Origin of the sequence: Microbacterium sp. NPDC090281, from assembly GCF_044769635.1 — a bacterium.
Lineage (GTDB): Bacteria > Actinomycetota > Actinomycetes > Actinomycetales > Microbacteriaceae > Microbacterium.
Map to the genome: position 1 here is coordinate 673640 of NZ_JBIVYH010000002.1, position 88291 is coordinate 761930.

Below are 88291 nucleotides of genomic sequence, written 5' to 3' on the forward strand. Positions count from 1 at the left end.
TCATCGATAGAGGTTGGAGTCGGAATCTCGACCCTAGTCGGATCCGCGAGGAGGCGTGTGACCGGGGACAGGGTAAGGGTTGGCATTGGTCGTACTACTCGGACCGTGCTGAACTCCGCCAGGCGTTCGACTGCCTTCTTCTCTCCGGTCACGGGAAGGAACCAGAGCCCTCGCACCTCAACACCCAAGTCCTGACCGACATCAACTCCCAAGGAGTCTGCCAGGTCAATAAATGACTGACGATTGTGAGGAGCTAGCCGCTCAGAGGGAAGGTGAACGACGACCTCGAAGGCTGCGGAATCCGCAACACCGGCTTTGAGCTTCTCACCCGAAGAAAACACGTCGATGCTCTCGATCTCACGGATCTCTTCCAGAGCGCCACCGATCGAGCTGTCTGAACTCAGCCATCGGCCAAAGTCACGGAAGCTCTTCTCCGTGCCCGCGACGAAGATCTCGGAGGTGGAGAACTCGCGTTCCCTCCAGTCTTTGACTACGTGGGCTTCGGGATAGACCTTGCGCTCTCTGCTACCGACAGGTTCCAGGCCTGCAAGACGAAATAGGCCGTCCGGGTAATACGACTTCGCGATGTATGCCGGGTGCAGCGTGAATCGCATGACGTGCACTCCGTCTGGGGCGAACTCTGCTTCCTCCACAAGCCCGGCAAGAGCTGCATCCATCTGTGGCGAGAGACGCTGGCGCGCTTCCTGCGGGTCATAAGGGTGCGTCTTGGTCGGCTTGATGGCCGGTGGCCGTACCGGCTCGGCCAGCAACTCACCGCGGCCAATCAAGTAATTCTTCGGCATGCTCATGCCCCTTCGCTAGAACGTGCGTGCTTACGGATAGTGTCGCGGCTGACCGCAGTCAACCTCGCGATCTGATGCTGAGACATCTCAGTGTTGACGCGCAGCTCATCGGCCAGCGCGATGCGCTCCGCCCTCGGGAGCGGCGAGACAGTGCCTTGGAGTAGCCCGCTTACGGCATCCGGGACGTTCCCCCCAACTACAAGCGCCTTCCGAAGGCTCTTGACTCTTCGCTCGACCTCGCTTATCGACGAGTCGCCAAGTACACGTTCGAGCACTGGTATGAACGGAGTAACTCGCTCCAGATCACGGTCGAGGAACCTCCGAATCGCGGAGCCGATCTCCTCGCGACCGGGATTTGGGAAGTCCACACGGACCTCGAAACGTCGCCAGAGAGCCCGATCGACGAGTTCGGGATGGTTTGTTGCTGCGATGAGCAGACTGGTCGAAGGCCAGTCATCTAGCTCTTGAAGCATGATGGTCACGAGACGCTTGAGCTCGCCAACATCGGAGTCATCGGATCGACGCTTGGCGATCGAATCAACCTCGTCTAGGAACAAGACAGCTGGTTCCCGGCGCGCGAAATCTAGAACAGAACGAAGGTTGGCTCCCGACTGACCGAGCCGACTGCTCATCACGGCAGTCAGATCGAGCGAGTACATCGGCATCTCCAGTTGGTTAGCCAACCATCTCGCCGAGTACGTCTTGCCCACTCCTGGAGGTCCCGTCATGATGATGGAAGAAGCAGGGGACAGCCCTTGCGCTCGCAACACATCTCCTGCGGACCACTCAGCAATTAGCGTTTCGAACTGCGTGCGAGTCGCAGGGGACAGCACAGGTGGGTCGAACCCCTGGTCGCGTTGGCTCGGTCGAAGTAGCGCGACACCCTGCGGATCCGCCTCCCCAGCGTCGAATCGGTGCTCGACGCGCCCGCGTGCCGGACGAGCGCCCAGTCCCGCAAGCACCCCTTCTAGTTGCTTAGAGATAGCCGGAGACTGACGACGGTATCGGCGAATCAGTCGCGCCAGATAGAGCCGAAGATCTTCTTCCTTCCCCTCGCCAGCGAGGCGCGCCACCTGGACGAGATCGTCACCCAGCTGCTCGTTGTAGTCCATCCGGCTCCCTTGATTTGTAGACCCATAGTACCCCATTTGGACGACTTTGCGTCCGGATGCTAGATACTCTTCCAGTGGCCGCCGACATTGTTGGCTGCACGCAACGCCTACGTGGGAGCAGCGCAGAGAATCGCAGGTGACGAGCGAGAAGACACCTATTCGCACCACGGCTCGCGTATGCACAGAACCGTGTGCCGATTCTGCGCCGGTAGCTCCACTGAAACTATCCTCAACCAGCCGGGACCAACCATGACAACTTCCGCGGAATCACGCGGCAAACGGCGAGCAACGAGCAACGAGCAACGAGCACCCACCACCCCGCCACATCCAACTGAAAATCAAGAGGTCACCGGATCGACGCCCGCCGCAGCCACAAGGGTGATCGTTACAATCACCCCAGAAACCCTCGCCTAGCTTCTACATGGCGGGGGTCCTGCTTTTCTCATCGTCCACGGACGACGGAGCCGGGTTCACATCGGGCCGTTAGGCTTCGGTCATCATGGACCACGAGCATCAGTCGACCCCCGGCCCTGCCGTCTGGATTGGCGCAGGAGCACTGGTCGCCGTCGGCGGCATCTCTTTGCTCTGGGCCTCGGATGGCGTCTGGATGACCGCTATCGGCGGAGCACTCGTCGCCGCGGGCATCGGGAGCGCCGCGATCGGAACCCGATTGGCCCGACGGCGTCGCTCGTCCGGCGACCGTGCTGACGAGGTCCAGGAATGACCACCCGCCGGATCGAGCTCACGATGCACCGGCCGCGATTCGCGCTCTATGCCGGGATCAGGCCGACGCTCGTCATCGGCGGGCGCGGTCAGCCGACGCAGTGGGGCCTGGGCACCTGGCAGGTTCCCGCCGATGAGTCAGTGGTCATCGGCGTGTACCTGTTCAACCGACTGTGGCGCTTCGGTCAGACCGAGTTCACGCTCGAGCCCGAGGATCACTCGGCTCTGGAGTACCGAGCACCGGTGCTGCCCTTGCTTCCTGGACGCCTCGGCCACCGTTCCCGCTGACCTTCGACGACTCAGCTCTCGGCGTCCACATCCACGGTGTTCAGCGCGGCGTAGCGTTCCGGTCGCCGTGCGCGGAAGACGAGTGCGACGACGATTCCCGCGAGGATCGCGAGGGGGATCGGGATCAGCAGGAGCGCATTGACGAAGGGCTCGGCTGCGGTGAGCAGCTCGAGCTGGGACACGCTGAGTGCGACGAAGACGAACAGCCCGATCGCCGCGAGGACAGGGGCGACGATCACCCGCCAGACGCTGTGCCCGTGCCGGTCACGGAGGAAGAAGGCCACGACCGCGATCGCGGCGATGCCCTCGAGCAGCAGGATGCCGAGTACGCCGGGAGCTGCCGACCAGAGGAAGACCACGAGGTACGGATCCGCGCCGGCGAGGGCGGCGAAGCCCAGCACCACCACGCAGATCACGATCTGCAGAGCGACACCGCCGACGGGCGAGCCGTGGGCGCGGCTGATCTTCGCGATGCTACGAGGCAGGATTCCCTCGCGGGCGAGCGTGAAGTGATACCGGGACGCGGCGTTGTGGAAGGCGAGCGCTGCAGCGAACGCACTCGTGCACAGAAGAAGCTGCGAGAGATCGGACAACCACGGGCCGACGAACTGCTCCATCGAGGCGAACGTCAGGAGGGCCACGTCGTCGCTCGCCGCCGCGTCGAGTGCGCCCTGAGTGCCGTACGCGGCGAAGATGCACCACACCGAGAAGGTGTAGAAGACGCCGAGGAACGCGATCGCGATGTAGGTGGCACGCGGCACCGTCCGCTTCGGGTCCTTGACTTCCTCCGCATAGATCGCCGTGGCCTCGAACCCGATGAATCCGCCGGCGGTGAGCACGAGCATCGCACCGAAACCGGGGTCGGCCATCACCGCGGGGTTGAAGATCGTGACGGTCTCGGCGATGTCGCCACCGCCGCCCTGACCGAGCATGAAGACCTCGTAGACCACGAGCACGGCGACCTCGAGACCGAGCGCGATGCCCAGAACCTTGGCACCGAGCGTGACCTTGAAGTAGCCGAGCAGCGCTATCCCGATCACCGCGAGCGCGGCGAGGATCACCCAGTTCACACTCAACCCGAACAGCGAGGCGAGCATGTTCTGGGCGTACACGGCGAATCCGGCGACCAGGCAGATCGTCATGGCGTTGTACGACACGACGGCGAGGAGCGCGGAGCCGACCCCGAACGGCTTCCCGATGCCGTGGGTGATGTACGAGTAGAAGGCTCCGGCATTCTTGATCCGCGGGCTCATCGCCGTGAAGCCGACGGCGAAGAGGATCAGGACGATCGCTGGAACCAGATACCCGTAGGCCGCCGATTCTCCACCGGTGCGGATCGCGAGCGGTACGACTCCCGCAACCACCGTGAGGGGAGCGGCGGCCGCGACGACGAAGAACACGAGGTCGGCGGTGCCGAGGCCCGCGCGACGGAGCGTGCGCGGTTCGGACGCATCAGTGGGGGCGTGCGGTGCTGAGGGGGCAGTCGGGGTCATCATCGTCCTCGGATTCGGCGTTTCAGCGGGCGGGTGAGCGGTGCGCGGTGGGAGTGAGCTCGTCCAGCCACAGTTGTTCGCCGCGGCGAACATATCGCAGACGGTCCTGGGCGAGGGAGTGGATGTCGTCCAACGGGTCGCCGTCGACGATGAGGAAGTCGGCGGCCTTGCCCACTTCGAGCGAACCGGTCAGGTGGTCCACGCGGAGCGCCTTCGCGCCGTTGAGCGTGGCGGCGACGATCGCGTCACTCTCCGGCATCCCGGTCTCGACCATGGTGTGGATCTCGGACAGGGTCGATGCGCCGTAGGGGACATCGACGCTCGAGAAGCTGTCGCTGCCGACGGCGATCGTGACGCCGGCGAGACGGGAGGCGGTGAAGTTGTCGGCGACGCGGTTCTTCTCCTTCTCGACCATGGTTTCGCCGCGGTAGTTCTCGAGACCCTCACGAGGGGGCGGCGGGTACTCGTCGAACCAGGGCCCCAGGAACAACTGCAGCGTCGGCACGTGGATGACGCCGTTGTCGACCATCATCTGTCGGCACTCGTCGTCGAGCTCTTCGCCGTGCTCCAGCGTGGCGACGCCGGCGCGGAGACAGTCGTTGGCAGCGGCGAGCGACTCGGCATGCGCAAGCACGGGGATCTTCACCATCGCCGCTTCGCGGACGACCATGCAGAGCTCCTCGAAGTCGTAGTGCTGGTCGGTCTCGAGCTCCTTGTCCCACATGCCGCCGCCGGTCGCCCAGATCTTGACCGCGTCGGCGCCCATGCGGTTGAGCAGACGGACGGACTTGCGCAGCTCCTCCGGCCCGTCGGCGAGCATCGCCCACGGGTGACTGCGCTGGATCATGTCGCACGGCAGGTTGTGCGCATCACCGTGCCCACCCGTACGAGAAAGCCCCGGCCCGCAGGCGACGATTCGCGGTCCCTCCATGTGACCGTTGTTGACCGCCCACTTGAGCCGGAGCCCGTTGCGGGAGATGTCGCGGATGGTGGTGACCCCATGCTCCATGAGCGCGCGCATCTGCTGCCCTGAGAGGATCGCCTGGCGAAGATCGTCTTCCACGACCCAGGTCGTGTAGTTCGGCGAAGACGCCCCACCGAGGTGCGTATGACAGTCGATGAGGCCGGGCATGACGGTCATATCTCCGGCGTCCACCTGCTCGGCGTCTGCCGGGACCGCGACGCTGCCGCGGGGCCCGACCGCCACGATCGTGCCGTCGCGCACGACCATCGTCGCGTCGTCGATGACCTGCCCCGTGCCGTCGAGCAGGCGTCCGGCCTGAACAACCGTGATTTTGCTCATCACGAACTCCTTGAACCGCTGATTTCATCGTTGAACATCTGTTTGAAAATGAATATAGCGGTTAGGCTCCTTCTCGGCAACGAAAATTACAGAATCCCGTGGCGTGCACCGTCAAAATGATCGTCGGCGAGATGCTGTGCGACGAGAATGACGGTTCGAGTACGCTGTCAGCGTGCCGAAAGGCCGCACGAGAGGAGCACGCACCGATGCGATCCGGAGAATTCCACGGACTGGTCCCGGCACAGCTGGACGAGCTCGACCGCAAACTCGTCCGCCTTCTCCAGGAAGACGGACGCCGGTCCGTGACCGAGATGGCCGGAGCCGTCGGCCTCTCGCACGCCGCCGTCCGACAGCGCATCCAGCGCCTGTTGAACGAGCGTGTCGTGACGATCGGCGCGATGACGCATCCGCAGACTCACGGCTATGCACAGTCGGCGCTCGTCGGTGTCCGCGTGGACCACCGCGTGCACGAGGTGAGCGACGCGATCTCGGCGATCGACGAGGTGTACTACCTGGTCACGACCACCGGACACTACGACCTCATGGCCGAGCTGATGGCCGCGGACAATGAGCACCTGCTCGACCTCGTGATGTCGATCCGCGCGATCCCCGGGGTGACCGAGACCGAGACGATCAGCTTCGTCGACACGGTCAAGTGGATCTACCGGCCCGACTTCGCGACGCGCGGCAAGAACTGACCCCACTGACGCGCGGTTACAGTCTCTCCAGCGCCTTCCGTGCCAGATCCACGGCACTCGCAGCAGCATCCGCCCGGGCAGCCGCATCCGCCCGCCCCTCCTCGGCACCCGGGAGGTCGTGCTCGACGCGGACCGCGTCTGCACGGGACTGAGCGAGCTGATCTTCGAGCTCCGACAACCGCTCGGACAGCTCCTTCCGTCGGGCGCGCAGCGCCTGCAACGCCGAATCCTGAGCTGTGAGCTCCCGTTCCGCTGATGCCTGTTCCTTCTCAGCGGCCGCGACTGCGCGCTCAGCATCGCGGCGAGCCCTGCGCGCCTGCAACTCATCGGGGCGACGCAGAGCCTCCGGGGCCGGCGCCGGGCTCTCTCCGGCCACCGCATCACGGACGTCGTCCGCCGTGGACGAGGGCGCAAGAGCCCGCAACAGCCGCCCCGAGGCGACGGCCGCCGCCGCGGCAGGATCGAAGAATGCCGCGGAGATGCTCTGCTCGACGGCCTCGAGCGTGGCGGGCGTGATGCGTTCACCGCGTGCCGCAGCCAACTCCCCCGCGCTCTCAGCGAGCCTTCGCGTCAGTGCCCGACGCTCTCGACCGAGTTTCGCCAAGGACGGCGCATCCAGATCATCCTGCGCCTCGCGAAGCTCTCGCGCGAGTTGGAGAGCCTCCCCCAGTTGCTCCGCCCGCTCCTGAGCGAAGACGTTGACCACCCAGGCCGCGACGGAAGGTTTGCGCAGGGCGAGGATTCGCGAGGACACTCCCCCGTCTCCGGCCTCGTCGGCCAGGGCTTTGCGAGACGACACGAAGTTCTCCGGGGGCCCGGCATACAGTCCGCTCACGATCTCGTCGAAGGTCGGAGCGGCCATGGCCCAACGATACGCCGAGCGCCGGGCTGACCGACAGCGATGGCGGTTCCCTGTCAGAGCAGGTCGAACTCCCCGCCGTACGGCAGAGCATCGTCACCGAGGTCACGGGTGTCGAAGTCGACGCTCTCGACCGAGATCACGACCTTGCTCGCTGAGGAGATGAGCACGCTCATCGAGCGATCACCGGCCGCGACGAACTCGACGAAAGCTCCGCCGGAGTGCACCGCGTCTTCGATGCGCCGTCTCAGATCGGCGACATCCTGGTCTTGAGCCAGGAAAAACCCGGCATCATCGAGCGCAACCCGCGTGCGGGACATGGTCTGCATCTCGCCCTCCACTTCTCCGTCTGGTGCCACCGGCGACGCTATCGACCGAGCTGCCGACGCAGAAGGGGATTGCGCGAGAGCCCGAGAAGAGGCAGACGGCGTGACGGACGGGACTAACCAGATCAGCCCGGTCGGGCTCCGGACCTCCGCACGGGAAGCCGACGAGGAGCCGGATACGCTGTGCCCGTGGATGCTGTCCCCTACCTCCTTCTCGGCCTGCCGATCCTCGCCTTGATCATCGGCGGCCCTCTGCTGAAGTCTCGGCTGCGTCGCAGTGCGTCCGAGGCCGGTGACGAGACCGGGCGGAAGTTCGCCGCCGCCAAGCTCGCCGAGACGCTCGATGAGTTCGGCACGACCCTGGTGATCCACGCACCGGAGCCCATCGCGCGTGAGATCGTGGCATCGGCGATGGCGAAGAAGCAGCGTGAGTACGTCGTCCGCAGCGACGGCGACTACGGCATCCGGTTCATCGAGCCCGACGACACCATCGTCCATCTCACCGCCGACCCCGAGGGCACCCGGCTGCAGGTCGAGACGTTCCGGGAGTACCTCGGTTCTCCGCAGACGGGTCCACTGTGGACCGAGCTGCGCTCGCGGGTCGCTACTGCTGCCGGAGCCCGCGAGATCCCGGTCGCAGCGGGCGAGCCCATCGGGTTCCTCCGCGGAGCGCTCATCGACGACCGCAACGCCCGCTGGGTTCGAAACTCGTGATCCGATTCCGGGCCCCGGGGCGCGGAGCGACCCCAGCCTGACGAAACCGAGCGCGCAACATCCCGCAGACGCAACTAGGCTGGAAGGCGCGCCCTGCCCGCCGGGCCTCCGCCGGGTCACGGTGGTGGCGTGCGCCCTGACGACCTCCTCCACCGGTCCACACGGTCCCGCTTGTCGGGATGGAGCCGCAGCTCCGGTGTGGCCACGCCAGAAAGGCAAGAACCCATGAGCGAATCCCCTGGAACCGCCGACCGCGAAGGCGAGCGCTCGCCGGACTTCTTCGACCAGCTGATCGAGACGCCACAGCGCGACCAGCAGGGTGCGTTCACCATCGGCTTCCGCGGCTACGACAAGGGCGAGGTCGACTCGGCGCTTTCGACCCTCCGCAACCAGCTCAAGCAGGCAGCCGCCGACGTCGCCGAGGCACAGGCCCGCGAAGAAGAGGCGGTCGAAGCGGTACGGGAAGAGGAGCGCAAGGCCCGCGAAGCCCTCGAGAGCGAGCTGACGGCCGCGAACGCCAAGGCCTCCGACGCCGAGCAGCAGGTCGCGACCCTCACCTCTGAACTCGTCGACGCTCCCCAGCCCGACGGCGAAGAGGCTCCTTCACGTCAGCAGTTCGAGGCGATCCTGCGCGTCGCCGAGGAACAGGCGAACGTGCTCATCCAGAACGCGGCCGTGCAGGCCGACCGGCTGATGACCTCAGCTCGGGAGGAAGTGACCGCGCAGCGCGCCGAGGCCGACGCCGACGCCGAGCGGATCACGGCCCAGGCGCAGCGCGACGCCGACCAGGTGCGTCTGAAGATGGACACCGAGTACACGGCGCACGAGGCCCGCATCGAGCGCGAAGCCGCACATGCCGCCGAGAAGGTGAACCAGGCCGCACAGGAGGCCACCGCGATCCGTACCGAGGCCGAGAAGGGCGCGGCCGCGCTGCGCTCCCTCGTCACCCGTGAGACGACCCAGCTGCGCGCCGACGCCGAGCGCGATGTCCGCGACATGAACGCCCGCGTGCTGGAGTTCGAGGAGACGCTCACCCGCCGGCAGGACGATGCGCAGCAGGAGTTCCTCGTGCTGCACAACCAGGCCGTGGCGCACGCCGAACGGATCACCAACGACGCGAACGAGCAGGTCTCGGCATCACTGGAGCATGCCCAGCGCATCTCCGCGCGGGCAGAGGACTACGAGCGTCTGACGCGTTCGCAGGGACAGGCCATCGAGGCAGACGCCCAGGTCCGTGCGCGCGAGACCCTCGAGCGTGCGCGTGCGAAGGCGCAGAAGATCGTCGACTCGGTCACCGGCCACACCACCTCGGTGCTGCACGACGCAGAAGACCGCACGCGTCAGCTGCGCTGGCAGCAGCAGCAGCTGACGAGCTTCATGGCGGAGGTCAAGGAGCTCATCCGTCCCGACGGAATCTTCTCCGACGACTCCCTGCCCGCCGGCATCGTCGCAGCGGACGAGACGACCGTCGAGGCGCCTGCCGAGGCGAACGTCGCGACGCCGGAGGAGATCTTCCTCGGCGATGAGGTACTCGAGGACGAACTCGACGACGACCGCCCGCTCGAGAAGATCACGATCGATGTGGTGGAGACGAAGAAGAAGTCTTCCAAGTAGTCACGGAACGACAGAGGCGCGAGCAGGAATTCCTGCTCGCGCCTCTGTCGTTCCCGGGCTGATCATGCCCGGTGAGACTGCTTCAGCTTCGGCTATGCCCGCCCGAACTGGGCGGATGCCGGGCAGTCGAACGGGTCTGCACCGGCGGCGAGACCGACACGGTTCAGGTACTCGATCACGATCATGTACGAGCGGCCGAGGCTGGTCTCCGTGTACGGCACGCCGTTCGCCGCGCAGTAGTCACGCACGATCTCGCGTGCCTGGGACAGATGCGGGCGCGCCATGCTCGGGAAGAGGTGGTGCTCCACCTGGTAGTTGAGGCCACCCATGAGCCAGGTCGTCCACCATCCACCGCTGATGTTGCGGGAGGTGCGGACCTGCTTGGTGAAGAAGTCGAGACGGGCGCCGGGCTCGATGATCGGCATGCCCTTGTGGTTCGGCGCGAAGGCGGCCCCCATGTAGACGCCGAAGACCGCGAACTGCACACCCATGAAGGCGAAGGCCATTCCGAGCGGGAGCATCATGAACACGGGCACGAGGATGAGCGCGAACCGCAGCGCGATGATGCTCAGCTCGGTCCAGCGTCCCTTGACGTTCTTGGTCGTCATGAGGTACTTCAGGCCGAGGTAGTGGAGGTTCAGCCCCTCGAGGGTGAGCAGCGGGAAGAAGAGCCAGCCCTGCTTGCGGGTGATCAGCTTGATCAGGCCCTTCGCCTTGGCGGCATCCTCTTCGAGGAACGAGACGGTGTCGACCTCGATGTCGGGGTCCTTGCCGACCTGGTTCGGGTTTCCGTGGTGCTTGGTGTGCTTCGAGTCCCACCACGAGTAGCTCATGCCGATGCTGGCGATCACGATGCGGGCGAGCTTGAAGTTCGCCGGCCCCGTCGTCAGGATCTGACGGTGCGCTGCCTCATGTCCCAGAAAAGCGATCTGGGTCAGGACGATGCCGAGGCCCGCGGCGATGAGCAGCTGGAACCAGCTGTCGCCGAGCAGGATGAAGCCGGTGATGAGACCACCGAGGGCGACGGCGATACCCGAGGCCACGAAGACGTAGAACCACTGGGTGCGTCCGAGCAGGCCGGTCTCCTTGACCACCTGCGACACCTGCTTGTAGGCCTTGGCCATCGGAGGGAAATCCGCATTGCCGGAATAGGTCTGGCGAACCGGACCGAGCGTTGCCGCGGTCGTTTCGATCTGTGTGCTGGAGATGATCTTCTCCTGACGATCGGAGCCCTTGAGCTGTGAAAGCCCAAGGCAGGTGCCGAACGCTTACCTCACGATAGCCCTAGCTCCATGCGCGTCAGGGAATACTTCGACAACCCCTGGCCACCTCTCAGCATGCGCGCCGAATGGTGGTCGGGGTGGCCGTCGAGAACGCGGAGTCCCGGTCGGCGTCAGGAACGGGCGCGGCGGGTCCTCCGGCGCCAGGCGCGCGGCAGGATCGGCGCGAACGCCGGTCCACGAGTGACAGACTCGTGCGCTTCCTCGAGCGCGCTGAACGCGTCATCGAGCGAAGCGAACGCGCCGAGCTCGGTGCCGCGGTTGTCGCGCACGAGGTGGGTGGTGCCGTCGAACTCGACGAAGCCGGCGAACTCGCCGGCACGGGTAGCGACGTGCACATCGGCGTCGGCCTGTTTCCAGGTCAACGGATCGGACGGGGGAAAGGTGGTGGTGCTCATGGTGATGCTCATTGCTGTGTGGCGGACACGCGTAGGCGCTCCGCAAGATTTGAGACCGAGGGCGGATTCCGCACGCATCGATGTGCGCGGTCCGTAATGGCCCTGATCAGTGGCGACGTGGCGGCCGAGAGGGGCGATGCACACACGCTGCACCATAAGCATAGCAGACCGCCCCCGCGGCATCGAATCCTCGTCTCTTCACCTCAGCTGGCCGGCGGCTGCCCGCCGCCGCCAGGCCCGCCCTGACCTCCCGCCGGCGCCGATCCGGCGGTGGGGCTCGTCGCTGTGTCGACGGCGACGACCAGCGTGGCCGCATATCCCGCCGAGACCCCTCCGGAGACCGTGGCCACCTGCAGAGCGCCGGAGTCGTCACCGAAGACGTTGTCACTTGCGAGCGTGATCTGGGAGAGGTTGCGCGCGGACCCGTCGTAGGCGGTTTCCGCATACACCGCAGCGCAGGCCGCCTCGGGAAGGGCCAGCTGAGAGGTCGCGATCGCAGTGGTCGAATCGGTGATCGAGCCGACATCCGGATAGACCTCGAAATGGATGTGCGGCCAGCGCCCCGAATAGCACCCGGGGAAGATCGACGTGAACGACACCTTGCCCTCATCATCCGCCACCTGCACACCCCGCAGGTAGGTGACATCTTCCAACCCGGAGGAGTACATCGAGTACTCCCCCTGTGCCGTGCAATGCCATGCGTAGACCGCGACACCGGCGAACGGCACGCCCCCGTTCGCGAGGTCGACGATCTGCAGCTCGAACGTCAACGGCACTCCCTCGGCCGTCGCACCTCCGTCGATCGACGAGCGGATGTCCTGACGGACGATTCCCGAGTCTTCGAGGACATCGGGTCCGTTCGAACCGTCGCCCGGATACGGTCCTGCGGTCTCGTCGGGGATCTCAGTTACGCCCGACGTACCGTCGCCTGAGCTTCCCGACGTCGCCGCCGGCGTCGGAGTGTTCGACGATCCGCCGGAGGCGGCAGGCGAGCATGCCGCGAGCACGACGGCACCGAGACCGAGGCCTGCGAGCCCGAGCACGCCGCGCCGGCTCATCAGCGTGCGGATGTCGAAGGCCGCCCCCTGATCGACGACCTCTTCATCGACGCGATCGAGCAGCCGGCCTTCGAACGCGGGGCCGTCGGGGGTCTGCGTGGGTTCCGGAATGCTCATGGTCTGACTCCTTATCGGCGAGGGGACCACCAGACTCGCGGAGCATCCGATCAGAAGACTTTGCTCGGCCTATGCCTTCTCTATGGTGGAAGCCGCCACCGGCGGGCGGAGCACCAGCACGACGACGATGCCCACGAGGATCAGGGCGGTGAGTGTGACGGGGATCGGAAGGATCGGATCGAGCAGCACCAGAACCGCGCCGAGCGGAACAACGGTGTTCACCACGCGGTCGGCGTTCTCGCGGATCGCGATCCACCAGATGCCGATGAGGAAGATGGCGATCGGGATCGTCACCGTGAACGACGCCGCGATGCTCGAGAGATGGCTCTTCCCCGTCAGGACGTCGAGCTCCACCTCGATGCCCGCCGAGAACGCCGCGGCGGCCGCGAACACGAAGTAGTGCGCGTAGCCGTAACGCAGTGAACGACCGAAGGTCGTGATCGCACGGTGGTGCGGCGGCCAGAAGTAGATCCACCACAGGGATGCCGTGACCAGGAGTGTGAGCACGGAGATCGCGATCAGTGGTCCGAGCGTCTCCACCTTGTCGAGGGCGTCGATGATGGCGTTCGCCGACGCGAGAAGGCTCTCGCCGAGCACGATGAGCGTGAACAGTCCGTAGCGCTCCGTGATGTGGTGCGGGTGCCACGGAGTCTGTCTGCGGTACTCGGCGAACACCGGGACGCTGATCTCGATCAGAGCGAAGAGCGCGAAGGCGATGAACTGCAGCGGTCCCGACGGGATCAGCAGGAAGAGGATCCAGAGCACCTGGACCGCCGCGATGCCGAAGGCGTACCGGCGCGTCGCGGATCGCAGGGCGCCGGCCGAACGTGACGCCCTCAGCCACTGTGCGACCATCGCGACGCGCATGACGACGTAGCCGAGGACGGGGATCGTGAAGTTCCCCTCGTTGAACGCCTGCGGGATACCGGCGGCGAAGACGAGGACGCCGCCCATCTGCACGAACGTCGTGACGCGGTATAGCCAATCATCGGTATCGAATGATGTCGCGAACCAGGTGAAGTTCATCCAAGCCCACCAGATCGCGAAGAAGAGCATCGCGTAGGAGGTGATGCCGTGGAGGAACTCACCTTCACTGAGGGCATGGTGCAGTTGGGCCGAGGCGATGCTCACGGCGACGACGAAGACGAGATCGAAGAAGAGCTCGAGCGGACTCGCGGTTCGATGCGGCTGAGCGGGGTCCCGCGGCAGCATCGTGCGGAGTTGGAAGCGAGGGGAATCTGTGTTCGCGGTCACCGCGACAGGATAGCCCGCGACCGGAGCCTTCTCGCGACACGGATTGTTCCACTCGGCAGAGATACCTTCCGGTGAAGACGATCTTCCGCTACAGTGGTGAAGGTCTGCAGTGCCTGCTGTCAGCGACCGCCGTGTGGGACGGCGAAAACGCACCTCGTGATGTGGGAATCACGGGGAGTTTCAGCAGGACCCGAGGGGTCGGGACGCAGACAAACGCCGTGAACGTGGGGTTCATGGTCTGGGGAATCTGGGGAATCACATGTCGCACTGGGGATATTTGCGTACATTCACGGCTCAAGGAGCCTCGGCATGACTTCCGTCGAGGATGCCCTGAGCATCACTCGTACGGGCTTCGTGCCGGTCGCTGCTCCGCGAGCCTCCAAGTCGGTGACGCGAACGGTGGTCACACCGCGCGCCTCGGCGACCTTGGAGAGACGCCGTCAATGGGAGCGCCGTTATCGGATGCGACTGCGGACAACGGATGCAGCTGTCATCCTGTTCGCCCTCGGTCTGACCGCAGCGATCCAGCTGGCGACCGGCGTCTCCGGGCTCGAGGTCCTGCGCGGCGGCATCCCGCTCGCTGCGCTGTGGTACCTCATGCTCAGCGCGATGCACACGCGGGACGCCGCGTTGTTCCGCGCGAGTGCCACCGAGTACCGCGGCGTGGTCCACGCCAGCGGACTCGCCTTCGGGATCATCGCCATCGTGGCGGTGCTGCTCGCATGGAAGTCGATGCAACTGACGCTGCTGCTGGGGCTGCCTCTCGGTGTGCTGACGCTTCTCGTGACCAGGTGGTTGTGGCGCCACTGGCTGCAGAAGCAGCGTTCCCACGGGAGGTTCGCCTCCCGCACCCTCGTCGTCGGCAATCGAGACGACGTGGAGTATGTGGTCCGGACGCTGCACCCGATCGGTGCATCTGGCTACCAGGTGGTCGGCGCCACGCTGCTCGACGGCAACGCGCGCGACATCGTGATCGACGACACGAGGTTCCCGGTTCTGGGGAACGTGAACTCCGTGTCGTCGGTCGCGGCCGAGGTCGGTGCCGACACGATCATCGTGGCGAGCCGCCCCGAGGGCGAGCCGGAGTTCGTGAAGCAGTTGAGCTGGCAGCTCGAGGGAACCGCCGCTGAGCTCGTGCTCTCCAGCCGGCTCACCGATGTCGCGGGTCCCCGCATCTCCTTCGCCCCCGTCGAAGGACTGCCGCTGATCCAGGTGCAGATCCCGACCTACGAGGGCGGTCAGCACCTGCTCAAGCGCGCACTGGACATCGCGGTCGCCACGCTGGCGCTGATCCCGATCGGGCTGCTGGCCCCCGTGCTCGCGCTGCTCATCAAGCTCGACTCGCGCGGTCCTGTCTTCTTCTTCCAGGAGCGTGTCGGCCGTGACGGTCGTCGCTTCAAGATCGTCAAGTTCCGCTCGATGAAGACCGACGCCGAACAGCAGCTCACTGCTCTGAAGGCGCAGAACGAGGGCGCCGGCCTCCTCTTCAAGATGAAGGACGACCCGCGAGTCACCCGCATCGGAAAGGTGCTGCGCAAGCTCTCCCTCGATGAGCTGCCGCAGTTCTGGAACGTCCTCATCGGCGACATGAGCGTCGTCGGACCGCGTCCGCCGCTGCCCACCGAGGTCACCGCCTACGACGGCACGGTGTTCCGCCGCCTCTACATCAAGCCTGGCATCACCGGCCTGTGGCAGGTCTCCGGACGCAGCGATCTCTCCTGGGATGAGAGCGTGCGCCTCGACCTTCGCTACGTCGAGAACTGGTCAGTGATGAACGATCTGCAGATCATGTGGCGCACCGCCAAGGTCATGGTGCAGCCCAGCGGGGCATACTGATCGCATGAGCAATACGAACCGCCTCACCATCGCGATGGTGGGGACTCGAGGAGTGCCCGCGGCCTATGGCGGCTTCGAGACCGCCATCGAAGAGGTCGGTCGCCGGCTCGCGGACCGCGGACACGATGTCGTCGTGTACACCCGCGGTTCCGAGCGGCGGGAGAAGGAATACCTCGGCATGCGGGTGGTGCACCTCCCTGCGGTACCCGTGAAGCAGATCGAGACGCTCAGCCACACCGGGCTGTCGGCGCTGCATCTCATGTTCCGGCGCCGACCAGACGCGACGTTCGTCTTCAACGCTGCGAACTCTCCGTTCCTGCCTCTGCTCCGGCTACGTCGGGCTCCTGTCGCGTTGCACATGGACGGGCTCGAATGGCGACGCTCGAAGTGGGGCCCGCGAGGCAAGGCCTACTACCGCTGGGCCGAGCAGTTCGGCGTGCGTACGGCCGATGCGCTGATCGCGGATGCGCCTGGAATCGCCGACTACTACCGGCACCAGTTCGATGTTCCGACCGAACTCATCCGCTACGGCGCACCGATCCTCGATGAGCTCCCCGAGCGCGGCGTCGCCGAGATGGGGCTGACCCCTGGCGGGTACCACCTCGTCGTGGCGCGCTTCGAGCCCGAGAACCACGTTCTCGAGATCGTCGAAGGCTACCGCGACAGCGATGCGGCACTACCGCTCGTGGTCGTCGGGTCGGCGCCTTACAGCGCCGGATACACCCAGGAGATCCAGCGAGTGGCCGACGGCGATGACCGGATCCGGCTCGTCGGAGGCGTCTACGACCAGGATCTGCTCGACGCGCTCTACGCGAATGCGCTCACATACCTGCACGGCCACTCCGTGGGCGGAACCAACCCCTCGCTGCTTCGCGCAATGGGGGCCGGAACAGCGGTGATCGGCTTCGATGTGCCTTTCAACCGCGAGGTGCTGGACGGCAACGGATGGTTCTTCGCCGATTCCGCCGACGTCGCCGAGCAGGTCATGGCAGCGGAGAGCGATCCTGAGGCGACCGCGTCCTCGGCGAATGCCGTGCAGGAGATCGCGCGCACCCGGTTCCGTTGGGACGATGTCGCGGACGAGTACGAGGCGCTGGCCCATCGCCTGGCGGAACGCGCGACCATCCACCCGTCGGCTCGCCGTGCGCGACGACGGACGACGGACTGGTCGCCCCTTCCCGCCAGACCGGCCGCCTCATGAGCAGCGACGCGAAGCAGCGCACAGTCCTTCTCGTGCATCCCGGCGCCGAACTGTTCGGTTCCGACCGGATGCTGCTCGAGAGCGCCGCAGGCCTCGTCGAGGCGGGCGCACGTGTCGTCGTCGCCCTCCCGAGTTCCGGACTCCTCGTGGACGAGCTCCGCAGCGCCGGCGCCGAGGTGGTCATCGTCCCGATGCTCGTGCTGCGCAAGGTCCTGCTGACTCCGCGCGGACTCCCCCGACTCTTCCGGGACACGTTCCGCGGCCTCGGCGCCGCATGGCGTCTGATCGGCCGGGTACGCCCCGACGTCGTCTACGTCTCGACGATCATCATCCCCGAGTGGCCGCTGGTAGCGCGGCTGCGTCGCACCCGCTCGGTGAGTCACGTGCACGAAGCCGAAGCCTCGGGCAGCAGACTCGTCAACCGCATCCTCTACTCCCCCCACCTGGCCTCCCAACGCACGCTGGTGAACAGCCGTTTCAGCCTCGACACGATCCATGCCGCGCTCCCCGCGCTCGCCCGGCGTGCGCACGTCGTCTACAACGGGGTTGCATCTCCCCCGCACCCGACCTCGCCCCGACCGCGTACCGAGCGCGCACTCCGCGTGCTCTATGTCGGCCGCCTGTCTCCCCGAAAGGGCCCTGACCTTGTGATCGAGGCCGCCTCACGCCTGCAGTCGGCAGGGCGTGCAGTCGACGTCACGCTTCTCGGCGCGGTCTTCGAGGGCTACGAGTGGTTCGAACGCGACCTGCGCACGCAGGCGGAAGAAACCGGCGTCTCTGTCGACTTCGCCGGGTTCCACACCGACATCTGGCCCTTCCTCGCCGAGGCGGACGTGCTCGTCGTCCCCTCGCGGGTCGACGAGCCTTTCGGCAACACCGCCGTCGAAGGCATCCTCGCCCTCCGTCCTGTGATCGCGAGCGACAGCAGCGGTCTCCGTGAGGCGGCCGGGGGCTACGCCACCGCACAACTCATCACGGCCGGAGACCCCGACTCGATCGCATCCGCGCTCACCGACATCGACACCCGGTGGGACGAGATGGTGTCGACCGTCGCAGACAGTCGAGCCGAGGCACTTCGACGACATGCTCCGGCTGTCTACCGCTCGAGCATCACGTCGCACGTCCTGAACTGACGCTGACGCTGACGCTGACGCTGGCGACGGCGCTGACGCCACCCGATCTCGTTCCCGGCGGCCAGATCTGACGACCGGCTAGATCTGGCCTGTGGCTCCGACCGTCAGCCGCGACTTGTTGCGAACGATGTAGATCGAGAACGGGATCAGCTGGCACACCACCAGCGCGAAGGCGACCCCGACCAGGGGGCCGGCGATTCCCAGCACCGGCGTCAGGACGAAGGAGAGCGTGATTCCCACGGCCGCCATGCTGAGCGTGGGAATGACCTGGAACCGGATACCCGGCTTATCCATGATGAACATGCCCAGTGGGTAGACGGCCGCGGTCATCATGATCATCAGGCCGAACGCGAAGATGGTGCTCGGGTCGACGGTCAACTTTCCGTTCGAGATGAAATCGAACAGCCAAGGGCCGACGAGCCAGACGACGACCGTCGCGATCGCGATCGCGGCGGCGAACAGCACGGAAAGAAGGAACGGCCCCCGTCGAAGGTCACCGTCGTGCCGGCTCTTGGCGAAATGCGGCCAGAGCGCGAGCCCGGCCGCCATCACCAGCCCGTTGAGCGCGAAGAAGACCTGTCCGGCCACGCCGTACTCGGCCACGTCGGTCGGTCCACCGAGTTGGGCGATCACATACCGCTGGGACCCGACCGCGATCGGGTAGGTCACCATCTGCGCGAGCATCGGCCAGCCGACATCCATCACGCGGACTCCCGGAAAGCGCCGGGGGTGCAGAACCATCCGCGCTGCAAAGGGGATCAACGGCGATGTCGTTCGGGCCGTGATGAGGATGCCGAGCACCGCCACCAGGAATGATGCGGTGAACGACGCGACAGCCAGGAACGAGTGCAGGTTGTCTCCGCCGAACGTGAGCATGAGCCAGACACCGGTCAACGTCAGCGGCGAGATCAGCCCCTGCAGAAGGATCACGATATGGTTCCGACGCTGTCCCAGCATGATCCGCGCCCAGACTCCGAGCGGGATTCCGAGACAGAAGATGGTGACGCAGTAGAACGCGGCCAGCGAAGCCCCGGGGCGCCCTCCCGCCTCGCCGAAGACCAGCTCCCACGCGCCCGTGAGCACGAGGACGGTGTTGATCGCCATCGCGGTGGCCGCGAACATGAGCAGCACCCGTCCGACCGACGTGAGCTGGTACCGCAGCTTCTCATCCCTGCGCACGTCGTCGCTCGTCGCCACAGCGTTGACGAGGACAGCGCCGCTGCCGAGGTCGGTGAACGTCAGCAGCGACGGGATGGTGATCAGCAGCGTGTACAGGGCATAGCTGTCGACCCCGGCATCTCCAAGGATCATGCGGGACGTCAGAACGCCACAGACCAGCGCGATGACCATTGTCAGCGCACGCGCGCTGACAGCGAGAAGAGAGCCCATGCTTACATCGTCACCGCGGCAGGGCCCCCAGCGTCGTGCTGCTGCCGGGGAGTCGCGATACTGACGCGATATCCGACGGCACCGGAACCGCCACTGACGCCTGACCCGCCGCATACGCAGGCAGCAGTCTGTACGCGCCATCGACGACGGTCGCACCCTCCACGAACCGCGAGCGGCGGTCTTGCCCTGTGGCAGCCGTGAATGCGGCGAGAGTGTCGGCCACAGCCGGATCCCTCGAAGTCGCGCCCCTCGACCAAGCGGAGAACCACCTCGGAGTGCCGGGCGACGTGCGGTGGTACAGGTTGCCGTTCACGCTGGAGACCATCTGGGAACCGGTGTACTGCAGTGAGAAGTCCTGCACGCAGACCAGGCAGTTGCCGGCGCTCTCCGCCATGACGTTGTTCGACATCACGACGTTGCGCACGATCCAGGAGGCCTGCGGCGCATATCGCGTCCGTGGGTCATGCCCTGGCGTGTTGGGGTCAGAAGCACGGCGGGAGTCCATCCCGATGCTGATGTTCCTGTTCGCGTTCCCGACGAACGTGTTGTTCCAGATCTTCACGCTGCCGGAGTTGAGCACGAAGAGGCCGAAGTCACCGTTGCGAGCGATCACGTTGTCGGCGATCACCGCGCGTTCCGACAGCTCGACCATGACCCCATGACCGGTGTTCCCGATCACGTCGTTGCCCGTGAATGCGATATCGAGCACGGATTCATCGAACCACGGGCCGCGCCCGTAGTTGCCGGTGAATGCGCTGTCGGTCACCGTCACCCCGCGGGTTCTCGTGACTTTGAAGGCCCCGGAGACCGGCGAATGGTTGAACTGCTCCATGTTGTTGCCGACAGAGAGCATCTGGCTCACCTTGAGGCCGTCTGCCTGAGATGCGCCACCGCCGAGCAGCCCGTTGCCGATCAATGACACTCGAGTGAGCGTCGTCGCGGGAGCCCACGAGTAGAAGCCGGTCGTCGAGTTGTCGCGGATCGTGACATCGGTGAGCGAGACATTCGGTGCGGCGGCGATCACCGTTCCCATCTGGGGAACGCTGGTTGCGTACCGACGGACTCCGATGCCGCGAACCTCGGTGCCTGCCGAACGGATCGAGAGGGCCTGGGTGAGCACACTCGCTTCGACGGATTTGCCTGTCGGGTTGGAACCGATCACGAGTCGCTTCGCAGAGTCGTCGACGAAGAACGTGCCGTCAGTGACCTTTGCTGCGGAGGCGACCTCACGCAGTTGGACGCCCCCCACCCAGACCTGGTCCGGATGCGCAGCCATCGGATGGTCAGGGTCGACGAAGCGCCACTCGGCCTGGGTGTTGTCCGGAGCGCCCTTGGTGTAGGTCGGGCTCGCATCGAGAGCGACATTCCATCCGTCGACGGCCCAGGTGTTTCCGGAGGCCTTCCACCCCGTGACGGGTTTCGCTCCGTCGAGCCAGACCGCCTCGTTCGGGGCCGGCTGGATCGTGACCCGCTTCTGCGCCGGGACCACGATCTCCTCATGGTAGGTGCCTCCGCGGAGGACGATCGTCCCACCGTTCGGAACCACGCGCAGTGCGGCCGCGATCGTCTTCACGGGAGAGTTCTTCGTCCCCGCAGCTCCGTCGAAGCCGGCGGGACCGACATAGATCGCGGTCGCCGGAGCGTCGTAGGCGAGCGTTCCCGGTGTTTTCGCGCCGGGTTCGCCGCGCACGCCCTCCGGTGTCACCGGCGGCACGGGCTCGGGATCGGGCGTCGGCGTCGGCGTAGGGGTCGGCTCGGCCGTAGGCGTCGGCGTAGGGGTCGGCTCGGCTGTGGGCGTCGGAGTCGGCGTGGGCTCGGCCGTCGCGGTCGGCTCCGGAGCCGGGGTCGGCTCGGGAGTCGGCGTAGGTTCAGCCGTCGGCGTCGGCTCGGGCGTGGGTACCGGCTCCGGATCCGGCACGGGAGCGGTGACGACGACATCGTCGATACCGACCGGGACAGCCGTTCGAGCGCCCGATGAGGTGTAGAGCGCGAACGCGTAGCCACCGGCGTCCTGGATGCGGGCATCCGAGGCGTCGCTGTACGTCGTCTGCCATTCACTCGGCTCCGCAGCATCCGAGGCCCAGGCCTTCGCGCCGAGGTCGACGGGACTCGTACCCTCGACGCTCAGCGCGACGTTCAGAGTCGTACCGCTCGCCACGTTCACCGGCAGCCTGCGCTCGCTGAGGTTCTGCACGCGCATGAGGTCGGTGAGCCGCACGATCGACACGTAGGCCGAGCCGTCGGGATGCACCCGCACCCGCACGGCATAGGAGTCCTTGCCGGACACCCGGACCGCCTGGGCGAGGTAGAGCGGTCCGCCGACCGGAAGCGTGGGGACCGTGAGAGAGAAGCGGCTGCTCACATCTGATGCCGCGACGCCATCGATACTCGCTCGAGCGGTGATACCGGGCTTGCGGCTGGCGAGCAGAGCCTGATCGCCCGTAACGCTCGCGGTGCCTTCCACGACGCGCCAGGCCCCCGCAGAAGAGGCGCCCCATCCGACCCCGACCGAACGGTCCATGTCGTCATCGACGACCGGAGTCGGCGTCGACGCCGAGACGTTCACGGAGGGGACAGCGTCGGCGGCCAGCGCAGACGCGGGAACAGCCGTCAGCGCGGCCGTGACCGCCAAGACGGCGGTCAGAGTGCCTGCGAGGACTTTGCGTCGGCGTCGAGCCGGAGACGTGGTCTCGCGAGATGCGAGCGCGAGAAACGGAATGGACAAGATGTCACCGTTTTCTGGGGCAGATTCATGATCACCAGCACCTCTGCCGCAGTTTAAACCCCGGCAGCAAAGAGCGAGTCCCCCTCGCAACTCATGAAGACTAACCGGCTCTCGCGGCAAAGACAAACCGACACCGCGACATAAACCGATATACTCCAGCCGCTCGGGCCCACATCACGCCGGGCCCGGCACCACTCAGTCGCTGTAGTACTCGCTGCGGTGCCGATCAGGACGCGCCCGGTTCAGCACGGTACCGAGGATGCGCGCACCACCCGACTCGAGCGACTTGATGCTCTTCGCCAGCGCCGCCCGACGGGTCTTCGTCGCGTCGACGACGAGGATCACGCCGTCGGTCTGGGTGGCGAAGAGGTTCGCATCGGCGACGCTGAGAATGGGCGGTGAGTCGATCACGACATAGTCGTACTCGGCCGCGGCGAAATCGAGCAGCTGCGCCATGCGCGCTGAGGTGAGCAGCTCCGCAGGGTTCGGCGGAATCGTCCCGGCCGGCAGGATGTCGAGCGTGCTGTCTGCGACGCTGTGCTTGGCGACCTCGAACTCGACCTCATCGAGCAGCACGCTCGTCAGACCGATCGATCCGTCGATGCCTGCGTGCTCGTGCGCACGCGGGCGGCGCATGTCGGCGTCGATCAGCAGGACGGAGTTGCGCAGACCTGCCAGAGTCATGGCCAGGTTCACCGAGATCGTGGACTTGCCTTCCGCAGGCATGCCGGACGTGACCAGGAGCACCTTCACCCGCGAGGAGACATTCGCGTAGGCGAGCGCCGAGCGGATGCGGCGGAACTCCTCCGAGGTGTGGCCCAGCGGCTCCTGCGCGACGGCGATGCCCCTCATAGCCAGCAGCGGCGACTGCGAGACGACGCCGAGCACCGGGTCGCCACCAGCCTCGGTCAACGTCTCCTCGTTGCGCATACGCGTGTCGAGCACGCCGATCAGCACTGCGATGGCCAAGCCGAGAACGCCGCCGAGGAAACCCCCGAGAAGGGCGTCCCGCGGCTTGCTGGGTGTGAACTGGAACTCCGGTACGACCGCGTCGTCGATGACCTGAGCCGTGATCGTGGATTCGCCCTGCGGGTCTTTGGGGGCCACGTCTTTGACCACGATGATGAGCTGATCGGCCACTGCATCCGCCAGCTCGGCGGACGCCTTCGCATCGTCTGCAGTCCCCGTCACACGCAGAGTGACGGTGCTCTGCGGGATCGTGACCTCGATGTCACGCGCGAGAGCGCGCGGAGTCGTGTCGAGACCGAGTTCCTCGATGACCGGGTCGAGCACCCGCGAACTGGTCGCGAGCTGCGCGAAGGAGAGCATCTGGCTCTGCGTGTACACCGATCCCTGATTGAGGTCGGAGGCGCTGGTGCCCTGGTTGAGAGCGAAGTAGAGCGAGGTGGTCGCCTGGTAGAGCGGCGTCTGGAGAGAGGCGTTCACGAAGGAGCCTGCAGCGCCGACGACGCCGCAGAGCACGATCACCCACCAGAACTTGCGCAACGAACTGGCGATGGCCCGCAGACTAACCCGGCTTTCGCCCATGACTCCCCATTCCCCCTGAGACTTCGATTCTAGAGGAGTGTCCGATCCGGCACCCTCACGACTGTGCACGTGGCCGTATGCCACCCTCCGGCAGTCGCAGCGCATCAGGCGAGCCGAGCCGTGCCTCCGACGGCACGCCGCGCGATCCGTTGAGCGCGTCGGCATCACGGGCCCACGTGATGGCGAGCCCCACGCAGAACCAGAGGAACATGCTGTACTGCGTGATCAGCGCGACCACCACCAGGCTCGGCAACTGTCCGACGACCGCGAGCGAAGCCGGGCTTCGGGTCGAGCGTCGCACGGCCAGCAGCGCGGCGCACACGAGAGCGGCCATGATGAGCAACGTCGGCACGTAGCCGTACCGGAGCAGTGTGAGAACGAGGGCGTTGTCGACGGACCGGGCGAAGTAGCCGAGGTAGTAATCCCCCGAGACCAGCGAATGCCAGTCGCCCGGGTTGCCGAAGAGCTGCACCTGCTGGAGGAGGACCAGGAGGTCGGTCCGATAATCCGCGCTCCCCCCTGCTTCCTCGCCCGCAGCTCCGAAGACCGTGTCGAGGATCGGGATCGCGATCGCCATGCCGACCACGCCGGCCGCGACGACCGTCACCCGGAACCTGGTGGAGACGCCGACGATCAGGAACGTGGACAGCACGAGGGTGAGCACGAGGGTGAGCTGTCCGGCGCGGCTGAACGTGAGGACCGTCGCCACCGCGATGATCACCACACCCCCGATCTTCGGGAGCAGCCGCCACTTGGTCGCGACGATGAACGCCGAGGACATCGCCAGCGCGGCACCTAGCGCGATCGAGTGCCCGAAGGCCCCCTCCGCTCTCAGCACCCCACCGCGCTCCTGAAGCGGACTCCAGGTGTCGTACACGACCCCTGATCCCGGGATGAGGACGAACGGATTGAACGAGGTGACGAACTCGACGATCGCGAGGGCCGCAGCGACGATGGCGACGACCGCGATCGTGGAGTTCACCCATTCGGGGGCGACTCGTGCGAGCACGACGCGCCCCCAGATGTAGGGGATCACCCACTCGAGAAGCGCGGCCACGAGCGAGGCGAGATCAACCGAGCCGAAGCCGTACAGCCCGACGATGACGATGACGAACGCGACGACCCACGCATCTGCCGCCCGCAACGGGACGACCGACCAGTTGACGAAGATCAGCAACGCCGTGAGCAGAGTGATCGCGGCCCAGTAGAAGCCCACGTTCAGCCCGACCCAGATCGGGACGAAGAAGAGCACACACGCCCACACGACGAATGCCGCACGTGGCATCATCCTGAGCCCGAACACGACGATTGCCGCTGCTGCGATTCCTCCGACGGCGAGGAGCACGATCGGAACAGCAGGGGCCATGCGTCAGGATCTTACTGGGGTGCGGTGACGCGGAACGAATCGAACGACACACCGAGTGCCGCCGTCGCGCTCCCCGACCGGTTGCCGCTCAGACCCACAGAGCCTGTGGCCAACGGCGTCGCATCCGTCGCGTTGATCTGCCAGTTCGCAGGCTCCGTGGTGCCGGTCGCCCAGAGCTTCGCCGAGATCGCGGTCGATGCGGAGCCGGTGACAGACACCTTCAAGCTGTAGGACGTGTTCGCCGCCCACACGAGTCCGGGCACGGCCTGCGTCAGCAGCACCGTTCCCTCACGGTGGACCACGAGCCACACAGTGCCGTCAGGACGCAGCCACGCGCGGACAAGGTACTTCCCCGCGGCCGAGTTGCGAGCGATGACGCCGATGTACGCACCGCCGGCGGCCGGGGCCTGGTCGACCCGGAACTGCGTCTCCAGCACCGCATCGGCGATCGCCGTGGTGTTGAGCGTCGCGTGACGGGTGTCACCGGCGATCAGGTTCATCTTGCCCTGACCGTCTGCGACGGTCGCCGCCGCCTGGGATCCACCGGCGATCGTCCACGCTCCGCCGACGACCGCATTGCCCCAACCGGGACCCGAGGTCCGATCGAACTCGTCGCCCGCCAGTGGGGCGGGGTTGGGCTCAGGCTGCGGGTCGACAGGAGGTGCCGTGACGGTCACCTGCTGGGTGGCGGTGTTGGTCGCACCCTTGTCGTCGGTCACCGTGAGAGTCACCGTGTAGGTGCCCGCAGCGGCATAAGCCCGAGAGGTTGTCGCTCCGGTGCCCGTCGATCCGTCACCGAAGTTCCAGGCGTACGACGCGATGGTGCCGTCCGAATCGGTCGACGCTCCGCCGTTGACGTTGACGGTCAGGCCCGTTGCCGCGGCCGAGAACGCGGCCGTAGGCGCGACGTTCGTGGGCGTGGGCTCCGGCTCCGGCTCCGGTGCAACAGCTCCGAGGTTCTTCAACGTGTAGTCGTCGAAGCTCGCGATGTTGGTGCCGGTCGCGCTGCCCGCGCGGTAGGAGAACACGGTGGGTGCGCCGGCGACCTGGAGGGCCGGAGTCGCATCCGTCGTGGAGAGCTGCCAGTTGGCCGGCTCCGCTGCTCCGGCGGCCCACACCTTGGCGCGGATCGTCGTGGTCGAGGAACCTGTCGTCTCCATGGCGAGGTTGAACGTGCTTCCTGCCGTCCAGGTCAGACCTGCGACAGCAGTGCTGGCGATGGCCGTGCCGTTGCGGTGGATCACGAGCCACGCGGTCCCGTCCGCACGGTGCCACGCGAGTGCGCGGTAGCCGTTCGAACCGGATCGACGTGCGCCGAGACCCTCATAGGCGACGCCTGTGGACGGACCGGAGGAGAGCGTGTAGGTGATCCGCGCAGAGGTGTCGAGAAGCGACGTTCCCTGCAGCAGCATCTCGCGGGTCTCGCCCGGCGTGATGTTCACCTTGCCGACTCCGTCTGCGACGGAGGTGACGGCGGCCGAGCCGCTCATGGGCGCCCAGGTGCCGCCGACATCAGCCGCACCCCAACCGCTCGAGACGACGCGGCCGAACGAGTCGGACGCCGCGAACACCTGTGCCTGAACGGTCACGGACTTCGTGACGCTCGCCGAGCCGCCGAGGCTGTCGGTCACCGTGAGGGTGATGTCATGCGCACCAGGCTGGGTGTAGGTGTGACCAGCGGTCGCCCCGGTACCCGCAGGCGTGCCGTCACCCCAGTTCCAGGAATAGGAGAGTGTCGCACCGTCAGAGGCGCTCGACCCCGCAGCCGAGACGTCGACGTTCATCCCCGACGCCGTCGAGGTGAAGGTCGCGACCGGATTCGCGTGCGTCGTGACTGCCTCTCGCGTGGTCGTCGCCGTACCACCGCGGTTGTCGGTGACGGTCAGAGTCACCGTGCGCGTGCCCGCCGAGGCGTAGACGTGACTGGCGACCTGTCCTGTCGAGGTCGATCCGTCGCCCCAGTTCCAGTCGTACGACGCGATCGTGCCGTCGGAGTCGGTGGAGGCGGAGGCGTCGGCCGAGACCGAGAGTCCTGTGCCGGTCACCTGGAAGGACGCGGTGGGCAGCACGTTCGCCGCCTGGACGACGACCGGGTTCTCGGTCGTGGTGGCCAGCCCGTTGCTGTCGGTGACCGTGAGCTTCGCGGTGTAGGTTCCGGCAGCCGTGTACGTGTGCGAGACGGTCTTGCCAGAGGCGGTCGCCGAGTCGTCACCGAAGTTCCAGCTGTAGCCGGTGATCGTGGCGGAACCTGTCGGCGCAGATGCACTGGCGTCGAAGGCCACAGCGAGATCGGTCGGCGTCGCCGTGAAGGCGGCGGTCGGCGGCTGGAAGCCCTTGCCGATGCCGTAGTGCGTCTGCACCTGAGCAGCGGTCAACGCGTAGGGGTAGACAGCCACCTCGTCGAGAGCTCCCTTGAAGTACTTGGAACTCGGCGCGGAGGGCCAGCTGGTGATGTTGTCGCCACCGATGCGCCAGTACCCGACGTAGTTCTCAGCAGTGGTCGCACCGGCCGCAGAGGAGACGAGCACGCCGTCGACGTACAGCTTCATACCGTCTGCGCTCTGGGTCGCCACCGCGTGGTGCCACGCGTTGTTGTTGAGAGCGGTGGTGTTCTGGATCGTCTGCGTTCCGCCGTTGTAGGTACCGAAGATGAGACGACCGTTGTTCGTCATGTAAAGCTGACGGTCGTAGCTCGTGGAATCCCCGGAGGCCGCGGTTCCGTAGCCCAGGAGCTTGCCCCCACTGGTGGTGTTGGTCTTGAACCAGAGCTCAGTGGAGAACTCTGCAGGTGCGGCGATCTTGTCGGTCGTCGAGACACGTCCTGTGGAGGTTCCGGTGAAGGTCGACGCACCGGTCGAGGTGTTCTCGACACCGGAGGCCGAGGACGTGACTCCGGAACCGAACACCGGCGGGTTCGCCCCGGCCCAGTCCTGAGCAGAGGTACCCAGCGGGTAGTAGAGCTGCGGTGAGTCTGCCGAGACCGCATTCACGTAGCTCGAGACGGCCCCCGCCGTCACGGTCACGGTCATCGCCTGGCTGCTGACGGTGTTCCCGTTGCCGTCCTTCGCGACGACGGTGTACTCCTGTTGCGATCCGGGAGCTGCCGTCTTGTCTTCGAGGATGACGGCGGGCCGGTTCCACCAGGTTCCGTTCGCCGTGGTCGTCGCGACCGGAGCGGTCGTGCCGGTGCGACGCAGCTCATACGTGAGCGTCAGATCGTCGCGGTCCCAGTTGGCCGGGATCGAGACCCGCACGCGGCCCGGAATAAAGGACTGCGCGGTACCGGTCCAGTTGGCCGCGGACAGGCGAGGCCCGTCCTTCGCTCCACCAGGAGGGTTCGTCGAGAAGCGCACGAGTCCCTCGAAGCGTCCGTTGTTCACGGAACGGAACTCTCCGCCGATCGAGATCATGTTTCCGGCGCCGGTGATGGAGAGACCTGCCTGGCCCATGCCCGTCGTCACGCCGACGGCCCAGTCGGGCGTCCAGGCGTAGGGCGACGGCGCGGGTGTTCCGGCCCAGTTCTTGTAGGTGCCACCGGCGGCGGGCTGGTTGCCGAGCGATCCGCGAGCATCGGCCGTGTAGGCCTCGGAGTAGCGGTGCGTGCGCGGGTTCTGCTCCGGGTGCAGGCCCATGGTGCCGCACGCGTGGGTGTGGCTCGTCGTGTAGACGACCTTGCCGGTCGAGTACACGCCGTAGTGGTCACCCAGGCAGTCGGAGATCCACCGCACCTGTCCGCTCCCGGCCTCAGCCGCGAACGTGCCTTCCAGGTTTCCCGTGGCGGCGTCGGCGTAGACCCAGCCGGTGCCGTACACGGCCGTGGCGTCGGCGGCCAGGCCGAAGATACCGGCCTTACCCGAGTTTGCCCCCGTGTTCGAGCCGTTCTTGACCGTCTGCGGCAGCGCCCAGGACGCGTCGACAGCGCCGCTCGTCTTGTCGAGCGCGACGGTGCCTCGCATGGTCAGGTCGCCGTTCACCTGCGAGAAGCGACCGGCGGCGATGACGTTCTGCCCCGCGGGGTCCATGACCATCGCATCGACCTGGAGGTCGGTCTGCGGCGCCCAGCTCAGCAGCGCGCCGTTCGTGGAGCTGAAGCCTGCGAGGTTCTTGCGTGCGGTGCCGTTGCCCTGGGTGAACAGACCACCGACGTACACGCTCGATCCCGAGGTGGCGAGGGCGTAGACGCCGCTGCCGCCGATCGACGGCGAGAATCCAGGGACGAGCTGGCCGGTGACGGCGTCGAGCGCCGCGAAGTTCCAGCGCGACTGCCCGTTGACGGAGTTGAACGATCCGCCGATGTAGATGCGGCTGCCGTCGGGCGAGGCGGCGACGGCCTTGATCACGCCGTTCACCGTCGGTGCGAACGACAGCAGCTGACCGGTGTTGATGTCATATGCGAGAACGTTGGAACGCGCCGTCAGGCTCGTACCGGGCACCGCCAGAGGTGCGCGGGCGTTGTCGAACTTGCCGACGGCGTACACGGTCGAGCCGATGGTCGTCTGTGCCCAGACGTAGCCGTTGTCGATCTGCACGGTCGGGATCGGATCCGACGTGACGACGTTGTCGTCACGCTGCAGCAGAGGTGGGGGTGTCGACGGCACGTCCGCCGACGCCGCCTGCGCGCCCAATGTCGTCATACCTGCGACGAGCAACGCCGCCGTCACGACAGACGCGAGCGCGCTCAGCGCCCGCCTCGTGGTCGATGTTTTCCCCATAGTGACTCCCCAGCCGCCTAATTTCTTCTTTGAAAATATGAAAGTGCGAAAAACGAAACAGAAACAGAACCAGAACGAGATACGAAAAGTGCGTGTGCGTCAGGAAAGCTGGCCGGCGAAGGACGCCACCGGCTCTCCTGCGGCATAGTTGACGCTGATCTTCACCGAGCGTCCCTGTGTCGGATCGAGCATGAAGACGTAGGTCCCCGTCGTCTCGGCACCCGCAGCCAACTCGCCCTGCAGAGGGTTGTTGGGACCAGCAGTGGTGGAGACACCGATATCGCCGTCATCCGTGACGAGGCTGACGACGGCCGAGTCGACACTCTGCGCCCGCTTCGAGTCGTTGGTCACAGACACCGTGACCACGACGGCAGTACCGGCGTACTCGCCAGGCGTCTCGGGCTTGATGGTCGTCGTCGAGATCTTGTCGATCTTGACGACCATGTCGGTGGAGAGCGATATGGGGGCGTCGAGCGCCCCGCTCTCTTCCGGCAGAGCCGGCCCCTCAGTGGGTCCTTCGGCCTCTGCGTCGGCAGGTGGCGTCCAGTCGGTGGTGCTGGTGCCTTCAGGCGCCGGCGTCTCCGATGCGTCGGGGGCTGCGGTGCAGCCGGCCGTCGCGAGTGCGAGCGCCACCAGCGGCGCGATGAACATCGCCCGCCTCGAGCGCGAAGAGCCGTCCCCAGAACGGCATGATGAAACATTGAACACTGTAGCTCCCCAGAACCCAGATCCTCGTTTCCAAGGCCCCCTCGGCCTCAGAATCCCCTCAACCGCGTAGAACGCGGCATCGGCTAACAATAGTGCAGGGGAAGCGAAAGCACAAGCATCCAGTCAGGATGAGTGCCGACGGTGGCCGCCGAGCTGGGCGACGATGGTGGCGACCGACTCCTCCACCTCGTGGATCGTCTCGAGATGACCACGACCGCCGTGCCGATCGGCGATGCTCGACGGATCGACCGTGGCGTGCCCTCCGAAGAGGTGCCGCAGACGGTTGCCCGCCCCTCCCTGTGATGCCAGAGGAACGGCTCGCGAGCGCGCCCGGTCCAGATGCGCGACGTACTCCGCCACACGGTCCGGTGCCGACGACGAGAAGCCCTCTCCGAGGTGGGCGGCCTCTTTGATCGTGAACATCCAGTCACGCGAACGTGGTGCGAGGCGCACCAGCTCGCCGCGGATGTCGCGAGATGCTGTGAGCACGATGCTCGACTGCTCGATCAGATCGACCGTCACCGGTCTCGCCCGGTGCGCCCGAGCCTGAGCCTGCCAATCCTCATCGTCATGGAGCGACGCGACAAGGGTGCAGATCGGGTCATCCTGGTTCGCCCTGACGCCGGCGCTGCTCACGGAGAGCGGGGAGTCAGCGCCCAGCCCCCGTCGCAACGCGAGCTCTGCGAGCGGCGACCTGCAGACGTTGGCGGCGCACACGACCAGGATCTTCTCATCGGTCATGCGGTCGTACCGAGCCTTCCGATCTCGCGGAACCATTTCACCGCGGCGAGCGCGAGGAACAGGACGGCCGCTGCGCACAGCGCGCTGTAGCCGAGGAGGAACGCAGGGGTCCACCCCCAGAGAGCGAAGACCAGGCACACGAGACCGAAATCGGTCGGCAGCAGGATGAGGGATCGCAGCAGTGTTCCGCCGCCGCGCTCATGAGTCGATGCCACCGCGTGCTTGCCCTTGAGCAGGTCGTTGAGGAGCATTCCCGAGAAGGTCGTCGAGGCGACGATGCTGAACACGATGGGGATGAGCAGCAGCGCCGGTGTCTCCGGAAGGACGCGATAGAGACCGATCAGCACCGCCAGGTGCAGCGACGCGATCTTGAGCGTGTCGATGAAGTGGTCGAGCCACTCGCCCTGCGGGCTCCCTCCCCCGCGCAGGCGCGCGACCTGCCCGTCGGCGGAATCCCAGGCGTAGCCGAGGACGAGCAGCAGGGCGATCAGCAGACCCATGGGCACGTTGACCGGCCCGAAGGCGATGAGCCCGATCGCGACGAAGGAGTGCACGGCGCTGATGATCGAGACCTGGTTCGGGGTCAACCCGATCCGATATGCGACGGCCGCCAGAACCCTTCCGATCCGACGGTTCACGTACACCGAATAGGCGGGCGCGCCTCGAGCATGCCCCTTCTGCGCACGCGCGAGACGGTGATAAGCGTCTACGACCATTTCCTGCCCTTCTGGTCGGTCCCCTGAGTCCTGGCGATGCGGCGAGCCTCGCGCACCCCGCGGAGGTAGGCGCGGATCGGGGCTGCCGACTGGATCAGCTGCCGGCGCCCGCCGCGGAGTATCACCTCGCGAGCGGTGCGAGGAATGGAACGGCGCCATCGCTGCACGGCCGCGTCGTCGAGATGACGCACGGCGAAAAGCATCCGGTTGCGGATGTTGTAGTAGTAGTAGCCTTCCGACTTCGCTCGGGACACCTCGGGCTCGGCGCGCTGGGTCCCGCCCTCGTCGTGCACCGCGCTGGCGTCTTCGACGAGAGCCAGGGCACCACCCGCCGAGACGACCCGCCGTGAGAAATCGACGTCTTCCCAATAGAGGAAGTAGTCGTCGTCGAAGCCGCCGGTGAGTTCCCACACCTCGCGCGTGATCCACAGGCATGCGCCGCTGAGCCACGGCTCGAATGGCTGCGTGTCGCCGTCGACGCGCTTTCGTCTCGCGCGCATCGTGCCGTCGTCGAGCAGGAGGTCGATACCCGCGAACCAGGTGCGCCCGTCGGAGTCGGAGATCACGGGCGAGGCGAGCGTCGTGCGCGAAGCCGCCGTGGTCGCTGCCAGTCGGCGCAGCGACTCGCGGTCGATGTGCGCATCCGGGTTGATGACGAGGACGTCGGTCGCCCCCTCGGCGAGCGCGCGGGTCACTCCGATGTTCACGCCGCCGCCGAAGCCCGAGTTCGACTCCGGCTCGATCAGCAGCCAGCCGTGGGCCGTGGCGACCTCCCTGGCGGCGCGGCGCTCGTCTGCACCGGACCAGTTGTCGACAACGATCACCTGCGCGTCCTGGTCGATCGTGCGGGCTTCACGCTCGACCATCACCAGGTTGCGCTGCAGCAGCCCTGCCGACGCGTAGTTCACGACCACCACGGCAAGTTGTCCGTGCTCGTTCGACACGCGATCCTCCCCCCGGATCCGGGAAACGGATCACTTCGGGCGCCGGTCGAATTCCCCAGAGTCGCGACCGGCGTCGACTCCCAGGAGAACGACTATACGCGAGAGCCGCCTCCGCACAGCGGCATCAGGGGATCACGATACGATGAGCCGGCGTCGGAGTCGAGGCGCACGACTGCCATGGGGATGGGGCGGATGACCAGGGGACCGGAATCGAACGACATGATCACTGTGACGATCGGTGTACCCACCTATCGGCGTCCGGAGCTTCTGGGCGCCCTGCTCCGCACGCTGCCCGCACGCATCGCCGAGTGCGCCGAGCTCGGGGTCGACATCGACGTCGTCGTCGTGGACAACGATCCCGAGGGGTCCGCACGCGAGGTCGCCACGAGCGCCGGGCTTCCGGTCCGCTACGTCGTCGAGCCGACGGCGGGCATCGTCGCCGCCCGCAACCGGATCCTCGACGAGTGCGCCGATCGCGACCTCCTCGCCTTCATCGACGACGACGAGATCCCCCGGGAAGCCTGGCTCTCCTCTCTCATCACGGTCTGGCGCGAGCACGGAGCCGATGCGGTGATGGGGCGCGTCATCTCGGTCTTCGACGAGGACGTCGACCCCTGGCTGCTCGCGTCGGGAACGTTCCGCCGACCGCCCAGGAAGACGGGCACCGTCCTGCACGTCGCGGCCGCGGGGAACCTCCTGCTCGATCTGCGCTCCATCCGCCGGCTCGGTCTGCGCTTCGACCCGTCGCTGGGATTGGGCGGCGGGGAGGACACTCTCTTCTCTCGGCAGCTCGCCCAGCGAGGCGGCCTGATCGTGTGGTGCAACGAGTCCGAGACCGAAGACCTCGTCGTCGCCGCGCGACTCAGCAGGGCCTGGGCGGCGCAGCGCGCATTCAGCTCGGCGAACGCCGGCACCCGGATCCAGCTGCAGCTCACCGAGGGCCGGGCCCGAAGAGGGGTTCTGCGCCTTCGCGCCCTGGTCGGCGGCGTCGCCAGGATCATCGTCGGAACCCTGCGGCGCGCCTTCGGCGCCCTGACCTCGAACATCACGCACCACGCCAGAGGGACCCGCCTCGTGCACCGCGGCCGCGGCACGATCGCCGCCTCCCTCGGCCGCCGCTACGACGAGTACCGTCGCCCATCGGAGGATGACACGACCATGACCGATCCCGGATCGACCATCCGCGTGATGCAGTCGCTGGGCGCACCGCGTCCGACGACGAACCCTTACAACAAGATGCTCGATGAGGCGCTGGGCTCCACCGCGGGCCTCACGCGTCTGCGCTTCTCCTGGGGGACAGCACTCTTCGGCCGCTACGACGCCTTCCACTGGCACTGGCCGGAAGCGAAGCTGCACGGCTCCAGCTGGTGGAAGTCCACGGGCAAGTTCCTCCTCACCACTGCGCTCGTGTTCCGGCACCGCCTGTCGCGACGGATCGCCGTCGTACGCACGGTCCACAACATCGAGCTCCCCGACGACAACGCCCCACGGCTGTGGCTGCTGCGCTTCATCGACCGCCACACCGACTACCGGATCGTCATCAACGAGACGACTCCGCTCGCACCAGGCACCCCGCACAGCCTGATCCTGCACGGTGACTACCGCGGCTGGTACGCGAAGTTCCCGTCCGCCGAGCGGGTGAAGGGCCAGCTCGGCTCGTTCGGCGGGATCCGCCGCTACAAGGGGCTGGAGGGATTCATCGACGCCTATGCGGAGGCCGTCAAGGTCGAGCCTGCACTGAGCCTGCGGATCGGCGGCCGCCCGTCCACCCCCGAACTAGGAGACGACCTCCGGGCCCGGACGGCGGACCTCCCCGGAGTGGGACTGCATCTCGACTTCCTCAGCGATGCCGAGCTGGTCCAGCTCGCGACCTCTTCCGACCTCATCGTGCTGGCCTACCGCTTCATGCACAACTCGGGCAGCGTCCTCGCCGCCCTGTCGATGGACACACCGGTGCTCGTCCCCCGCAACGAGGCGAACGAGGCTCTCGGACGCGAGGTCGGCCAGGAGTGGGTGCTCATGTACGACGGCGACCTCGACGCGCCGACGGTCGTGGAGGCGTGGCGTGCTGCGACGACGGTGACGGGCTCGCCCGATCTGTCCCGACGCGACTGGGCCGACGCCGGCAGAGCGCACGCCGACGCATTCCGCGCGGCCGTGCGGGTCAAGCGACGCGGCTCGAAGCACTAGAGCAGCCGGGCCGCCCCAGGCGAGCCATCACGCCGTGGGCAACAGCCCGCGCACCAGCGACGCGACCATGATCTGCGTCGTGAAGTGCCGCTCCACCTCGACCCGACCGTTCTGACCCAGTTCGGCAGCGCGTGCCGGATCATCGAGCAGTCGGAGCAGCGTGAGCGCGAGCTCGGCAGGATCCTCCGGGGGAACGAGGTAACCGGTGCGCCCTTCGCTCACGTACTGGTGCATCCCCGGTGTGTCCGTAGCGACCACCGGACGGGCTGTCGCGAGAGCCTCGAGTGCGACGGTCATCCCGGATGCATGCAGATTCGGCCTGGTCGGCACGACGACCACACTCGCGGTCACGTAGAGATCGCGGAGCTCGGCGTGCGGGATGTGCCGGACGACCTGCACACCCTCCGGCGGGGCGAGTTCCGACCGCGTCTGCACCACCACCTCGGTCTCCGGACTGATGGCGAGCACCCGTGCGAGCGCTGCGAAGAGGGTTGCCGGATCACGATCCCTGTCGTTCCCCACGCTGACGATGCGCGGCCGCGCCGGGTATGGTCTCGGGACGAAGAACGCGCTGTCGATACCGAACGGCACGGCGAACACCCGTGTCGATCCTGTTCCCAGCATCAGTCGCAGCGGCTCTACCTGCGCCTCACTGAGCACCCACGCGGCCTCTGCCCTGCCCAGCATCGTGATCATCCGTGTCGGCGCATCGCCGGTCTCGGCCATGTCCGTGAGCCAGATCACACCGGTGGCGAACCGGCTCCGCGGGTGGGTCGTCTGCATCCGATAGGCCGTGTTCTCATCCCAGGTGAGCGCAAGGCCGTCGACGGGCCGCGGCCCCATGGCGAATCGCGCACGAGCCCGCGCGACGCGACCCGGCGGGGCGAGATCGACCAGATCGACGGCGGCATGCTCGCGCAGCGCATCGAGGCCGTACGGCCAGACGCTGGGCACCTCTCCTCTGGCGTGGCTCTGCTCCCAGGCGCGCGCCGACTGTTCGGCACGATGCGCCCAGGTGAGAGACAGGGAGGGACCGCCCTCGGATTCCACGAGCCAACTATGGACCTCCCCGGCGCATCATGGCAAGAGAGGAGTTGCCGAAGACACCGCCGAGCTGTTCCGTCCGAGCGGTTCCCGACGAGCCCTAGAGCTCGCCCGGCTTCATCACCTCGACATCGATGGCCCGGATCACACGCTGCGCGGCCGTGTCGGTCGGCGGCTCGGCGCCGACGACATCGGCCTTTCGACGCCGCTGTGGGGCGTACACGACGAGCGAGTGGAACAGGAATCGGGCGAAGAACGCCACGATGAGCGAGAGCCCCGTGGCGACCACGCTCGAGATGTGCCAGGACTCGACCATCAGGGCCATCACCGGGATACGCAGCGCCGCCTCGACGTTGTTGAAGGCGAAGGAGCTGGCGAAGCGGATGCCGAGCGCGCGGGCATCCGTGCGCATGTCGGCGAACACGAACCGCTCCTGCAGCACGAAGTTGCCGATGATCGTCACCTCGGCGCCGATGATCGCCGCCCAGATGTAGGGCACCCCTGCCGCGGTCAGCGCCCACATGATTCCGAGGTTCGCGGCCGCGCCGATCACACCGATGAGCGCGAACAGGGACATCTTGCCGAACCGCAGGCGGGCGAGGTGCTCGAGGAACATCGCCCCCTGGCGAAGGCTCGCCTTGGACGTGCCGTGGCGACGCTCGGCGAACTCCATCGGCACCTCGGCGATGCGCAGATCGTTACGCGCGAGGATCTCGAGGAGGATCTTGAAGCCCCGAGGCTGAAGCGTCGAGAGATCGAGCCGACCGCGGTCGACGAGGAAGAAGCCGGTCATCGGGTCGGTGCTGCGAGCGAGCCGGATCGGGAACATCGCCCTGGTCAGCCAGGTCGCCGTGCGCGAGACGCCGAAGCGCACCGCCGTGCCGAGACCACTCGTGTCTCCCCCGCCGATGTAGCGGGATGCTGCGACGACGTCGGCGTCACCCGTCGCGTGCCGGGCGAGCAGCACGGGGAGGAGCTCGGGCGGATGCTGCAGGTCGCCATCCATCACGATGCAGAGGTCGGCGACCGCGGCCTCGAGTCCGACGACGACGGCGCCTCCCAGCCCGCCGGTGTTCTCGGTGCGGTGGATGACGCGCACCGGGATCGGGGCGTCGACAGCCACACGCGCGACTTCGGCAGCGGTGTCGTCGGTGCTGTCGTCGACGAACAGGATCTCGGCATCCCACCCGGCGAGCGCGGCCGATGTCCGTGCGACGAGTTCGGCGACGTTGTCGCGCTCGTTGAACGTCGGCACGATGACCGTGACCGGTGTCCCCACGTCCGCCCCCTGTTCCGCATGCGCATCGCCTGCGGCCTCCATCGTTCCACGGGTTCCTATGGGGAACGAAACTCAAACCTGCTAGACTTTCGAACCGCGGCTGTGGGAGTCGCGAAGCGGATGGGGATCCGCTTACTGGGGAATTACTGATCTGGGGAGATCATGGGGACGCGTATCGGCTACGCCGTTGGTGCTTTCGACCTGTTTCACGTCGGGCATCTGAATCTACTTCGTCACGCCAAGCAGCACTGCGACATTCTGATCGCAGGCGTCGTCAGCGACGAGATGCTGCGTCAGGTGAAGGGCATCGAGCCCGTCATCCCGACGGCAGAGCGTGCGGAGATCGTGAAGCACATTTCGTTCGTCGACGAGGTCTACGTCGAGACGACGCCGTCGAAGATGGACTCGTGGCGCGACGTGCAGTTCACGCACTTCTTCAAGGGCGACGACTGGCGAGGCACCGACAAGGGTCTGCGCCTGGAGCGGGAGTTCGCCGAGGTCGGAGTCGAGGTCGTGTACTTCCCGTACACGGCACACACGTCGAGCTCGTCGCTGCGCCGTGCGCTCGACGCGATCACGGCAGGTGCGAGCGCTCCTGCCGTCGCCGCGGCCCGCTGAGCGTCAGGCCGGTCACTCAGCCGACCGGTCAGTTCGCGACGCCGAGCAGGCTGCGCGCCATCCGCGCCACGTGTGGCGGCGTGTGCGGTCCGAGCCAGACGGTCCATTGCGACGGCGGTTCACTGCACGCCCACTCGACACACCACGCGTGCACGGCATTGGCGAGTCGCTCACCGCGAGTATGCGCCCTGATGCCGTCTCCGCGCACCAGCCAGCGCACAGAGACCCCGTCGGGGACGTCGATGTGACGGAACTGGATGCGCGCCGCAGCCTCGAGGATCACGACGCCCTGCGCGTCCCACGGCAGTCGCGCAGCGATGCTCGCGATGAAGCCCGCATCGGCCGCATCGCCGGCGACGAGCACCGCACCTTCGATGTTGTCCCAATCGGGATCTTCCAGGTGCTCGCATGCGCTGCTCATGGCATTCAGTATAAGTAAGGGTACCCTTACCGACAAGGGCTGATCTCGTCGGTGCCTCTGCACCGAGCCACCCAGTCGACACTCAGCGCCACATCATCAGAGCGGCCGTAGGCTGGATACATGACTTCTCCTGCCACCGACACCATCACGATGTTCGGCGCCGACTGGTGCCGCGACTGCATCCGCACCAAGAAGCAGCTCGACGAGCTCGGTGTCGAGTACACCTACATCGACCTGGTCGCCGAGCCTGCTGCCGCGGACGTCGCGAAGGAGATCTCGGGGCGGATGAACATCCCCGTCGTCGTCTACCCCGACGCCTCGCACCACGTCGAGCCGTCGAACGCCGACGTCGAGTCGAAGCTGCGCGAGCTCTCGCTGATCTGATCCGTCGGCATCGCGCCGCTACACTGGCGCGATGAGCACCGAGGCTCGGCCCGAACGAGCATCCGTCCGCCTTTCTCCGCGCACGATCCTGCTGTATGCGATCGGCTCGCTCGGGACCGGCGGCTATGCCACGCTGCCCGGGCTCGTGCTGACGTACTTCCTCACGGACAACCTCGGGGTTGCCGCGCTCGCAGCTGGACTCATCGTCACGGCAGCGAAGATCTGGGACGTGCTGATCGACCCGCTGATCGGCGCCGCCTCGGATCGTCAGCTCGCACGCACGGGGTCACGCCGCGGGTTCATGGTGACCGGCGCGCTGGCACTGCCGCTGTTCTTCGCCCTCACCTTCGCAGTCCCTCCGTCCTGGGGGCCCGTCGCCGGCGCGATCTGCGTGCTGCTGGCTTTCCTCGCGACCGCGACGGCCTTCAGTCTCTTCCAGGTGCCGTACGTCGCGCTCCCGGCGGAACTGACGAGCAGCTACGACGAACGCACGCGCCTGCTCGGGTGGCGGGTCGTCGTGCTCACCGCGTCGATCCTGCTCTTCGGTGCCGGCGGCCCGGCGTTGCGCAACGCCGGTGACGATCCCGTCATGGGCTACCTCCTGATGGGTGTCGCCTCGGGTCTGGTGATCGGCATCGGGATGCTGATCGCATCGAGAACCGCAGATGTCGCGGCCCGAGACACCACGACAGCCACTGCCGCCGCCTCCTCCACCTGGCGCGATCAGTACATGTCGGGCTTCCGTGCGCTCGGACGCAGCCAACCGTTCCGAGCGCTGCTGGGCACCTTCGTGCTGCAGGCGCTCGCGACGGGAACGATGCTCGCCGGCGCACAGTATGTGGCGACCTGGGTGCTGCGCTCCGAAGACGCCGTGACCTTCGTCTTCGTCGCACTCGTGGGTCCGGCGCTGCTCGCCACTCCGGGGTGGACCGTCATCGCTCGACGGGTCGGCAAGGAGCGGGCGTTCGCGATGGCCAGCATCCTCTTCACGGCGGCTGCGGCATCGCTCATCTTCGCGGTCTGGACGCCCGGTGCCTGGATCTACGCCTCGGTCGCGGTCGCCGGCATCGCCTACGCGGGACTCCAGTCGCTGCCGATGGCCATGCTGCCCGATGTCATCTCCCACGACGAGCGCACCAGCGGGCCCGGCCAGGCCGGTACCTTCACCGGCATCTGGACCGCGGGAGAGACGGTCGGCTTCGCACTCGGCGCGACCGCGGTGTCGCTCACGCTCGCGATGACCGGCTACGTCTCGACCGTCGCCGGCGCCACGGTCGAGCAGCCCGAGGCGGCCGTCACCGGCATCGTGCTCAGCTTCAGCATCCTGCCCGCCGTGCTGATGGCCGCCAGCCTGCTGACCCTTCGCCATTACCGTCTGCGCCGTGACGACATCGACGCCTTCGCAAGCTCCGACGCCTAAGCTGGGATCCCGTCCGAAGGAGACGCCGATGACTTCTGCGAGCACATCCGCCAGCCCCGCCACGACCGCGAAGCCCGCGCCGAAGGCCGAAACCCCGGCGCTGGACGAAGGTGAACGAGAGCGACTCGACACGGCGGTCGATGCCCTGCAGATCGGGGCACGTACCTGGACCGCCCTCACCGTCGCCCAGCGAGTGACCCTGCTGCGGGCAGTGCGCACGAGCGTCGCCGCGACCGCGGAAGACTGGGCGAGCACGGCTGCAGCCTCGAAGGGCCTCGACGCGAAGCACCCGCTGCGCGGCGAGGAATGGCTCAGCGGACCGTACAGCGTGATCGGCGCGCTCGACGCCTACATCGAAACCCTCTCCCGCCTCGCGAGCGGCGCCAACCCACTCGACGGCATCACGGTCGACCGTGCTCCCGGTGGACGCACCAGGGTGCGCGCTTTTCCCCTGACCGGGATCGACAAGTTCCTGCTCTCCGGTTTCACGGGTGAGGTCTGGTTGGAGCCGGGCATCACGCCCAGTGCCGCGCGCGCATCCGCCGGCCTCGCCCAGCGCACGCCCACCGAGTCGGGCGGCGTCGGGCTCGTGCTCGGCGCGGGGAACGTGACCTCCATCCCGGTGCTCGACGTGCTCTACGAGCTGCTGGCCCACAACCGCACCGCGCTGCTCAAGGTGAACCCCACGCAGGACTCCCTGGTGCCGGTGTACAAGCGTGCGCTCGCTCCGCTCATCGAGCCCGGTTTCCTGCGCATCGTCCGCGGCGGACCGGCGGTCGGCGCCTACCTCACCGGTCATCCCGGACTCGTGCACGTGCACATCACCGGCTCTGCGGCGACCTTCGACACCATCGTGTGGGGCCCGTCCAAGGGCGAGGGCGCCGCCGCCACCAAGCGACGCCGGCGCGAGAACCGGCCGCAGTTGAAGAAGCCGATCACGGCCGAACTCGGCGGCGTCTCCCCCATAATCGTCGTGCCCGGAGCGTGGACGGACGCCGACATCACCTACCAGGCCGAGCACGTCGCGACCATGCGGCTGCAGAACGGCGGCCACAACTGCATCGCCGGCCAGGTCGTCATCATGTCGTCCGACTGGGATCAGGCCGATGCCTTCCGCGCCGCGTTGCGCCGCGCCTATGCCAACGCCCCGGAGCGTCCGATCTGGTACCCGGGCTCCCCCTCGCGCATGGAGCTAGCGACCGACGCATACCCGGATGCGCTCGTGCTGGGCGACCGACTGCTCGTCGAGATCAATGCCGACGACGACCCGACAGCACTCGAGACCACCGAGTACTTCTCTCCCGTGCTCGGCGTCGTCACCGTGCCAGGCACGGGTCAGGATTTCCTGGATGCGGCCGTGGCCCACGCGAACGACAAGCTCCAGGGCACCCTCGGCGCGAACCTGCTGATCGACCCCGCGACCGAGAAATCGCTCGGCGCGGGTTTCGAACGGGCGATCGCCGCGCTCCACTACGGTTCCATCGCGATCAACAGCTGGACGGCGTTCGCATTCATCACTCCCACCCTCACGTGGGGCGCTTTCCCCGGCGGAACGATCGACGACGTGGGCAGCGGCATCGGCGTCGTGCACAACGCGCTTCTGCTCGACGGGGTCGAGCGCTCGGTGCTCCACGGCCCGTTCCGTCCGCTCCCGCGGTCGCTGCCGATCGCGAACGGCGGCGGGCGCTTCACGATCCTGCCGAAGCCACCGTGGTTCGTCTCGGCACGCACCGGGGCAGCCGTGAGCGAGGGGCTGACGCGCTACCGGGTGGACGGCAACGTCGTGGGTCTCCTCAAGACGCTGACGAAGGCGCTGCGGGCCTGACGGTCAGCGCGCGGCGCGCGCGAACCTGTCGGTCGCTGCCCGGAGCGCCTTCTGCGTGCCGGGCTCGGTGGCCGCGTGACCGGCGTCGTCGATCACGACGAACTCCGCCTCCGGCCACGCACGATGCAGGTCCCACGCCGTCATCATCGGCGTCGCGACATCGTGCCGCCCCTGCACGATGACCGTCGGGATGTGACGGATGGCGTCGACACCGGCGATCAGTTGCCCCTCTTCCCACCAGCCGCGGTTGACGAAGAAGTGGTTCTCGATGCGCGCGAACGCCGTGGCCTTCTCGGGGTCGGACATCGCCTCGATCTGCGCCTCATTCGGCGTCAGCGTGACGGTCGAGGCCTCCCACGTCGACCAGGCGACCGCTGCCGGCACATGCACAGCGGGGTCGGGGTCGAACAGCCGCCGGTGGTACGCCTCGATCATGTGCGAGCGCTCCAGCACCGGGATCTGCGCGATGAACCCCTCCCAGAGGTCAGGAAACAGCGCCGCGGCACCGCCCTCGTAGAACCACTCGAGCTCGACACGGCGCAGCGTGAAGATCCCCCGCAGCACCAGCTCGGTCACGGCATCCGGATGCGCCTGCGAGTAGGCGAGCGCCAGGGCGCTGCCCCACGATCCACCGAAGACCTGCCACTTCTCGATGCCGAGGTTCTTGCGCAGCAGTTCGATGTCGGCGATCAGATGCGCCGTCGTGATGTGTCGGAAGTCGGCGTCGGGCACGCTCGCGTTCGGTGTGCTGCGCCCGCACCCGCGCTGATCGAACAGCACGATGCGGTAGCGCTTCGGGTCGAAGAACTGCCGCTGCCAGGGCGATGTCCCGCTGCCCGGGCCCCCGTGGAGGAACACCACCGGCTTGCCGTCGGGGTTGCCGCTGACCTCCCAGTAGACGCGGTGGCCGTCGCCGACGAGCAGCTCCCCGGTCTCATACGGTTCGATCGGTGGATACAGTGCATCCGTCTTCTTCATCTTCGGCCCCCCAGCCGTCGTGCTGACTACTTCGTCAACGGTAACGGACGTTCCGCTCCTCCGCCGGGATCACGGATCCAACTGCGCGGCGGGAAGCGTCAGCACCTGCCCGCAGACGCCGAGTCCGTTCTGATAGCCCTCAGCGAACCAGCGCGTGCGCTGTTCGCTGGAGCCGTGGGTCCAGCTCTCCGGATTCGAGAACCCGGACTGCTCCTGGATGTGGTCATCGCCGACCACGAACGCCGCGTTCAGTGCGTCGATACGCTGTGCCTCGGTGGTCGGCTGCAGATAGGGGACACCCTTGCTGTCGGTCTCCTCCGAGATCCGACCGATCCAAGCACCGGCATAGCAGTCTGCCTGCAGCTCGGTGCGCACGCCGTTGCTGCCCGGCCCCGTCCCGTTGTTCGGGTAATCGTCCATGACGCCGGTGATCCATTGGATATGGTGGCCCCACTCGTGACCGACGATGTACAGCTGCGCAAGATCGCCGGCGGACGCGCCGAACTGCTGCTGCATGAGCTGGAAGAACGTGGGGTCGATGTAGACCGTCTCGTCGCCAGGACAGAAAAACGGCCCGACGGCGTTGGAAGCGGTTCCGCAGGCGGTGCTCGTCGACCCGTCGACCACGATGAATCCGGGCTTCCGGTAGCCCTCGACGTTGTCGGCCCAGAACTCGTCGAGCGCGACCTGCGCTCCAGCCATCCGGCAGTCGACGTCGGCGTTCGCCTGAGCGCCGGTGTCGCAGTTCTCGATGGCCGATCCGCCGGCCGGTTCATTGCCCCCGGACGGCGCTCCGCCGCCCAGCAACCCGGTCAGATCGATGCCGAGCAGCGGTCCGGCGATGAGCGCGATGATGCCGAGCACACCCACGCCGGCGCCGCCCGCGATGGCCGCCGTGCGTCCGCGTCGACGCGTGGTGTTGCCCGAGATGTCGGCATCGGGATTGAAGGTCATGCGTCGAGATTACTCCGAGCAGAAGCATGTCGAACGGACGTAGGCTCGGGGCATGACGACCACGATCACCATCACCGGCGCGGGCGGACAGATCGGCTATGCGCTGCTGTTCCGAATCGCGGCCGGCGACCTGCTCGGACCGGACGAGAAGGTGCGGCTGCGACTGCTGGAGATCCCGCAGGGACTCGGCGCCGCTGAGGGTGCGGCGCTCGAACTGCAGGACGGCGCGTTCGGCATGCTGGAGCACGTCGAGGTGACGGATGACGCCGCAGTGGGCTTCGACGGCGCCGACCTCGCGCTCCTCGTCGGCGCGCGGCCGCGCGGGCCCGGTATGGAACGGGCCGACCTGCTCGCGGCCAACGCCGGCATCTTCGGCCCGCAGGGAGCGGCCATCGCGGCGAATGCCGCATCGGGCGTGCGGGTGACGGTGGTCGGCAACCCCGCCAACACGAACGCACTGATCGCCGCGGCCTCGGCCGACGGGGTGCCGGCCGAGCGCTTCACAGCCCTGACGCGGCTCGACGAGAACCGCGCTCGGGCTCAGCTCGCGCAGACGCTGGGCGCCCCTGTGCACACCGTTCGCCGCGTGCCCATCTGGGGCAACCACTCGGCGACGCAGTTCCCTGACATCTCGCACGCGACAGTCGGCGGCAGCCCGGTCGGAGAGGCGCTCGAGCAGATCGTGGGCGACGTGCCCACCTGGCTCGACCAGACGTTCATCCCCCGCGTCGCCAAGCGCGGAGCGGAGATCATCGAGGTGCGCGGATCCTCCTCCGTGGCGTCTGCGGCGAGTGCGACCATCGACCACGTGCGCGACTGGGTGCAGGGCACCGATGACTGGACCTCGGCGGGCGTCGTCTCGCACGGCGAGTACGGAGTTCCGGAAGGACTGATCTCGTCGTTCCCGGTGCGCGCGGTCGATGGTGAGTGGCAGATCGTCGAGGGTCTCGAACTGACCGACTGGGCACGGGCCAGGGTCGACGCCTCGGTGGCGGAGCTGCTGCAGGAACGGGAGACGGTGCAGGGCCTCGGCCTGTTGTGAATCCGGTCACCGCTACGCACGACGACAGGGCAGAATGGATGCCGGAGGTGCGCGATGAGCGAGACGATTGATCCCACGAAGACCACGGCATCGGTCGAAGAGGCTCTGACGAGCCCCCTTCACCTGCCGCACGACGCGGCGACGTGCCCGAAGTGCTTCACCGAACTGCAGCAGAACCGCAACTTCTGGACCGCACGCCCCGACGGCTCACGCCTGGTCGGTCTCGTCGTCGCACGCGAGGGAATGCCGTCGGTCGTCGAGCAGCGCGACGATCTCACCCGTTTCGGAGTGCCGATCGAGGGATTCCGGCACCCGGCGCCCGACATCCTGGAGAGCTGGAACGACCGCCTCGCGCGTCTCATCTCGACCCTCAAGCACGGCGACGTGCTGGTGGTCGTGAACATCAACGCTCTCGGCCGCGACGCCGATGAGGGTGCCCGCACGGTCTCCGAGCTGCGCCGCCACGGCATCATCGTGAAGGTCCTGGGCCACGACGCCCGGCACCTCGCCGACGCCGCCGCGCGCTGACGCCGGCCCGCGCGCAGACGCTACGGCGTCGTGGTGGGCTTCGGCGTCGGACCGAAGGCCGGCTCACCCGGCGTCACACCGAAGAACAGCGGATCGCTCGGCGACTCCTCGCGCGGAAGATATCCTTCCGAGAGGTTGGCATCGCCGAACAGCTGGTCGCCCAGTTCGTAGCGATCTCCCGGCCAGCACTTGGTCGTCGCCGTGACCGACACGGAACCGTTCGCGATGAAAGTCACCATCAGCAACGAGAAGTCACCCTGCTTCCGCACGATCACGTCGGTCGACTTCGACTCGCCCGATCCGAGTTCCTGTCCCTCGACGTCGTAACCCGCGTCGGTGAGGTGTTCCCGCACCGACTCGCTCAGTGCCGAGTGCTCGGCCGGATCCACCCCGGTCGATCGGGCGAGGTCGAACTTGTACGAGCCGTCCGGGCATCCCGCCCCCGACGGCTGCATTCCGAAGGTACCGACCTCCGCCGACCACGGACCGTCGAAGATCAGCGCCTGCACGTCATTCGTCACGCCCCGGTAGTCGAGGTAGTGCTGCTCGGCCTGAGCCACCAGCTCATCGCCTGTGGGCGTCGCCCGCCCGTCTCCACCCGCGCATCCCGGGAGGGCGAGTGCCAACACCGCCGTCGCCGCAAGCATCTGCCAGCGCTTCTTCATCCGTGACCCCTGCCTCCCGCATCCTCGCTCCTGCTCATCTCAACGGTCCGCCATGTCATCGCTGCCCGCTGCGCCTCAGTCGCCGTAAGGCGCCACGGGGAACTTGGTCTGGGTCGGCTGCGGATCGACCGGCGTGCCGTCTTCGTTGTAGTACACCGGGCTCCCCTCCTCGGGGAAGTAGAACCGCGGCTGCCAGTCCGGCCCTTCGAACGCAGGGAAACGCAGCGCCGCGCCCTTGTAGACGAGCTGCCCGCCGAAGACCATGTCGGAGAGGTCGGCCGCATCGCCTGGGATGCACCCCGGCGTCGCCGACGCCGAGATCTGGTTCCGACCGGGCCGGATCGTCACGACACCACGACCGACATCGCCACCGGTGCCGATGACATTCACCTCCTGCCGATCGCCCTCGCCGAACCGGGCTGTGCTCGCTTCTACACCCGCGTCCTCGAAGGCGGCAGTCGCTGCGGCGACCACCGCATCAACATCGATCTCCTCCGTGGGCTCGAGCACCCGCGACCAGGAGAATGTATACCCTGACACCTCGCCGTCGATACGACACGGTATGGGGTCCACTCCGTACGAACCCTGATCCACGGCCCATTCCCCGTCGTGAATCGCCATGATCACGGAGTGCATGATCGTGGAGTAGGCGACGTAGTTCTTCTCACCGTCGCGATACAGCGCATCGCCCTCAGGCGCCGACCCGCAGCTCGTCATCGTCATCACCAATCCGACGGCCGCTGCCGCCATCACTCCGCGCTGCCATCTACCGCGCATTCGCAGTCCTATCCGCTCAGAAGTCGATGAGAGCATACTCATCGCTGATCCACCAGTTGTTCGCATCCCAGAAACCCTGGGTACTGCCCTCGCCCCCGCGCTCGGTGCCGGGCTGTGCTGTCTGAATGATCTCCGACACGTTGTAGAACGATTCAGAACCCGGCTCAAGATATGCACCGGGACCGAGAGCGTCGTGTCCGGCCGCAGCCGGAAGACTCTCCCCGGATGCGCTCACGCCACCATCGCTGTCGAACACGGTAATCCCTGGCAAAGCCTCTGGGCTGACAGGATGCCCGGGAGCTGTGCCACGACCGACCCGCGCGACGGCATCGTCTTCCGATATCGTCGCGTAGACCTGCGGCGGCTTACCGTTAGTCAGGTTCTCGACCACGATCGGATCGTTCGGGAAGCCGGCGGAGCCGACGTACCCCGATCGTGTGCCCGGCCGACGGAGAGAACTCCCCATCGCCCCGGGGACGAGAAAGGGGCCGACGGCGAACCGTCGACCCCTCTCGAGAAACTGTGTGTCAGCTGCCGGCGAGCTGCTGGTCCAGGTCCTGGATCGCACGCATCATGCCGAGCAGCGACTCGGACATGTCGTTGATGCCATCGACCGCGGTCTTCAGACCCGTCGTCAGCTCCGTGTAACCCTCACCGAACTTCCCCGACGCGTGCTGCGTCTTGAAGTCCTCACCCAGAAGAGTGTCGACCTGACCCTTCAACGTGTCCAACTGACCCTGAATGTCATCACGAGCCTGCGACAGCGACGACGCCACCTGCTCCATCTCTGCATAAGACGCACCGAAATCGGCCATCGTCCACACCTCCGCAAATCGAAAGAACCGGACCCCTCCGGCCCGAATACCCCCACACTACGGGCCCCCACCGAAACCCGTCGATGGGGACAACTCCCCATCCCCGCAACACGACACGAGTCAGCGCCGAACGAAGACAGACCGAATTCGCACCCACAGCGGATCAGCCTCGGAGAGTCCGGCGACGAGATGCATGACTCCCCCGAGCACGAAGAGCATGGGCTCAGGTGGTGTCAGATTCTCCACCGGCTGCTCGTCCTCTTCTCGGAGTACTCGACGAACGCCTTGATGCCTTCCGCGTTCGCACGCACGGCGAGCTCCGTGAGCGCCGCCGCCCCTAGACCGCGCTTGTGCACCTTCACGACGGTCGATCGCACGCTCGTCGTGGAGGCGTGCGACAGCGGTTCGATGAAGCTGCTCCACCGACGCAGGTCCGTGTCGTCGAGCTCGGCACGGCACTTCCGCCGCAGCCGGGCGAGACGCCGACCTCCGGCCTTCCGCTTCCCGAAGGCCTCCGAATCGAGGTCGTCACCGCGGGTCTGGAACACCTTCGTCTGCCGCCGCGCGACATCCTCGATCACCTGCTCGACCTCGGCGGCATACGCCGGCATCCCCCGAAGCAGCCGCCGCTCCTCTGCCACCCAGCGCCGCAGCAGCAGCTCCTCGCAGTCGTCGCACAACCGCGCGGGCAGGGTGCCGTCCACCGCGTAGCCGCAGTCGCACACGACGCCTCCACGCCGGGGACCGCGATGCGGGCGCCCTCCGAGCCTCTCGCGAAGGAGGGACCCGCCGATCGCACTGCGCCCCAGCTCGTCGGCGAGGATGCCCTCCCCGCTACGGCACTGCCGATCCGCGACGAGTGCCTCCCACCGCTCCTGTTCGCGGGGTCCGATCAGATCACGGGCCGACACCGCATACTCGTCCAGGACGGCCGTGATCTCCGCCTCCTGCGCGGCGGTCTTCCGCACCGATGCAGACGTGACCCCCGGCCAGGACGGGAACCCGATCCGCGCGGCCAGTTCTCGCATCCGCGCTTCACCCGCGATCACCGATGTCTCGTGCAGAGCCGCCAGCGCGGCATTTCCCTCGAGAATGCCGCGCTCGAACTCATCGACGGCGTCCGGCGCACTACTCATGCTCCCAGCGTAAAGGCCGGTGGACGACGAAGAGGGCCGACCGTCATGGTCGACCCTCTCCTTCGAACTGTGTCGGCTCAGCTGCCGGCGAGCTGCTGGTCCAGGTCCTGGATCGCACGCATCATGCCGAGCAGCGACTCGGACATGTCGTTGATGCCATCGACCGCGGTCTTCAGACCCGTCGTCAGCTCCGTGTAACCCTCACCGAACTTCCCCGACGCGTGCTGCGTCTTGAAGTCCTCACCCAGAAGAGTGTCGACCTGACCCTTCAACGTGTCCAACTGACCCTGAATGTCATCACGAGCCTGCGACAGCGACGACGCCACCTGCTCCATCTCTGCATAAGACGCACCGAAATCGGCCATCGTCCACACCTCCGCAAATCGAAAGAACCGGACCCCTCCGGCCCGAATACCCCCACACTACGGGCCCCCACCGAAACCCGTCGATGGGGACAACTCCCCATCCCCGCAACACGACACTTCACTTCACTGTCGTCGACGGTGCGCGAGCAGCCGGATCTGCTGATCAGCGTCGGGGCAGCAGCTGGTCGCGCAGCGATTCCGGCCGACCAGCGCTGAAGTACGCCACGGCGATGAACTCGTCGAACAGCGCACGCATGACGTTCTCGAGCTCCCCGAGCGGGGTGGAGAACCGCACCATCAGCACGTGCTTCGAGTCGGGAACGGGAATCCAGTAGTCCACGACGAGCCGGACGATTCCTTCGAGCTGTCCTTCGTCGAGGAGATCGACGCGATGCGTGCGCAGTGCGGGGACGCCGGGTCCACGAACCTTCGCGATCGTCTCGTAGGCTGCGGGGTCGATCTGCTTCAGGCTCTCGCCCATGACTTTCAGGACGGCATCCGCAGACGTGCCGATGGCCGGACTCATGCGCAGGTCGTCGGGTTCGAAGACCACCAGAGTCACGGGCAGCGGCGTTCCGGGCGTGATCTCCGTGGAGAACATGATCGCGCGCGCGCCGCCACGATCGCCTGCTTCTGCAGCCTGCTGGAGTTGCTGCCGCACGCGGGCGCGCTCAGGCGCGCGATCATCTGCGGGTCCGATCGCCTCGCGCGCGATCGTCCGGATCGACGAACGCGTGGTATCCTCGCTCGACAGGTCGACCGAGAACCACCGCCCCGGCAGTCGGAAGCGCAGCTCCGGACGACTCATTCCGGTGCGGTCCACGCGCCGTAGCGATCCTTCATGCCGGTGAGGTTGACGCCGCCTTGGCCGGCGTTCGTGGTTCCCAGGGGGCTGAGTTCTGCGGCGGCTGCCCGAAGATCCACGGGATCGCCATCAGCCGTCGTCTCACCCGCGTAGAGAGTGATCGTGTTGGGCTCCCACGGCAGCGACTGCCAGATGGCCTCGACGGTCGCGTCCAGCTCGTCGCTCGTGAACGGCTCGGCGGAGTCGGTCACGAGCGAGAACTCCGCCCCGTACCCGAAGCCGTTGCGCCACCGGCCGGGATCCTCCACGGCAACGATCCTCGGGACCGCCGTCGTCACGGCGCTCGCCACGTTTCCGTACTCCACTGTCGCCTCCTCCGTCTTGTCGGGCTCCGGCGGCAGGATGCCGCACCCCGCCAGCCCACCACTCAGGAGCGAGCCTGCCAGCAGGATCGCCAGCAGTCGTCGCCTGCCGATGTCTCGTCGCGCCACGTTCATTCCTCCAGATCCTAGGCCGCCACGTCCCCGCCCGCGGGCGAACCGGTCATTCGGTCCAGTGGTAGTAGGAGGTGTCCACATATCCATCCCCGTTGAAGAAGTTCGCGAGGTCGGGATGATTCTCCTGCACGTCGCCGATGTGGTCCTGGTAGGTCTGCGAGTAGTCAGCAGAGTTGTGGGCTCCGGCATCCACTCCGAGGATCGGATCCGGATTCGGCGGATCGACGCGGATCGACGTCCAGTTGGAGCCGTGCTCGATGCTGTCGAGATCACCGGCGATCGCATCCAATCGCGGTACCGGATCTCCGTTGTGCTGCACCGAGACCACGTCGACGTCGTCAGGGATGGGCATGTGGTCGATCGGAGCACCCGACACCACGACCGCCTCCCAGTTGTAGTCCGAGTTGTACGCGGCGAGGTGGCCGGCCATGATGCCACCCTGGCTGAAGCCGACGAGCATGACCGGATCGTCCGGGCCGATGCCGGCCTGATCCATGGCCTCGAGGATGGCACGCTCGTACTGGGTCTGCAGCGCGGGGGTCAGCATCAAGGCGAGGTTGCTGTCGAGGTCGTTGACGGCCCCTTGATCGCCGAAACGCGAGAGCCACTCCTGTGTGCTGGGGAGCGTGACGGTGTAATACCACCCGTCAGGGCCCAGCACCTTCGTGATCTTGATCACGGAGTCGGTTTCCCCGCCGAGCTTGTCGACTTCAGTCGTACCGTCGAGTACCGTGCTGAGGCTCGGGTCGTCAGGGGTCTTGTTCTTCGCGTCTGCATACGGATCGGTCGCGCTCACAGTCGGCGTGGACTTGAGCACGTCGGACAGCACGCTCCAGATCAGGAAGGCTGCCAGGACGGTGGCGATCACGGCACCGATGATGAGGCCGATCGTGCCGAACAGCGCTCCGATCGCGACGATCAGCAGCAGCACGACGAGCGCGCCGAGGATCGCGACGATCGTGTCGGCGATGGCCTTGAGCAGGTCGACCACGCCCTGCAGGAAGTCGCCGATCCATTCGCCGATGCCAGCGAGGAAGTCGCCGATGTCGGCGAAGAAGTCGCCGACGCCGTCCCAGAATCCCTCGTTGGTCGAATCGATCGCCGCATCGATCCTGCGGATGGCGGCCTCGGCCGCGTTCTCCATGTCCTGCCTGGCCGCATCGATCCGGGCCTGAGCGGCCCCGACCGCGGCGGCAGCGTCGTCGGCCGCCCGCTGCGCGCCGGGAACCCGGTCGGTCAGCGATGGATCCGGCGTGTCCGCGGCATCCGCCTGATCGGTGAGGCCTTGGAGCGCGCTGGCAGTGCGCGACCGTTCTGCGACGGCGTCGTCGAGGTCTGCCTGCGCGCTCTCCGCCCGGGCATGGGCATCGGTCAGCGCCACCGCGTACTCGGTGATCGCGGCGGCCGTGCCCTCGTAACGCGGATGGATGCGCTCGAGATCGGACGCGATCTGCTCGTTCTGCTCGTGCAGGGCGCGAACGGCCTGGCCTTCGTCATCGTCGACGATGCCGCGCAGCTCCTGGATGACGGTGAGGATGACCTCGGCGGAGGACACGAGTCCTGCGGCCCGGGACGTCAGAGCCTCGGGCTGACCGGGAAGAACTGTCATTCGCTAGCCCTCGCCTTCCTGTGCCATCTCGACGTCGAGATCACGGAACGTGTCGACGATCGCCTGCATGAAGTCGGCCTGTGAACGCAGGTTGTCGCGCAGCTCTTCGCGCGCGATGTCCCACTTGCCGCCGAAGTCCTCGATCTTGTCCGCGAGACCGCCGTGTCCGGTGAGGACGCCGATGTCGTCGGCGAAATCCTCGGCCTCGTCGAACGTCGTGGCGAGGCCCCGTGCTGTCTGCGCCGTGGACTCCAGACGTGCGAGATCCATCTTGACGTCGGTCATCGCTCTCCTGCTGTCTCACGCGGGGACCCTGCGTTCTGCCGCTTCTCCGCAGCGGCGCGCAGAAGCGCCCCAACGGCAGCATCGGCCTGCCGGATCTCGGCGCGCAACACTTCCAGATCTGCCTCGGACGCGGGCACGCGAACACGCAACCCGTCCAGCGCGGCTCGCAATGCACCATCAGAGATCATGGGCTCCCCCTCCCTCACGGACATGACAACAGGCCCGAACACGTCCACACTATGGACGAACCCGTATCAGCGTCGATGGGGACAACTCCCCATCCGTGGCGACACGGGCTCAGATGTTGAGCACCCAATCGTCGCCGGGACGCACCACGGCGGAGACGAGCTCGTCGAGACGCTCGGGGTCGGCCCGCGGGACGAAACCGCTGAGCGACGCCGACGCGAGTGCTGCCTCGGCGAAAGGCTCGACGAACGCCAGCCCGTACGGCACGACCGGGCCCAGCATCGCGCACACGGTCGCTCCCTCGCCGAAGAAGATCCAGCGGCGGGTCGCGAAGTCCAGATCGTTCTCCCGCTGTGCGAGCGTGGCCGAGAAGCCGGTGCCGAGCGCGTCGGTCTCGGTGAGTCGGGGTGTGACCGGCAGGATCGCCGTGGGAGACCAGAGGAAGTCCGCCTGCTCCTGTCGGGACAGCTCGTGCGTGATCACCGAGATCATCAAAGGTGCGACCACCCCGCCATCGACGCCAACCACGAGCAGCAGTCGCCGGTCGTCGTCCGCCTGCGCCGCAACCGCGACCAGCGCGGTCTCGACCTGCGCGGCGACGTCGGAGTGCGCACCGGCGTCACGGGTGAAGTCGGCCGCCGCCTGACGAGCCCAGGCCGCCTGCTCCTGCGGTGAGAGACGTTCGGCGGGGACGGGGATGACGCGATCGGGGGCGTAGGCGATGGCGAGTTCCATCAGCGCACCGTCCACGTGAACGTGCTGACGTGCGTGTCGAAGAGAGCCGTCCAGAGTGTGAGGTTCGGGTGATCCGCCGGCAGGTCGGCCTCATGCGTGACCGTCGCCGTCCACTGCACCGCCTCGGTGAGCCGCGTCCCCGGAACCGGGATCAGATAGTTGATCAGGAGCGACGCGACATCTTCGCCGTCGACCGACACTTCGCGGCGCTCGGTCCACCGCACGATGCGCTGGCCCTCGCCGATCGCGATGCCGTCATGGTGCCGGATCGCACTCTCGACGAGCTGCTCCAGAGTCGCTTCGGGTGTCGAAGAACGCTTGAGCCCCACCAGGGTCGCCGCACCGATGGCCCAGGACGGTGCCGCCTCGCCCGCGAAGGCGTAGGCGAAGCCCTGACGTGCACGCAGCCCCTCGAGCACCTCGTGCACCTTGCCGGCGAGCACCGGCCCGAACGTGGGATTCTGCGCGCCCTGCAGCCGTGCTTCGGCTCGACGGATCAGATCGCGTTCGGTCGTCTCGCTGAGGTCGAACGCCTCCCACCCCGGAGGAAGGAGCATCCGGTAGGGCGGGATGATCGTTCCGGACTTTCCCGTCAGTTCCGCGCGCAGGCTGCTCATCGTCTCAGTCTTCCATGGGGGCGGCTCGCGCCGCGGTCGGTCAGGAGAACGGGTTCTGGTCCGGGTCGAACGCGCCCGACCATGCACCGCCCGCGCTGTCCTTGATGCCGCCGGCGATCGCGAAGTGCGAGGCGAAGACGTTGCCCACCATGTCGAGGGTCTGCACCCCGGTCATCTGCGCGGCGAACGCCGCGGTGCCGTTGCCGGTGAACAGCCGCGCCGAGAACTCGCCGAAACCGGTGGTGAAACCGCCGCGGATCTGGCTGAGCGTGCTCAGCGGAGCTCGCCCGGCGAACGCGTTCACGAACCGCATGCCGTCGGCGCCGAAGTCCGCACCCCGGATCATGGCCATCGGACCGCGGGCGAACTTGATCGCCGGGCCGATCAGGGGGATGACCCCGATGACGCCGAAGACCACGTCGATGACGGAGCCGTTGCCCCTCGCCAGTCTCGCGACGGCGACGATCAGGGTGGCGATCGCCACGATCGCGGCGAGCGCGGCGATGATCGGGCCACCGACGATGATCGCGAGCACCGCGAGCACGATGCCGGCCACTGCGAGGAAGTCCGACATGAACTGCAGGAAGCCGTCGACGTTGTCCCAGAAGCCGTCTTCGATCTTGTCGGAGGTGTCTTCGCGGATGTTGCTCGCCGCGTTCGTGAAGGCCGTGTGCCAGGAGTTCCACTCGCGGTCGTAATCGCCCGCCCGCGTGTCCCAGTCACCGCGTGCACCGCTCGCTGCACCCGCTGCCGTCTCGGCCGCGTCGTCACGGGCATCCTCCGCCGCCTGTCGGGCCTGGTCGTCGTCGGCATCCGCACCCGTCGGATAGTCGGGGCTCTGCGCAGCCGCCGACGATGCGGCATCCTTCTTCTGCTGATACGTCGCCCACAGCGTCTCGAGATCGTCGAGAATCGGCTCGATCGCGCTCTTCGAGGTCTCGAGGTCTGACGCATACTGCACGATGTGCGGCGCGACCGCGTCGTACAGGTCGGCGGCGCGACCGAGCTCGGCATGCACCTTCCCTGAGATCTCGGCGAGCTTGTCGACCGAGTCCCCCTGCATGTCGGCGCCGTTGTCGACCAGACGCTGCAGCAGCGTCGCAGAGTTGCTCATCGCATTCGCGAGAGTCTGCAACGAGTTCCCCCGATCACGAATCGCCCCGACGTCACCGGTGAGAGCGCCGATCGGGTGGCCCGCAGGCGAGGTCATTGGCATGTACTCGTACACGGTCAGCCTCCGCTGTTCTCGGACTTGGATGCGGCGTCACGGTCGAAGTCCTGGAACCCCTTGATCACCGCGGCCACGTACTCTTCGACCGTCTTGCAGTCGTCCATGAGTCGCTTGCGACGGTCGTCCCAGCGCCCCTCGAAGTCGGATGCGGCGTCGCGCAGCGCGCGCTCCCCGTACGGCGAGCCCACCGAGCTCTCGAGATCGTTGCTGCGCGAACCGGCATTCTCGAACTCGTCGATGATGTTCTTCAGCTCGGTCTGCAGCGGCTCGAGATCGCCGTACTTCAGCTTGACGCCGTCACCCATGTCAGCCCCCCTCGTGGAATGTTCAGATCGAGGGACCGGCGGTGAAGCCGGTCCCCTGAAAGCGTGTCGTCGGTGGTGCCGATCCAGTCGGCCCCGCCTAGGGAAACTCTACGAAAAGGACGCCCTCCGGTCGATGGGGACAACTCCCCATCCCCGGCACCGACGCCCGCGCCGCTAGCCCGTCGTGATCTTCGTGATCAGTGCGGCGGCGGCGAGACCCACGAGAAGCGGGACGAGGCAGCCGACGGCTGCAGCCCGTCCGCCCTTCGGAGCGGCGAACAGCGCCTCCCGACGCGTGCGACGAGCGGGATCGACCTCCGCGACGCCGGAGGTCTGCTCGGCACGTCCCCGCGCCTCCAGGAGTGCCACGAGCGTGGCGAGGTCTGCGACCCACTCCCAGTACGCGGGCTCGGTCATCGGCAGGTGCCGGCGGGCGATGACGTACACCCGGTCGCCGACGACCTCGATGTCGCACCGTTCGGCGACGGCCGTCAGTGCGGCCTGCACATCTGGGGAGAGCAGGTGACGCACCGGCTCCTCCGTCGCCCTCGTCGTGAAGACCTCGAAGTGGGACGCGAAGTCGCCCTCGATCTGCACGCGCTCCTGCGGCGCGGTCGGCTCCCATCCGGATGCCGCCGCGTCTTTCGCCTTGGTGACCAGGGTCATCGCGGGCAGCGGGCTACACAGCTGGAACTCGACGTAGTTCGCCACTCGCGGCATGCGCGCCCTCGCGACCCACACATCGAACGAGTAGTTCGCGGCCTCGAACGGGCGCGGAGAGGGGCCGGCGACGATGTCGCTCGCGATGCGCGAGGTGCCGATGCCGAACAGCGCGGCCGACCGCTCCGGGTCGAGCTCGCCCGTGCGGTAGGTCAGCCCGTTCGCCTCCGTGAACCGCGTGAGACGGTACTCCTCGGCCTCGCGGTCACGCGGGCCGCGGAGGTGGGAGCGGATGCGGGCAACCGCGAGCGGCAGCACCATGAGTACCGCCAGCACGACCGTGGTGAGATCGGCCCCGTCGGCTCCGAACATGAACTGCACGGCGACGACGGCCAGGGCGGCGAGGACTCCGGCGCCGACGACCAGCACCACCGACTGGAACACGATCCAGCCCGAACCCAGGACGACGCCGAACTGGCGGCCCTCCCTGGCGACGCGTTCGCGGCTCTCCTGCCGGGCGAGCGCCGGCTCCACCTTCGCGCGCAGCTCGGTGTCATCGAAGGTGACGGTCATCGTGCGCCCTTCCCTCGGAATCGTGGCGTGTGCGCGCTCGCGCTCAGCGGACGGGCGTCCATGTGTCTCCTTCGATGAGTGGCAGCTGTACCGTGACCTGGCGTCCCGCTTGCACGAAGATGCCTCGGCCATCGGGGAAGTCGGTGCGCTTGACCTTCGGGAACGGAACCTTGAAGATCGCGTCGCCGTCGAACGCATCCGGCTTGAGGATGATGCCCTTGCGACCGGCCTTGAAATCACCGATGAAGCCGAAACCACTGGTCACCTGCGTGACGTCGGCGTCGCCCACGAGCAGGTGGTCGCTGCGGTTGATCGCCTGGAAGAGCGCCTTCATCTCGCGCTCGGCCGGGCCGTCCGCGAACTGGGGCACGTCTTCGACGACGATGAGCATCCGCACCGGCACGGTCTCGTCGACGGCGATCTCGGCGATCTCCTTCGCGAGCTCCTTCGCGTCCTCCGGTGTGACCGCGCTCCGCGTCCAGTCGACATAGCCCTTGAGCTGGGCTCGCCGCCCGCCGAAGTGGAACAGCTTGATCTCGGGGTCGAGCCTTCGCATCGACGTGATGATCCCCTTGAGGGCGGTCGTCTTGCCCGACAGCGGCGGCCCGGCGACCACGAACGTCCCGACGGGATCGAACTCGCGCGGCGCCAGCGTGTCTTCCGCGACGCCGAGCACGGGGAACTCGCCGATCCGGTCCGGGAGGTCGCGCACGGAGAGTCGCGTCGGCAGCGCGCCGATCTCGGCCACCTCCCGCGCACCTCCGGCGCGGAGCTCGGCCGCGAGCTGATCGAGGAGCTTCGTCTGCTCGGCGACGTTGGGCGTGCCGCCGAGCGTCGCGATCTGCGTCTCGAGACCGTCGACGATCGCGCGCCCAGGGGCGGAGCGCTCATCGAGCACGTCCTTGGGGGCGTTGAGCATCGCGTAGCCGGACTCGTCGGAAAGCCGCAGGACCACGCGCCGTGACACGTTGGCGCTGACCGCCGTGGGCACGGAACCCGAGCGGTCGGCGCTCGCGATCACGTGCACGCCGAGCGGGCGTCCCTCGCCGAGGATGCGCATGAAGGTCTGGTAGAACGGCATGCGCGCCGTCGTCGACTCCCACTCGCCGCGGAACTGCGGGAAGCCGTCGATCAGCAGCAGGATGCGCGACTCGGCCTTCCCGGTGATCTCGCGGTACTCCGTGAGGCTCGACGCGTTCGCCGCGCTGAACCGCTTGCCTCGATCATCGAGCACGCGGGCGAGTGAGCGCAGGATGCGCTGCACGCGCTCCGCGTCGTCGCCGGAGATGATCGACCCGACATGCGGAAGCACCTCCAGGCTCTTGAGAGAACCGGATCCGAAGTCGAGTCCGTACACCTCGACGTTCGAGCGGGCCCCGTCGAAGCCGGCCGCGATCGCGAGCGTGCGCAGCACCGTCGACTTGCCGGAACCGCTGGTGCCGTACACGAGCAGCGAGCCGTCCTTGTCGGGGTGGAAGTACGCCGGCTCCTGCAACTGCCGCTCGGGGACATCCATCTTGCCGAGCAGGATGCGTTCGTCGCCGTGGACGGGCAGGTCGCGGATGTCGACGGCGCGCTCCAGGTCGTCGAGCCACGGCCGACGGGGCGCCGGGATCGACGCGTGAGCCGCGGCGCTGACGAGGGCGGCGACGATGCGCTTCTGATCGTTCGGTCCGAGGTCCTCGTCGTGGGAGTCCGACTCCGGAGCCTGCTCGGCCTCCCAGGTCTGGATCGACCCGAACCGCAGCTCCGCCACCCGCACCTCGGCGACCTGGGCCTCATCCGTGGTCCATCCGCCCGCATACGCCGACTGGAACGGCACAAGGCGTCCAGGACCGGTCTTCGCGATGCCGCGCCCCGGAAGGGACGGCGGGAAGGATGCAGCCACCGGGTCGTCCACCACGTCCTTCGAGTCCGACTCGTCGGCCATGCGCAGAGCGACGCGCAGGTTGGTGTTGGCGCGCAGATTGTCCTTGATGACACCGGCCGGACGCTGCGTCGCCATGATCAGGTGGATGCCGAGGGAGCGGCCGCGCTGGGCGATGTCGACGACGCCGTCCACGAACTCCGGCACCTCGCCGGCGAGCGCGGCGAACTCGTCGATCACGAGCACCAGAGCTGGCGGCGTCTCGGGGTCGCGGCGCTTCTCGAGCTCGAGGAGGTCTTTGGCCTTCTTGCGGTTGAACAGGTGCTCGCGGTGGTGCAGCTCGGCCCGCAGGCTGGTCAGGGCGCGACGCACCAGGTGCGGGCTCAGGTCGGTGACGAGACCCACCGTGTGCGGCAGGTCGACGCAGTCGGCGAACGCGGAACCGCCCTTGTAGTCGACGAAGAGGAACGTGACGCGATCGGGGCTGTGCGCGGCCGCCATGCCGAGCACCCAGGCCTGCAGGAACTCGCTCTTGCCGGCACCGGTCGTGCCGCCGACGAGCGCGTGCGGACCCTGCGTGCGCAGGTCGAGCGTCATCGCATCGGTCTGCGACTGGCCGATGATGGCGCGCAGGTTGCCGGCCTTCTTGAGCCGTGACTGCGGGGCGCCGGAGCGGTCGATGATCGTGTTGTTCTGCCGCCAGCGGTCGATCACCGCGTTCGGGTCCTCCGCGACCTCGGAGCCGACGAGCGACAGGAAGCTCACCGAGTTGGGGATGTCGGAGGAGTCCTCGATGACGGTGCTGGAGTCCACGACCGGCGCCAGGCGCTTGGCGAGCATCGTCATGTACGCGTGCGACACGCCCTCGACCTGCACGTCGGAGTACCCGACGCCGCTGCGGACGGTGCCGACGGTGGCATGGTCGAGCCCGGCGCTGACATCGACGAAGGTGCGGCACGCGGCGGGGAGGGCCGCGACCACCGGGGCGACGAAGAGTCCGTAGACGCCCACGTCCGCTCCGCGTTCGAGGATCTGCGTCAGCCGGGCGCGGTCGACCGGGGCGTCGTTCGTGACGATCACCAGGATCGCCGTCTGCCCGGGGAACGTCGCATCCTCGGCCGCGCGCTTGACGTCGGTGCCGTACAGCATCGGATCCCAGTCGTCGCCGTAGGGCGGGCGCTGCGACTTCGCCTCGCGCGACCGCCGCAGCACGATCTCCTCGAGACCGCTGAGCAGGGCGGCGCCCGTGGAGGCCGAGTCGGCGAGCGACACGTCCTTGAACGGACTGCGCTCGCTGGAGGTGTGCGGAAGCCACTTCAGCCAGTCGAGCTCGTTCGCCCAGCCCGGCTCGGTGAGCGCGACGGTGACGAGCTCGTTGGGCGAATGCATGCCGAACAGCTGCACCGCGATACCGCGCAGGGCATCGCTCGCGAGCGAGGTGGGCCCGGCGACGCCGATGGATCCGACGCTCTGCAACGACTCCAGGATCGGCACGTCGGGGATCATCTTGTAACGCTCTTCGAGACGGTCGACGCGCTCCACGTACTCGACGAGCGCCTCGGGGGTCTCGGTGCGCTTGATGCGCGTGCGCGCCTCGTCCTCGCACACGCCGAGCCGCAACGAGAGGAAGTTCCAGTGCTCGGGGCGACGCGTCCACAGCAGCGGCCCGAGCCGCATCGCCTCGTCGAACACGACAGCGACCGCCGGCACCTCGTTGTGGCGGACCTCGCGCTCCCGGGGATGCGCGTGGTAGAGCTTCTCCTCGAGACGCTCGAACTGCTCCTCGAAGGACTCCTCCTCCTTGCGCAGCCGCTGACCGAGATTGGTCTTCTGCGAGATGAAGTTTCCGAACATCATCAGCGGCGACATGAAGACGATGAGCAGCGAGCGCGGGTTCTCGCTCATCGCGAAGATCGCGAGCCCGAGCAGGATCGGCGCCACCAGCATCGGCCAGGGGAACAGCCTCTGCACCTGATCGCGCGGGTAACGGGGCTCGTCGAGGTCTTCGCCCGCGAACCGCTCCTCGACGCGCGGGCTGCGGTTGAACAGCAGCGCCCCGCCGCGTTCGAGCACCGGGTCGCCTGAGGCGGAGCCGTCGAAGTCGCTGACCATGTGCACGACGAACTCGCAGTCGCCGAGCGCGAAGGTCTGACCGGGAATCACCCGGAGCCGCTGCACGAGGCCGCCGTCGACGAGGATGCCGTTCGCCGAGTTCAGATCGACCAGCTCGACGAACGTCGACGCGACCTCGATCCTCGCGTGCCGCTTCGAGACGAGCGGATCGGCGATCGTGACATCGTTCGCCGCATCCCTGCCGATCAGGAAGTGGCCGATCGGCAGGGGGAACTCCTGGCCGGCCGCCGGACCGGCGACGACCGTGAGCACGGCGGCCGGACGGGCACCCGCGCCCCCCGCCGATGCCCGGTTCGGCCCGACGTTGACCACTTCGGCGAGGAAGCCGGAACCGATCGGAGCGTCACCGACGAGCAGGTCGGGATTGAGCATCGTGAGCTGCTCGCTGGTCGGCGGCGCCACAGACAACGTGAGCACATCTGCGGGCCCCGCAACGATGCTGCGAGCCGGATCGCTCGTGGCGATCTGGCGGGCGACGTCGGCGATGGTCGCCGTCGAATCCGCCATCACGACGACGTCGGTCAGGGGTGCTGCGGGTCGACGCAGGGTCAGCTTGACTCTCATCGGTCGTCCTCACCGCGCCGAGGGCGCATCTCACTGCTCAGGGTCATACCCACTCCACCTGCAGGGATCGGTCGCCGAAGCGCACCGTGTCCCCGGTCTGCAATTCGGCGGGGTGTCCGGCCGACAGCGCCGTCTCGGCGCCTTCCCGGACGATCGCGCTGCCGTTGGTCGAGGCACGGTCGACGATGAAGACGCCGCGTCGAGCGGGCATCACCGCGATATGCGTCTTGGACACCGAGCGCGTGTCGTCGACCACCGGCACCAGGAGTGCTTCGCCCTCGCCCGCCGCGGCGCTCGGTGCACGCCCGAACAGCGTCGTCCCGCGCACTTCGATGCGCTCCCCGGTGTCGAGCACGAGGATCGCGCGCACCCCTGCGGGTGCCTGTGGACGAGGGTCGGGCGGGGAGAGCACGGGAGCGGGCACGGGCGGAGCCTGGACTGCGGGCGCCGGAGCGGGCGCGGGAGCGGCCGGTGCTGGGGCCGGAACAGGAGCCGGTTCAGGGGTCGGAACAGGAGCAGGGGTCGGAACAGGAGCCGGAGCGGCTGGCGCAGGAGGTGCGAACGCGGCAGGGACCGGGGCGCCCGTGGCCAAAGAGGGCGGCACGGCAGACACCATCGAACCGGGAGCGGGAGCATCCGGTTGCTCGGCCGCGGGGCCCGAGGCGGAACGGTGCGCGCCGATGACGCCGCCGGAGAGACGCGCCCTCGGGACATACTCGGCCGGAGCGTCGCGATGCATCGGCGTCGCGAGCGAGGGCAGCGGTGCCTTCTCCTCGTGCTCGGGCGTCTTCACGCGCTTGCGCGCGATGCGCATGCGCTTCTGGTCGTAGGGGTTCAGCCCACCACGCACATCGACGAACCAGGTGGCGGCGGCGAGATCGAGCCACCCCCGCCCTCGTCGCTCGATGTCGAAGAGCGGTGAGAGCATGATCACCAGCACCGGACCGATGAGCGGGACGATGAACGACGCCCAGGCGAGGAGGTACCGGACCACTGCACCGCGCCAGAAGCCGGGGCGCTCGAGCGTGCGCACGTTGATGGAGCGGATGCCACACACCGCCTTGCCGAGCGTCACGCCCTTGCGACCGTGCAGCACGAGCTGCACCACGACGTAGGCGATCATCAGGCCCTGCGAGACGGCGGCGGCCACGATGAGCCACACCAGGTCATCCCGTGCGAAGAACTTCTCCGGGTCGAACTCGCCCGACGCCGCCTGCACGAGCACGGGTGTCAGCGCGATCAGGGCCGGGAGCGCGATGACCACGGCCACTGCGAGCTCGATCAGCGACGCCAGCACTCGCGGGCCTCGCCCGGCTGCACGCAGCCCCAGCGCCTCGGCATACGCGGGGTCGGGACGACCGTGCGCGTCGAGTCCTTCGACCTCGGGAGTGTGGTCGTCGATCTCCCAGATCACTCCTGCTCTCCCTCGACCTCGTCGACGGCGTGCGCGGTATCGAGCAGCGGCAGGTCGCTCTTGCCGACCAACCGCGACGCGATCACGTGCTCGACCAGGCGTGCACGTCGGTTGGTCGCGAAGCTGCGCTGTCCGCCGCGCATGCCGGGGACACCGATCCGGTCGAACTTGTCGCACACGTTGTCGAGCTTGCGGTTGAACCGGGTGACGGTCCATCCGAGTCTCTCCGCTGCCTTCGCCGAGGTGGGGATCTCGCTCATGCCGGTGCCGTCCCTGCGCAGCTGCGGCTCGGCGAGGGCGAGGATGAGGAGCTTCTGGCTGAGGGTCAACGGAACATCGCCGATCGTCGATGCCCCGCCATCGTCGTGCTCGCGCCTGGTCGCGCGGAACGTCGGCTCCGCCGCGTGCAGTGTGAGCTCGTACGTCGTCGGCCCCGCGCTGAACACGACCGTGGTCGTCTCGAATACCAGAGGCAGTCGCGCCCCGGGGGCGAGCCACGCCTGAACGCCGCCTGCGGAGTCGGTGACGGTCGCGGTGAGCCGGGTGCCGACGTTGGACAGCCACCACAGCCCGTCGGCGTCGGAGATCTCCAGGAAATGACGGTGCAGGAACAGGTTGTCGTCGAGTTCGAGGTCTCCCTCGCGCCCGACGATGAACCGGCCGCCCCGACGGATGGGGAAGTACTCCCCCGCGAATTCGAGGGTCACACCACCTTCAGCACTCACTCCACGCACCCCCGTACGATCTCGGACGCGCGGCCGTCGTCGCGCCGCAGCATCACATCGATGCAAACCGTGCCGGCTGCCGCAGCAACCGTCGCGGTCGGATCCGTCGTCTGCTGCTGCTCTACCTCGCCGGAGACGACGACCTGCGACCAGATGTACGAGTCGCCGTCGAGCGGGCTCGGATTGGTCCAGGTGAAGACGATCCGGTCGCCCTCGCGCGTGCCGGCGACCTCGGTGACCTTCGGCACGACATCCGTGCCGACATCCTTCGGATCTACCGCCTGAGCGGTCTCCTGCGCTTCGGGAGCGATCCCGGCAGCAAGGAAGTTCAGTCCGATGATCCCGCCGACCACGAGCACGACGCCCGCAGCGACGAGCGTGATCCACAGGCCCTTGCGGCTGCGTGGAGGCTCCGGCGCTGCCGGGCTCGAGACAGGGTCACCCGGCACCATCGACGGCGGCACGGATGCGACGGGTGCGACGACCATCGGTGCGCGCGCGATCGTCCGGTCATCGGCTCCTGGTGCGGGCGATGGCGCCGCAACGGGGGTCGGCACACGCAACTGCGTCTGCTCGACCGGCGGTTCCTCGGCAGCCGGCGGATCGAAACGAGGCATCCCCGACAACGGCGCCGGGGGATCCTTCCGCTGCGTGGTCGCCGAAGGGCGCGTGAACGACGCCATGTCGGGATCGATGCTGACGATCTCCCGCACCCGGGTGAGACCGTCGCCGTCGTCGTCCAGGTCTTCTGCGGGCGGGTGATCGTCGACGATGTCGATCGGGGTCACCGAGTGGGAGAGCTCGATCTGGACCTTCTGCAGCGCCCGCGCGAACGCCACGGCGCTGGGGAAACGGTCGTCCGGGTTCTTCGCCATCGACCGCTCCAGCAGTCGCTGCAGGCTGTCCGGCGAATCCGGCCTCTTCATCGAGGGCAGCGCTGCACGCTCGATGCGTTCGATGAGGTCGGCGCTCGAGTTGCGCTCCCCCGGTCGCTCGAACGGCGAGCGTCCGGCGAGGAGGGTGTACAGGGTCGCACCCAATGCCCACACATCCGTGCGGGGTCCGCTCTGCGGCGGCTCGGCGAACGACTCGGGCGGCGACCACGGGATCGACATGCCCGATGCCTCGCCGGTGGCACCCGTCGTCGAGGCGATGCCGAAGTCGGTGAGTGCCGGCCGGTTGTATTCGGTGACGAGGATGTTGGCCGGCTTGATGTCGCGGTGCAGCACACCGGCACGGTGCGCCGTCTCGACAGCCCCCGCCACCTGCACGCCCACCCGCAGAGCCTCGGCGACCGAGAAGGGATCCTTCCGCGCGCGGAGCTGGAGGTTGGGCCGCGGGCAGTACTCCATCACCAGGTAGGGGCGACCGTCGCCGGCGACACCCGCCTGGTAGATCGTGACGATCGCGGGATGCGTCGACAGCATGGCCATGACGTTCGCCTCGTCGGCGAACTCCTGCGCCGAGGCGCTGGAGATGCGATCGGCGAGCAGCACCTTCACCGCGACCCGACGGCGCGGCATCTCCTGCTCGTACAGGAACACGTCGGCGAAACCACCGGTGCCCAACGGCTCCACATAGGTGAAGCCGGGAAGGTCCGGCGGCGGTGAGGGGCGACGCGTCACGGGAGGTCCTCGAACGCGACGGTCACGCCGTCGCCGAGATCGACCACATCGCCGGAGAGCACGAGCGTCTGCTCGCCGGGGTGCAGCCGAACGGGGTCGGCACCGGGGCGGAGCAGGGTGGATCCGTTCGTGGTGTGCAGGTCGATGACCACCACCGTGTCGCCCTCCGGCCTGACCTCGAGGTGGCTGCGCGAGATGTCCTGCTGCGGGCTCTCGACGGCGATCAGGTGCGGCAGGTTGGCACCCGAGGCACGCGTCGATCGCGGGCGGCGTCCGATGATCACGGTGCGATCGAGCGAGGCCTCCTGACCGGTGGACAGCCGGATGCGACCGACCGATGCCGCAGCCACCCCCGCCGGGGCGACATCGAGCACCTCCGTCGGGGCATCGTTCGCGGCGGGCGGCTGCTGGCGGAGCGCGCGGAGGTCTGCGGCCGAGACGGTCGCGCCGTCGTGGTCGCCCTCGACCACGATCGGTACGACCGGCGCAGGAACCGCGGCACCGGCGGAGTGCACGGTCGCGCCCCACAGCTGGTCGAAGTCATCGTCGATGGGCGGAGCGAGCGTCGCCTCGTTGGGCGGCAGGAAGGCGTCTTCGATCACCGGGAGCGGCTCGGGCTCCGGCTCGGGCTCGGGCTCGGGCTCGGGCTCGGGCTCGGGCTCTGGCTCCGGCTCGGGCTCGACGACGGGCTGCTCAAACGCACCAGCGGCGGCCACGACCGGGGCCGGTCCGAGTGCGGCGGGCAGCGGATCGGCGTCGCTCAGTTCGAGCTCGGCGCTCACAGCCGCCGCCCGCACGATGCCGCTCTGCACGGGGAGGCCGTCAGCGTCAGCCGTGGTCTCGACCGTGATCTCGACCTTCGTCGCACCGCCGATGAAGCGCTCGTTCCAGGTCGTGACCTCGGCACCGGAGAGCTCGAGCGACTCGGACGGGGTGGTGACGTGTGCGGACACTTCACCGCGGAGGGCGATGCGGACATCGGCGCCCTCAGCGACCGCAGCGACGAACGACGGCAACGAGGTGAAGGAACCGCCGACGTGCGTGGTGAGCACGTCGACGACGGTCGCGAGGGTCTTCTCCTCCGGCATCCGCTCCCACAGCCGTGCGACGACGTCGCCGGGAACATCGGGCGGCAGGGCGACGAGCGCTCCGGGGATGACGATCAGGTACCACTGTCCCGGTCGGTAGATGGTCTGCATCAGCGAACCCCTCCTGCTGCGGCTTCTCGTGGACGCGTGTCCAGATCGATGTCCGTATCGGTGGCCATCAGTGTGCCAGGTCGCGAGGCGACGGAGACGGCGTCGATGACGAGGACGGTGATGTTGTCCCTGCCTCCGGCGCTGACCGCATCGGCGGTGAGCACGTCTGCGGCCTTCTGCGGATCCGACTCGGCTTTCAGGACCTCACGGATACGGACGTCCGACACCTCGGAGGTGAGCCCGTCCGAGCACACCAGGATCCGGTCGCCGAGTTCGGCGGGGAACATCCAGTAGTCGGCGTCTCCCGTGCTGCTCGCCCCGATCGCCCTGGTGATGATGTTCCGGCGGCGGTCGGAGACGGCGTCCTCGACGCTGAGCTCACCCGACTCGATCAGCTCCTGCACCACGGAGTGGTCGACGCTGATCTGCTCCAGCTCGCCGTCGGCGAAGCGGTAGGTGCGCGAGTCGCCGATGTTGAGCGCGAGCCAGTAGCCCATGCCGTCGACCGAGGCGATGACCACGCCGCTGAGCGTGGTCCCCGCGCGTCCGTTGCCGGAGGTGGACAGCTCCTCGACGCTCTCCCTCGACAGGGAGAGCGCATGACGGACGTCGTCGAGCACGAGCGACTCGCGTCCGATGTAGCGCGCGAACTCGGCGATGACGGCAGCGCTCGCACGCTCGCCGGCCTCATGCCCGCCCATCCCGTCGGCGACGAGGAAGATCGGAGCCGACGCCAGATGCGCGTCTTCGTTCAGTGCGCGCCGCAGTCCCGGGTGCGTCGCCGACCCGGTGGAGACGATCAATCCTGGCCTCATGCGTATCCGCCGATCGTCACGATGCGATCGCCGATCTCGATGGCATCTCCCAGACGCACCGGCACGCGCTGGCCCGCGGGGCACGCGATCCGCTGCCCTTCGCGAACGATGGTCATGCCGTTCGTGGAGTGCCGATCCAGCACCCACCCGCCGGAGGTCTCCGCCGCTGCTTCGAAGTGCGTCTTGGAGAGCGAGAGCGTCTCGTCGCGCACCGGGACCAGGGTCGCACCGTCTTCGGGCGCGGGGTTGCGGCCGAAGATCGTGCGTCGTGAGACCGAGACGCGTGTGCCGTCGTCCCACGTGAAGACGAGACGGTGCCCCGGGACGCTGATGCGGGTGTCTTCCAGGTCGTCCTCATCGAGAGCGACCGGGGCTGCCGGGGCTGCCGGGGCTGCCGGGGCTGCCGGAGCGAGAGGTGCCGGCTCGACGAACGGTGCCGAGGCGGGAGGCACAGGAGCGGGAGGCGCGGGCGGCGCAGACGGATGCTGCTGGATGGTCGCGTCGAGCGCGGGCTCCGCAGCCGGCGCCGGGCGGACAGGTGCGTCCTTTGTGATGCCGGGAACGAAGGCGATGAGCGACCCCGCATCGGCCACCGGAGCCGCCGGGGCCGCGGGCCGGGGCGGAATGGGGGCCGAAGCGGCGGCGGGTGCGGCGACGGGGACCGGAGCAGGAGCCACGGGGGCCGGAGCCGGCACCGGCTGCGGAATGCCCGGGATCGCCGGCGTGGCCGACGGCGTCGACCGGCCGGCCGGAACGGCGGAAGCAGGCACAGCGGCGGGTGCGACAGCCGTCGATTCGAGGGGGCCCGACACTCGCGCATCCAGCATCAGGGCTCCGGCGACCTTGTCATGCCATCCCTGAAACCGCCCGGATCCGTCGAAGAGCGGGGTGAAGTAACCGACGACGACGGATGCGGCGAGGCCGAAGATGACATTCCGCAGCAGCGTGCGTCCGAAGCCGAGCGGGCTCCCATCCGTAGCCGAGACGAGTCGCAGGCCCTGGGCCCGCATGCCGATCGAGCCACCACCCGCCTGCATCACCGTGTAGACGAAGAACCAGCCGAGGAGCACCAGGCTCACCAGCGGACCGCCGATCAGCAGGACGCCGAGGCTCCCCTCGACACTGCCGGTGAGCGAGGCGACGACGAGGAGTCCGCCGCCGAGCACGATCGCGAGCCCCCCGGCGATCAGGGCGTCGATGATGTAGGCGACTGCGCGACGGGAGACCGGCGCGATCTGGTCGGGCGCGGGCTGCGTCATGGGGTCTCGCTCTCGGAGGACGGGGGCGTCGTGCTGTTCTTGATGGTGCCAGGTTCGCGGCGAACGCGCACGGCCGCAGCTTCCTTCAGATTCTGGAGTCCGCTCGAGATCGCGGTGCCGCCGACCAGGGACCGCAGGCTCAGTCGCGCCTTGATGCGCTTCCAGAAGCCGGCATCCTTTCCGAGCCCGCCGACGATCTCGTCGACCTCGTGCCAGAACGACTCGACGTCGTTCGGGCTCGGCTCGGCCGGTCCGAACACATCGGCGTCGGCGCGTTCGGCGAGCGCGGTCACCTGCGGCACCGTGAGGGCGGAGGCCACGACCGCTGCCTCTTCGGTGCGGGTGCCGCCGGGGGTGAGGCGCGCGCCGTAGTCGACGGCGCGATCGGTCAGCTCGTCCCATCCTCCGCTGATGCGGTCGGCGGTACGCGCGGCAGCACGCCGGGAACGACGCTTCGCCGCCTTCCACGCACCGATCACGATGAACGGCGATGCGAGCAGGGCGATGACCGCGAGCGAGATACCGCCGATCGCGAGGATCGCGCCGATGATGCCGGCGATGTTCAGGGACTCGTCTTCGCCCTCGCGGTCATCGGGGAGGGTGGGCGGCAGGTCGACGGGCTCCTGCGGCGGAGGCGGCGGCTGCAGCACCTGGGGCTTCGGATCGACGCGCGGCTTCGTGTTCTGGTCGTTGGGTACCTGGTCTTCGGGAGGGGTCGGGTTGAACGTCACCCATCCGATGCCCTCGAAGTTCACTTCGACCCAGGCGTGCACGTTGTCGCCGGTGGCGGCGAACACGGCTTCGCCCGCCTGCTCCTCATCGGGGTAATAACCCATGACGACTCGAGCAGGGATGCCGATCTGGCCGGCGAGCAGCGCCATGGCGACCGCGTACTGCTCGTCGTCGCCGATCATCTGCTCCCCGCCGATCAGGGTCGAGATGCGCTCGGCGGTGTGTCCGGCCCTGGAGATGACCTCGCCCTCCAGCCCGTGGCTGAAGAAGCCCTCCTTGGCGAGGAGGTTCTCCAGCGCCCGCACCTGTTCGATCGGCGTCTCGGCGCCCGACACGGTCTCGGCCGCGAGTGCGGTGAGCTCCTCCGGCACGTTGCTGGGCTTCGGCATCGACACCTTGCCGAACTCCACCTCGGCCAGCTGCTCGTCGTCCGGCACGGTCGGCATCACGGCGTCCACCGTGTACTCGTCGCCCTTGGTCAGCTTCGTCGTCGCGACCGCGGTACCCGTCGCGGTGTTCACGTAGGTGCTGCGGCGCAGCTGCTCCGCGTCGGCGCCCGAGAAGCTGATCTCCGACAGCTCTCCCGCTGTCGGCACCCACACACCCCGGTACGTGTCGATCGCGATGTTGAGCGTCACCGGCACCCCTGCGGCATCGGGTGACATGTTCGAGCGCAGCGGTGTGAAGGCGCTCGACGAGGTGGCTCCGCCGTCGGTGACGTTGTAGACCATGCCGTCGAACTGATCCATCACAGCCGTGCGAACACGCGCACCCTTGGGCAGACCCTGCACCGTGAAGAGCGTCTTGTCCGCCTCGTCGCGCACGTTCTTGCGGAATGCCTGCAGCGGGCTCGGATAGTCGCGGATATCGAACGGGGGGATGATGACATCGCGGAACACGTGCCGAGGCTGCGTGGGAGTCGCGACCGCGCTCGCGGCGACACCGGCGCCCCCGGCGATGGCCAGCACGGCGACACCGGCGAGCAGGCGTCGGGTGCGCATGTGTGCAGCGCGGGAGGGATCGACCTCGCTCACCGAGACGGCCGTGTTCTGCGGGGCCCACAGCTGGCGCAGCGCGAGCCACGACATGCTCACGACCGCGAACACGAGCCCCTGCACGAGGGGGAAGGCGGGTTCGGGGGTGCCGAGCGCGATCACGAGCATGAGCAGGACGCCGGCCGGGATCAGCGCCCAGGCCACCTGCGACAAGCGCAGCGCGAGCGAGGCGGTCAGAGTCGTGACCACGAGCGCGAGCAGGAACGGGACGACGAGGTGCCCGTCTGCCGCCGCCACCGGGGCGACGGTCGTGAGCATCTGCTTCCAGGCGGTGACGGTGCCCAGTGCGAGCTTCTGCAGCGTCTCGAGCGTCGGGATGAATCCGAGGATCGCGGTCTGCGGCAGTGCGAGCGCGCCACCGAACACGAAGTACGCCCCGACCGTGAGGGCGGTGATGATCAGGATGCCCCAGCGCCGCCACGTCGCGACGGCCGCGATCGCGAGGCCGATCAGGATGCCGCCGACGACGGCCGGGAGGAAGGTGGGACCGGCGAACGTCGGCCAGAAGCCGATGAGGGCGGTGACGACCAGGAGCGCCGTCGCCCCCAGGTCGAGGATCCAGCGACGCAGGCCGAGAGCGCCGGACGCGGTGGAGGGCGCGGTCATGCGAGCACCTTCTGCAGAGCGAGCGGAATCTGTTCGAGCGCACCGATCGTGACGACGTCGGCATCGCCGATGCGTCGAAGGGCCGGAGCGGACGCGGTGGTGTCGGCGACGACGACGAGAACCCTGGCGCCGAAGGGCAGGCGCGCGCAGGCGAGACGGAGGTCTTCGGAGCGCACCCGTGCGCCGCACACCAGGACGACCACGCTCGCCAACGGCATGGTGGCGGACACGACTCCGGCGAGCTCGGCGATCCCACCCTCCTTCGCCTTGCTGTTCTCGACTGCCGAGAGGGAGTCGAGCAGCTGCTTGCCGGTACCCGAAGGCAGCTCACGGCCCTGCACGCGGATGTCGACGCGCTGCGAGTCGCGGAGCGCACGGAGAGCGATCGACCCCGCAGCCGAGATCCCGAGCTCGAAGTCATCGGCCGTCGCGTATTCGGCGATCGACCGCGACAGGCCGATCACGAAGTGGGAGCGCCGGGTCTCCTCGTACTGGCGGACCATCATCGTGCCGGTGCGGGCAGTGGAGCGCCAGTGCACATGGCGCAGGTCATCTCCCGGCTGGTACTCCAGCAGCGCGTGGAACGAGACGTCGTCGCGAGACAGGTCGGCCGCCGGCAGCCCCTCGAGGTCGCGCAGGTAGCCGAGCGACTGACCGTCGAACAGAATGGTGCGCGGGTGCACGAAGAGATCGACCGGGTCGTCACGGCGGTGCGCCCGTTCGAAGAGGCCGAGCGGGTCGCCTCGGACGACACTCACCGGCCCCACCTTGACCACGCCGCGCTTCTGGGTCGGGATCGCGAAGAGCTCCTCCGCCTCCTCCCCCGGCGCGAGCCGCTGGATGCCGAATTCACCGCGACCGGAGCCGACCGGGAGCACGACCCGCGAGGGCAGGATCGCCCTGGTGCCGCGGTTGGCGAGGGTCAGGGCGCCGACCGCGCGCTCTCCCACGACGACGCGGGTGCGAGCGAGGTCGAGCGCGACGTCGTAGGCGGTGCGACCGATCAGGAACAGCGCGCACAGGGCGACAGCGATCGCGATGACCACTGCCGCGATGGTGAACTCCGACCATCCGGCGACCTGCCCGAGCACCCAGAACCCGACGGCGAGGGCCATCAGCACCCAGGCCAGTGGCCGGATCGCCGAGGCGATCTTCCGGAGACGCGTCAGGATGCGCGCACCGACGACGGCCGCGATGTCACGCCATCCGGCGTCGCGTTCCGTCTGGGGCGTCGACGCCTGAAGGGCCTCCGCGGTCATCAGGCCGCCGCTCTGGCCTGAGGCGCCGCCACCCCGTCGAGCACGCGAGCGATCACGACGTCGCTGCTCGTGCCGGCGAACTCGGCCTCGGCGTCGAGCAGCAGACGGTGCTGCCAGACCGGACGCGCGAGCGCCTTGATGTCGTCGGGGAGCACGAAGTGGCGTCCCTGCGCCGCAGCCCACACCTTCGCGAGGCGGATCATCGCGATCGCACCACGCACCGAGACGCCGAGCCGGATCGCACCGTCCTCGCGGGTCGCCTCGGCGAGCTCGGCGACGTAGCGCAGCAGGGCGGGCTCGACGTGCACGGTGGCGGCGAGGTCGGCCATGTCGGCGACGGCACTCGTCGTGATGATCGCGGAGAGGCCGGCCGACGGGTTGCGGTCGGATGCTCCGGCGAGAATGCTCTCCGTGACGGCGAGGTCGGGGTAGCCGATCGAGGTCTTGATCAGGAAGCGGTCGAGCTGAGCCTCGGGCAGCTTGTACGTGCCGGCCTGCTCGATCGGGTTCTGCGTGGCGATCACGAGGAACGGACGCCCGGCCTCGTGCGTGACGCCGTCGACCGTGACCCGCGACTCCTCCATGACCTCGAGCAACGCCGACTGGGTCTTCGGTGACGCGCGGTTGATCTCGTCCGCCAGCACGATCGACGCGAAGATCGGGCCCTTGTGGAACTCGAACTTGTGCGACTGCTGGTCGTAGATCGTCACGCCGGTGACGTCGGACGGGAGCAGGTCGGGCGTGAACTGAATGCGCGTGCTGGTGCCCTGCACGGTCGCCGCGAGCGCCTTGGCGAGGCTCGTCTTACCCGTACCCGGTGCATCCTCGAGGAGCACGTGCCCCTCGGCGAGCATCGAGGCCAGCACGAGTCCGACGATCTCCTGCTTGCCCTGCACGGCCTTGTCGATGTTGTCGACGAGACGCTGGAAGGTGCCCTGGAACCAGGCTGCCTGCTCGGGGGTCATTGTCATGAGTGTGTCGTTCCTTGTTCTTCGGATGTAGAGAAGGGTGAGCGCGTCATTGCCAGACGCGATGTTCGAAGGCGTTGCCGTTGACCATCACCCAGGCCTCGATCACGCCACGGCGGTTGCCGAGGTAGCAGCTGAGACGGCCGCCGTAGCTGCCGTTGCCGTCCATCGTGATCGAGTACGGGCCACCCCAGACGCCGCCGTAGGTGCCGTCGTTGTTGTTGCACTGGACCGAGATCGTCTGCCCCGGATCGAAGTCCTGCGCATTGAGGTAGAAGTACGCGCAGGTGCCGTCGTTGCAGTTCGGCTGGCCGTTCGCGTTGCCGGTCGAGGTGACCCAGGCGCGGGGGTTCGGCTTCGCGCCGGAGGTGCCGGCCTCGGACCGGGTGATCTTCTGCCCTTCGGTGTCCGTCACCTCGACGTCGATCGTGTGGCGCTGGCTGTAGCCGTTACCCACGGTCTCGTTCCCGGTCGGGCCGACGTGCTGCCAGCTTCCCCCATCGATACGGATGCGCACGACCTGGATGCCGCGTCCGTTGGCCGACACCCTCGCATCCCACCCGAACGTCACGCTCTTCGCATTCGAGTTCACGGTGACCGACGGCTGTTTCAACGGACCGTATGGGTTGCCGGCGATCTGTCCGGATGGATCGCTCGCGTAGGTCGCCCCCTCGACCGTCGCGACCGCGCGTACCCGCACGTTGTAGTTGGTGCCGTTGGAAAGCCCGGTCACGACGTTGTTACCCGGCATCGCCGCCCAGCTGCCGCCGCCGTTGAGGGAGTACTGGTACTGCACCTCGCCCGCCTTGGCGCCGTTGAGCGCACTTCGCGACCAGGTGAGCGTGAGCGAACGGTCGCCGGGTGTGACAGCCGAGAGCACAGGAGCGTCCGGTTTGTTCACCCCACGACGTGGAGCGGACATCGGACTCCACTCGCCCCAGTTCGCCTTGTTGTGCGCACGGATGCGGTAGGTGTACGGCGTCTCGGATGTCGGAACCGAGACTGCCTGCGTTCGCGTGGAGGCCCCTGGCGTAAGCGTGTCGCGGAGCGTTCCTCCCTCCCACACCTGCAGCTGGAAGGCATCGATCGGATCACCGTTGGCGTTGCCCGGGTTCCAGCTCACCTGCATCTGCGCCTGGCTGCCCACCGCCTGCAACTGGGTCACCGTCGGCGCGGCCGCGGGCATCGGAGGTCCTGCCGGCACCTCGACGGCAGACCAGCCGCTCCAGCTCGACGGCTCGGGGGCGCGGTTGTGGGCCTGCACGCGGATCTGATAGTTCGATCCGTTCTCGAGGCCTTCCCAGGTCATCGAGTTGCCAGTGGCCTGCTTCTGCGAGACACCGGACGGTGGCGCAGGAGAGATCTCGAGCGTGTAGCTCTCGACCGGCGAACCCGGGGTCGTCGGGGTGGCCCAGGCGACCTTGAGCGACTTGTCGCCGAAGGACAGGGTGGGCGGGTTCGGGGTGTCGGGACGAGCGTCGGGGCGCGCGACCGCCGAGGTGCCAGACGGCTTCGACTCGCCGACGCGGTTCGTCGCGGTCACCTGGAAGGTGTACTCGACGTTGTTGGTCAGGCCGTCGAGCGTGCAGGTCGTCGACCGGCATTCCTTCGTGTACGCGCTGCCGCCGACCGACTTGACCGTGTACTTCGTGATCTCGGCGCCGTTGTTGGAGGGCGCACCGTACGAGACGACGACGGTGCGGTCCTGCACGCTCGAGACGGTCGGAGTTCCGGGAGCCTCCGGCACGCCCTGCACCGTGACGACGATCTGGCCGTTGGCCTCGCGGTCGGCATCCTTCGTCGCATCCTGGATGCGGTAGCGCACGACCATGGTGCCGACGAAGCTCGGGTCGGGTGTCACGACGACCTGATCGCCCTTGACGGTCGCGCCGCCTGAGCCCGATTCGGTCACGGCCGTCATCAGCTTGAGCGGCTTCTCAGGGAAGGGGTTGTAGTCGTTCGCGAGCACCGGAACCGTGATGCTCTTGCCCTGATCCGCTTCCGAGATCGTGTCGGTGTTGGCGGCGGGCAGCGGTCGGGTCGAGGCGCCGACGCGCACCGTCACCGTACCGCTGACCGGCTCGGTCGTCCCATCGGTCACCTCGATCTTCAGAGAGGCGACGGTCCCCTTCTCGACATCGGATGACGCTTCCACGAGCAGGTCGGAACCGTCGACCTTCGCCGTGATCCCCTTGCCGGCACCGCTGACGTACTTGAACTTGTGCTTGCCGTCGTCTTCCGGATCGGGGTCGGTCGTCAACGCGGCGAGGTCGAGCGTCGAAGCCTTCTCCCCCGGTGCGACGATGACCTCCGCGCCGATGAACTCTGGCTGCTGGTTCTCGGGCGGCAGGACGTTGATCGGAATGCTCAGCGTGGCCTTGCGCCCCTCGGGATCGTCGGGGCCGGTGCCGTCGGTCACCTCGAAGGTCAGCGAGTCCTGTCCGAAGTAGCCGTCTGCCGAGGTGTAGACGAGCGTCGTCTCGTCTTTCACGAGGTCGTCGCCGTTCGCGTACACGGCGTTCACCTTGGCGTGCTCGGTGATCCGCGCGGCTCCTCCGCCGGCCACGGTGACGAACTTGGAGAGCGGGATCTCCTTCGTCTCGCCGCTCATGACCTCGAGCGGCTTGGTCGAGTCGAGGATCGGCCGCAGATCCGACTCTGCGGGGACGAAGATGAAGGCGGACGCGGCAAGGTCGTCCTGGTCGGTGACGGTGTAGCGGATGAGCTGGAGATTCTCCGTCACGGTCACCCGCACTTTGCCGTTCTCGAGCTGCGTCGCGCCTTCGCCGAGTACGAGCTTGAGCCGATCGGTCGTGCCGTCCGGGTCCTCGTCGTTCTTGAGGATGTCGAGGTCGGCGCTCAACGTGCCGTCGGTGAGGTCGGTCGGACGCACCCGATCGTCGCGGGCGATGGGCGCCTGCAACGGCACGTTCTCATCGACCGTGATCTGCAGCGCTGCTGTCGCGGTCGCTCCTCGCGCATCGCGGATCGTGTACTGCAACGAGGTCTCGAGCTCGCGGTTCGGCGCCTGCACCAGCACACGGTCACCGGAGACGCGGGCCGTGATCCCCGTGTCGGTCGGTACTTCGAGACCGTCCTTGACGAGGGTGATCTTGTCGCCCTCGGGGTCGGAGTCGTTCGCCATCACCGGCACCGAGATCTCACGGCCCGGACGCACGACGACCGCATCCTTCACTGCGAACGGCCTCTGGTTGATCTGCTCGCCCGGCGCGATGCCCACGCGGATCGTGGCGATGCCCTCTTTACCGAGACGGTCGCGCACCCGGTAGCGGAACACGTCGACGCCCGATGAGTCGTCGAACGCCTCGTAGGTGAAGTAGTTCTGCGCGGTCTCGACGATGCGCCCCTTGGTGGGGCTCGAGGTGATGTCGATCAGCTCGACCGAGTCGCCATCGGCGTCGATGCCATCCAGTGGAACCGCGATGTTCGCGGTCGACCCCGCGAGCACGCGCGCCACCAGATCCTGCGGACGAGGGGCGGCGTTCGTGTCCGCATCGACCGGAAGGATCTGGATCGTGACGTACCCGGCGTCCTTCTGCTGCCGGGAGTCGACGGCCTCGTAGGTGAGGTAGACGGTCTTCGCCACAGGGCCGGCCTTGAAGCGGATCGTGTCCTGCGAGACGAAGGCCTCGCCGTCCTCGGGGTCGATGAGCGGCTCGACCAGCTCGGGGACGACATGCATGACATCGTCGTTCGGATGCGTGTCGTTGTCGAGCACCGGGATCGTGACGACGTCGCCCGCACGCACGACCGCCGTGTCGTCGTTCACGACCGGTTGGAGGATCTTGTCCGGCGCGGGGATCGGGATCACCACGACCTCGCCCTCGGCGGATTTCGAGCCGTTCGAGATGCGGTACTTGATGCGCGCCTGATCGGTGAGCGAACCCTGGTCGGTGATGCGAAGGGTCTCGTGGTTGATGACCGACACCGAGACGCCGGCGTCGTCGTCGATCGAGACGGACTGCACGACGAGGATGCCGCCTGCGGGGTCGACGTCGTTCGCGAGCACGCCGATGAGCACATCGCCGCCCGTCGGCAGCAGCGCGACATCGCGGACCGCGACCGGAGGCAGATCGGTCTCCGACGCCTCCAGCACGTCGATACGGACGATCCCCTCGCCGCTCTCTGGACCGGCGGTCGCGAGATACAGCACGTAATAGGTGCCGGGGGCGTCGGCCATGAAGCTGAACGTCTTATTGGGCGCGTCCGGCAGCACGGTCGCTCCGGGCACCTCGTTCACGCGGCCGAGACGCAGCAGCTCTCGTCCGGAGCTGGTGTCGTTGGCGAGCGGGGCGACGGTGATCTGTTCGCCGACGCGGGTCACGACATGGTCGGCGTTCGTCTTGGGCTTCGTCGACCCTTCGGGGCGCACATCGAGCATCACCGTGGCTGTGGCGGTCTCGCCGTATCCGTCGGCGACCGTGACCTGGACCTCCTTGCGACCCTGCTGGCTCGCCGTGGCCTTGTAGGTGATCTGCCCGTCGGTGCTGAAATCGACCTCGTCGCCGGGGGCGGGCACGACGTCCTTGAGGTAGACGTCGTCACCCTCGGGGTCGATCCAGTCCGGAAGGATGTTGTACGAGATCGTGCCGCCGGTCTCGACCGTGAGAGTCGTCGTGCGCTTGGGCACCGGAGCGGTGTTGATGCTCTTGTCGTAGACGGTCAGCGTGACCGCAGCGGTGTCCTTGCCCCCGCGTCCGTCATCGGCCTCGTACGTGAAGGTCGTCGAGCCCGAGGCGCCGTCCTCGGCAGCGATCTGCAGCGATCCGCCGTTCTGGACCTGCTGGATCGTGCCGATCGAGGGCTGCGCCTCGGCCAGCGTCGCGACCAGGACGTCGCCGTCCGGGTCGTTGTCGTTGTCGAGCACCGGGAGCATCGTCGTCACGCCGGGGCGCACACCGAACGTGTCGTCTTCGGCGATCGGAGGAGTGTTCTCCTCCTTGCGTTCGGGGAGCGTCGTCTCGACGGTCTCCTCGGTCGAGTCGTCTTCGTTCTCGGTCTCGCCCTCGGGCGGGGTGAGGTCGTTCCAGTTGTCGACGCGCTGCAGGCTCTCATTCGCCAGCCACGCGGCACCGCCCACGGCGTCGTTGAGGATGATGACGTCGCGGTTGACACGGAACACGAGGCTCTTGGAGTCCTCGGCACCGTCGACGTGTGCGTTGACGTCGTTGGTCGTCCCTGGGCACTCGCGGATGAACGTCGCCGTTCCCGCCCACGCGCCGTAGGTGCATCCACGCAGCCACACCGGAGCTGCCGGTGTTCCGTTGCCGCCCGCGTCGACCTCGGTCGGCTCGCTGCCGTCGAGGGGCACGCTCACGAGGGCACCGGCGGTCGAGATCGCCACCGTGCCCGCGTCTTCAGACGCCTGCTGCAGCACGGCCTTGTCGGCGCCGGGGATCTCGGTGCGCAGGCCGCCGGGCGAGGTCACGACGCCCGCCTTCCGGTCGAGCACGACCGGCGTGCGGCCGACCACCGTGATCGTGGGCTTCGCCGCCCCGTCGATCTCGCCGACGGACGCGGTCGACGCATCGAGCGCCTCGCCCTCCTTGTCGACGGGGACGGTGACGACCTCGCCGCGTTCGGAGGAGAGCCCGTAGACCGTGCCGTCCTTGGCGACGGCGACATCGGCATCGGCGCCGAGCTCCGCATCCGGGTCTTTGACCTCAGGCTCGAACGACGCGACACCCTGAGCAGGGACGACCCACAGCTCGCCGGTCTTCTGGTCGAGGATCGCCGCCGTGCGGTTGCCGAGTGCGACCTTCGAGGAAGACGGGATGCCGGCGGAGTCGCCGAGCGAGACGCGTGCGGGATCGACGGCGGTCAGGGTCGAGGCGTTCTCGTCCACGACGAGGATGTTGCTCGTGTCCTGCAGGATGTCGTAGTTCTCGCCCGTGGTGCGCAGACCGCCGTCGAGAACTGTCGACTCGTTGTTGAAGTGCCCGACGAGCAGGCTCGACGTCTTGGTGATCCAGACGCCGCCGTCGTTCAGATCGACCTTGGTGGTGGGGAAGCCCTCATAGCTGAAGGCCATGGTGGTGATGGCGATGACGCCGACCGTGACACCGGCAGCAGACGCCAATGTCTTGGGTCGTGCGCGCATCCATGACAACGCCTTCATACCCGGTTCCCCCCAGGGTGACAATCTCGGATTGACTCGTTCGCGGGTCCGACGGACCCACGGAGCACCCGTTCATACTAACTGCGTCCTGGAATACCGCTCGATGGGGAGATTTGCCCATCGAGCGGTACTCGATCAGAACCGCTCAGCCGCGAGCTCTGCGGCGCCGGATGAGGAGGCATCCACCGAGGGCCAGGAGCAGCAGACCGCCGCCGAGGAGATACCAGCCAGGCTCACCACCCGTGGTGGCCAGGTCTCCACCCGTGGCGTGCTCACCGGCACCACCGGACCCCGGCGTCTGCCCACCCGATCCGTCCACGGCGCGCGTGACGGTGATCGCCGTCGTCGACTCCGTGCCGTCCGGCAGGATCACGGCGAGCGTGTGCGCACCGGCCGGTGTCGCGGGCGGGATCGTGACCGCGGTGCGGAAGCTCCCCTCTGCCGTCGTCGTGACCTGCCCCAGCCGCACGGGCGTCGAACGCAGTTCGACGACGAGCTCGGCGGCGGCGGGGAAACCGGTGCCCGAAATGGTCAGCTGCCCACCCGCCTCGACCGTCTGCGCACTCAGCTCGAGAGCCGGATCGACGGGATCGACCGGATCGACCGGATCGACCGGATCGACGGGGGCAGCGGTCGGCAGCGGAACGTCGACGTGCTTGATCTCGGTCGCCCCTGTGGTCGAGAAGGAGTACGCCGTGACGCGGACCCGGTCGTCATACAGCGCGGCGCGGAGACCGACCGGGTCGGCACCGCCGACGGCCTTCTCCTCCCAGTCGCCGCTCGGTCCGTACATCGTCGTCACCGCTGCGGTGTTCACGACCGTCGGCGCATGAACGAGCGTCGGGTCGGTGCGCAGCTCCGTGCTCCAGTCGTTCAGCGTGGGCGACCAGTGCGTGTGGCTGTTGAACATGATGACGTTCGGGTTCTGCTCGAGGAGGGCAGCGAACCGAGCCTCCTCCTGCCCGTAGTCGTTCTTGTAGAACCGCGCATACGACCCGGAGACCGAGTACGGCAGCAGATGGTGCGAGAAGAGGAGCACCGGCTTGTCCTGCGCACGCCAGTAGCCGAGGCGGTCGCGCAGCCAGGTGAACTGCTCCTGACTGAAGTCGACGAACGGGCCGGAGCCGGTCTTCGCCGCGTAGTCGTAGAACTCGCTGCCGATCCAGATCAGCGGAAGCTCACCGTCGACGAGCACCTCGCCCCACAGACCGCCCTGTCCGCCGATGTCGCGCATGCCCGTCGACTCGAGGAAGCGCTTCTGATAGGTGCTCGATCCGTCACTGCCGTAGTACTCGTGGTTGCCGATCGTCGAGACGACGGTGTCGTATTCGCCGCCACCGCCCGCAGCGAGCGCTGCGAGGTAGGAGTCGTAGTTCGCGGTCGAGCCGTTGCTCACCAGATCGCCGTTCGACACCAGCACGTCGGCGGTCTGCGACATCGCGCGGAATCCAGGCAGCACGTTCTGGCTCAGCCGGGTCGTGGCACCCTGCACGTCGCTGAAGATGTCGACGACGGCCTTCGCATCGAGGCCGGTGGCGAGTGCAGCGAGCGGACGCACGACCTGCACGTCGTCGAGCATCCACGATCCCGCGGCGCCCGGCGCATCGAAGGCGAATCGGACGGTCATCGCGGATGCTCCGGCGGGAACCGTGACGGGCAGACGAAGCTGCGCGGACTCTTCATCGGCGTCGGAGAGTGCGCGCAGCACGGTCTCGGTCCCGTCGTCGAACACGGCTGTCACGGTGCCCTGCTGCGTTCCGCCGCGCTTGCGGTAGTGACTGTCGAGGCGCACCTCCAGCGCGTCCCCCGACTTCACCGAGATGGGAGCCGAGGCGAGCGTTCCGGAGAACGGGCCTGCCGTCGCCTCGGCCACGGCGATCCGACCGGATGCGCGGGTGAAGGCGTGCCGACGATCGGTACCGTACTGCGCGACCACGCTGTCAAGATTCGACAGTGCCCATGCGCCCGTCGTGGTCCAGGTCTCCTTCTCGAACCCGTCGAACCAGAGCAGCTGTTCGGTCGTCGACGAGTCCGGATCCCCGGCGGCGAGCACGGTGATCTGGAGCGACGTCGAGACGATTCCCGCCCCGGCGAGCGACAGCGGCACGTATCCGGCGGCGAGGTCGCCGGGCAGCGCGACGGCGAACGACGTCTCGCCCGCCGCATCGGCGACGGGGATGCCCGGGACGACGACAGCGGAGTCCCCCAGCGTCGCGATCAGCTGCTGGCCAGGGCGGAGTCCACCGACCTTCACCGGCACCGTCGCTCCCGCCTTCGCGACGGGTTTGGCGGCAGAGAGGATGCGCGGCGTCGAGTCGGCCGGCGGTGCCTCACTGATCTGCACATCGTCGATCATCCAGAACCAGTTGTTGCTGCTCTCGGCATACGACCACCCGACCGTCACGGAATCGACGTCGGCCGGGACGGCGACAGAGACAGTGACCTGCTCATCGAGGCGGTTGCGGTCGAACGACTCGACCACCACGGGTGCGCCGCCGTCGAACCGCGCGACCAACTGCGCGGTCTGCGGGGCCTGGCCCTGTTTGTAGTGGCTGTCGAAGGTCACCTGGACCGCGCCGTCCTGGCTCTGCAGGTCCAGTGCCGGCGCCCAGAGCACCGAGCTGAAGCGCCCCTGGGTCGGGCGGTTGGAGTCGGAGTGCACGACCGCGGTCATCCCGTCGGCACGCGAGAAGGATCCGCGATCGCCACTGTTGCCCCACACCGAAACGACTTCCGCCGGCGTATGGAATGACCAGCCCTGCCAGTCGGCGCGCATCCCGGTGACGTTGGTGTTCTCGATGGCCCACCCGGTCGGAGGGCCGGCCGGTGTCGCCCCGGTGAAGCCTTCGGTCAGGGGTACCGCGGCGGCGAAGGCGGGCGTCGCCGCACCGCCGACGAGCAGGGTGAGGGCGCAGGTGACCGCGAGGGCACCGATACCGCGTCTGGTTCTCATGTCTCTTCCTTGGAGTTGGTCGACTGCCGATGTCGGCGGAAGCGGGGTGGAGGAATTCCTGGTCTCTTCCGAGCATGTTGAGAGAAAGTAGTCATGACAACTTTTTCGGGCGATATTCGCCGATTGTTCACTGAACTGCGGCAGAGTGAACATGTGCCGCTCGCCATGAAGGCAAGTAGTCACGACAACAGGAACCAGGAGCAGAGTGAGCAGACCACTGCACGAGCAGCTGTACGAGCAGATGCTCGAACGCATCCGGAGCGGCGAATGGCCCGAGGGCGAGAGAGTGCCGAGCGAGCACTCCCTGATCGCCGAGTTCGGCACCTCGCGGGGGCCCATCCGACAGGCTTTGGCGACCCTCCGCGCCGAGGGCGCCGTCGACGGCGGGCGCGGTGCGCCGCCACGGGTCAGAAGACTGGTGCCGACACAGTCGTTCCAGACTTTCGTCTCGTTCACCGACTGGGCGCGGTCGATCGGCCGGTGGCCGGGGCAGCGCGTGATCGAGGCTGCCCGCCGCCCGGCATCCGAGGCCGTAGCCGAAGACCTCGGCGTGGAGCCTGCAACCCCCATCGTGGAGATCGTCCGGCTGCGACTGCTCGATGACGAACCGGCGATGCTCGAACGGTCGGCCTTCCCGTTCGACGTGGGCATGCTCCTGCTGGCCGCCGATCTCGACACCGGAAGCATCTATCAGGCGATGAAGGAGCACGGATGCGCGCCCGTCCGCGCGCGCCACGTCTTCGACGCGGTGCCGGCGGACGACCTCGATGCGGCAGCGCTCGCGGTCTCGCTGTCGACGCCGCTGTTACGGGTACGGCGAACAGGATGGGCCGAAGACGGCTCTCTCGTCGAGGTGGCGGATGACCGCTACCTGCCGACGATGGCCAGCTTCGCCGTCGAGAACACCTCCGACGCGCGCTCCGCGCTCACCCGGGAGACCGGCGAGCGCTGAGCATCGACGGAGCCGACGTCACGCTCGCCAGCACCCCATGATGTGATCGTCGACCATCCCGCCCGACTGCATCAGGGCGTACATCGTGGTCGGTCCGACGAAGCGGAACCCACGACGACGCAGTTCCTTGCTCATCGCCGTCGACTCGGAGGTGACCGCCGGGACGTCGGCGAACGACGCCGGCCTGGTGCCTGACGCTGCCGGGGCGAACGACCACATCAGCTCGTCGAACTCGCCCTCGGCCATGCACCGGACGATGCGGGCGTTGCCGATGGTCGCCTCGATCTTCGCGCGGTTGCGGATGATGCCGGCGTCGCCCATCAGACGCTCGACGTCGGACTCGTCGTACTCGGAGACGATCTCGGGGTCGAAGCCCGCGAACACCTCGCGGAACCGCGGGCGCTTGCGCAGGATCGTGATCCACGAGAGCCCCGCCTGGAAGCCCTCCAACGCCATCTTCTCGAACAGCGCGCGGTCGCCATGCAGCGGGGTGCCCCACTCCTCGTCGTGGTAGCGACGGTACTCGTCGTCGTCGCCCACCCAGGCGCAGCGATCGCGGGCGTCGGGGCCCGTGAGAAGAGATGTCATCCGCTCAGGCTATCCGCGGCGACCGACAGCGCGGCGTGTGCTCAGCGCGCGAGGTACTTGTCGTACGACGAGAGCAGCGGCTGCGAGCGCGGGTCGGCCACCGCAGCGGCACCGACAGCGCAGGCCGCGGCGAGCGCGGTGGCGGCGGGGACCCCCGAGGCGAGACCGATCGTGAGGGCTGCGCAGAACGCATCCCCCGCACCGACGGTGTTCTCGACGGTCGTCTTGACCGCCGGAGCCGATGCGACCTCCACGCCGGACTCGAACAGCCGCGCACCGTCCGCACCGTAGGTCACGGCGACGCGCCTGGCCGTGCGCAGTGCCGGGATCAAGGCATACTCGGTCTCGTTCACGATGATCAGGTCGGCGCGCTCCAGAACGGCGTCGGGCAGATCGCGCGCCGGAGCGGCGTTGACGGCGAGGTACCCCTGCACCTGCTCAGCCAGCGCGACGACGAGGTCCATCGAGATCTCGAGCTGCGCGAGCACGGCTTCGTCGGCGGCGAACACGACACCGTCGAGGTCGATCTCGCCGTTCGCACCCTCGCACACCGCGATCTGGTTCTCGCCCTCGCGATCGACGACGATCAGGGCGACGCCGGTGGGCTGATCCCGGGTCTGGATGCTGGTGGTGTCGACGCCGGCCGCATCGAGCTCCGAACGCATCCAGGCGCCGTCCGCGTCGGTGCCGACAGCTCCGATCATGCGGACCGTCGCCCCGAGTCGTGCGGCGGCTGCCGCCTGGTTCGCCCCCTTCCCACCGGCCTCGCGGACGAGACGGCCTCCACCGACCGTCTCTCCTGCCTGCGGAAGACGGTCGGCGCGGGCGGTGAGATCGACGTTGATGCTGCCGACGATGGTGAGCAGAAGAGATGTAGGCACGAAGGCTCGCAATCAGGAGGTGGTCTGGACGACGGAGAGGTGGCCGACCCGCGACGAGACGATGCACTTGGCGAGGTACACGGGTCGTCCGGCGGTGGTCACGGTCTGCGTGAGGATGAGCACGGGGTCGGTCGGCCTGAGGCCGAGGAGTGCTCCGCGCGAGGCGCCGACGACGTTGACCGTGATCTCGCACACTGCCGAGTCGAAGGCGACGCCGGTCTGCTCACGCAGGGCAGCGAGCACGCTCGACGATGAGGCCGCGGCCGCCTCGAGCCCGTCGGCGATCTCCTGGCTGATGTCACTGAGGTAGCGCCCGGCCGGCAAGTGCTCCTGCAGGATCGCGACCGGTTCGCCGTGCCGCTCGACGACGGCCTCACGGAACCAGGTGTTGGCGGCGGGATCGAGGGCCAGCTTGCTCGAGGTGAAGTCGGTCGTGGACTGCAGGTCGAAGCTGATGGTGCGCACGACCACGTCGTCTTCGCCGTCCGAGAGGGCCTGCTCCAGGGGACGGAGCTCCTCCAACCCGACGCGTGGCAGGTCATCGGCGACGAATCGCCCGATGCCGCGGCGCGTGATGATGAGCCCGTCCTCCTCCAGCAGCATCAGCGCCTCGCGCACGACGGTGCGGCTCACACCGAGTGCGACGCCCAGCTCAGTCTCACGCGGCAGGGCGGATCCGAGTTCGAAGACCCCGGAGCGGATGCCGTCGGCGATGCGGGAGTACACCGCCACGCGGAGCGGCTGTCCGACGGTACTCGTCAGGCTGCGACCGAGGAACTGGTCGATCTCCTTCGTCATGCCGATACCCCTTCGTGTTCGCTCGAGCGCGAGCGCCTCTCGTATTCAAGCACGAGAACACCCTTGTTGACGATGTTAGACCGGAGAGGTATAACATCGTACAAGCCTCACCCGAGGGCATCCATGACGAAGGAGTCTCCGTGCATACCCAGACCATCACTGCATCCCCGGGCGCCGCTGCCCGCGAACCCGTGCGCGGAGGCCGCGCCGTCGGACTGGTCGCGACCCTCATCCTCGGAGTGCTCTCGTTCCAACTGAACGCGAGCATGATCACGCCGGCGCTGCCGGACATCGCCGCGCAGCTCGGTGAGGACATCGGCCAGGTGTCGCAGGTGTCTTCGCTGTTCTTCGTCGCCGGCGCCGTCGGCGGTGTGGTCCTCGGCCGCTGGAGCGACTTCATCGGCCGCAAGCGTGCGCTGTTCGTCGTGCTCGGCATCCTCTCCGTCGGCACGCTGCTGTGCCTGTTCGCCCCCAACCTGACCGTCCTGCTCATCGGACGCGTACTGCAGGGTGCGTCCAGCGCCGCGTTCCAGCTCGCCTACGTGATCCTCAGCGAGTCGCTCAGCGCCAAGGTGTTCGGCACGACCCTCGGCATCATCACCGCGGTCAACGGCGGCGTCGGCGGTATCGACGGCTACATCGGCGGACTGCTGAGCCAGACGTTCGGCTTCCGCTCGATCTTCGTCGTCATCTTCATCGTCGGCCTCATCGCGATCGTCTGCGTGGCCCTGGTGATCCCGAACTCCACCACCGGAGCCTCCACCGGGAAGATGGACTGGTGGGGCGCCGCCGTTCTCTCGATCGCCCTGATCAGCGTGACCTACTTCGTATCGTCCGGCCCCAGCGCCGGCTGGCTGGCACCGATCACGCTCCTCTACCTCGCCGGCACCATCGGGGCGCTGGTGGCGTTCTGGTTCGTCGAGAAGCGCCGCACCACCCCGCTGATCGCCGTCGAGCACCTGCGCTCCCGCCAGGTCTGGCCCGTGGTCGCGACGACCGTGCTCACGCTGGCCAGCGTCTTCGCCGTCATCAACTTCACGGTGGTGCTGCTCAGCCAGGACACCGCGAACGGGTTCGGCCTGGATCCTGCGACCTCGGCGTTGCTCTTCCTCGCACCTCCCGCGTTGATCGGCGTGTTCGCCGCGCCGATGTCGGGCTGGCTCGCCGGCCGCAAGGGGTGGATCCCGATCCTGCGCATCGGCATGATCGCCTGCCTCGCACTGCTCATCGTGATCGCGATGATGCCGCAGAGCTTCTGGGTCGTCTTCGCCATGATCGCGCTGCTCGGTGTGACGTACAACGGCATCGTGCTGACCACGATCAACGGCCTCGGCGTCGTGCAGTCCCCCGCCGAAGCTCCGGCCGCGCTCCCCGGCCTGAACGGCAGCGCTTTCGGCATCGGTGCCGGTCTCGGCATCGGCATCGTCGCGCCGTTCGCCGCGCAGGGAACGACCGGCGGCTACGTCACGGCACTGTGGATCTCCGTGGGGATCACCGCTCTCGCCCTCATCACCAGCTTCCTCATCAAGCCTCGGATCTCGACCGAGAGCTGAACCATCGGGCGGCCGCACCCGCGGCCGCCCTCCCGACCACCGGAGCACTTCATGTCCCACACCCCCGCCCGCCCCGTCTACTTCGACTGCGACACCGGCATCGACGACTCCCTCGCGCTCGCCTACCTGCTGGCCTCGCCGGAGATCGAACTCGTCGGCATCGGCACCGTCAGCGGCAACACCAGCGCCGCGCAGGCCGCCGTGAACACGCTCAGCCTGCTCGCGCTCGCGGGTCGCACCGATGTGCCCGTCGCCATCGGGCAGCACGACTTCCTCAGCCACCCCTTCGACGGGGGCGCCCCGCACGTGCACGGCGACAACGGCATCGGCAACATCGAACTGCCGGTGGCCGAGCGTCAGCCCGAAGATGAAGACGCCGCCCGCATGCTGATCCGTCTCTCGCACGAGTACCCCGGCACGCTCGAGGTGATCACGGTCGGCCCGCTGACGAACATCGCGACCGCGCTCGCACTCGATCCGACACTCCCCACCAGGGTCGCGAACCTCACCGCCATGGGCGGGGCGGCGCTCGTCCCGGGCAACATCACCCCGGTGGCCGAGGCCAACATCGGCAACGACCCGGAGGCCGCCTCCGCCACGCTGGCCGCCGGGTGGCCCGTCGTGCTCGTGCCGCTCGACGTCACGATGGAGAACGTGTTCGACGAAGACGACCGCGCAGCTCTCCTGGCCTCGGACGTGCCGCTCGCTCGGGCCGTCGGCGAGATGCTCGACTTCTACTTCGACTTCTACGTCGAGACCTACGGCGAGCGCAGCAGCGCCCTGCACGACCCGCTCGCCGCAGCGATCGCCGTCGGCGGTATCACCGCGACCAACGCACCGGCCGTCGACGTGGTGGTCGACACCTCGCAGGGACCGGCACGCGGTCAGGTCATCTGCGACCTGCGCGGCCAGCGCCGCGGACCGGTCGATCAGCCAGGAGCCACCGTGCGCGTGGTGCTCGGGACGGATGCTCCGCTCGCCCCCCACCTGGTCGCGCGCATGACCGCGGCCGAGGTGCTCGTCGGCTGAGGCTCCTCATCACCTGCCGGTCCGCCACACGGAGAGGGGGGGGGGGGGGGGGGGGGGGGCGGGCCCCCCCCCCCCCGGCGGCGGGGGGGGGGGGGGGGGGGCCCCCCCCCCCCCCCCCCGCCCCCCCGCGCCCGGCGCGGTGCAGCCCACCCCCGCACCAGCGCGCCGGGCGAG

The 88291-nt window shown here is 67.7% G+C and carries 72 protein-coding genes (1 of these 72 only partly in view); 18 read left to right on the forward strand and 54 right to left on the reverse strand.

Going from position 1 to position 88291, the window contains the following annotated elements; genetic code table 11:
* Together ACIQTX_RS17465 and ACIQTX_RS17470 are read right to left on the reverse strand one after the other, a co-directional pair.
* On the reverse strand, positions 1-809 hold the 5' portion of the coding sequence (locus ACIQTX_RS17465; RefSeq protein ID WP_402974521.1) for a S8 family peptidase. 1405 nt of this gene lie to the left of the window's left edge; 809 of the gene's 2214 nt are visible here — the first part of the coding sequence; the start codon lies at positions 807-809; its stop codon lies off the left edge, out of view.
* The gene (locus ACIQTX_RS17470) at positions 806-1915 is read right to left on the reverse strand and encodes an AAA family ATPase (protein ID WP_402974523.1); all 1110 of its coding nucleotides are present in this window, start codon (positions 1913-1915) and stop codon (positions 806-808) included. The genes ACIQTX_RS17465 and ACIQTX_RS17470 overlap by 4 nt, the downstream gene beginning before the upstream one ends.
* 499 nt (positions 1916-2414) lie before the next feature.
* Here ACIQTX_RS17470 and ACIQTX_RS17475 point away from each other — a divergent pair, with 499 nt between their 5' ends.
* Positions 2415-2639: a hypothetical protein gene (locus ACIQTX_RS17475; RefSeq protein ID WP_402974526.1), complete on the forward strand. Its 225-nt coding sequence runs from the start codon at positions 2415-2417 to the stop codon at positions 2637-2639.
* Positions 2636-2926 (forward strand): hypothetical protein, encoded by a 291-nt coding sequence (locus ACIQTX_RS17480; RefSeq protein ID WP_402974529.1) that lies wholly within the window; start codon positions 2636-2638, stop codon positions 2924-2926. The genes ACIQTX_RS17475 and ACIQTX_RS17480 overlap by 4 nt, the downstream gene beginning before the upstream one ends.
* 11 nt (positions 2927-2937) lie before the next feature.
* Here ACIQTX_RS17480 and ACIQTX_RS17485 read toward each other — a convergent pair whose 3' ends face one another.
* Positions 2938-4419, reverse strand: a complete 1482-nt coding sequence (locus ACIQTX_RS17485) for an APC family permease (RefSeq protein WP_402974532.1) — start codon at positions 4417-4419, stop codon at positions 2938-2940.
* 22 nt (positions 4420-4441) lie between these two features.
* Complete coding sequence (locus tag ACIQTX_RS17490; protein WP_402974535.1) at positions 4442-5722, reverse strand: amidohydrolase family protein; 1281 nt, start codon at positions 5720-5722, stop codon at positions 4442-4444.
* A gap of 206 nt (positions 5723-5928) precedes the next feature.
* Here ACIQTX_RS17490 and ACIQTX_RS17495 point away from each other — a divergent pair, with 206 nt between their 5' ends.
* Positions 5929-6420, forward strand: coding sequence for an Lrp/AsnC family transcriptional regulator (locus ACIQTX_RS17495; RefSeq protein WP_181156890.1), 492 nt, complete (start codon positions 5929-5931; stop codon positions 6418-6420).
* Between the two features lie 16 nt (positions 6421-6436).
* Here ACIQTX_RS17495 and ACIQTX_RS17500 read toward each other — a convergent pair whose 3' ends face one another.
* Both ACIQTX_RS17500 and ACIQTX_RS17505 read right to left on the reverse strand, forming a co-directional pair.
* Complete coding sequence (locus ACIQTX_RS17500; RefSeq protein WP_402974538.1) at positions 6437-7282, reverse strand: transposase; 846 nt, start codon at positions 7280-7282, stop codon at positions 6437-6439.
* A 53-nt stretch (positions 7283-7335) separates the two neighbouring features.
* Positions 7336-7599, reverse strand: a complete 264-nt coding sequence (locus tag ACIQTX_RS17505) for a hypothetical protein (RefSeq protein WP_402974541.1) — start codon at positions 7597-7599, stop codon at positions 7336-7338.
* A 195-nt stretch (positions 7600-7794) separates the two neighbouring features.
* On the opposite strand from ACIQTX_RS17505, the gene ACIQTX_RS17510 reads away from it, so the two are divergent.
* On the forward strand, positions 7795-8319 hold the full coding sequence (locus ACIQTX_RS17510; protein ID WP_402974544.1) for a hypothetical protein: 525 nt from the start codon (positions 7795-7797) through the stop codon (positions 8317-8319).
* A 225-nt stretch (positions 8320-8544) separates the two neighbouring features.
* The gene (locus ACIQTX_RS17515) at positions 8545-9933 is read left to right on the forward strand and encodes a cell division initiation protein (protein WP_402974547.1); all 1389 of its coding nucleotides are present in this window, start codon (positions 8545-8547) and stop codon (positions 9931-9933) included.
* 92 nt (positions 9934-10025) lie between these two features.
* Here ACIQTX_RS17515 and ACIQTX_RS17520 read toward each other — a convergent pair whose 3' ends face one another.
* The 4 genes from ACIQTX_RS17520 to ACIQTX_RS17535 all read right to left on the reverse strand — a co-directional run bounded on the left by ACIQTX_RS17520 (position 10026) and on the right by ACIQTX_RS17535 (position 14040).
* Entirely contained in the window at positions 10026-11144 is a 1119-nt protein-coding gene (locus tag ACIQTX_RS17520) for a fatty acid desaturase family protein (protein ID WP_402975580.1), read from the reverse strand.
* Positions 11145-11326: 182 nt separating this feature from the next.
* Positions 11327-11611: a hypothetical protein gene (locus ACIQTX_RS17525; protein ID WP_155946077.1), complete on the reverse strand. Its 285-nt coding sequence runs from the start codon at positions 11609-11611 to the stop codon at positions 11327-11329.
* A gap of 203 nt (positions 11612-11814) precedes the next feature.
* Positions 11815-12786 (reverse strand): intradiol ring-cleavage dioxygenase, encoded by a 972-nt coding sequence (locus tag ACIQTX_RS17530; protein ID WP_402974550.1) that lies wholly within the window; start codon positions 12784-12786, stop codon positions 11815-11817.
* 69 nt (positions 12787-12855) lie between these two features.
* Positions 12856-14040: a low temperature requirement protein A gene (locus tag ACIQTX_RS17535; protein ID WP_402974553.1), complete on the reverse strand. Its 1185-nt coding sequence runs from the start codon at positions 14038-14040 to the stop codon at positions 12856-12858.
* Positions 14041-14349: 309 nt separating this feature from the next.
* Between ACIQTX_RS17535 and ACIQTX_RS17540 the strand changes: the two genes are divergently transcribed.
* From ACIQTX_RS17540 to ACIQTX_RS17550, 3 genes are read left to right on the forward strand one after another with little or no spacing between them, the layout of a single operon-like run.
* On the forward strand, positions 14350-15876 hold the full coding sequence (locus ACIQTX_RS17540; protein ID WP_402974556.1) for a sugar transferase: 1527 nt from the start codon (positions 14350-14352) through the stop codon (positions 15874-15876).
* Positions 15877-15880: 4 nt separating this feature from the next.
* Positions 15881-17077 (forward strand): glycosyltransferase, encoded by a 1197-nt coding sequence (locus ACIQTX_RS17545; RefSeq protein ID WP_402974559.1) that lies wholly within the window; start codon positions 15881-15883, stop codon positions 17075-17077.
* The gene (locus ACIQTX_RS17550) at positions 17074-18210 is read left to right on the forward strand and encodes a glycosyltransferase family 4 protein (RefSeq protein ID WP_402974562.1); all 1137 of its coding nucleotides are present in this window, start codon (positions 17074-17076) and stop codon (positions 18208-18210) included. The genes ACIQTX_RS17545 and ACIQTX_RS17550 overlap by 4 nt, the downstream gene beginning before the upstream one ends.
* 78 nt (positions 18211-18288) lie before the next feature.
* Here the strand turns inward: ACIQTX_RS17550 and ACIQTX_RS17555 are convergent, their stop codons facing one another.
* The 9 genes from ACIQTX_RS17555 to ACIQTX_RS17595 form a co-directional block, all read right to left on the reverse strand.
* On the reverse strand, positions 18289-19599 hold the full coding sequence (locus tag ACIQTX_RS17555) for a hypothetical protein (RefSeq protein WP_402974565.1): 1311 nt from the start codon (positions 19597-19599) through the stop codon (positions 18289-18291).
* A gap of 10 nt (positions 19600-19609) precedes the next feature.
* Positions 19610-22324 carry a right-handed parallel beta-helix repeat-containing protein gene (locus ACIQTX_RS17560; RefSeq protein ID WP_402974568.1) on the reverse strand — a complete coding sequence of 905 codons (2715 nt, stop codon included), beginning with the start codon at positions 22322-22324 and terminating at the stop codon, positions 19610-19612.
* 195 nt (positions 22325-22519) lie between these two features.
* Positions 22520-23872: a polysaccharide biosynthesis tyrosine autokinase gene (locus tag ACIQTX_RS17565; protein ID WP_028502009.1), complete on the reverse strand. Its 1353-nt coding sequence runs from the start codon at positions 23870-23872 to the stop codon at positions 22520-22522.
* 55 nt (positions 23873-23927) lie between these two features.
* The gene (locus ACIQTX_RS17570; RefSeq protein ID WP_402974571.1) at positions 23928-25238 is read right to left on the reverse strand and encodes a hypothetical protein; all 1311 of its coding nucleotides are present in this window, start codon (positions 25236-25238) and stop codon (positions 23928-23930) included.
* 11 nt (positions 25239-25249) lie between these two features.
* Complete coding sequence (locus ACIQTX_RS17575; RefSeq protein WP_402974574.1) at positions 25250-29950, reverse strand: PKD domain-containing protein; 4701 nt, start codon at positions 29948-29950, stop codon at positions 25250-25252.
* A gap of 99 nt (positions 29951-30049) precedes the next feature.
* Positions 30050-30601: a DUF4352 domain-containing protein gene (locus ACIQTX_RS17580; protein WP_402974577.1), complete on the reverse strand. Its 552-nt coding sequence runs from the start codon at positions 30599-30601 to the stop codon at positions 30050-30052.
* A gap of 180 nt (positions 30602-30781) precedes the next feature.
* Entirely contained in the window at positions 30782-31399 is a 618-nt protein-coding gene (locus ACIQTX_RS17585) for a hypothetical protein (protein ID WP_402974580.1), read from the reverse strand.
* Complete coding sequence (locus ACIQTX_RS17590; RefSeq protein WP_402974583.1) at positions 31396-32115, reverse strand: CDP-alcohol phosphatidyltransferase family protein; 720 nt, start codon at positions 32113-32115, stop codon at positions 31396-31398. The genes ACIQTX_RS17585 and ACIQTX_RS17590 overlap by 4 nt, the downstream gene beginning before the upstream one ends.
* On the reverse strand, positions 32106-33059 hold the full coding sequence (locus ACIQTX_RS17595; RefSeq protein ID WP_402974586.1) for a glycosyltransferase family 2 protein: 954 nt from the start codon (positions 33057-33059) through the stop codon (positions 32106-32108). Before ACIQTX_RS17595 ends, ACIQTX_RS17590 begins: the two co-directional genes overlap by 10 nt.
* A 192-nt stretch (positions 33060-33251) precedes the next feature.
* Here ACIQTX_RS17595 and ACIQTX_RS17600 point away from each other — a divergent pair, with 192 nt between their 5' ends.
* Positions 33252-35249, forward strand: a complete 1998-nt coding sequence (locus ACIQTX_RS17600; RefSeq protein WP_402974589.1) for a glycosyltransferase — start codon at positions 33252-33254, stop codon at positions 35247-35249.
* Positions 35250-35276: 27 nt separating this feature from the next.
* On the opposite strand, the gene ACIQTX_RS17605 is transcribed toward ACIQTX_RS17600, so the two are convergent.
* Complete coding sequence (locus ACIQTX_RS17605) at positions 35277-36299, reverse strand: glycosyltransferase family 4 protein (RefSeq protein ID WP_402974592.1); 1023 nt, start codon at positions 36297-36299, stop codon at positions 35277-35279.
* Between the two features lie 94 nt (positions 36300-36393).
* Positions 36394-37614, reverse strand: coding sequence for a glycosyltransferase (locus tag ACIQTX_RS17610; protein WP_402974595.1), 1221 nt, complete (start codon positions 37612-37614; stop codon positions 36394-36396).
* 120 nt (positions 37615-37734) lie between these two features.
* Between ACIQTX_RS17610 and ACIQTX_RS17615 the strand changes: the two genes are divergently transcribed.
* Complete coding sequence (locus tag ACIQTX_RS17615) at positions 37735-38190, forward strand: adenylyltransferase/cytidyltransferase family protein (protein ID WP_105528530.1); 456 nt, start codon at positions 37735-37737, stop codon at positions 38188-38190.
* A gap of 28 nt (positions 38191-38218) precedes the next feature.
* Here the strand turns inward: ACIQTX_RS17615 and ACIQTX_RS17620 are convergent, their stop codons facing one another.
* Positions 38219-38611 carry an SIP domain-containing protein gene (locus tag ACIQTX_RS17620; RefSeq protein ID WP_105528529.1) on the reverse strand — a complete coding sequence of 131 codons (393 nt, stop codon included), beginning with the start codon at positions 38609-38611 and terminating at the stop codon, positions 38219-38221.
* A gap of 120 nt (positions 38612-38731) precedes the next feature.
* On the opposite strand from ACIQTX_RS17620, the gene ACIQTX_RS17625 reads away from it, so the two are divergent.
* Genes ACIQTX_RS17625 through ACIQTX_RS17635 form a run of 3 tightly spaced genes read left to right on the forward strand, consistent with a single transcriptional unit; the run spans position 38732 to position 42240 of the window.
* On the forward strand, positions 38732-38995 hold the full coding sequence (locus ACIQTX_RS17625; RefSeq protein WP_105528528.1) for a glutaredoxin domain-containing protein: 264 nt from the start codon (positions 38732-38734) through the stop codon (positions 38993-38995).
* Between the two features lie 31 nt (positions 38996-39026).
* Complete coding sequence (locus ACIQTX_RS17630) at positions 39027-40415, forward strand: MFS transporter (RefSeq protein WP_402974599.1); 1389 nt, start codon at positions 39027-39029, stop codon at positions 40413-40415.
* 28 nt (positions 40416-40443) lie between these two features.
* Positions 40444-42240: an aldehyde dehydrogenase family protein gene (locus tag ACIQTX_RS17635; RefSeq protein ID WP_402974602.1), complete on the forward strand. Its 1797-nt coding sequence runs from the start codon at positions 40444-40446 to the stop codon at positions 42238-42240.
* Between the two features lie 3 nt (positions 42241-42243).
* On the opposite strand, the gene pip is transcribed toward ACIQTX_RS17635, so the two are convergent.
* A complete protein-coding gene (gene pip / locus ACIQTX_RS17640) occupies positions 42244-43218 on the reverse strand; it encodes a prolyl aminopeptidase (protein ID WP_105528526.1) in 975 nt (324 codons plus the stop codon).
* 69 nt (positions 43219-43287) lie between these two features.
* The gene (locus ACIQTX_RS17645) at positions 43288-44172 is read right to left on the reverse strand and encodes a neutral zinc metallopeptidase (RefSeq protein WP_402974605.1); all 885 of its coding nucleotides are present in this window, start codon (positions 44170-44172) and stop codon (positions 43288-43290) included.
* A 52-nt stretch (positions 44173-44224) separates the two neighbouring features.
* Between ACIQTX_RS17645 and ACIQTX_RS17650 the strand changes: the two genes are divergently transcribed.
* Together ACIQTX_RS17650 and ACIQTX_RS17655 are read left to right on the forward strand one after the other, a co-directional pair.
* The gene (locus ACIQTX_RS17650; RefSeq protein WP_402974608.1) at positions 44225-45214 is read left to right on the forward strand and encodes a malate dehydrogenase; all 990 of its coding nucleotides are present in this window, start codon (positions 44225-44227) and stop codon (positions 45212-45214) included.
* Between the two features lie 54 nt (positions 45215-45268).
* Entirely contained in the window at positions 45269-45742 is a 474-nt protein-coding gene (locus tag ACIQTX_RS17655) for a recombinase family protein (RefSeq protein ID WP_402974611.1), read from the forward strand.
* Between the two features lie 20 nt (positions 45743-45762).
* Here ACIQTX_RS17655 and ACIQTX_RS17660 read toward each other — a convergent pair whose 3' ends face one another.
* From ACIQTX_RS17660 to ACIQTX_RS17790, 27 genes are all read right to left on the reverse strand, one after another.
* Complete coding sequence (locus ACIQTX_RS17660) at positions 45763-46407, reverse strand: hypothetical protein (RefSeq protein ID WP_402974614.1); 645 nt, start codon at positions 46405-46407, stop codon at positions 45763-45765.
* Between the two features lie 75 nt (positions 46408-46482).
* Positions 46483-47184 (reverse strand): hypothetical protein, encoded by a 702-nt coding sequence (locus tag ACIQTX_RS17665; protein WP_402974617.1) that lies wholly within the window; start codon positions 47182-47184, stop codon positions 46483-46485.
* A 16-nt stretch (positions 47185-47200) separates the two neighbouring features.
* The gene (locus tag ACIQTX_RS17670; protein WP_402974620.1) at positions 47201-47575 is read right to left on the reverse strand and encodes a hypothetical protein; all 375 of its coding nucleotides are present in this window, start codon (positions 47573-47575) and stop codon (positions 47201-47203) included.
* A gap of 136 nt (positions 47576-47711) precedes the next feature.
* Complete coding sequence (locus ACIQTX_RS17675; RefSeq protein WP_028501988.1) at positions 47712-47999, reverse strand: WXG100 family type VII secretion target; 288 nt, start codon at positions 47997-47999, stop codon at positions 47712-47714.
* A gap of 233 nt (positions 48000-48232) precedes the next feature.
* Entirely contained in the window at positions 48233-49135 is a 903-nt protein-coding gene (locus ACIQTX_RS17680) for a hypothetical protein (RefSeq protein ID WP_402974624.1), read from the reverse strand.
* Positions 49136-49212: 77 nt separating this feature from the next.
* Positions 49213-49500, reverse strand: a complete 288-nt coding sequence (locus ACIQTX_RS17685) for a WXG100 family type VII secretion target (RefSeq protein ID WP_028501988.1) — start codon at positions 49498-49500, stop codon at positions 49213-49215.
* A gap of 163 nt (positions 49501-49663) precedes the next feature.
* Positions 49664-50323, reverse strand: coding sequence for a hypothetical protein (locus ACIQTX_RS17690; RefSeq protein WP_402974627.1), 660 nt, complete (start codon positions 50321-50323; stop codon positions 49664-49666).
* Entirely contained in the window at positions 50305-50802 is a 498-nt protein-coding gene (locus ACIQTX_RS17695) for a hypothetical protein (RefSeq protein ID WP_105528630.1), read from the reverse strand. Before ACIQTX_RS17695 ends, ACIQTX_RS17690 begins: the two co-directional genes overlap by 19 nt.
* 46 nt (positions 50803-50848) lie before the next feature.
* Entirely contained in the window at positions 50849-52411 is a 1563-nt protein-coding gene (locus ACIQTX_RS17700) for a hypothetical protein (protein ID WP_105528631.1), read from the reverse strand.
* Between the two features lie 3 nt (positions 52412-52414).
* Complete coding sequence (locus ACIQTX_RS17705; RefSeq protein WP_105528632.1) at positions 52415-52696, reverse strand: hypothetical protein; 282 nt, start codon at positions 52694-52696, stop codon at positions 52415-52417.
* 297 nt (positions 52697-52993) lie between these two features.
* Positions 52994-53617 (reverse strand): hypothetical protein, encoded by a 624-nt coding sequence (locus tag ACIQTX_RS17710; protein ID WP_402974631.1) that lies wholly within the window; start codon positions 53615-53617, stop codon positions 52994-52996.
* Positions 53617-54234 (reverse strand): hypothetical protein, encoded by a 618-nt coding sequence (locus tag ACIQTX_RS17715; RefSeq protein WP_402974634.1) that lies wholly within the window; start codon positions 54232-54234, stop codon positions 53617-53619. The genes ACIQTX_RS17710 and ACIQTX_RS17715 overlap by 1 nt, the downstream gene beginning before the upstream one ends.
* Positions 54235-54274: 40 nt before the next feature.
* Positions 54275-55444 carry a hypothetical protein gene (locus tag ACIQTX_RS17720; RefSeq protein ID WP_402974637.1) on the reverse strand — a complete coding sequence of 390 codons (1170 nt, stop codon included), beginning with the start codon at positions 55442-55444 and terminating at the stop codon, positions 54275-54277.
* 20 nt (positions 55445-55464) lie between these two features.
* A complete protein-coding gene (locus ACIQTX_RS17725) occupies positions 55465-55770 on the reverse strand; it encodes a flagellar protein FlgN (protein ID WP_105528637.1) in 306 nt (101 codons plus the stop codon).
* 174 nt (positions 55771-55944) lie between these two features.
* On the reverse strand, positions 55945-57003 hold the full coding sequence (locus tag ACIQTX_RS17730; protein WP_402974640.1) for a hypothetical protein: 1059 nt from the start codon (positions 57001-57003) through the stop codon (positions 55945-55947).
* A gap of 43 nt (positions 57004-57046) precedes the next feature.
* Positions 57047-61567, reverse strand: a complete 4521-nt coding sequence (locus ACIQTX_RS17735; RefSeq protein WP_402974643.1) for an FtsK/SpoIIIE domain-containing protein — start codon at positions 61565-61567, stop codon at positions 57047-57049.
* 43 nt (positions 61568-61610) lie between these two features.
* Positions 61611-62981 (reverse strand): RDD family protein, encoded by a 1371-nt coding sequence (locus ACIQTX_RS17740; protein ID WP_402974646.1) that lies wholly within the window; start codon positions 62979-62981, stop codon positions 61611-61613.
* Entirely contained in the window at positions 62978-63688 is a 711-nt protein-coding gene (locus ACIQTX_RS17745; RefSeq protein ID WP_258131723.1) for a hypothetical protein, read from the reverse strand. Before ACIQTX_RS17745 ends, ACIQTX_RS17740 begins: the two co-directional genes overlap by 4 nt.
* A 14-nt stretch (positions 63689-63702) precedes the next feature.
* Positions 63703-65331, reverse strand: coding sequence for a protein kinase (locus ACIQTX_RS17750; protein ID WP_402974649.1), 1629 nt, complete (start codon positions 65329-65331; stop codon positions 63703-63705).
* The gene (locus tag ACIQTX_RS17755) at positions 65328-66530 is read right to left on the reverse strand and encodes an FHA domain-containing protein (protein ID WP_402974652.1); all 1203 of its coding nucleotides are present in this window, start codon (positions 66528-66530) and stop codon (positions 65328-65330) included. The genes ACIQTX_RS17750 and ACIQTX_RS17755 overlap by 4 nt, the downstream gene beginning before the upstream one ends.
* Complete coding sequence (locus ACIQTX_RS17760; RefSeq protein ID WP_402974655.1) at positions 66530-67345, reverse strand: PP2C family protein-serine/threonine phosphatase; 816 nt, start codon at positions 67343-67345, stop codon at positions 66530-66532. The genes ACIQTX_RS17755 and ACIQTX_RS17760 overlap by 1 nt, the downstream gene beginning before the upstream one ends.
* Positions 67342-68604 carry an RDD family protein gene (locus ACIQTX_RS17765; protein ID WP_402974658.1) on the reverse strand — a complete coding sequence of 421 codons (1263 nt, stop codon included), beginning with the start codon at positions 68602-68604 and terminating at the stop codon, positions 67342-67344. The genes ACIQTX_RS17760 and ACIQTX_RS17765 overlap by 4 nt, the downstream gene beginning before the upstream one ends.
* On the reverse strand, positions 68601-70997 hold the full coding sequence (locus ACIQTX_RS17770) for a transglutaminaseTgpA domain-containing protein (protein ID WP_402974661.1): 2397 nt from the start codon (positions 70995-70997) through the stop codon (positions 68601-68603). The genes ACIQTX_RS17765 and ACIQTX_RS17770 overlap by 4 nt, the downstream gene beginning before the upstream one ends.
* On the reverse strand, positions 70994-72256 hold the full coding sequence (locus tag ACIQTX_RS17775) for a DUF58 domain-containing protein (RefSeq protein WP_402974664.1): 1263 nt from the start codon (positions 72254-72256) through the stop codon (positions 70994-70996). The genes ACIQTX_RS17770 and ACIQTX_RS17775 overlap by 4 nt, the downstream gene beginning before the upstream one ends.
* Complete coding sequence (locus ACIQTX_RS17780; protein ID WP_028503204.1) at positions 72256-73227, reverse strand: MoxR family ATPase; 972 nt, start codon at positions 73225-73227, stop codon at positions 72256-72258. Before ACIQTX_RS17780 ends, ACIQTX_RS17775 begins: the two co-directional genes overlap by 1 nt.
* 46 nt (positions 73228-73273) lie before the next feature.
* On the reverse strand, positions 73274-79345 hold the full coding sequence (locus ACIQTX_RS17785) for an Ig-like domain-containing protein (RefSeq protein ID WP_402974667.1): 6072 nt from the start codon (positions 79343-79345) through the stop codon (positions 73274-73276).
* Positions 79346-79508: 163 nt separating this feature from the next.
* Positions 79509-82316, reverse strand: coding sequence for a metallophosphoesterase family protein (locus tag ACIQTX_RS17790; protein ID WP_402974670.1), 2808 nt, complete (start codon positions 82314-82316; stop codon positions 79509-79511).
* A 205-nt stretch (positions 82317-82521) separates the two neighbouring features.
* Here ACIQTX_RS17790 and ACIQTX_RS17795 point away from each other — a divergent pair, with 205 nt between their 5' ends.
* Positions 82522-83268, forward strand: a complete 747-nt coding sequence (locus ACIQTX_RS17795; protein WP_402974673.1) for a GntR family transcriptional regulator — start codon at positions 82522-82524, stop codon at positions 83266-83268.
* Positions 83269-83286: 18 nt separating this feature from the next.
* On the opposite strand, the gene ACIQTX_RS17800 is transcribed toward ACIQTX_RS17795, so the two are convergent.
* From ACIQTX_RS17800 to ACIQTX_RS17810, 3 genes are read right to left on the reverse strand one after another with little or no spacing between them, the layout of a single operon-like run.
* Positions 83287-83856 (reverse strand): DNA-3-methyladenine glycosylase I, encoded by a 570-nt coding sequence (locus ACIQTX_RS17800; protein ID WP_402974676.1) that lies wholly within the window; start codon positions 83854-83856, stop codon positions 83287-83289.
* 41 nt (positions 83857-83897) lie between these two features.
* Positions 83898-84737, reverse strand: a complete 840-nt coding sequence (locus tag ACIQTX_RS17805; protein ID WP_402974679.1) for a PfkB family carbohydrate kinase — start codon at positions 84735-84737, stop codon at positions 83898-83900.
* 12 nt (positions 84738-84749) lie between these two features.
* Positions 84750-85535: a GntR family transcriptional regulator gene (locus ACIQTX_RS17810; protein WP_402974681.1), complete on the reverse strand. Its 786-nt coding sequence runs from the start codon at positions 85533-85535 to the stop codon at positions 84750-84752.
* A gap of 140 nt (positions 85536-85675) precedes the next feature.
* Between ACIQTX_RS17810 and ACIQTX_RS17815 the strand changes: the two genes are divergently transcribed.
* Positions 85676-87088 (forward strand): MFS transporter, encoded by a 1413-nt coding sequence (locus tag ACIQTX_RS17815; protein ID WP_402974684.1) that lies wholly within the window; start codon positions 85676-85678, stop codon positions 87086-87088.
* Positions 87089-87139: 51 nt separating this feature from the next.
* Entirely contained in the window at positions 87140-88117 is a 978-nt protein-coding gene (locus ACIQTX_RS17820) for a nucleoside hydrolase (protein ID WP_402974686.1), read from the forward strand.
* The last annotated feature ends 174 nt before the right edge of the window (positions 88118-88291 follow it).

Bases quoted from the DNA above. Each gene is read 5' to 3' on its own strand.
- ACIQTX_RS17800 (WP_402974676.1), bottom strand. From the start codon at position 83,856: ATGACATCTCTTCTCACGGGCCCCGACGCCCGCGATCGCTGCGCCTGG.
- ACIQTX_RS17470 (WP_402974523.1), bottom strand. From the start codon at position 1,915: ATGGACTACAACGAGCAGCTGGGTGACGATCTCGTCCAGGTGGCGCGC.
- ACIQTX_RS17660 (WP_402974614.1), bottom strand. From the start codon at position 46,407: ATGAAGAAGCGCTGGCAGATGCTTGCGGCGACGGCGGTGTTGGCACTC.
- ACIQTX_RS17700 (WP_105528631.1), bottom strand. From the start codon at position 52,411: ATGACAGTTCTTCCCGGTCAGCCCGAGGCTCTGACGTCCCGGGCCGCA.
- ACIQTX_RS17645 (WP_402974605.1), bottom strand. From the start codon at position 44,172: ATGACCTTCAATCCCGATGCCGACATCTCGGGCAACACCACGCGTCGA.
- ACIQTX_RS17630 (WP_402974599.1), top strand. From the start codon at position 39,027: ATGAGCACCGAGGCTCGGCCCGAACGAGCATCCGTCCGCCTTTCTCCG.
- ACIQTX_RS17790 (WP_402974670.1), bottom strand. From the start codon at position 82,316: ATGAGAACCAGACGCGGTATCGGTGCCCTCGCGGTCACCTGCGCCCTC.
- ACIQTX_RS17655 (WP_402974611.1), top strand. From the start codon at position 45,269: ATGAGCGAGACGATTGATCCCACGAAGACCACGGCATCGGTCGAAGAG.
- ACIQTX_RS17720 (WP_402974637.1), bottom strand. From the start codon at position 55,444: ATGACCTCGCCTGCGGGCCACCCGATCGGCGCTCTCACCGGTGACGTC.
- ACIQTX_RS17565 (WP_028502009.1), bottom strand. From the start codon at position 23,872: ATGGGCGAAAGCCGGGTTAGTCTGCGGGCCATCGCCAGTTCGTTGCGC.
- ACIQTX_RS17725 (WP_105528637.1), bottom strand. From the start codon at position 55,770: ATGGGTGACGGCGTCAAGCTGAAGTACGGCGATCTCGAGCCGCTGCAG.
- ACIQTX_RS17705 (WP_105528632.1), bottom strand. From the start codon at position 52,696: ATGACCGACGTCAAGATGGATCTCGCACGTCTGGAGTCCACGGCGCAG.
- ACIQTX_RS17580 (WP_402974577.1), bottom strand. From the start codon at position 30,601: ATGTTCATCGCGCCGCTGGTGGCGCTCGCACTCGCGACGGCCGGCTGC.
- ACIQTX_RS17635 (WP_402974602.1), top strand. From the start codon at position 40,444: ATGACTTCTGCGAGCACATCCGCCAGCCCCGCCACGACCGCGAAGCCC.
- ACIQTX_RS17585 (WP_402974580.1), bottom strand. From the start codon at position 31,399: ATGACCGATGAGAAGATCCTGGTCGTGTGCGCCGCCAACGTCTGCAGG.
- ACIQTX_RS17600 (WP_402974589.1), top strand. From the start codon at position 33,252: ATGACCAGGGGACCGGAATCGAACGACATGATCACTGTGACGATCGGT.
- ACIQTX_RS17820 (WP_402974686.1), top strand. From the start codon at position 87,140: ATGTCCCACACCCCCGCCCGCCCCGTCTACTTCGACTGCGACACCGGC.
- ACIQTX_RS17540 (WP_402974556.1), top strand. From the start codon at position 14,350: ATGACTTCCGTCGAGGATGCCCTGAGCATCACTCGTACGGGCTTCGTG.
- ACIQTX_RS17505 (WP_402974541.1), bottom strand. From the start codon at position 7,599: ATGTCCCGCACGCGGGTTGCGCTCGATGATGCCGGGTTTTTCCTGGCT.
- ACIQTX_RS17730 (WP_402974640.1), bottom strand. From the start codon at position 57,003: ATGACCGTCACCTTCGATGACACCGAGCTGCGCGCGAAGGTGGAGCCG.
- ACIQTX_RS17610 (WP_402974595.1), bottom strand. From the start codon at position 37,614: ATGGAGGCCGCAGGCGATGCGCATGCGGAACAGGGGGCGGACGTGGGG.
- ACIQTX_RS17590 (WP_402974583.1), bottom strand. From the start codon at position 32,115: ATGGTCGTAGACGCTTATCACCGTCTCGCGCGTGCGCAGAAGGGGCAT.
- ACIQTX_RS17625 (WP_105528528.1), top strand. From the start codon at position 38,732: ATGACTTCTCCTGCCACCGACACCATCACGATGTTCGGCGCCGACTGG.
- ACIQTX_RS17525 (WP_155946077.1), bottom strand. From the start codon at position 11,611: ATGAGCACCACCACCTTTCCCCCGTCCGATCCGTTGACCTGGAAACAG.
- ACIQTX_RS17695 (WP_105528630.1), bottom strand. From the start codon at position 50,802: ATGAACGTGGCGCGACGAGACATCGGCAGGCGACGACTGCTGGCGATC.
- ACIQTX_RS17715 (WP_402974634.1), bottom strand. From the start codon at position 54,234: ATGAGCAGCCTGCGCGCGGAACTGACGGGAAAGTCCGGAACGATCATC.
- ACIQTX_RS17775 (WP_402974664.1), bottom strand. From the start codon at position 72,256: ATGACCGCGGAGGCCCTTCAGGCGTCGACGCCCCAGACGGAACGCGAC.
- ACIQTX_RS17545 (WP_402974559.1), top strand. From the start codon at position 15,881: ATGAGCAATACGAACCGCCTCACCATCGCGATGGTGGGGACTCGAGGA.
- ACIQTX_RS17490 (WP_402974535.1), bottom strand. From the start codon at position 5,722: ATGAGCAAAATCACGGTTGTTCAGGCCGGACGCCTGCTCGACGGCACG.
- ACIQTX_RS17485 (WP_402974532.1), bottom strand. From the start codon at position 4,419: ATGACCCCGACTGCCCCCTCAGCACCGCACGCCCCCACTGATGCGTCC.
- ACIQTX_RS17755 (WP_402974652.1), bottom strand. From the start codon at position 66,530: ATGCAGACCATCTACCGACCGGGACAGTGGTACCTGATCGTCATCCCC.
- ACIQTX_RS17765 (WP_402974658.1), bottom strand. From the start codon at position 68,604: ATGACGCAGCCCGCGCCCGACCAGATCGCGCCGGTCTCCCGTCGCGCA.
- ACIQTX_RS17735 (WP_402974643.1), bottom strand. From the start codon at position 61,567: ATGAGAGTCAAGCTGACCCTGCGTCGACCCGCAGCACCCCTGACCGAC.
- ACIQTX_RS17810 (WP_402974681.1), bottom strand. From the start codon at position 85,535: ATGACGAAGGAGATCGACCAGTTCCTCGGTCGCAGCCTGACGAGTACC.
- ACIQTX_RS17615 (WP_105528530.1), top strand. From the start codon at position 37,735: ATGGGGACGCGTATCGGCTACGCCGTTGGTGCTTTCGACCTGTTTCAC.
- ACIQTX_RS17685 (WP_028501988.1), bottom strand. From the start codon at position 49,500: ATGGCCGATTTCGGTGCGTCTTATGCAGAGATGGAGCAGGTGGCGTCG.
- ACIQTX_RS17770 (WP_402974661.1), bottom strand. From the start codon at position 70,997: ATGACCGCGCCCTCCACCGCGTCCGGCGCTCTCGGCCTGCGTCGCTGG.
- ACIQTX_RS17760 (WP_402974655.1), bottom strand. From the start codon at position 67,345: ATGAGGCCAGGATTGATCGTCTCCACCGGGTCGGCGACGCACCCGGGA.
- ACIQTX_RS17675 (WP_028501988.1), bottom strand. From the start codon at position 47,999: ATGGCCGATTTCGGTGCGTCTTATGCAGAGATGGAGCAGGTGGCGTCG.
- ACIQTX_RS17785 (WP_402974667.1), bottom strand. From the start codon at position 79,345: ATGCGCGCACGACCCAAGACATTGGCGTCTGCTGCCGGTGTCACGGTC.
- ACIQTX_RS17495 (WP_181156890.1), top strand. From the start codon at position 5,929: ATGCGATCCGGAGAATTCCACGGACTGGTCCCGGCACAGCTGGACGAG.
- ACIQTX_RS17620 (WP_105528529.1), bottom strand. From the start codon at position 38,611: ATGAGCAGCGCATGCGAGCACCTGGAAGATCCCGATTGGGACAACATC.
- ACIQTX_RS17515 (WP_402974547.1), top strand. From the start codon at position 8,545: ATGAGCGAATCCCCTGGAACCGCCGACCGCGAAGGCGAGCGCTCGCCG.
- ACIQTX_RS17575 (WP_402974574.1), bottom strand. From the start codon at position 29,950: ATGGGGAAAACATCGACCACGAGGCGGGCGCTGAGCGCGCTCGCGTCT.
- ACIQTX_RS17780 (WP_028503204.1), bottom strand. From the start codon at position 73,227: ATGACAATGACCCCCGAGCAGGCAGCCTGGTTCCAGGGCACCTTCCAG.
- ACIQTX_RS17480 (WP_402974529.1), top strand. From the start codon at position 2,636: ATGACCACCCGCCGGATCGAGCTCACGATGCACCGGCCGCGATTCGCG.
- ACIQTX_RS17665 (WP_402974617.1), bottom strand. From the start codon at position 47,184: ATGCGCGGTAGATGGCAGCGCGGAGTGATGGCGGCAGCGGCCGTCGGA.
- ACIQTX_RS17710 (WP_402974631.1), bottom strand. From the start codon at position 53,617: ATGGAACTCGCCATCGCCTACGCCCCCGATCGCGTCATCCCCGTCCCC.
- ACIQTX_RS17500 (WP_402974538.1), bottom strand. From the start codon at position 7,282: ATGGCCGCTCCGACCTTCGACGAGATCGTGAGCGGACTGTATGCCGGG.
- ACIQTX_RS17570 (WP_402974571.1), bottom strand. From the start codon at position 25,238: ATGGCCCCTGCTGTTCCGATCGTGCTCCTCGCCGTCGGAGGAATCGCA.
- pip (WP_105528526.1), bottom strand. From the start codon at position 43,218: ATGAAGAAGACGGATGCACTGTATCCACCGATCGAACCGTATGAGACC.
- ACIQTX_RS17650 (WP_402974608.1), top strand. From the start codon at position 44,225: ATGACGACCACGATCACCATCACCGGCGCGGGCGGACAGATCGGCTAT.
- ACIQTX_RS17530 (WP_402974550.1), bottom strand. From the start codon at position 12,786: ATGAGCATTCCGGAACCCACGCAGACCCCCGACGGCCCCGCGTTCGAA.
- ACIQTX_RS17475 (WP_402974526.1), top strand. From the start codon at position 2,415: ATGGACCACGAGCATCAGTCGACCCCCGGCCCTGCCGTCTGGATTGGC.
- ACIQTX_RS17680 (WP_402974624.1), bottom strand. From the start codon at position 49,135: ATGAGTAGTGCGCCGGACGCCGTCGATGAGTTCGAGCGCGGCATTCTC.
- ACIQTX_RS17550 (WP_402974562.1), top strand. From the start codon at position 17,074: ATGAGCAGCGACGCGAAGCAGCGCACAGTCCTTCTCGTGCATCCCGGC.
- ACIQTX_RS17555 (WP_402974565.1), bottom strand. From the start codon at position 19,599: ATGGGCTCTCTTCTCGCTGTCAGCGCGCGTGCGCTGACAATGGTCATC.